Below are 115,343 nucleotides of genomic sequence, written 5' to 3' on the forward strand. Positions count from 1 at the left end.
CGCCTTACTGGATCTATGCGGTTACAGTTTTGCACCGCGATACGCGCAGTTCAGTAGTGTCATCAATGATCTGTTTGATGTGACTGAAAGTGAACAAGGCAGCACCATACTGGCGCTAAAGAAGCCTATCAGAACGAATGTTATTACAACGGGATGGCAAGATATCAGGTGTATTGTTCTGTCACTTCAGACAAAGCGGACGACACAAGCAATGCTGGTAAGAAAGTTGTCTGGTTACCCTTCTGGACACCCAATATTACAGGCTCTGACGGAGTATAATCGACTGGTTAAAGCGCAATATTTACTTGACTACATCGACGATGCCAGTTTGCGGCAGTATGTGCAACGTGCCCTGAACCGGGGAGAAGCATGGCACTTCCTTAGACGAGCCATTGCGTCGGTGAATGGTGATCAGTTCCGTGGCAAAAACGAGTCTGAAATCGCTATCTGGAATGAATGCGCAAGATTGCTTGCCAATGCGCTCATCTACTTCAACTCCGCGATACTGAGTCATCTTCTGGGACACTTTGAAGCGACAGGTGATGAAGAAAAAGCGGCTATCACTCGTGCTGTTTCGCCCGTTGCATGGCAAAATATCAACTTAAGCGGGACGTATAACTTCACCAATACCGGAAAATTGCCTGATATTAGTGAAATTACGAAGCCAATCGTGGATGATTAAGCTTGGAAACGAAAGTAACCCACAGCTGGAGGCTATATAATACAAAGCCTGTAGCATTCTATGTTACTTTAGAGGGGAAAATCCCTAGAACCCCTTCTTGGCTCATAGTTATTTCCAAGCTAAAGCTATGGATTTTATGAACGCGTCTGGGCGTAATAAGATGATTACAGGGTTGGAAAAATCAATAGAGTTGTTCAATGAGGTTGAGGACATCCTAAACCCAATCACAATGACTGTCGCAGCAAAGTATGGGTTAACCGAGGAAGTTATTGCAAATATTCAAAAACAGGCTCTGGAAGATGCGAAAACCGACCTTTAACAAACGACTATGGCGTCAATAACTAATTTTTAGCTATGTTCTAATCCTACATGATGCATCTCTTAGCATATCACAACCATCTTGCGAACACATGCAATAATAGCAAGCGTTTAAGGTTTCAAGATGCTTTTTCTAATCTGACAAAAACGTTTTAATACACAGCTCTAAAACATTTTTGTCCAGATACGTGTTCCAGCGGATGGTCAGACAACCAGTATGATACTTTTATAGTCAATTGTTGTGAGATTGAAACATGGTAGTACCAATTGGTATGAATCTTTATTTATGTCAGCGTGACATTTAGAACGGTACTGACAGGCTTACTTGAACATTTAGTATGAAACTTTATTTCTCTCCCAAATCTACGGGGACTTCAAACCATAAATATACACGGTATCCACCACCTAAACTACACCACAAGCCGCTGTTACGACACCAATAACCTTAACTACCTCACTCGCTTTAACTCGAATTAAGCGAGCTTCGCTCGCAAAGAATCAAGCTCCCTTTCGCGTCTTCGACGCTAACGAATAAGGGCTTCGCCCTAAATATTTCTACTCCTTGGTGGCTTCGCCACTGCTAAGACCCCCTGGAAAAAAGTTTGGCGTAGCCAAACATAGATATGGATAGATAAAGATAGAAATAAATCGATATGAATAGTATTTACCAATCTAAGAAGCGGCGAAGCCGCTGGTTCTCCCAGGGGGGAGAATGCTCAAGAGGCGGCGAAGCCGACCTTATAGTTACAGCACGTGCGGATGGAGCGAAGCGGTGGGGGAGAGGCACCAATGAGTACCTTAAAGTGTGGTGGATACCGTGTATAGTTGACTAATTTTTGTTCGATAGTGGTTCAAATGAGGTCCGATTTAGACCTCAATATTTGAAAACGAAGTATTAAGTTAAAGCTGATAATGGCCAAGCAAATGTACTCAATGAGTTGTCTGACTCTTTGATTTTCTCCACAAGGTCATCCGCTCCGACTTCAATACCACATTCATACAGTCCATAAACCTCTTTTACAAAGAAAGGTTCGTCCGAACTAGTGTCCTTTACCATTTTTCGATTAAGGCATTCATTAATAAATGTTCTAGAGACATGTAAGTTCTCAGGATGTTGCCTGTTCCAGGTATCGATCGTATGCATTCTGGAATCTTTGATATGAGCGAGGTGCTGACTAATTTGTCCTCCAATTATCGACACTATGACAGTAATCGAAAACAATATTACTTTTAGACTAAGACGGATCGCAGATTTCATGCAGTATTCCTATTATAGAGGGGGATTTATTCTGATTTGGTGCTTAACGAGGTTGTTTGTGAAAGCTCTATCAAGTTGTAGTTAGGTCATGACATAAAAGGAACACCAGCCTTTTCTAGGTCTTGCCATGTAAGGGGGGCGTTCTTCACTGTACGGGGTGTTTCAAAGTGAACATTTTCGGCTTCTGAAATAAACATTCCTCTATCAGGATTTAAAAGATCCATGATTAAAGTGCCATCGGGATGGACAATAAACTCCAATTGATATCCCTCCGGTACATTTGGCCATTTATAATCCTCAGGAATGATGCCTTTAAGCCTTTGCGAGACAATGGAGACTGTCAAAACTTCATCTTTATCAATTTTTATCATATCAATCATACTCTTCGTTAATATTTGTACCAAAGCTCATATGGAAACTAAGTTGATCAAATTATCAACTAGCTCAGCATGAGGTTTTCCTAACATACGTATTAAAATATATGGTAACATTAGTATTGTTTTTTATACGCGAATGACATCTATTATTCAATGTTTAGTCTAGACTGCCTAAGAATGGTTGAGGAAAAGCTAATGTTTAGAACAAAGTATTTACTGATAGCACTATCTTGTACTGCTTTGATTTGCCTGATTTTCTTTAATAGCGGAGCATACAAAGACAATTTCGAGGTGGTGGCCAAGGTATGTGGTCTACTATCACTAGCTAGCTGGCTAGAACGTACAAAGCAGATATAACAGATAGTCGTCATGTGGCCAAAACCTATACATCCATATCTACTTAAAAAGCATGCGTACAGGTGTGCTCTAGATCCATATCGACACACGTTGATGACACTCCAGAACTATGACGACCTGATAAACCTAGATCTGCAGGTGCTTGATACTCTCTATCAACTAGAACATTTGATAGTCAGTCATTTAGAAAAAATGACAAACCATCATATTAACTCAATTACTAGTGGTAAGTACCTTTTCGGCTTGAAACTAATAGAGGCGGCTATACACAGACTTCCAGTACCGACATTCGAAAATATTGAACTGACATCGCGATCAGATAACGGCGTAAGACAAATCCTCGCGATAAAAGTGTTGTAACTGAGAATATTTGAACTAGGAGACTCAAGATTGGAAAGCGCAGTAACTAAAACAAGATGTACTGCTAAGCGCAATACATCAACGAACATCGAAAGGGCATGCTCTGCTAGTTTAGAAGAATTACTTTCAACCTATAAATTAATTGAAAGTATGGGAAGGTATGATCCTCTCTGGATCTCTTTCGAAAGAAACAGAATTGAACAAATTTGCAAAGTTAAAGAATGGACTAGGGTTGGTTTAAAAGAGCTCAATTGTATTTTGTCTTTGAAAGATATGATTAAGCTCGCCAAGAAAGAACCTAACCTAACACCACTACTTGACAGGTTATCAGGGTGTTATCGCGTTAGAAGTACCAATACTTACATGGTAAGTACCTCAAGCGAACTCGATTTGTTGAAGATTGAATTTACAGCAGCAGCACGATTTACTGTCGCAAGTTGGATGTACATTGCATTTTCTACCCATTTTGAGGACGGAGTTGAGCTAGGTTGGTCAACCATTGATGCAATATTCGAATCTCAATCACTCCCTTCAACACATCCAGACACATGGACAATGGACAATTTCTTATACATCTAGGAGGTAATAATATGATGCATTACAAAGACTCTGTATTTTCACCAGAATGGGGGCAGTTCACCAGAAGAATAGTTATATTGGCATTTTCTCTAACAATTGTAGGTTTAGCTGCATGGCGATTCTCTCAATTAGAGTCTTTTAATCTGCTTTATATAGTAATTCTTCTTCTTGGTATCCTTATCCAGGGGCTATACCCAATTTATGCTGAACGCAAAGAATTGAGACGCAAGCTTTACAGAAGACACTTGAGTACACTTAATATTGATATTCTCGAGAAGTATTTAAATCAAGCTGAAAGCGATATAGAACGAGATTTGATAGAAGACACCATTTCAACAATACGTTATTGATTGGTGATTGAATGGATATCAAATTCGACACTACTGAAATCTATCACGAGAATCGACACCAAAACCTTATGCGTATAGTCAACCAAGACTACAACCGTAAGATTCAGAACTTATGTAGACATTTAGATATGCCTCACTTGGCCAGTTATCTCAGCCACAGATCCAAGCCTCAGAAGAACATCAGTCACAGACTAGCTAGAAACATAGAAACAAAGCTCGGTATGCCTATTGGACAACTTGATGAGGCCATTTCTACCATAAATGTAGACCCAACAATTGATGATAACCTCCCAATTGACAAGCTTGCCAGATCTAGGAATTTAGAGATCCTATTGACCCTTATAGGGAATGGCAATATTAGCAAATTGAACTCAGAGCTAGGTTGTCATTTGAACAATCATTTAGGGCCCAATAAATCCCGTATGCTAGGAAAAAAGTTAGCAACCAGAATTGAAACTAAACTAGGGCTACGCCCTGGCACCATGAGCGTGAAATGTACTTTCAATGATTTTCTACCATATTTAAACAGGGACCAATTGACTAGGCATATCGAGTCTAAACAAGAAGAGTATGATGAACGAATGTCAAAACGTAGAATAATAATTGAACAAAGGAATGATATCGTGAGCCAGATGTTGAAGAAGATAGCCAGCTTTCTGGAAGGCAGTGGTACACATGAAATATTAGAGGATTCTGATATTAGAAAGGTGTATATCCCTGTGCCAAACCACAAAAATGAACTCCCAATATTAGTTAGCTGCGAAACTAAGCCATCAAACAGATTCTTAATTTTATGCTCTAAAGGTATGACAGAGCGACACGATAAACTCACAAACATGATTTTAAGCGATAGGGATAAGTTTGAAACAGATGTCGGTGAAATGGACCATTATCCAAAAATCGCTGTAATAAACGCCTATGACCGAGAGTTGGCGATGCCATCGTTGAATAACCCAGAAATTACATTAATTATTAAAAAGGCTTTGTATCAGCTCAGTAATTTGACAGACGACTATTTGCTAGCAAAGTTTAAGTTAAAAACGGTATATAACGAACTAGTAACCGCACAACTCCAATACGTAAAGTCATTCAGTTCTGTGCAAATCATTAAAACAAAGGAGCTGTTACATCGAGGTTTTTCAATACCCAATATTAAGTTGCGTGGAACAAGGGAACTTAGCCACTCTTTACTAGTACCAGTTAGCAATAGCAAAGATACCTTAAGAGAAGTACGGGAGTTTGCAAAAGGAAGTGGTACTGACTTCGTATTGCCCATCTGTATAAATAATGGCAATGTGGTGTCAGACCAATTTGTGCCTACCAAGACCTGGCTGGCCAGCCACATATAGATACAAGCTTGATCATAACCATATAAAAACAAAAGATAATTGATACATACTTGGTAACATCTTAGTATGTGTCAATATGGTTTTTTTTTACGCAAAGTAGGAAGTATGTTGTTCTTTCTTGAAAAATTGGGGATCAAGGCAGCGATGCACTGTCGGCTCGTGAATGGTAATCAAGAGCATTTATTATGGGGACTGGATTGGAACTCGAAAAGAGCACTACTTGAGTCAAAAAATCGCTGGTTTTGGCTACCTTTACAAAATGTAGAAATATCGAATGTTACAAACATAGTCGATAAACTTTCGGAGTTTTACGCTTCACATGATGAAAAGATATTAGGTGTAAATTGGCTTGAAGGCACACTATTGATATCTAAAGATACTCACTTGGATTGGGTTACCGAAGAAGATCTCGAGCTTCCTTAAATCATAACCTAACTGTTTAAAGAAGGATTAATTTATGGCCACTGTTGCAGCATTACCTTTCCCTCAACTACCTGAGTTTTTTTCATTTTTCGCAACAAACCCCTACGGAATAGTAATTAGTTTACTATTAGGATTGATCATTAGTGGCGTTGTGTTGAGAGGACTAGTTGATCTGTTTAGAGGTCAACAAAAGTAATAGCTCAATTTTGTTTAGTTTTTAGATAATACAATTTAAGACTTATAACCTGATGAGAAGCGGCATGTTAGAAAGAACAATGGAAAGAGAGCTCATCTTTCATGGTACACGAGCTAAGGAGTTTGATAAATTTGAGTTAGGCATGCTAGGTACAGGCGAAGGCTGTAATGATGCTAATGGATTTTACTTCGTTTCTAATCTGAAAGGAGCATGCTATCACGCTGACTATAAAGCGAGGCAGGTAGGTAAACCTACCGTATATGTGTGCGCAATAAAGGAACAAGCTAAAGTAGTAACTATTGGTAAATCCATTTCTATGCACCCCAAATATCTACAGCAACATTGGGATAAATTACCAGTGTGGATATCAACTAAGAGGGGTAAAGAATGGTACTCAGAACTTGCAAAACCACCTGAAAATCGAATACACAATGACCTAATTGATTTGAATGAACGGAAACGTTGTCATATTTTGCGTGAAAACGGTATCGATATCTTAAAGGATTTTGAGAGTGGACAATTTGTAGACGGTGGGTATCATGGCCGTTCTCATTTAGTGTTAAATCCAGACTCTATTGATATAATTGAGACTTTAAATGTAGAAGAAATATATGATGAAATATCTGGGAGACCCAAATTTTACCACCTCCGTAAAGAGCCTTGTATATTTGGTAAATCAAATATTTTAAGCCGACTTTGCGAGTATGACTGAGTATATTTTGACCCGTTTAAATCTTTCAGATATTAAGTTTAACATAGACATTGTTCTAGCATACCCAGGTTAAATATCAAATTGAAAGGGCTGGTGGGTGTTTTATAACCAGCCTTTTTGATGAACAAATAATATTTAAAACTAGATATAACTAGTCATGAAATACAATTATTGTATTTCATGCATTGAATATTCCAAAACAATCCCCACCTTAATACTAATACTAACAATAAAACGGATATAATATGTTCGACTCACTTAAAAGCACCTTTCCCTGGTCTATTATAGCTATCGTTGCTGTATCTGGCTCTGGAGTCGTCGGTGCAAAACTATACAAAGAATATCTCAAAACTACCGGGCCAGCAGTTGTTCAAGGCATTTCCGACAACGAAGCGTACAAAGACTTTGTTGACTGCCTGACGGTGGTAGATTTAGAGCGTTCTAGCTTAATGGAAAAATGCGACAGTTTCTATTTAGAATACCTACCAGCTAAAACAGATCCGAGTTACAAGAAGAAGATCATAGAAGTTCAACAGCTAAAGCCAGAGTGGATTGAACAAACCTACCAGAAATTAACTTGGTTACGATCTGACTATGGACTTCCTGATTATCCACCACTGGAAGACTTATCCAATGGTCAATTGACTTCAGTAAGCAACTGATTTCAAACCTAACAGCACAAGGCAACTTTAAATGTTGCCTTTTTTTTATCTATATTCAAGTAATATTCCCTTACGCAGTCTAGCAGACTATGTAGAACCATGGGTTATTATGTGGGTTTTACTTTAGTAGCTCGCTTTGTTTTCGTTAAGCTAATCTTCGAATAATTCATATAAACTCAACAAACAAATAACACTGTATAAATAGACATGATTATAAAGTGTAGTATAATTTGAGTTATATTACACTTTTTGGCCGTTAAGGTTAGCGTTACAGGTGACAGCGTAACACTTTATTTTTGGAGGTGAACGTGGAGATTACTAAGCAAAATTTACCAATTCCTGCATCCGGATTAGAAAAGATTAAGGCATTAGAACTAGGCAATAACAAAGAAAAAGAAAATCTTTCACGATTTAAAATCCCTTTGCCTGAACTTGACGGTGCAATTGATCCTGATCACCCAAACCTAAAGACAATACTAGATAACATGGCCATATTCGAGGCTACACGTGGTGGTTTTTCGAAGGCAACACAAAAAAACATGTTTTCCGCTGTTCGCTCTTGGATAAGATTTACTGAGTATATTGAATTAGCCTACGCATTTCCTATACATCCAAGAATGTTTTACTACTGGATACTACACCTAAAAAATGAACAGAAAGTGTCTTATGCGACTCTAATGAGCCGAAAGAACCTCATAGCCATATTTTTGAATCAACTAGGATTCGCCAACGTAACTGAAGACAAGCTTATAAAAGACTTTTTCAGGGGTGTAAAAAAGGATATGGCAGAATCTGATTTATCAAAGGTAGAGCAAAAAGTTGCTTCACCATTCAGAGCAAGCGATTTGAACAGACAGATCGAAATAGTTGGGACACTTGAACAAGCTGGGCCAAAGCTTTTCAAAGACCTAGCATACATGACCATTGCATACTCTACTGCTCTTCGAGAAGAAGAGATCTTTACTTTAAAACGTAAAAACGTCATCATTTCTGGTGACACTGTCACTATAGTGAGGACAAAATCTAAGACATCTGCAGCGCCACCCAAAAAGTCTATCATTGGCAGGTATGCAGGGATCGTGAAGAAATATATTGAACTTGTAGAAAAAGGAGTTGAGCTTTACAACCATGTAACCCCTTCAAGTCCAGTCGAAGATCAGGAATATTATATTTTTGGTTGGATTCTGAAAAATGGACAGCTTAAGGACCCATTAAAACCTATGAATGGTGTATCCGTACTTAGATTGTTCCGTAAAGCATATGAACGACAAAGTGTATTTAAAGGTCGTTGTTGGTCAGGGCATTCGGGACGTTGTGGAGCGGTAGTTGATGGGCATGTCGTTCATAAGATGAATGCAGTCGACCTTATGTCTATTGGTGATTGGACAAATATGGGTACTGTTAAAAGATATCTGAGAGCTACCGGTCACCTAGAAGCTTCAAATATCGAACTACAAAAACACTAAATCAAAGCTATCTGACGCAGAATTCGTTCTTGGTCCAAATCTGGAAACGCAGTAGCGAAGTAGTGTTTAGTAGCCACTTCTAATTGGGCCATAAACTTTATCTTTTGGGCGATGTTTCCTGTAAGGCTTATTGTTTTACCGGAGATGATTGTGCTTACATAAATCGAGCTCTCTTTAAATCCTATAGACAATGGCCCAGTTTGTTGTTGGTGAAACTTTAACTTGAAATCAAGGCATTTAAGGTTTTGAAGAAATAGGGAATAAGCTTGAATAAGTTCAGTGTGAGAAAAGGCAACTGAGATTTTGTTGTTCCAATCACTTGAGCGACCGTTATGTTCTGGGCAAATGTCTACAACAATTGAAATTAGGTTGTTAGCTATGTTTCCTAATCGAATCACCGCTGCACAATTTAATGACTTGTTATAGAGATTAATTTGACTATTTGGGTGGAAGTAAGCGTTTGATTTTGTGGCAGAAGGTTGCACTGATTGTGACTTGCCGCCAACTTCAGATAGACGAACGTCCTGCTTTTGTTGATTAAAGGCGTTCAAACAGACATCATTGCTTGGCAAAGTTGTACTTTGTGGGCTTAGGTGTTTATCGTGTACATTAACAATTCGATCTGAGGTTTTTTCTGATACTACATCCTGATGATTCAGATCATCTGTTATGTCAGAAAACTCGTTGTCTGGTTGAAATTCCCATGAATTTACACTCATATCGCCCCCAAAGTAGTACGTTAGTTGTCAAAAAAATGGCAAATACCCTTGTTTATGTATATCTTATATTGATACATAAGCAAGATTTATAAAGACTGGACTGGTTCCTGGTGAAGCAAAGAGGAGTTACCTTTGCCATCAATAGAACCGATGGGCACAAGCTTAAAACAAAAAATATATGAACCCAATCTCTCTAAAGACATTACCAAATTTTACAAGCTATGTGCTTTCTATTTCAGAGTACTTGCTCTTAAATGTTCTTGAAAACGACAAGAAAATCATAAAGAAAATTCAAAGCGGTGATGAGCTACCTCTACCTGAAATTAAAAACTCTTTAGATCAACGATTTGAAGATCTAAAGTTAGAAATATTTGACTATGAAATCCTTAAGTCAATCGCTATGAATTATCCTCATGACCACTACGCTGAAAAAATCGTGTCTTGTAACTATGACTATCATATGACAATGACCTGGTTCAAGAAGGCTATTCTTCAGTCATCTGTTAGACCACTTGCCTTTGCACAGCTTGAGTTAGGCTAAAAAATGGATTTAGAAAAACTCAAAGTGTCAGTTGAAAAGTTCTCAAGTCAGAACTTTCAAAAACAACAAGATATTCTCCAACTACAAAATAGAATGATCGGCACCATTCTACAAATCAGACTAAGTGCAATACCACCAGCTCGAAGAAGTGAATTCGATAATACCAGTTTTACAAATTTGCCAAGTTTGCTAACAAAATGGCAAGTTAATCCAAATGCTGTACAAGATATCAATTTCTTTCTGAATGAATTTGAGACAAAGTTTGGCAGGAGATTTGACCATATTAGCTTGAAGAGTGTTGAGAAAGCTAATGTACTTGAACCTAGTCAACAAACAATAAATCAGAGGCTAGAATCTTGTATAACTGGACCAGTAAATGAAAAGGACGCCATTGGTATCAAACAACAGCGTCCTGATAATGACTTCGACTTTTCTCGCTAGTAGAGCCCTTCCATAAATGCCTCATCATCAAGACATGCTCTTTCAATTTCCAAGAACTCTTCCATTTTACGTAAGTAATAGGACTGCTCTTCGAAAGTGATTTCATCAAACAAAAATTGATATCCGCTCATAGGTGTAGATGAAACTATTTTAGAGAGAAAGTGCTTTGACTGTTTAGTAAAGCCAGGAGAAACAATAAGCGCCGAAACATTGTTGGCTCTAATTGTTAGAAGTTGAGTTTGGCTAATAATTTCATGTTCTGCGTCTAGCCAACCTCGAGCTACCTTTAACTTTTTCTCTAAAAGCCTAGCGCTACGGTCTGAAACATAGCTTTCTTTTGAATTAAGCCTAACGTCACGATGATTAATACCTAACCGTGAAACTAATTCAAGATTAGCCTCACGATTGATTAAATATGCCGCACCACCTTCATTCTGTTTTGTAGCGAATATGTCGGAGAACAGTTCGCTGTAATGATTCTTATCCATAAATACTTTCTTATTTTTGAGAATAGACGCAAATAATCATGTGACTTGTATCTAAACATTAACTGCCGTTATGTCTAATTTTTACCCATGAAGAGTGAAACTTAAATAAATTTTCATCATTTGTTGCATATGTGTGAGCTATATCCCTATTTGTAGGTCGCATTACGCAAATATTTCTACAATTTGTTGAGTAATTAGTCTATTGAACCGATATCACTTCTGAGACTAGCAAATTGAAACTAACATTTGACTCAATAATAAGCCTATGCTAGCAGCTTTTGCTATTGTATTTTAGACAAAAATGGCATAGATTTATGCTATTATTTGCTATTAGACATCTTATTGTGTTCGAACTAATTAAAGAAAAAATATTGGGTTTGGCTTCCATACTCATCACTTCTTTCGCTGCTACATATTATTTGTCCGCGAGTTATACATTCGGTGTTTTCACGAGTGCCTTATTTGGCATCGCATATTTGTACTTTATGCAACGGCAACAACAACAATCGGTTAGAAGAAAGGAAGCACAAGCGAAGATACGTGGGTTTGGTTATACAAACTCAATTTCCTCTCAGATGGAAAGACCCTCTAATGCGAGTAGATCTCAAAGTTCTCCGACTCTGAATGAACAAAACCCATTTAACTTCTCTGAAGAAGAAGTTCAGGCTTTCAAATTATTAGGGCTACCTATTACGTCCCTCAATATTTCTGAAATCAAGAAAGCCTTCCATCAAAAAGTTAGGTATTACCACCCAGACATTAACCAAAACATCAGTACGGATGAATCAATCATCACTGTTTCAAATCTGAATACAGCTAAAACACTTTGCATCAATGCAACGAAGAGGAAACAAAATGAACGTCTTTAAGCTTTCTAGCATAGCATTCGCTTCTACTCTACTTCTTGGGTGCGCAACTAATGAAGTCAAAGATTTAAGGCACTTAGAAAAGAGCCCTGAAGAAAGGGCTTTTGGCGATCTTGAGCCATATGCAGTTGAAATGCTTGACGAGCTCCGATTGTTAGCAAAAACGAGAAGTGCACATGCACAAGCACTTAAAGGCCCTGAGCAGAGAAGGCAGGAGCGCATGCTCTCTACAATGCTGTTACCTGGTTTTGAAAAGGTTGTTGACTGGAATTGTGATTGTGAAGTCGAAACTGCCGTAAAAGGTATTGCTGAGACAGTAGGTTATGGTTCTGATCGAGTATTTACTTATGGCCAAAAACCACCTGGTGGCGTGTTTGTAAGTATTAAACTGAAGGATCAACCAATAAACGACGCAATAAAGATTATTGACTCTGAAAAGGGTGCCCAGGTAGACATCATGGTCGATAACCGACTTAAGACGATTGTCGTTAAATACTTGGAGACAAAAGCGTGAGAACCAATACTGCTATTTGTTTAATTGCTAGTCTATTTTTCAGTGTTACCACTTTGGCAGATGAATCTAAGCGCACCTATTACAGCTTAAGTGAACTAAAAGATGTAAAGGTTAGACAACAACTAGTAAGCGATGGTGAAGAGGCACTCAGAATTGAGTCGATCCGCGAAAGAGCTGAAGAAGTTGGCAGTGCGAATGGTTATATAGCTACGATGGAGCGCTTAACAGATGTAGTGGATAGCAAGTCTCACCTCTTTGACCGCTTGCTACCTTTCGAGCATCTCATTAACGCTTCTGCAAATCTAAGTTCAGGTGAAGCCAAGTACCTTCGTCCAGGTATGGTAGACAAAGTAGAAGCTCATGCCGCGATAACGCGAGACACAAAAGCTACGATTATCAGGACCGATAATCTTGTCTATCGATTGAGAGAACAACCTAAGCCTGTGTTGAGGAAACCGCATTGGTCTGACTATCTCTACGACAAAAATTCACTTACTCCGACCACATTAATTGACGAACTTTTACCTAGAAATTCAGAAGAATTGGAGATCTTCAACTCAGCTCTTGATGAGGGATGGGCCATGGGCTCAGAACAAGCAATTGCTGAGATGAGAACTCGTGTAATTAATGCTTTTATTGACGCAACAGCCATGATCCGTTACGTGAATTTAGTTGAGTCCGGATATATAGAAAAGCCAGATATGATTATTGAAAATGTAGGAATTACGGTACAAGGAGACCAATTAGGTTTAGGCACTCAGTTCATATCTTTGAGTGGTGAGGCAGTTTGGCAGACAAACTCTGATCTCTATTCTTCACCAGTAATAAAAGACCCTAGGGGCTCTGTACGTAGGGATGCTGTTTCTAAAGTAGAAACTGAAGGCCTTACTCACGACCAAATTAAATCCATTCTCGTTGAAGAGTGACACCTACCATGAATGATATTCCATTAATACCTGTTTCAAGCGAAATGACACAAGTAGATATCGAAACTGTCATATGGAAAGCAATTGAGTACGGTGCTTCAGACATTTTAATAGACTGTAACTATCGAATCAGAATCGATGTAAACGGGCAAATCAGGGAAATCACTGATAAACAAATGCAACCTAACGCATGCCGTAATATTCTTGAATATATGCTCGGCACCAAAAAATCGCTGATTAACAATGTTAATGCAGCTACTCCTACGTTTTTTGCATTCGTTACCAAAAACCCCAATGATCAATCTCAGATTAGGAGTTTCCGCATTGCAGCTATTACCTCAAGGTCACTTGAATATGGAAAGACCTATAAGATGGTTGGTAGGTTGAACCCTAAAACACCAAAGGACGCAGAATCTTTGGGTATAGAGCCGGAGCTAGTCAATCTTGTAAAGCATAACCGTAAAGGTATTCTTATGTTTGTGGGAGGGGTAGGCACAGGCAAAACAACTACTATGGCCGGAATTGTAACTTCAGTGCTAAAAACTCCCAGCCTTGGTAAGCATATCTTAGTTTTTGAGGACCCACCTGAAATTAATTATGAGGGAGTAAAGATTGCTCCTGGTAACAGTATTTCAGTTCATGAAGTAGGTTCAGTTGAAACAGACTCCGATGTTCAAAGTTTTAATCAAGGCCTTGAAGCTGCTCTTCGTCTTCGTCCAGATATCATCGTTCAGGGCGAAATACGAAGTAAAGAATCAATCGAAAACGCATTTAACGCTTCTAACACTGGCAACTTCTTGATGGCTACAATACATGCAAACTCTTGCGAGACAGCGATGAGCCGCATCTACAATATGATAGATGGAGAGAATAAGCTGGCTGTATTAGCTGGTTTTATTAGTCAACTCTCTGGCATTGTCGCTCAGATACTAGTTAGAACTCTCGACGGTGAAAGGATTGCTGTTAGAGAAACCCTATATCTAACTGAAGAAATCAGAGAAGAAATGCTGAAGTGTAAATCTGACACAGAGATATCTGTAGTAGTAAGAAGGCACCTAAAGGAACAAGAGCTTACCTTTTCTCAACAAATCGCAAACCTATATCACAACAGTGAAATTGGGCCAGAATATCTCCTTATGGAATCAGAATAATGGAATATAAACCGAAGCTGGATAGAAAAGCGGTACAAAATGCGATGAAAAGACCACTTTTCCTACTTATGGACGGGTCTACTATCGTCCCGGTTTTGACATTGCCAATAATGTTCAGCTGGAACTACCTTAAAGCCATGTGTGTTTTCTATGTATTAATGTCTTTAATCTCTCTTACCAAAAGGACACCATTAGAGTTTTTTATACACCTCCTGTCAAAATACAACCAAGGCAACAACTTGCCATATCGAAAAAACGAAATTTGGAAGCCAGATAACCGATAAGAAATTGTTCTTATTCGTAGGTTACCTTACAGCTTCGTTTGTTGTTTGTTATCCGAAAATGACGTATATTTATCAAAATAATAGGGGTTACTATGATGAAATTAAGATTAATTTTACCTTTACTCGTGATGAGTAGCGCGCAAGCGGGGGTTGTATTTACTGAATACGAGTCAGATACCGCTTATGGTTTAAACGACATCCAATCTAAAGTCGGTTACCAAAATAAATTACCTGCTCACGAAATACTGAATGCTTTAGCACCAGCTGGTTGGCGGGTAAATATTGGACCAGGCATCTCTTCCCACCAATTAGCCTGGGTACCTTCACCTAATTGGCGCAGTGCTGTTGCTAAGATACAGGAACTAAATTCCGGTATTTATATTGTTCTAAATGAACAAGAACGAGTGTTGGCTGCATCCAAAAATCGTGAACACCTTACGTACCTTCAGACACGAACACCAAAACTCTGGACATTAGACCCTAAACTGTCACTCAAAGAGAACTTTGAGGTTTGGAATACAAAGTCCAATATCGACATTATTTGGGGCTCTAAATACGACTTCCCTGTTAAATCACGTTCGGTATTGATTGGTGACCTAACAGGAAGAGACGGAGTCTTAGATAGAGTGCTTAAGGAGACGTTAAAAACAAAAGAACCACTGTGGATTAGTTACAGCCCTGAAATTGGTGCTGCTCATATCCTAAAAGGCGGTTCTACTGAAAAAGGGACTTACCAGTAATGAACAACACATTGAAACTTAAAGCTCTCACACTAACCATTATCGCGCTTGTCAGTGGTTGTAGTACTCCTGGTAAAGATGCCAATAGAGTTGCGACAGCACAGGCAGACGCTGCCACTGAGACGATTCAAAAACACAGACTTAAACCCGGTATAGATCAGAGCGTCTACAGCGAAGACAATAATTACGTTATTCTTGGGGAACCTTTCAAGTTAAAAGAAAGGCAAGACCTTCCAGAGATTTTTCTTACCCCGAGTAAATTCATGTCATATCGCTCTAAACCCCTTAGCGACACGATTGACTATTTGAACAATAAGTATGCCTCGTATGGGGTTTACATTAGCTTTACTAGCGACGCTATCAAGTATCTTAACCAAGACTCTGGAAGTTCCAAAGCAAGCGGTGGTACAAGTGATTCTACTGGTGATGATTTAGACGTTTCGGCACTTTATACAGATACGAACAAAGGGTCACTATTAGATGGCGCAAAAGTGTCTATTTCCCTGAACTTTGAAAAGCACGTTGCTTTAAAGCAAGTGTTGGATGCTATCGCAGCAAAAACCAACCTATGGTGGAAATACCAATCTGATGGTCGTGTATCCTTTTACCGACAAGAAACTAGACACTTTCGGATCGACCAATATGCTGGTAGTACAACTTTAAAATCAAGTATCAATTCGTCTACTAGCGGTGGTCAGCAAGGCGAGGGGACAAGCTCTCAAACTTCGAGTTCTCACTCATATTCATTTGACCGTGACCTAGGGAAACCAATGGACCAACTCCTCAAGGGGATTAAATCCATTGCTTCTGAAGATGCAAAAGTAGAAGTGTTACCTGCACTAAGTATGGTTGCTGTAACTGACACACCTCGAAAGCTGCGAATTGTTGAGAACTTTATTGATGAGTCAAATTCTACTGCTGGAAAGATGATCAGGCTCGATATAGAGCTATGGGAACTGATCACTACAGACGAATCAAATTACGGCATTGAGCAATCTATTAAATACGCTAAGAATGACTTCGAACTTAAAATCGATGGAGTTCCAGTTGGTGATGCAGCTAAGTTAGGTGGTTTAGGGCTGAGTATCGGTGATGGTAGCTTCAAAGGCACTGAAATGGCATTGAAGGCTCTTCAGGGGACTAAATCTCTTTCGCTTAAAAAGTCAATTACGACAACTGTACCAAACAATGATGTTATTCCAGTCCAGTTCGTAAATGAAAAGAAATATGCGGATAAAATCGACCAAAGTGTATCTGGTGATGTTGTAACACAATCTGCAAGCACAGATACAACAACAAACGGTATTGTTTTCTTAGCTTCACCACGTGTTAACTCAGATGGAACAATTGCTGTCCGTATCGTAACTGATGTAAGTACCTTAAATGCAATTGACCCACTAGAAGTTGGTAATACACAACTTCAACTAACAGACAGAACTGTTACTGCCATGGTTAGCGCTAGAAATATCCGTTCAGGCGAAACAATGGTTATGACTGGGTTCGAGCAAGTGATTGACAATGGCCAAAACCAGTCAGTTCTAGGCGATTTGCTATGGATGTTTGGTGGCAATGACTCTAATGCTAAAACACGCTCAGTGATGCTAGTAATTATCACGCCTCATATCGAAAAAGTTTAACCCAATTAGGTCCTTTTATGCAGTCACTAGAAGAACTTGGATTTGATAGGCACTACATCGGTTTAGATTGGTACGAGGTTTCAGAATCCGATAAGACCATCCATATCAAAAATCTGGTTAACAAATACGACGCTACAAATGCAGTAATTGTTGAAGGGTCAACAATTGATGATGCACCAAAATCAACAATCGGTTTCGCTCAAAGCATAACGACAAAATACTACAGCGCGGCGGCAATCGTCGCTCGCGCTATTTGTGTCGATCACCCGAATGCTTTCTTCATACAAAAGCTACCATCCGGTAAATATTGGTATCTTTTGGTAATTGATAAGTGCCCAGCTGGTGGTGAGAATGATTTGGTATTTGAAACGGTGGAAGAAGTTATCCAACAGATCTTCGACCATTATCAAATGTACGATCTTCATCACGTAAAATTACGCTATGTAGTCCCTAATGAGATAACAGAAAATATCTCAGAACTATTTGAAGAGTCACGTTCAGAGTACCAACAGCACTCATATGACGTCATATGTGAAGCTGTACCTAATGAAAAGTTCGCTCAAATTCAAACAATTGAGCAGCTACTCAACACAAACCCCCTATCAAAGATAAAACCATCCCACATCGTATTTGTGGCTCTTGGAATTATATTTTTGATAGGTGTGCAGGTATATAAATCTAACTCCAAGCAAGAGTATGTAATTCCTGACATAGATTCAATGGTGAAGAAAGCATCAAGCAGTACTCTAGCTAAGCAAGCTGAAAACGATTTGAATCATAAAAAAATCGAGAGAATAGACAAGGCAAATGCAACTAAAGAGGAAGCAAAATGGCTTACTCAACGTTTAACCGCATCAGATCCTAAAAAGGTCATTTTGAACCTTAAAGCCTATATTAACTCTCTTCCTGTTGATGTTGGTGGATGGTTCCCAATGACTGTCGATCTCGTTACCAAAGGAATCATTACTAGAGACTCATCAACAGTAGACAAACCAGCAGACCAAGAGTTTTTTCATGAGACGACCGTTTTGTGGAAAAACGGAGGGACAACGGTTGCCAATTTTAGAGACAACATCGAATTCGATGGAACTATCACTTATTCACTCTCTGGAGAAGAGATTACTACGTCTCAAATAGTACCGCTTCCTAAACCAGACCATTATTTTGATGAAAGTGACGCTTTTATCTTCATAAAGGAAACTCACGGCCACTACCTAGACTTACTAACCTTCATTCAGCAACAAGCAGAGAAGACACAAGGAAGACTGTACGGAGCGATTTCAGCAAACCGCAAAACAGAAAGGGAGATCCCTTTTAAAAACGAAACATATTCCACTGAAGTAAGAAACCCACAAATAGATTACACCGTTGTGAATGTACAACTTTCGTTAAGTGGGTTTGGTTGGGCATTTAACTATTTGGACCAACTAGCTAACGATATCGACAAATTTAAAAGCATGATTATACAGAGCATTTCGATAAATCTGGAAACAGAAGAGATCGTTCTTAAGATGCAGTACATACACGAAAGTAGCATTCTTAATCAACAAGACAAAGAGGTTTCATTACGTGAAAATTAATACTATTACCCTATGCATCGCGACCCAATTGTTGAGCTTTACAACTTTTGCAAATGATCAATCCGGGCAGACTTACCAAGACATCCAAAAACAACGAAGCCTCTCTATAGAGGAAAACAAATCACTCTCGCAAAATGAGTTGATACGAGCCCAAAAAGAGCATGCTAATAAGATGTTAATGCTTGACAATCAGTATCAGCAGCTTTTGATAGAAAATAACAAATTACTAAACGGTGGGCCTGAACCGAAAAAAGAGAAGGCATCGGATGAAGAGCGTTTAGCAAAATTCCAGGAGGAGACTAGGACAAAGCGTAGAGCTCAACGAGAAGCTGAAGTTAATGCTCTGCTAAACGAAATGGAAAAACAAATCTTCGTTACAGATATTTATGAGATAGCTGGTCAGTTGAAAGGTGAGTTTTGGCATAAGGGGGCTATCCAAACTTTAAAAGAAGGGGAGAGCTTTGGGGACTGGTATGTAGATTCACTGTCATTTCAAGGCGCTGTAGTCATGCCTTTCGATTATTCAACTCACAAAATGGACAAATCAAGAGCACGACATATCACGGTTAAAACCTCTGACGAAGCAATTGACCGCTTTAAGAAAGCGCAAACATTCCGAGACCGTATTATCGAGCAGAAGATTGGGGAGCTTTCAGAATCAAGTATGTTTGGAGCCCCGGCGCCTACATTAATTAATGACTCTCCCTCTCAAGGTTTAATGTTCAAGTGAGAATTTCATGACTAGTACTAACTTAGCAGAGTATAGACCTGCAACCAGCATTGTAGAATCCAGCGCAAACGAATACGACATTTTGTCAGATTCAATTTCTGGTGATTTAATAAAATACTTTGGTAGTCGTAGTAGCTCTAGTTCACACTTCTTTAACGACTTAACATACGACACTAGAGAACAACTTCCTTGGGCCTTAGGTGGTATCATTGACAAGGACAAAGTGGCACATCCAGCTTATGGTAAAAAATTCCTTATTTCGGATGGCCATATTCAAGGTATGGATGAAGGATACAACTACCTTACCGTCTTAATGACAGAAGACTTTTCAAAGTCAATCACACAAGTTCGAGCGACTATCAGAGATGATTTGGGATATACCGATCATACTCATACAAAAGTCATTAATCTTAAGTGCTCAGAAGACCTAATCCTATTACTTGCTGATGTCATCTTCATGGGCTCTGAAGAAAACCAATCTAAAGATGATGAGGGCAGAAGTTTTAAAGCGATCACTGCGTCTGTTTTAGAATCACACCCTGCAACGTCAGACATTCACTTTGAAGTATCTAATATACCTGGCAACACGTTAGTACGTATACGTGTAGATGGCGATTTAATTGATTTCAAAGAATATACATACGATAGGCTTTACGAGACGGTTGATGTTGCTTACAACATCATCGGTGGGGATGAAGCATCCGGCTCTAGCATCCAAGGTAACAACCTAAGCTGGAAAGAACCTCAATCTGGTAAATTTATCTACACGTATAACAATACTCAAATTGAAATGCGTGTTGAATTTGCACCAAGAGAAACTGAGGGCGGTGGAGATCTAGTATGCAGGATTACCAGTAAAGGGGAGAAATCCTCTATAAGAAAGCTAGATAAAGCTGGATATCACCCAGTTCAAACGCTGTTGATTAAAAAACACTCCAGTAAAAAACAAGGAAATATACTGTTTGCTGGTGTTACAGGTTCTGGTAAGACCCAGTCCATGTATTCAGTTATCGATTACTTACAAGACCTGTACAAATCTACTCGGAAGTTTGTTACTGCCGAAAACCCTATCGAGATGAACTTAGAGGGCGTTTCACAAGTTAACTTAGAAGATAACTCTAGCGCTTCTGATAATGAAATGAACACATTAACCAAGCAGTTTGAACGAATTTCCGAAAGCTTCATGCGACTAGACCCAGATATCATGGGTACAGGAGAAATACGTTGCTACAATTCAGCAAAATTTGCAATTGAATCTGCCCGAACTGGCCATGTATGTTTCTCAACAATACATGCCGCATCTTCTTGTGATGTACCAGGTCGCTTGGACGGTTTCGGAGTAGCTAGATCAGTCTATCAATCATCAAACACCCTAACTGTCATCATTGCTCAGTCTTTAGTACGAACCGTGTGCCCGTCCTGTAGTCGAAGTTATGATGAGCTTCCGAATAACTCTCCATTAGTTTATTCATTAATACAAAGCTTATCTTCCCTAGAGTTACTTGAGTACCTGCCGAACATACGTTTCGCAAAGCAAGGTGGGTGTGAAGAGTGTAATTATTCTGTAGATGGCCGTGTTGGACGAACACCTGTAGCTGAAGTCTTGGCGCCAGATCAAACAATCAGAAACCTATGGGCTAAAAACGAAGATGATTTGGCTAAAGCTCATTGGCTAAACACTGGTGGTTTTACTAAGTTAGAGCACGCAATTTATAAAATGTGCAAAGGGGTATTGGACCCTGAGATGATAGAACGTGAAATCGATCAACTTGTGGTCTCTCGATTAGATCGTGAAGAGCTAAATGTTTCTCTCTACCACCCAGAGGTTTAATTAATGGAAAACGATATTAACCAAAAGTTGCTCAGAATAAAGAGTCAATACCTTAGTGATGACTTCATTGATACCTTAAAGCTAAAGTATACAAACTTTCGTGTGGGCTCAAAGAGAAAGTCTCAACTTCTAGAGAAAATTGCATCACGTTTAGCAGATGGTGATTCAATCGTAAATGTATTGGACTCCCTCTATGAAGCATATAAGTCCCAACAACCAAAATCCCAAGAAACAAAGTTCGTAAAATATCTTGCAGACCGGTACCGATACAGACCAGTTATCTCATACATGCTCGCACCATTCTTTGATAAAACCACTATTGGAGTTGCTTACGCAATCGAGAAGAAAACTGCAGCATACAAAGTAATACGCATATGTGTCAGCCAATTACAAAGAAAACAACAAATGAGAGGTGCTGGCTTTTTAGGAATAGTCGGTCCAATTATAGGTGTTGGTTTGATTATGTTGATTTGTAGTCTTGCACACTTATACATCTATGCTGTGCTGTTTAAGGGGCTTAATATAAAACCAACTCCTATTATGACATTTGCAAGAGAGTTTACAAAAACTGTATACGAGCTAAGCCCATTTATTACAGGCACATTGGTGATATACGGGACCTGGGTAGTTTGGAGTTTACCCAATCAAATTAATCGGAGATTAACTAAATTACCACCTTGGAATGTTGTTGACGCGATTAATTCCGCTATAACCCTACAAACATTCAATGCTCTTTTGAAAGTCGGGATGCCCTCTTCAGAAGCACTAAAGCTTGTTGGTTCCCACTCAACGCCATATGTAAAACATTGGTGCCAAAAAATGCGTCTTAATATGATTGGAGGAAAGAGTGAAGGGCAAGCACTCGCCTGTGATTTCTTTAGTAGAGAACCAAGAATTGAGATTGAGTCGTATGCTACAACCTCTGACTTTACTAATAAACTAGACGATATCACCGAAGAAGTATTTGCTAACACTGAAATGCTAGTAAAAAAGCTTACGACAGGGATCATGCTCGGTTGCATGATGGCAGTTTTAACTGTAAACGCCATAGTTGGCCTTTCTATTTCTTCAATTGGTCAAACCCTTAACTAAGTTTGATAATAAAATTAACAAATTGTGAAAACCATATTCCACTTGATTGATATATGCCAATCATGTATAAAATCCAATAGCTTTCAAAGAGGAAAATAGCTATGTTATTTAAACCAAAAAAACAATATTCAAAGAAACTAAACCGCGTTCATGCAAAACGTAAAGGTGCATTTCTATCTACAGAGCTTCAATTAGTCCTGGCATTCGTGGGCATTATGGTTGTCGGTATTGCTACAACTATGGGGGATTCAGGTGCGGGTAAACTTGTTGACGATGCTGAGTCAGCTCTACTACAAGCATCGGACGAACTACGACGTACAGTGGGTGGCTTTGGTTCATACGCATCTGTTAACAACACTGACTGTTACGACAAAAACATCTGGCCTTCAAGCTGGTTAAGTGCAACCCAAGATGAATTTACCACACCTTTTTCTGATAATGGCTTGACCTGTGGAAGCGTAGACACCGCGACTAACCGTGATGGGATTACAACTACTGGTACAGGTAAATTCTTCACTTTCACTTTCTCAAATGTAGAAACAGATCAGTGTAACCTACTCGTTGGTCGTGTATTCCAAAACTTCGTTGAGATCCAGGTTGAAGGTACGCGAATTGATGGTAATGACACTCTTAAAACACAGTGTGCATCTGGCGATGAAGTAGCAATCACATTCATCAACCGTTAATCATTATTAATAAGAGTGGCCAATATGCTGCCTAGAACCTCAATCAAAAGACAAAGAGGCTTTTTCCTTCAACTTGGCATATTGGCCTCTACTGTCGCTTTAAGTATCATCATGTCCACTTACCTCATGATGAAAAGTGATCAATACGAATCTCAAGTAGACCAACTTCAAGGGCAGCGTATAGCAACGCTGCTTCATGCTATCAAGAATGCCTCAAGACAAAGTGGCTCATTAGCCCAATGGAATCAGCCGGGCCAACCCTTCCAAAACGGTGCTGAGCACATTGGAACAATGTGGTTGAAGCCAAACACCTGTGGTGGTACCCAAACATCTGAGTTCCTATTCTGTGACTTCGAAGATTCCCCTAGAATTGGGGATAACATGCAATACAAAACTGAAGTTACAAATGATGGAACCCAGGTCGAACTCAAATTAACTGTCTCAAATACTGCTGAAACTCGGGGATTTGACTTCTCTGGTGAAAACGGAGTCAAACGTTCATGTACTATAGCCCGAATTGCTGGTGGAGGTTTGGCAAACCTAAATTCAGGCACCTCAATCTCGCAAGTGGATTGCGACTTTGATACAGGTATCATTACTATGGATATCACTTGGGGCACAAGCTTCTCTGATGACCTGAGTATCCATGGTACAAACTCACCGTTAGCTACAATCGACTGGAATGGACAGGATGTCGATAATATGGACCGCCTTGAAGTATCTAGCATTGTGGACCGAGAAAACCCTGTATTTAGACTCGATTTGAATGGAACCAGCAACCTCAACAACCTCAACGTTAATTCCATAGACGCGAACTCCGGTACTATTGACACGTTACGCTCCAATTCTGCAAACTTAACTAGTGTTCGCGGCACTGACCTTGATTACGATAACGCTGACATTGATCGTGCTGATATTAATAGAGCTGACATCAATAACGGCGATATAAATACAGCTAGTATAGGCTCAGCAACAATAGACCAAGCTACAGTACGGAATAGAATCAACCAAACCAACTCATCGCAAATGAATAATTTCGCAGGGGGCTTGGCAATCGGTACTGGTTCAAACATATCAACTCTAGAGAATGGCTCTCTTTATGTCCCTGGAGCCGTTGTTGATTTCAATGACCCCTCAATGTTTTTTGACCCAAATGGCGTTTCTCGAACAAGAGACATTCGTTTGACATCGAGAGGGGGTGTAGCTCTCTCAAACCTAACAAGTAAATATGTTCACCAAGGTTCCGCTACAATAAACGGAGTTGGTGCAATTAAAGGTGTAAATTGTGGTGATGGTGCAGGTTATGCGGCAAATAGAATTGTTGTAGACTGGCAAGATAGTAAGCGTTACCACTCAGCGAACGGTGTAGTCGTATCTGACTATTCATTAAACCGAATCGGTGTTACAAAAAATGCATCTGGCTCACAATTTCTTGTCCGCCTTTACTCGTATAATTTCAAAACTAAACTTTGGGAAACACCTAGAGAAAACCGAGCACTAGCAACTATCTATTGCTATTACCCTTAAATATCTTCCCTTCCAGGGCATACCAAACTATAATATATTATAGACTAAGCTTAAGGTATGCCCTATGAACCTACTTCTTGCTATCTTCTTTGGAATTCTTCGTACTCCGGCTCTACTTTTTTATGTAACTACAGGAGTCGTTCACTACGTAATGGGCAAGCTCGTAAGGACGGTCCTAATCCCTTTATCATACGTAACAGAGAAACTCCTTAAACCCAATCACTATCTAATCGGCCTTGGTGGCCTTTTAATACTATACAAAGGATATGAGTATCTACGTGCTATAGCAGTATCAATTGCTGATACAGAAGTGTTTCTATATATGCCCGTTTGGTTACTAAGTTATCTTGAGTTTAGTGATGTACCATTTGATAGGCTAGGCTTGCCGGGTGCACAAAGACCACTTACAGAATCAATGTTAGATTTCGAGCAGGTATTGTTTGGTAAATTCGATGTAATTGATTTGTACTTGGTCTGGTGGTGGTTCTTTTTAGGGAGTCAACTAGGGCTTTACATCTACTATGCAGTAAACAGGCTTTTGAAGACAATGAACCTCGATTAAGACAATGAAAAAAGAGCCATTATCTGAATTAGTCTGAATGCAATCTGTGAGTTTCTTTATCTCGATGTGACTAGGTCTGACAGGTTGCCCTTAATCGGCTCTGTCCAATAGTTTGCTAGAGATTGAATGACTTTCTAATGTTCTCTATAGCTTGAGTGCTATACATAACCATATTTTCCCCTTGGTCGTTATACAGTTCCAATTTTCTTGATTTTAAAGTGTGGATTAGTTGCCAGCTTTTTATCTAGTCGAGGTGCTAACCACTCTTTAAACGCTTTTTTCCGTTCAGCTTTTCTAACATCTTCCACAGCAAATACTTTGTATTTTGCTTGGTTTTTTGGCTCGCCAAGCCACTTCTTGATAGCTGAATCTGTCCACAATCGATCTGTTTTTAGTCGAGTTACCGTAATCCAGTTTTTCGACCACTCAACAAAACGCTTTCGCTCTTTGATAGCTCGAATCTCTTGTTGGCTTTTAACCCAATTGGGATCGACAGCAAACTGCTTGTGGCCGATAAACCTACCGCGAGGCTTAGGCATCCTTTTCCCCCTACGACTGGTTAGATGGTTCACGGACTTTGAAGCCGTTTGGTCTAGTTAGTGAAACGGCATCACCAACCCTAGATACATTCCATGTTTCAATTAAGTTAACTTGGTCGTTTATAACTCGCACTTTGATGTTTTCATTTTCAGGATCTATTTTGATGCAATTATTGCCTCCAACTGAATGAGAGTACCCAAACAACCAATTTACGGACTCGTTGGGGCACTCTTCGAATCCATGAACATAACCAATTTCACTATCATCAATCTGTAGCTCAGCTACAGGTGAGATGTAGATAGTAATATCAGCCATTTGCTCATTGACCATTTCGTTATAATCATCTACAAGGTCACAAGCACTCAAAAGAGGCAGTGCGATAGCTAATGTTAATATGCTTTTCAATTTCATCATTTCCCCTTAAATTACGTTTCTTGTTTTCAGCTCATCTACGTGGCGTTCTTCACGATAAACACGAGATCATGGCCCTTATACATCAATCAATGCTTTCAACAAATCCCTCTATTAGCTCAGATGTATTCGATTGTGCACCACCAGCGAATCCAGTTGAGCTATTTAATGAAGGTAAGATTTCTTTTATAAGGTTCAATATTGACAGTCGAGTTAAAGTGTAGGAGGTCATATCTTTAACTCTTTTTGCTTCCATCTCCTGGGCGGGATTATTGATCTCCATTTCCTTATTGGCCGTTTTTATTTTCTCTTTTAACAGCCCTAGTTGCTTGATCTTAGAAAACTTTAATTCGTTATTAACAGTAAACCCTAAAGTGGCGTTCCATTCGCAAGATAGTTGAAGTGGGCGCTTTTGCGCTAGTAAATTAGCATTGATTTCATCTGACTCAATATCCTGGTTACTGTATCTCACCTTGTTCGCACCGTTCGCTCTATTCTCAAATGCAATATCACCATTTTTAATTGCCAACGTAGGCGGTAACTCCAGGCTGCTAAGCCAACTAGTAAATACACTCGAAACATCATTATTAACTGTTAGCGGGCTCGCAGGAAATGTTTTGAATGTAAGCTTGAATAAATCAATAATCGCTTCAACTTCTTTGTTTCCACTTGAACCGATAAAAAGAAACTTTAGCTCAGTATTAAACCAAACAATGATATCTTTGAAACGTGTAAGCGATTTCGGTATAAGAAGGTTTTCACACATTTCACGTAAATTCTTGACATCTTGTGAAGAAACCTTGGCATTTACTCCCCATGTCCTGGGGGAATCTTGTGCAAGCTGAATCATTTTCTGCCTGACAGCTTCGTCCAATGTACTAGATGCAACAGACCTAAAGCGCTTTTCTATACGAAAAATGTAATCGTTTTCTAGCTTAATGTAAGGTTTATTTGATTGCAGTAACTCAGCCCAGCCATATTTAGTCTTAATCGCACCAGTCAAAGGCTTCGCTTTCAGTTTCTCAAACATTTCAGAGTGCAGATTTGGGTCCAAGTTGAAGTCTTCAGGTAACTTGTAAATCACAAAGGTTTTAAACATGATTTACCTCGGCTTTATTGGAAAGTGGCAGTAAACGCATAGGATCTTTTTTGATGGCAACTAAAAATGAATACACAGAACCAAAGCGATTGGTGTCATATTGCCAATATAAATGCAGGTAATGAAAATAGATAAAGGAAGTAAATGCACTTAGCAAGGTCAAATACATGGATGTCATTAGGTAACTAAATTGAACCTCCGAGGTTACTATCGTTACAATAATGAATTTGGCAACACTGTTTACAGCGAAGAAGCAAAAAGCCAATACGAAAAATAGCGTTAGCCAAATAGACAGCTGTAGGTTTCTGGCTTTGCCTTCAACCTGTTCATCATTCATGTCGAAACCAGCTTTAACAACCTCATCGAAAGGTACAAGATTGAAGTGTACGGGGGTCTCCATGAACGGAACCATTTTCATATGGGCGGGGACAGCTCTAACAAGTTCCATGTACGTAGTTGGCTTCACTTCGGTACGCTGAATGGTTAAATCATACCGTCCATCTTCCCCTTTTTTTAAAATCAAACGGTTCGCTGATTCAGAGGCTGTCAACTGAGGTAGATGAGGGCTAATTTCAAGCATATCGTTTGCTAGCTGCTCATTAGAATCACTGGGACGCTCCTCGTGTTTTAGAACCAACAAACGATTACTGTCTTTCTTAAAATCAGGAACACTTCCATTAGCCTCTGAAAACACACTCGATTCAAACAAGCTATAACCATGTTTCAGTAGGTACTCTCTATTGACTTCGGTGTATGAGTCTAGATAAGGCAGGGACGTTAAAGGGTCAAAAGATTGCTGATAATCTCTTGCAGACTTTATTTCATTTAGTAGGCCTCCAGGGAGCCTGTATTCATTATGAATACTCTCCAGAGCTCTATCTATAGGGGTTATATGAACCCACTCAGTCCAAAACCTCAGTCTAAACATATTCCATGTCCAATCATTTGGGGTCTTGCTTGTGGCGTTTTTAAAAAAAGTTGAAAGTATCATAGATTACATAGTCCTATTTGCTTGCACTTGGTGGTCGTTCAGACTTTTCACCATTTCCTGTGTTTCCATTTCCGTTATTACCACTGCCATTATTACCATTGCCTTGCTGATCCTGTTGAGGTTGTTGTTTTTGAAGTGAACCATTAAAAGCATCAGACATTTTGTTGAAGGTACCATTCGTTGCTGATAGGTACTGATCAGAATCACCAAATTGACCAATAGCATCTGTAGCAACCCAAGACATTAAATTGTTGGCAAATAAGTTCGGAGCTTTTAGACAATAAACAAGTAAACCAAATAGAACGATTGGATATCCTCCTGTAAGCATCACTAAATCAAAAAGATCCCAAGAGGAGGGTAGGTTAACTCCAATGGACTTCCACCAAACGCTATTAAGGAAAGCTAAGCTGAGGTTACACATTGCAAAACCAAGCATTAATCCAATTACATGAAGAGTCGGCCTCAGGAATATGGCTCCGTAGAGAGCTGCCATTCTTAGACCATGAACAGCCATTAGCCCTTCACCTGCAGCAGAGGCTAATAAAGCACTGCCCAGGGCAATGCCTGCCAGAGCTTCGGCACAAATGATGAAAAAAGCGGTAACAACAAATAGGAATGTAATTATTGGCACCATTGGCAATACATTACCTAGAATAAAAGCACCGATAAGGCTAGATACAACCAGTGGAGCGACTGTTTTAACGAAGAAGGCCAAAGGTATAGCGAATGGAGCTGACAAAGCAGAACTCTCGAGGGCACCTTTGATGACATCTGCGCCTTCAGTTGCCAATACAACGATGTACCAAATGTTCTTAAGCGCTTCACCTAACGTAGATAATAACGCCAAAGCATTTGTAGACCCTGTAACGTCGAATAGAGCTCCATCATAGTCAATGCCGCTCATCCCTGGCGTTTCTATTGCAGATGCCAGATTACCATTATAATTACCAAGGCTTAGAGCTGAGCTTAATATTCCGGAAGCAACAGATACTATTGCAGACTCGTTGCCAGTCGCCGCTGCTTTTGCGTTTTCATTTGTCGAGTGAACGGCCATTAGTGCGGACCAGTTATTCAACTTCTGCGCCTCAGGCCAATCTGATTTTATGTCTCCACTCATTGCAAGTTGTTCAGTTAAGTCCCAAGTGAACTTTGGAAAATTGCTTGCCAGCCAATACGTCTTACATTCGTTTGCTTCATCTATTTCATCATCAAGAGATGAATCGAAAAGGTTTATACTTGGAATCCATGAGAATACAGAACGGCAGAAACTGGTTCTTTCCGGTATATTTGTACTCATTACATTGTCTAATGAAAAACCTACTCCAGATGAAGCTAATTGCATCATTCCATTCATACGGCTAAACGCTAGAGGAGCCATCATCCAGCCCCCTTCTGTTAATTCTTCGACCAGCGAGGATGAGCCTGATATGCTGATATTCGCTTTAGAACTACCGCAACGACTTGCTTCATATTGACCCTGCCAAGACTGAGATAACTCCCCCATATAACCGCGCTCTACAACTTTAGACTTACACATTGCTAAATCAACGTGCGCTTTGAATAGGTTTTCAGCTAACTCTTTAGAGCCTAATTCATTGAGTAAATATTCACGATAATAAGAGTCATCACTTCTTCGCATTGCCGTTACATATTTTGATAAATCTGCGTTCTTCAGCCGCGATAACATACTCGATACAAGCGTGTGTAATTCTGACATGAAAGTGAACGTAGCCTCTGTACCGTAGTAGTTCGAGTAATATGCAAGCTTTTGCTCCACTGATGAGCTAGCAGTAGGTTTACGGGCGAAATCAAACCTGATTGAACCACAGGCTCCTCCACGAAATTCTAAAATAGCGCCAGTATTTTCAGCCCCATTCTTTCCTATAGGCTCATCGACATAATTAAGAGAAGAAGAAGACCCGCTTGAATTAGGGTACATTGAGCTGATTCGTGAAAATGATGGAAATGAGTCGGTTGGGAATATGCTAGATGTCCCATTTGAATTAATCGATTTTAAAGTGAATTTTCTATCATTTGAGCTTTCAAACAACTCAGCACAAGAAAGCATAGAAACCATAGTTTCTCCAACTGAGAACACTTCACCTACATTCGTAGACGCTATTTGCGCTCCAGTATGATTCACATAATCATTTACTCCAGCTTTCCAGAATACATCAGCTGCTCCCGCACCATGGACGATTACATACATCCCAGAAGCTTGTCCTACCGATACAAAGGAACCAGCAGCATGAATCATAGGCGCCAATGACCCCAACGCTATTGCAATTCTTAATGGAACGTATGGTGACATTTTCCCAAAGACATGACCTGTAGCAGCAGCATTCATCATGATGTGACCAGAGTTATATATGACATTTATTGATCCATAGAGTAGGGCTAAGAAATTGAGCCCCCCCAACATGACCATTAAAGGCGTCAATGTCGCTTCTACACTCTGATTACCAAAAAGGTGATGTACCCAACCACCGAATAAAATTGCTAAAAAGTTTGTTGTCGACCCTGTCTGAACATGAGCCTCTATACAAGTAAGAGTAAAATCTGCACAAGTTGCCATAGGGGACCTCAGTTCATGGTTGCAGCTGTGATAGTGTTGCTCAGTGATTGATAGAAGAAATCGATGTACACAAGGAAAATTCCGAACCCCATATGAACAACAATATGACTAAACTTAATTTGTCCTGACATCTGTGGATTGGCTAAGAGAGTTATTCCCATCACACCTCTGAAGTAAGATATAACTCCGTAAATAGACATGACCGCAAAACAAGCTCGTATAGCAATAGAACGAGTTTGCATCCCCGTTCCTACGGTAGAAACATTGACTAGGTTAGTAGCTCGCTGACTTATGTCATCAAACATTGCCGCAGAATAGGGAGTGCTAAAATCTAATCCTGAACCATGCCAAAATAGACTCCCCCAAGCAGCTATTCCTTCTCCAAATTTCCACATAAATGCTGAAGCTATAAAAACTGCCATTATCAATTTAGGTGAGGGAGGACTTCCATACATTTGGCTAACCATGGGGGACGACGTTCTTGTCCTCATGAGGGCAAGCCATAAATAGACACCCTGGACAAATAGATATAAACCCAGCCCCTGAGCTACTAGGATTATTCCATCAACTAAAATGACAAATTCATGCGTCAGAAACCGCTCTAGAACGTCAGTGACCTCTACAGCCATAATTAGTATTTCCTTGCATTTCCAGCTATTTCATTTAGCAGTTGAGTTTGTAAGCCTAAATTGAATTCGCTTGATAACTGGGAATCCAGTATATGACCCAGCAGAGCAAGGACCCTTGCATCAATTTGAGCGTTCATTCTTTGGACTTGTTCCACAGTGGTAAAATTAGCCTTGCAAGCTTGACCAGCTGGTGTGTTTAACCAATCATCCATTTCACGCTGGGTATTTACCATTGCGGCTTTGCGTGAATAACAAGACTTGTCACCACCATTTCCGTAGAGCTTTATTTGCTCAGGAGAGTTATAGAAATCAATATCAGCCTTTATTTGCTCAAGAATAGATTGAATAGGGCGCCCATTTTCATCACGAGGGTTGGTGAGCCCGTTAACTCTAAGAGCTGTATTAAATCCAGCTGTAGTTCTTAGATGACGTTTAAGCCATCGGTTGTAAGCCATCTTTGCATCTGCACCCGAGTTTTCATTGATAACTTGGTTATTCTCACCGCGGGGCATTTTATTTATTTCACCGGAGCTAAAAAGTACTTTAAGCATGGTGTCAGTGCGCTCTTTCTCATCAGTTGATTTGGAGTAGCCACCTTCACCCATGCCGGGTAAAACACCTTTTATATTTAATAAATCGAGTTCAACAGTATCTCCATGCGTAACGCCCTCTAAAAGTGATACAGACTCATCTGCTAATGATTGCAGCCCTGTTTCACATCTATCTCCTTCACAATCAATTTCATCTGAAAGCTGCACAGCAAAATCAAGGCTATTTGTCTGGGCTTCGCAATAAAAGTCATCTGTAGCTTCATAAAGTGCAGACACCGCTGCTATGCCATCACACATCAATGGTGAGGGTTCCATCTTTGCTTGAAGCTCAAGGTTAGAAGTTTCCGAAACACTGTTAGAAATGGCCTGTGTTGATGCGAGTTCGCGCATCGTATCTTGAGATGCTTTCCATTCCTCCATTAGTTCTGTCATTGTCATTTCAGAAATCTTTAAACCCTTTTCTTCAGCCCATAACATCGCATCTTGAGCACTTTGGCTGATTATCTGACCTAAGCCTGTTGGGTCTGTACAGATTACGGCGTTTGCTGTCCCTGGCAATAAGACCGCCAGGGATAAACTTAATAACGTTTTCTTAAACATTAGCGTGCTCTCTATAAATCAAACCCACCAATATCAAATGATAGGTCTTGAGTTGGTTGAGACGGTGAGTTTCCATCATTTGATGGTTTGGATGGAGTTGCTTCGTTGAATAGTTCGGAGAAGTCGAGTTCAGGCACTTGTGTATGTTCAATAGAATGACCAGTCTTCAACGCCCTATCCGTATTCAATGCGTATTCTGAAACACCAATTTGCAGACACATATGTTCGAACTTTGCATCGTTTAGTCCAACCTCGCGATTCGAGGCAGGGTGGTTTCTTAAGATATGCATTTGTGGGTCGACCAATGGGCCGATAATTGAGTTATTGAATTTCATTTCAACCTCTAATAGACTCGAAACTAATGTCATATTACAATAAAAAACAACATCAGCAAAACCCAAAAGTCACCTATGATTAGACTAACGTTCGATAAAAAATGGATAGATGAATACTGGCAAGAGGTTGAGCCAAAAGTAATGAGCAGCATTTCATCCTTTGAGGCCAGAGAAAGCTGGGTTGTTGAGGATCAGTCTCCATCATTAAGAGAACTTAATCGCATTGCTGAAAACCTACCTCAATTAGCAAATTTCCCATTGAATCAGGATGTGCAAGAGCAAGCCGATCGGTTACTCGTAATTTTGGGGTGCTTACCGCTAAAAACGTCTTTAGCTGCTTTTGGTTGGCTGGGGGCTTTTAGTCAAAACGATCACAAATGGAATTACATTGTCTCTATCCACGCGAACCAAACTCTAGCGAGTCAAAGTATAGAAAACCGAAACCGGTATAAGTTTGCCAAAATTCTTCACACAAGATTAAACCTCTTCAACTTTCTAATCGAATTCGACAAGCAATATATGAGTGAGGATGCAACTCGATTGGCACTGGCAACTCACAAAAGATTAATTCAGGAGAATACTAAGGATGGATAATAATAAAATTATTCGTTTTGCACTTCTAGCTTCAGTCATTGCAACTGTCACTCCCTTTAAGAGTGAAGCAGCAAGGGTATGTCGACAAAAAGTCTCATTGCCAGCACCTTCAGCTGGTATATGTGACGTAGATACAAGCAATCCTAAGATGGGAAACCCATTTGCTTATATAGACCCGACTCAAGGGTGTGATTTCTCTTTTAGTTTGCCAGGTCTACCTTCGTTTAGCCTCGATGGTTTACAAGGAGCTCTATGCGATACCATTCAGGATATTGGGCAGCAAGGCATTGACGACGCACTTGGCCCTGTACTTGATGCGATTCCAGATAGTGTAGACCTCGACCTAGATAATTTGATGGAAGGCATCTTCGATGATCAAATTGAGATGCAAAGTAAATTTTGCCCTGTCTATGACGACAAGGGAAAACTGGTTTCGTACGAATGTGCGTCTGATGGGAATGGTGGCGGTGACATTATAGACATAGAAGACCCTGATCATGGAGACAGAGAATGTTATACACAAAATGGAATTACATACTGTAAGGATGATGAAGGAGAGGTAACTGAACCAGACCCAGAACCTTATGACCCTGAGAAAGACCCAACTTTGCCAATATGCTCAGAGTTAGACAGTTTCTTTGACTCTGAAGGTAACTTAATACCTTGTAGAAACGGTACAAGCAGACAAGCCGTTTACCCTCAATCTGAACAAAACCTTCCTAGTTCATCAAGAGATACCAACCAATCTACCAAACCAAAATGGGATGTGAAAAAAGGGTGGTAATGTGAATTTAATACTTGTTGAAAGCAGCCTTAAATCGAAGCAAGTTAACTTGGCTCTAGGTGCACTAGGTATTCAAGAAGAGTTTACTTGCGGATTTACTATGGGGAGAGTTTTCGATTTTAAGGTCGGAGACCCTTCTCTAAAGTGGTCCCCAAGGAACTCTGACGTATACCAGTATCTGTCTACTCAAATTCAACGCTCAGACAATGTTATCGCTATGACAGATGCTGACGAACAAGGAGAGTACATCGCCTACCAATTGCAAACCATAGCAAATCAATATGGTCGTTCACTTGTGAAAGCCGATCTGAGTGAGTTATCACCTTTAGGCATAAAAACAGCACTGAGTAAGGTTAGGCCAATAAACCTAGACGTTGTAGCACAAGCACATACAGAACGACTATTAAATCTTAAAGTAGCCAATTATGGTATTAATCAGGGTATTGGACCAACGAGTATTCATAAGTTAATGGTTGCAAGCCATTTAATGGATACACCTACTCTTAATGTAGCTACATTCTTAGATGATGAAAGTTCCGTTAAAGCCCTAACTTACAACACTTCCCTAAAGTCAGCCGAGTCTGAATTAGTTGAAGTTCCAACGAAACCGCCATCAACCTTAAACATCTACCAGAACGTAGCAATACACTACGATACGCCTGTCTGTGATATCGCAAATAATCTTCAAGACTTATATCAATCTGGAAAGCTTTCATACGGGCGTGTGACCGAGAATTATTGGTATCCAAGTGCAGAGAACTCCGTAGAAGATACCCTAAGCGAGCTTTGTGTAGCTATAGACATGGAAAGATTTGCGGCATTAACAGAAAGAAACCAAGCCCACTCAGCTATTTATGTCGTTGATCATCGTTCCGTGTACAGCAAACATTCAGAAGTAGAAATGGTAACTGAATTTACAAAAAGTGCTTTGGGCTTGAGCGATAAAAAGACGTATCTAGCTGATGCTGGTGGACCTATTTTGTCAACTGAAGAACTAGTTCAGCCTGGTTTAAAACGCAGCTCCCCAGATATCCAGATCTTACAAAGCTTAAATGAACTTGGCCTATATAAGCCTTCTACCAGCCCAACTCTTTGTAGTTCCCTTAGCTCAGCTTTTTACATTAACTCACAACTGAACAAAGAAGCTCTAAAGTTTCAGTTTTCTATCACTAAGCGTCTTTTCCCTTCTCTCTTAGAACATATAGAGATGCGTCAAAATCCAATCACCCAACGAGTAAACCATAAAGTAGATGGGACGGAACTAACTATCACTAACAACATGGCCAACACCTTGTTTGATAATTTAACGATGAGTAGGTAATCATGATCAAATTCCATAAAAAGAAAGGTTTAGCACTATCATTAATGGCCTTAGCCAGTTTCTACGCTTTTGCTGAGTATAAAACTGATAAAGCACCTATAAAGAGTAATCCAACAAGTGAGGTTTATGTAAGTGGCTCGAGTACTTTGCCAATTGAACAACTCGTTGAAGAAAAAATGAGTGTAACCACATACAAAATAATTAAAATCATGGAAGACACTAACCTTTATGCCGCCTTCACAAACAAAGGGACATTCATTGTTGATAGCGATGTTAACTTTGCAATTAAGGGGAAAATGATTGATCTGTCCAATGGCGATAACATCCTTGGTCGTATATTCGGCGCACATAAGGATGAGATACAGTCAATAATCACCAAAGAGAAGGCAATAGTTGCTTTCACAGATAGCAGTCATAAAGCTTCAGTCAAATTGAGCGACACCAAGCCCAAGCCTCAACCAATTCCAGCTGAACCTTCTGAACATAACACCAACTTAAACAGCTCTCATGAAGAAAAGATAAACGAGATTTTACGTAAATCTCCAGGAGTTCAGGCGTTAATCAAAAGAAAGTTGGCCATGGAAGCGAAACAAGAACAGCTTGAGCATCAAGAAAGTTCTGATTCTAGCAAACAACAACCCGTAACTCAGTCATCTATTCCAAGCGTAAGCTCCGAAAAAACATCTAACACAATCATGGATGAATTAAAGAACATCGAGCCTCATATGCGTCAAAAGTTAGGACCTACATACGCTCCGATGCTTCTTCCAGCAATAGATGATGATAGCTTTATTGTTTATGAAAATGATGCAGATGTCCCTTATAAGGGAACTTTGACAGTTGCTACCGATTTTAGTTGTCCAGTATGTAAACAGCTACATACTCTAATTCCTTCTTTAAATGCTGAGGGTGTAAAGGTACGTTACATGCCTTATCCTAGAAAACGGATTATTGATTACCCATTCGAGAATAACTTTACAGTCGATCAGTATATATATCGTACTCACCAAGAGCCCCTTAATAGCTTTGGTGAGTTAGTGCTTAATGGATACTGCTCTGATGATAATAAAGCCGCATACAATGAACTCTTTTCTACTAAGAGCTTAAGAAACTTTCCAAGTAACATTTCGAAGAGTTGTGAAACTAAAATGAGGGAATTCAAGATTTTGGGCGATTTAATGTTCGCAGGTGGAACTCCCTACCTAGTTTGGGGAGACGAAGACACTCCAGCAAGTGAAAGGGGTTATATTCGCGGAGTTATGAGAAGTGATAGAACAATTTTCGATCTACTAAAACGAAAGGAAAGTTAGTAACTAGATAATAACTTTAGAGATCATCCCAAACCCTGAAACTTTATTTGGCCCATCTTGGGCCAAATTTTTATTCAATATAATAAAAGTCTAATCTATGGGAGTTACTACTATTGCATCCGCATCGTCAGACTCATGATTACCGTCATATGGCACTAGAGTAATTAGAGAGGCAGATTCTAACTTGTTACCAACGCTTGCTGTAACAGGTAGGCACATATGAAGTTGACGATTCTCACTCTTTGTCATGTTATGAACCCCTCTGCGAGATCGTTCAGAAACAATCACCTCCGTTTCGACTTCATAATGCAATTGCAATTCGTGACTACTTGATAAAGAGAGTGGTGTTGGTTCTACTTTGAACCCGGTAAACTCAATTTTCTTTACAGCATCCCAAACTTCACCTAGTGGCCAACCTAAATAGTGGTTGTGTTTTGAATCAATAGAATAAGCAATCATAGAAGACATACTCCTTGAAAGTCCTATTCTACCTTCCGACACTTCTTTAATTTCTAGGCTGAAGATAGAGTATAGCTCTATGTCTGCTCGCCCACTAACTGCAGCAATCCAGGCTGCATTTCCCTCATAGTCACCCATTTGACACCATTGTTTTTAATTGATGAATGTCTTATATTATACAACTATTACCCCCCGCGCAACGAGGCAAACATGAGGTTAGAAGATAGCCTACAAGACCATGTTTTTGATTCAATTAGTAGGTCATTAGGTCTAACTATCAATGAAAAGCAACACCTTCAATTTGCAGTTAACTGGAACACGAATGAGTTGATGCTTTCGTCTTACATGGCTGCTAATGCTCTTAACGGAACATCTACGTTTGACTGCCAGCTGCCTATTGTTTCTATTGATGAAGATGGGGATATAACATCGCTCGAACTCCCCCATGAAATTGATTGGAGCAAGCCAAAGCAACAGTCCCTTCTATCCATAATAGAGATGCACGGTATTCGTCTTGATAAAAGCGAACCTAGTGAAAACTTTAAGACATGGCTAAGGGTTGCACAGCTGAATGAACTACATAGTGTTATTAAGCGATCTGTTGAACACCATCGTAGCAGCAATTCACCGAATGCCCATCAGATTCCGTTGTTATTAGATAGAACAGACTATCTCTTCGAACCTTCGTCAGGTTTGGCCGTACCTAACACGCAATCAATGCTAAGTAATCGTGTTGAAAACCAGATAATCAACCAGACAACCTACAAGCACAATCTAATTCCAGATAACGAAATAGTGGTTAACCCAGCATTAGACATTTCTATTGGGGTGGAAAGATGAAGAAATTCTTTACAATTGGGGTGGCTATAGTTGCATTCATTCCGTACACAAGCCATGCATTCTTAGCTTGGACGATTGTAGATCCAGCCAAAACAGGTCAAAAAGCTAGTCAAACAGCCACTGATGGTATGACAGCAGCTGAAAGAGCGCTGACTAAGTCTCAAGAAATGGCAAACGAGATCAATAACGCGATTAAATCATTCCAAAACGACGACAACCTCAAAGCTTTCCATACAGCTACTGTATCAGGTAGTCACTCTGAAACGCACAATTTGCTAATGCAATCAAAGATGGAAGTTACACCAGGCCTTTGTGAATTTGTTGAGAGGGCGTATGTAGCTAATTTTGATGAACAAGGCTGTCTATTCTTTGATGATGATGGCCTAACTAGTTCACTAGTAATTGAGGGGGAGAAGGTACTTCCTGGAAAACTAGCCGAAGAAACCTTTGATAACCTTAAGTCCAGCATATCTCATAGAGCTCCTATTGGCGCACCTAACCTTCACGAAGAATACACAATCCTTCTAAATGACACCTTTGGGCAAGCAGTATTGAGTGAGTTATCGCACGAAGACCGTTTAGCTATGGATCAGTTAGTTGGTCTATTAACAACTCAAAATCAATCTACGATCCCTCACCCAAAAGACATGAAAGGTTCTGACGATGAACTCAGATTAACTAGAAAACTGAATAGATACCTTCGAAGTGACTTAGCGATTGCCACTATGAAATCGAGTTATATAAAACGCTCCCAATTGAGCGATATGAACTCTATTCAGTCAGATATATGGCAAGGCAGAACGGAAGAGCTTAGCGATATGAAATCCTTAGGAATGCCTGTAGAGACAGTTAATGGGCTGTCTCCTAGGCCGACCAGCGAAAGTGTTGCTCGGATGGATGCAATTCAATCAGCACGATTAGCAAGATACCTTTTGGCCTACTACGAATCACTACTTACAAGAGAAGCCAACCTTGCTCTTAAGACTCAAATTTTAGCGGAGTTAGCAGAAAATGGACTATAACAAACACTCAATAACAGACCTTATTAACAGCATCCCGCTAGAGTCTATTAGGCTTGAAACACCTGACTTTGAATTCGCAAGCCAAGGACAGAGCTTAAGCACCTCTTCTGTAGCTCCCAATTTACCAGAAACTATCAACTTCACTCCAATATCAGAAATAACACCTGACACACCAATAAAACGGTATTCATTTTCACCTACCGTTAACATTGAAAGTACTGGTATCGATGCTGGTGGTATTACAAATGTAGCTGCGAGCTTAAAAAATTCAGCTATTGAGCACTCCGTAGGAAAAGGATCACCTTCAACTGAAGAGCATGTATTGAAGCATACTGAACCTGCTGAGGAAAAGCATATAAAAACAAAAGAAGAACCCCCAGAACAAAAAACTGCATCCCCAGACCAACCAGCAACTATTGAACGTAATGTTGAGAATGAAAACGTTCCTAAACAGGATGAAGAGAAACCAAATAATAGAAAAAAAACTACCCCACCAAGTAAGGAAAACGGAAGGGAGCAGGATAGTGTACAAAATAAAGAAAACAAGAAGGTCGACCAGTACAACCAAAACATAAATACAAATAGGAACTCTTATGGCCTATTTAACCTCAACCATAACGGCTCCAAAGCTCAAGGTGGGCCTTCTTTCTTAACAAACTCCTACAACAAATTAAAAGGAGAACAGCCAGGGTTGAAACAAATCAACAGTGTCATTGATAGGTCAAGAGATCTTCAACAGTCCTACCTGGACCTAAAAGGACTGATTGCAGAAGGAGCACCAGCTTCAACACTTAAAAAAGCTGAGAAAAACTTCGAGAAGATAGCTAGTGACCTAAATAAAAGTGTTTCAAAAGTTCAAAAGGGATTGGACAACCTTGGTCCTAATGCGATTGACCAACTAGGCAAAGCCGTAGGCCAAGACAAGCTATCCCAATGTAAAAAATCACTTGAAACTGCAACTAAATTACTTTCTGGAGAAAACGTTCAGGAAGTAGGTATGCAGACTAGCAAGATTGTCCAGAAAGCTGCGGAAAACATGCACAAAACTGTTGAAAACATTACAAATACAATTAACACAACCATCAACATGCTTGGGTTAGGAAGAGGTTAACGATGAGCAATTTTATTGAGTTAATGGAAAGTGAAAACGTACCAACAAACTTTAAATTTCTTCTAGGATTCCATCAAGAGACCAGCAAGCTTTCGCACTTCGGAATCGCAAAGCACATTGGTTTACTAGATCAATACATTGAAGATAGCGTTGACTTAGGTTTGCTTAACAATATGACGCTTGAAGAACTATGCATTCAGTTTCCTCACCTAAATATGAGTAAAGAAAAGTTATCTATCTTGAAATCAGGAGTACCTTACTTCAATGGCTTGTATCAACTAGAAATAAACAAAGAAGCCTACAAGTATAAGGACCTCTATGACTATTGCACTGATGGTAAATCAATTGTTCTGAACCTAAACAATAAACCCATAATATTTTTGCCTAGCGAAAATGATTACTATCAACTACAGCTCGATATTAGTAGCAAAAACCACTCTAACGAAATCGTTTTTTGGCTTGATTGCGCTGGCTTATTACCTACAACAGCCACCGAATCATCGGCTCCCGGTACAGGGATCGCCATACAAGAACAAGTCATGGCAAATAACTACTATATAGCCATAGCACCTGAAAGTGAGATTGTTCGTAACCTTTCTAGGATAGACTCCAGTGTATTCTCGAAAGTTAATGAAAAGCTATATGAAGACCAATTACCACATCAGGCCGAAGGGTGTATTGAATTTCTTTCTTTTGCGGAAAAGCACCTGATACACAAGATCCACTTCAATATTATAGATAGCTCTATCAATAGAGTCGTCTGTCTAAATCAAATGGTTACTGAATCTTTTGATTGGACTTCTCTAGGTATGTATCAGGGGTTAAAGCTATTTTTGCAAGAATCCGGCATACCTACCAAAGCTTTAAATGAAACCCCGTATTCAGGTTTCACGGTTATAGAAATGCTTACATCAGAACATACTGATGAAAGCTTTGAATGCGGCATTAAAATAAACTCAATCCCTATCCCTGGCGGCTATACCCTAATTTTGGACATGATGTACACATCTGAGTTTGAGATAGAGACAAATCAGACAAGCACTCCTGAAATTCAAGAGGGAATTGTTCAGTTAAGCTTCGGGAGTATTAAACAAGATCCACTTGGTGGAATGATCAATAGCGTACGAGAGCATTTGAATGAAGAAAATGGAGATACATTTCTAGCGTATGAAGATTCATTTCCTATCTACTTAACAGATCTTGTTCACACAAACCTCTCAGGTGATATCAATAGTTTACTCTCACAGTACGCTTCTTCAGGTATGCAGTTCCTAATAATTGGAGAAATCTCTAGCGAATTCATTGCCAATACTGCACTGATTGCAGCACAAAATGGCTTTATGGTGTTCGGATGGGTTTATTCGGCCACAGAGTCAGGCGCACTAAAAAAATTCACGTATAAACAATCTATTTATAGACAAAGCGAACCTCATGCACTTGGGCAACTCGTTAGACCTATCCAAATTGAACATGAAACTAGCGAGTAGGGGGAACTATGAATCACAATACACCTAGTAACATTGTAGAAAGACTAGAAGCAAGTCTCCGAGGCACGGTCTATGCCACTAAAAAAGACCGTAACAAAACTATTTTGAGAGATTATGGACATCCATTCGGACGCTCCAAGAACTCAATGGGTGCTAGTTTAAAGCTTTCCGATTACGTGAATGGAAAGTCAAAAAGTCTCAATGAAACTTATTCGAGGGAATTTGCAGAAGTTCATTGGGCTAAAGCCGCTGCATTGGCCATCCATCTAACATCTGGATTTGAAGTCTATTCAAAAAATGGTATTTCTGAATTCTTTGAAGAGCGTAAAAAGCTCGGAAAAATTGCAAGTGAGCTCAGGGCTACCGGAGACGATGTATATAAAAATCCTGAGTATGTGGCCGCTAAAAACAAAGCATATGAAGCATGGCAACGTAGGTTTAGTCCAGAACACAACTCAGCATCAATCTTAGATAAAACTCACAAAGCTCAAGATTCACTTTTAAGTGAGTTCTCTAGCCAAGCAGTTAAACTTGGGTACATAGATCATTCTTCACTTTTTAGATTAGAGAAGCTAGTTAGAGAAAACATAAAGTCTCTAAATAACGGGGTTCATGAAAATGAACTAGCTAATCCTGCTCAAATGTATCAACACAAAGCTGAACTTTATGAGCTAATGTTGAGCGAAACGTATCAAGCAGACACTAAATCACTGCAGCTTCTTGGTAAAAATATGTTTCAAGAGCACTTAAGTGAGATACAAAGTTACGCAGATAGTCAAAAGTACACAAGCTCTAGTGGTAAGCGCGTTGATTTTGACATTGACCTAAACTCATACGCTGACTCTCCAACTATTGGTGAAAATGGTGCAAAAGTCGGAGGTATCGCTAAGGAATTCCACCACAAAGGCGGTAAAAAGTCAGAATGGTCGGTTGCAGCTGGGATTAGGGTTTTTTACAACGACAAAAATCCGAGTGACATAACGCCAACGGTCTCACTTGCCGTCGGTATTTCGCTTATAGGTCGAGACTCTACATTTATCAGTTTTAAACCTGACTTCAAAGGCTGGTGCGAACGTCTACCTTGTGCCCCTTTGGGTAACGAGGCAAACCTAACAGCTGAGCAAGCTCGTCTTGCTCACGAAACTCGTCAAAAAGAACTAGCGGATAAAATAGCTGCCTCCGCAAAAGAAGCAGAGCTTAAGCATCAACAGAAGATGCAAGAGATAGCTGAAGCTAACGCTAAACGTGAGATCGAGGTTAAAACCTTAATTGATGCCAATTTCGAAAAACCAGAACTCACTAAAGATTCCGTAAAAGGCACTTATATCCAAAAAAAACATTTGGAGGCCTTACTAAACTATCCAGAACTCCATGGTCTGATGAGACTAACATCTTTATACGACCAACCAGCGGTTAGCATTCAAATGGGCCCTAATGTGGAGGAGACTAGAGGGTTACAGTTCTTAGCCCATAATGGCTCTCCCTGGAACAAAGAAAATCCCACTAACAAAATGTTTGAAGTCATGAATGACGACATGAAAAACAATTTTGTTCAACTCGGCAATATTACACCTAAGACAACGATCATAACGAGTGAAGGCTTTGCTAATGGAGGGTCTTTGTTTATCGCCGCTAAGGAACGTGGTTTAGATGTTGCTGTTGTTTGTGCGATGTTTGCTAATAATATCTCTCACGCAATAAAGCGGTACAGCCAGGACTACCCTAACAACCCCCTATTAAACGCCTCAGATAATGACTGTTTTTTAAAAGCCCCTACGAGTGAACACTCGATTAGAGCTCTTAATTTGAATACAGGCGCGAAGGTCGCTCTTCAAGCTTACGACGAATTTGGGGTAAAAAGCTTTAGCGTTGATTGGGAAAAGTTAGATGTACTTCCAGAAGCCACTGCAATTAAGGCTACAGACTACAATAATTTATTCGATATTTTTGAATATGATAAAGCTATAGAAGTTATGGGAGACCAGTTAGAGCTGGTAATAAGCAACAATACTACACCATCAAAAGAGTATGTCGCTCCCAGGAAATTTCTGGATGCAGAAAGAGATAAATTCACTGATATCTTTGATGCATATGGCATCGATGGGACCCTACTAACCACTAGCTTTCCCGTTGGAATGCAATTCGAAACTCCAAAAGCAGTATCCGTAGAACAAGAGCGAATAGATCACCGAGTCTCTGAGCTACCTGTTCAAGAAGCTAACGTAGCTCCTAATGAACATAATATAGAACGAATAGTGTCATATTCGCTACAACGTCACATCGACGGAGATTGGCAAACTATTGAGAAAGCAGACACCGCTAAAGAAATTTTAATAAACCTAGAAATTGAAAAGGGACACGCAGTTCAGATAGCTTATGAGAAGTTTTCTCAAGCTGAAAAAAACCTTGATAGTGCTTACACCAAAGCTCTCGAATATGTTGGTTCAACATACAGATGCTTTGACGAGGAATCAAAAGTACCTTTTACTTCCGCAGATACATACAACGATATTAGGGATATTCAATTGGCCCATGATGTCGTTTTGCTTGTTGAGAATGAAACGGGAACATTTGCTAGACCAATAAGAGTTTCTGAAGATGGTGAGCTTGTTATCGGAGGTAGCAAAGGGCTGAAACAACCGAGATACAACAGCAGAGCAGACCTTGCACAAGACATCAACGCTGTAGTCGAATCAATATATTTTAGTAACAATAATTATCAGTGGCTTACTGATCAAAACTTTGTATTACGAGATATTGATGCAGATGGTAAGCCAGACAGAACTACTTCAAGGACATTTGAGGAAGAATTCGGCCTCAGCGTATCGGAAGTAATGTCTACATTAGTGGACCCAAGGTCGATACAAGCAAAGCTCGAAAACTCAAATCAGACAATCAAAATAAATTGTACGACGACAAACGAACTTGAACCAGTAACTGAATTAGAAATTGACAGTAATGAAGTTGCTTATGAGCTTGACAGAATCAGCTCTCAACCAAACATTATTGATATCGATACATCTGCTTTTTCTAGTGCAGATCAAAACTTCTATATCGAACCCGCTGAGCGGCAGTCAAAACCTTACACAGTTAAATCATTTGCACCTAATGGAGCTGTAAACGGTAACTATGAGTTCGATTCATTGGCTCTTGCAGAGAATAAAATTGACGCATTGAATGGCACTAAATTCACCATACCTACAACCGTTTACTATATTTCAAAGCATGGTGAAACGCCTATATCAACAACAATCGACCCTGTGGATTTACCGCTATTGCAGCCAAAAGCACCACTGCAAGAGGAACCTGGTCAACTTTCTCGAGAACTAGAAACCTGCTTAGTACAAATTGATTCAACAGATTGGGGGACGTACGAACTCCCAATATCAAATGATACCCCGATAATGTTGAACCAAGAGGGTAGCTGGGTTAATGCATCAACTGGAGAGCCGACAAAGACTCTTAGCTTAATTGAGCTATACAACATCGAAAACGCCCATACAGAAGGTTTAGATAACGATAATGAATTAACCTTAGATAGTACCAACTTCGCAGAGCTTGCTGCCGATGGTGGCTTCGATATTGATTTCAGAGAACAATATACAGGCTTGGACCATGATCTTATTGAAACCACACATGAAATAGAACCCATTGTCGATGATTTCAACTTTGATATTGACACATTAGCTAACCTTGACATGAATGAACTGGAACCTGAAATAGAGGGAGCCCAGTTAGAACAGCTCAAAGAAAATATAGTTGATGCTATTGACCTAGAAACAGACAACGAGCCTGTAAACCACGAGCAAGAACTGACTAACCCTGACGCTTGGTCCGATGAACTCACTCACGGCAATCATAACCTGGAAGAGAGCATTGAGGTTGAGGCAGAAACGGATAGCCCAGAATTACTCGATAATGCAGATGACTGGTTGGATGAATTATCTGAACTTGACGCCCCATCGTTTAAACCCTCAACAATCGACCCATTAGAGAGCGATATGCCTGATTTTTCAGGTATGGAAGACGTTGAATGGGGTCTTGATGATTTCGGCATAGATGAGGAAGAGCAAACCATTAGTGTTGCTGGCTCAGAACATGTTGAAAACCAGGGCACAATAGATTTGTTTGAGTTAGCTGACCAAGAAGTGGAAGTCCAATCCGTATCTAACGAACAGCCATCATCTGTAAGTCAAGCAGAAAGACACAGTATAGATACGACAATCAATGACGTAAGTATTGAATTGGGTCAAGTTGACCCCAAGTCCGATGGACTGGATCTTAAGCATCAGAAAACTACAGGGGTAGGCGAGCGTTCCTTGGCTGAGCAATCTATGGAGAAGATTGATAGAACGACAGATGTGCTTGTCAACTCTACAACAAGACCACCAAACAGCGATGAACAAGTAATAAAAACTAATACTGGGGCAAAATCATTAAGTCAGCTAGTGTTAGATGAACTAAATGCTACAAGTATTAACTTTAGTGACCAGTTCACACCAAAAGATACTTTTGTTGGAATTTCAAGCTTTACGACGGTAGGTGCCTGGGCCGATAGTTCGAAATATTGGAAATCAACAACCACTGTAGAAGCCTCTACTTTGAATGTTAGAAGTGAAATCGATTTACCTTTAGTAGACGTAGAAGCTCCAGATGTTAATGTGCCAACAACAGAACAATTAACGTCTATATTCGATAAATCTAAGCAGAAAGCTTGGAATGAACAACGAGCCGCAAACTCAATCCAGGCGCAAGTCGAAATGTTTGAGGAAATTGCGCTTTCTGAGAACCAAAACTTTAATGCGAACCTAGATGTTGCACCAGACCTTGATGGTACTTCCTCTTCCTATAACCCTAATAGTGAACAGACATCCTCAGATGCGATACCGTCAAAAGACACAACAAGCCCTGACATAGAAAATACAGCTCCTGCAAACGAGATAAAGGATGAATCCAGAAATGGACAACACCAAAGTGAGATAGAAAAGGAACTTTTAAAAGTACTTCAGTCACTCAAATCCTCAGATAAGGAGAGTGTGGCCCATCTTACTGGACTACTTACAAACATAGCTGAGAGTGCAGCCAAAAATGCCATAGACGTCCATGACGTTAAAAGTAGAATTGAGACACCACATAAAGTAGAAGTGACTAACCAATCAGAGGAGCCTATCCAGGTTGTAACCAAAACATTCTCGGAGACAACAAAGGTCAATATTAATGACTTCGACTTCGATGATAATCCTGATGTAAAAGCTTATGTGAAACTTGCTAATGAACTTGTAGGCGACAAAGGACAGTCAGCTATACAAAAGAAAGCAGCCTTCCTATACGCATCAAAGACATCTCCAGAATCAGATACCAAAGAGCTAACTCAAAAAGCACTTGAAGTATTGGTATCAATAAAAAAACCTGAAGACAACTTAGCTAAACAAGAATATGCATCTAAAGCTAGTGAAATAGGCAATTGGTTGGCGACTGAAGCTAGAGTGGGGATGATGATCGAATCTACACGCAATGAGCAAGGCTACGTGACGAAATTTTCTGCTCTTGATAAAAAGCTACACGCAAAGGTACATGAATATCTTACCACGCCTTCAAGCCCAATTAAGGGCGCTAATGACCCTATATACTTTAGTCGAATTTGTCTAAAGGACGCTATTGAAAAACGTCAAATACCTGAGGATACGCTTAGGCAAGCTCTTTTCGGCATATGGAATAGCCCTGTGGGTAATACAGGTGAACTATCTAAATACTACAACAAAGTTGCTACCAGACTGCACGAAACTGGAGTAAGGAAGGTAGTTAACGATCTTAAAGAGAAAGGTATTATTGAGAATGACCCTAGTAGTAGACAAAATCTACTGTATGAAGACCCACTAGATGGGACACAAAAGTCCTTAAAGATTTCAAGTTTAAAATCTGCAGCAGCTGGTTTGGTAGCAGAACGTGAAATACAAGCTGCAAAAGAAATGCCTCGAACAGCGAAGAAGAATCAACGTGAGCCATACAGCTACTTCGTAGCTAAAGCATTTGAGAATCTAACTGAAATTAGTACTCCTTTAAAAACGGAGATTGATTTAGATAAGCCATGGAGAGCAACATTGCGAAGAGGTGATGGTTCGCGTTCTGATATGAACTCCAAAGAGCAAGAAACTATGGAGATTACAAGATAACAATGATTTCTTATCTGTTCCTGGTAATTACTGGTAGTCTCATTGCAAAGATCACTTATGTCATAGCTGGATTACTGCCACAAATTGAAGAAGATGAGATCAGAAATGATCTCATCACCTATTATCCTGAATACTCTTTAGAACCAAGTAACCGTGAAGGACGGTTTGACTTCACTAGCTTATGCAAAAGTGTTGGATACTGGGTACCTTTCTCCTGCATTGCTGGTGGCCTGAAGGGAAACAACCAAACTTATAAAGAGGTATTTGTATTAGAAATTACCGTAGCCGCTTCAACGGTGACTCTATACCAAATAGCAACTTCATTTGAGCAGTTTCTTTTAATGCTCATTTTCTTTTGCCTAACAGCAATGGCGTTTTTGGTTGACCTAGCGAGTCAATTTCTACCAGAAAAACTAACAAATTTCATTTTATGGTCTGGTTTGGTTCTGGCTTGTACAGAGTATGGCTATCTATCTTCCGAAGAATCGCTTAGCGGTGCTTTATTAGGGTATGGGCTTCTTTACCTTTTCAATACTATGCATAAAGTGCTTTACAAAAATATTGGAATGGCAAATGGTGATTTAAGGCTGGGGGCTGGTATAGGGGCTTGGGCTGGCGTAGAGATAACAATGCTCACAATACTCTTTATGTTTGTGTTCATCGTCATAACATACATAAGAGGAACGAGAGGGCAGTATCCACTGGGGCCATATATAGTGATAAGCTCTTACATAGCATTCATAGTCAACAATCCCAGTTTTTTAACTATTAATTTTTAAATTAAAGCAGCTATCGTAGCTGCTTTATTTTCTAATATGAATAGTAATATGGGCCCTACCAAACCACTACCTCATGTTACTTTCATCCAACCCATATTCTGTCTCCGCTAAATCGAGTAGCAGATTTAAAAACTCATCATTCGTTGAAGACTTAGCTACTCTCTTACATAAGGAATCAAACCTTTTTTTGGTAAGCTTAGACAGTGCCATTGTGGTTGTTGAAGTTTTATCACGAGATTTCGCAGCATGAAACAAACCGACGAACTTATCTACTCTAGACTCTGGAAAGAAAACCAATAATTGCATGAAAGTAGACCGAATCTTCTGTACATCCGTTTCATCAATTTTATTAAGCTGAGATTGAATTGCTTTAGATGTTGTACGAAAACCATCCGGGTCATTGCAGTGGTTAAGTGCCAAAAAATTATCGTTAGCATCCAGAATCCACTTTAAAAACTGGTAGTTATTTGGCCCACGTATGTTAACTTTTTTGCTTAATGAATTAGACATGAGTATCGGCCTTTTTATACAGCGTGAAAAACACGGTCGTCCATAACCAAGCTAAAACGTAAAATCCCTCGCCGGGAGGAGCTGTAAGCAAACATCCAATAGATACAATTACCACTGCAACCTCAACGGCCTTTAAGAGGGTAGGAGATAGTACTCCACCTTTGAACTTATGAATGATGCATAGCAAACCAAGTACAAATGCCGACGTCATAAAGACTAAGACTGCATTTCCTTCAACAACTGATGACACCAAACTTACGGTAGCAAATAGGGCAAGTAACATCATAAATTTGTTAAAAATCTTTAGCATTTGTACTCCTGATCTCTTAGTTATATATACTCAAAGTCAGCATGCTTAGAAGCTTCAGTACCTACGTACGAGTATTCCGCTTTTCTCACACGAACAAAGAGGGGGCTATAGCTATTATGTTGGTTGAAGTGGCCAACAGCATGGTTTCTTTCGTCAGCGATAGCTCTTTCGATTAAAGCTGATTTAAACTCGCTATACGTAGTGCTCCTATTACCATCGGAATCCTCAGGTAACTCCAAAATCAAATTCAATATCAAATCTGAAAATTTATCATTTGGTTCTGGTAGCTCAGAGTCGAGTCTATCGAGTAAGGAAATCGAATCTGATATCACACGGTAGATTAGAATATCAGTAAATTTAAGCTTCTCGAGATCATTAGAAAACTCAGAATCGATGCCTTCAACTCTGTTTAGAATTGAGCCGAGAACATCGTTAATAGCAACGTCTGACTTGGATTTGAGTATTTCTTCATCAACCTCACTACTTTTGAGTGACATCAGAGTAGAACAAAGCTCATCGACAACGATTTGAATTGATTTTTCATAAATTGAGTCTCTTGTAGTTAGCAATCGCTCGCAGAATGACATGTGTCTTTCAGCAATATGAATCCTTTCAAGTTCTGAGTTCAACAAAGATCTCCTAGATTCACCTGCCTTTTCATACTGAGAAACTTTTCTGTTTAATCGTTGCAGTTCCTCTTGTAACTTATCAACTCTTAACGAGAAATCAGAGCACTCTGCTTTTAACAAACGTAAGTCAGAAGAGGTTGATTCAAGAGATTCGATTTTCTCAAGCTTCACCTTCTTATCTGCCTTAGCTTTTCTCAACTGTGTACGATTAGATGCAATTGAAGCGTTAGCTTTCTTGGCTCGTTCAATATATAAACTGGCAAGTTCAATTAGTCTTAGATAAAGAGGTTGTCGAGCGCCTTTATAAATGCTTCTTTGAGATTCAATAGCGCTTCTAGTGCATCTCTTTAAAGAGTCAACGCTATCCCTATTAAAAAGCACGAGCTGGTCTTTCTTAAGAATAATGTCCTTAGCAATAAAATCTTCAAAACGTTCGTCATACAGCTTTGCTGTCCTCTCAGATATCTCTTTTATGCTTTTCTCGCGGAATTCAGAGTTACTTAACGTTTGGTTTGGTGCATTCTTTAGTACGTCCATCATTATTTCTTCTGAACGACGAAGAGAAACATCAACGTTATCCAGTAACAGCTCAGTAGGACGAAGAGTATTGCTCTCATCAATCGTGCATAATCCCGCTCTAACGAAATACATTAAAGCGTCTTGCACTTTGAAAGGTATGTCAGAACCATAAGAGACATTATTCAATAAATTTGAGCGCTCTTGTAGAAACTCTAAATCTGAGTCACTTCTTAATGCGCGAGCTTGGGCCCGTACTGCTCTTGATATTTGGCATGAAAATAGGGCAATTGAAATCTCATCAACAACTTTAAAAATCTTAGCTGCAAATCTTGTAATCCTATTATCTAAAGAGTTAGTTAGGGTCAAGTAGCCTAATCGCTCATCTAGCCACATGAAATCCTTATGACAGATAAGCAAAGAGTGAGCTAATTCCTCTCTTTTATGTACAGGCAGCTTTTTAGGCATGAGAGGTAGTAAGATTTGCTCTTGTATCATCCCATTGAACTTTACAGCTCGTTCTGCGTGGTTAAGAAGGTTTTCTAACTTAACGTTAAAGTTGTTTGGAATAAGGAAAAGCGTAGACTCTTTAGTATTTCTCTCACGACCCTTTATACGTGTGTCATTGAACTCAAAATAGAGCCTCTTAATTTTGAGTTGTCTCGTGTCGACTTTTGGTCTGAACTCTAGGATTTTCATCAGCCCCAAAACATTAAATGGTTTTTCACTAAATGCTTCTTGATGTCCAAGCTTGGGGTTAAAACTCTGATATTTGGGATCGGCTAAACGTTGGGCAAGTAGCCCAATTTCAATTGGGACCTGAGAGTACAGGTAATCAAACAGATTTTCGAAAAACTCATCCCACGATTTAACTAGTTCCTTGCCAAACGAATCTACAAGTACACTCTTGATGACACGGATTCTTTCGGTACTAACAGTTGCTTCTGGGTACTCCACGTCAAGAAATTCTTTAATCTGAGCTTGAGTATGTGGACCCTCACCATTTAGCCCTAGTGCCAACTCTAAAATTCGGGCGTTGCGTTTGGGATTCTCTAGTAGTTCAATCTTTTGAACAATGTCTGCCAGCCTAGAGATAAGTAACTTTTTGGTTTTTGGCATTCTTATCACCTTAAATCAAAGGTTTACTACTTTTGTATTTATTATATTGCGGTAATAACCATATTGCTAAGAATTCTATTATATATTATAGCAAATGTTAAGTCAGCTTTGTGTTAATAAAATTAGATATATGCTATAAATGGACTATAAACAATAGAAAGTGGAGTTCACAATGACTGTAGAGCTAGAAGAGTTAAAAAGCCCTTGGGTGGAACTGTATGAACAATGTTTAGAATCAGCATACGATTACCCTTACAGTGACTTAGAAGGTTTCCCTGGCTTATACGCCAGAAGACTTAAAACAGCAATTTTGCTAAAACAAAATAGGAACAAAAAAATCAGTATAACTGAAGCAAGTACGATTGCAGATAGAGCAGCAAAACACACCCTAGTCGAACTTAGGGCTAAGTTCACAGAGCGTTGTAGTTTTTCACACATCAAAAACGAGCTCAGAAAGGGTAGTGCTAGCCAGATTCCAGGAAGAAAAATAATAGACAATGGTATGGCTGCAAAATTCATGAACATTGTCGTTGGTTTCCCTACCTATAAACTAAGTTCTAACGAGATTAAATTTCTCCTTTCGAAATTCGATAGTGACTTAGTACACTACGATAGTGAGAAGTGGTACATAACGATCAAGGTTTTTGAATTGCATTTAGAAGAGGCGGAACCGACACCACAAGAGATGGCTGTTCTGGATAGCGTTGCACGATCTTCAATTCCTAGCATTATTGCATACACATTGGACTCAGATTACAAGATCGACTGGAAGGACTTTTTTAACGCTGTTAAAGCAAGAGTTAAAGAAACAGTTAAACAAGGTTTTAATAGGTTCAAAAGTCGGAAAGGGGACTTAGACAATGAACAAATTGAGGCTCTCTTTGACGAATAAAATCGCTACCAACTCCTTTCAAAAGTGGGGCTTAACTAAACAGTGCTAAGCCCCATTAGCCCCATTTTTCTTAAGCTATCAGCAATGACTCCATGTTGAAATTATCAATAGCTAAGCTATCAGAGACACCATCTTTACTTTCAAGATAATCATCTTTCGTAGAAAAAGCATCTGGCTGTTCAGTTTGCCCCTCAACAGCTCTAAAGCCAATAGGGTGGTTTGAAAGCTTTTCAATACTTGAAGCTATTTTAGCCAAATGTTGCTCAACATTTTCGAGTGTCTTGTACTCATTACACTTAAACCTTTCTTTATTACTTTGGTTTTGAAGGAAATGAATAGCAGAATTCATCATATTGATAGCATGTTGGTTGACATCATTAAGAGCTTGCTTGGGATCGTTTTCGGAATGTGCAGACAAATAAGTATGAACGAGACCTTGGTGATACACAGAAGAATCCGTTATGTGTATGCTAGCTCTTCTCTTTACTTTATCAATGTGTAACCCTAAGTTGCGGCACCAATCCCAGTCTCTGATCTCATGAGGGAGGATGTTATCAAAATAATACATAAGCTTATCGAACTCACCCTCTTCGATGAAATACCCAATTCTAATTAACTCTTCGACTAACGATTTGAGAGTTATTGATTTTGAATTCGCTAACTCTCGGCATTCTGTTGAGTAATCATTTGGTATCCTTATTTCCACTTTTAATGAAAAGCGCCCCATGACCTTTGCCTACTTATTCTTTTTGTTGTTTTGGTACCAAAGCTCTGCAAACAACTCAAGGCCCCAAGCGTTTAGCTTGTCTGCTTCATCTGGTATGAGGAATGAGTTGTTATCTTTACCGTAATACTCTTCAATTAAAGGTGTAATTTCTTCACGCAATGCGGCAATAGTACCTCCAATGAATATGATTAAATCAATATCTACAGCTTTAGATAAGGTATCAGTGATTGCGCCAAAAATCTTACTAGCTAGCTCCTTCCGTGCATTCTCTGCCCATTCTGAATGATCTTTTTCAACCCCCCGAACTGTAACAATACCTTCATCAATTAACTTACGGCACTGCTGATGTGTGGGTGTGGTGAAACCTAAATCGTAAAGGTAGTTGGATGCTTTTTTGACAATCTGATTGAACCCGATGTCCTGGGTGACAGAACGATCCATATCAATAGTTCCATCGTCAAACACAGCTATATCAGTTGTTTTACCACCAGGATCAGCGATTGCGATCGTTTTTCCTATGTATTCAGGGTTATGTACCAACATCCCTGAATCATCTCTCTTAAATAGGAATACACGAAGGGCTGCTAGTGCTTCGGGCTGAACAAGTAGAGCTTCAATATTTGACTTCCGCAGCTTCGATTCCGGGTCAGTACCTAAGTGATCAAAAGATCTCTGCATAGAGAGCATCTTTTGCTTAACATTGTTTTCGTTGACGGACCCATCTGTTTTAAAGAACTGTCTTAATGGCATTCCAGTACAAAGAACGTACTTTTTATTGAGTAACTCATCTCCAAATTGATTTAAGCCATGCTGCAGTAAAACCTGAGCTGCTTCACTATTGGAGAAGTCATCGTTCCTGGGAATAGGTTGTTTTACCTCACCAATGGTGTAAGCGTTACCTGTAACAGCAGAAGTAAATTTCGTTTGAACAGGAGCATTACTTGATACTGAAAAGGTTTCATCTAGTACCGCAAAACGTTCAGTCGAACGTTGGATGTGTGTAGGAAAGGAGGTTTTAACAGATTCAGCTGAGATCTTATGTTGGGCATTACCGTCATCATACCCAATAAATAGTGTTGAACAGTCGTTAAACATAGTAAAATATCTCTATTGTTTTTTAGTGATAAATGCAATATATAGCATGTCTGTGACAACCTCAAATATTTTCACTTTAGGAGGCAGGTGTTGATTGAAGACTGGCGAGAGAAGTTAAAGGAGAACTTGGAGAGAAATTACCAAATAGAAGTATCATCTCTCTATATATCGAAAAAGAATCGAATGGTATATGTACAATTTTCTGACAGTTCAAATGTACAAAAATACTTAGGTTTAAATTTAGACCTAGTCGATGTAGTGATTAGACAAAATACATGGGAATATTGCCAGAATAGCAAGGTATCAACGTTAATTGAAAAACGACATAGAGTAAAACTACCAAAGAATAAAATGAGTAAATATTGCTTCGAATCTTAGTAAGAGTAATCGAAAACTAAGTTATTTTTTATCAGAAGATCTATTTAACTTTAGTTAAATAGATCTTCTGATAACCTATTTTATGGTAAATGGCCATTATGTTTAATACTCACAAATTTCAAATTCACAGGGGAAAGAGATTTCACATAGTCAACTTTCAAAAGGAGGTATCTAACTTATTGATATTTGGTAGGTGGTAACAACTACGTGTACAAAATTCCAATCGTCGCGAATTTAACATAACATAGATAATATACACTAAGAGTGTAAGAGCAATTTTAATATGTCCTCTTATACTTAATGAACATGCAGAGCTTTGAGTACCTCAACCGATGCTAAATCCCATGATTGACCGAGACTTTAATCGTATTACAGTGATGCAAAATGTTCGCGAACACCGCCTTCGTCAAATCGACGATTTAGGCTGCAAATATATATAATTTAAGCCCTCGACAATTGGAAGCTTATGTAGTCAGTTAAGCCAGTTTGGTGCTTCTACGTTAGCACATACGTCAAGAGCCGAATCAAGCAACCGACGTTTTCTTTGCCTAATCATCTGAACATCATGGGAGCTCAATACTTTGATTTGTAGCTAACATTCGCTTGTGAGGTTCTAACGGAACAACACAACTTGGCTCTGACTGTCTATACACTAAGTCAGTTGATGACAGTCGATGGCCCCACGTGCCACACTAGCCATTTGCTTGCCAACCTCGTTATTCACATAGGTCAAATAATAAATAGTATTTTCAATTTCTGAATACAAAGGTGGAAGGTTATCATTAAGGTTCCAACCTCATTTTAAAGTAAATTGTTCTGAGCTCCTTGCTCTAAGTAGACCTCAGTTGCTCTCCCCAACATCCCCCTGGCCTTCACTCAAAATATTCACATTATTTCAAAAGATACGTCTCTTAACATCTTAAAAATGGACGCACCTATCGCTTTGGCAACATCACACATTGAGCTGTCTAAAGCTAAAACATGCTCTTAAGTTGATAACTTAAGATAAATCCACCACAGCACTTAATTACTCACAGTTGTAGATATGCCCTGGCAAAGGGTCTTTTTTGTCCTGACCGATTAGTGGCTATTTGGTGGGACTGTAATGGCAATTGGATGGCATTAATCAAGCTAATATACCCGATGGACATTTAATAAGTGAGTAAAGCATTACGTCACAGTGAGAGTAATCGGACACTTAAAGGTCATAGAAAGGAGCCCAAAAGGACAGTGTAATTTTTGATATTTACAAATATGGGAGAAAAACAAGTCTGTTAAACAAAACGCAGACCCTTCTTTAGAATTAAAATATTTTAATACTTTTAAATTTAAAATAATTAAAAGGGCTTCGCCAAAATATAGATCGAAATAATCAATGTCAAGTTCTTTGATATTGCATTGTGATCGGGGGATGACGGGTTGGCTGGGGCCGAGCTGTCGGGGGTGACCCCCAAGAAGCGGGAAATTAAGCATTTAGGGCTTTAGCCCTAAGTGCTTAAATGGATAATTCGCTATATCCAGAGTGATCAATTGACTCTGTCATGGTGATCTTGCGACCAAAGAATGACCACTCTAATTTACGTACTAAACGTGTTTTGTACTGGACTTCTGAAATTACAGAAGGCGTAGTTTCCACACCAAACGTTTCTCTCAGTAACTCTTGTGCCTTAGCAACTATTGACCCCTGCGTAATCTCGAATTGAAGATCGAACAACTTTTCTTTCACAAGGTCTCCGATAGGTGTTTCTGAGGCTTTGCCGAATTCATATTTTATTCCCAGTTCACAGTAGACAGCGTTTGGAGTTTTTTTCTGAAATTCCGCGCTAAAGAATCTCCCCTGAGTTAAACCCATATCGTTATCACCAACTTGACCAATAATCTTGCCGTTAGTGATGTAGAAGTTATGAACTGTTACTTTCATTTTTTGTCCCGCCAGTAGTATTCCCAACTGTTTCCATTATACCAAAACCAGATTAAAATACCACATTAAAACACAAACAAAAGTAAAATATACTTAACTATTATTATTGACTTTTATCCAGACAAAGACGACACAATAGGGCTCGATAGAGGGTTAGCTTTTTAGGCGAAGCCGTTAAGAAAAGCGTTGAAATTTCTTTTAGCTGCCGAAGGCAGATCATTTAGCTGCCGAAGGCAGATCATTTAGGCCACCAGCCCCCTGCCATAGCAATGACAACGGGGTTTATGTTGGCATTGCTATGGCGCTGGAGGTCTAGCAGCCTTGAGCGATACATTGAAATGCATCAAACCTTATTACTGCACTAAGGATGACAACGTCTTTTTGTTGGCGTCCATAGTGAATTAGGTTTGATTGAAATTTCAATGACAACACTTAGCGAGGAACGAGCTTTAGTGATGTAGGGGTAAGTCCGGCGGGTGGGCCTCGGTGGCGACTAGGGGGAACCCCTATTAGTGGAGAGCGTCCAATTGAAACAAATTTACTTGTTACAATTGGATAGTTATTAGTATTAAAATTAAAAGTATCGCCAATTTTACTCTTTGCTTTGTACTCGTTTTCGTTTTGATAGTTTCTACAATTTTATCTATTAGACCGAAAGCCTCTGCAAACCCAACAATTAGTACAAATACTGTAAAAGCATCAGCCACATTTGAGAAACCCAAACGCTCAAAAATAAATGTTAGAGCGTCAGCTACTGCGTAAATGCGTAATAACAATGCTGCTAAATTCAATATGTTCCCCCTACCCTTAATATATTCCTTTTCAATTAGCTAGTATGTTCAATTGATATATGTCAGATATCACTAGATAAGTTTGAAACTAGATAATAATGAATCTGGCTCATTGGTCTGTTCGATTATTAAGGGTTGTCCTGACACATCCCATTCATAAGTAGAAACCGTCTTTCCCCTAAACTGTTTCATCACTTTTAACCTAGGTTCATTAAACTTCTTCCCTAGAAGAAACTTACCTATTGAAATTACTTTTGATAAAGAAGAACCACGATGCCCTTCCTCTGATAAGCAACTTAGGATTTCTACGATATTATGTCTTGTGTCGATATCCGAGTTAGTACCTAAGATAAAAGCTATGTCTGAGTCCATGTATATTGAATCATTGATCACCTTTTCATAGGTAATCGAAATAAACTTACCCTCTACTAAACCGACATTGTTTTTCCCAACATAACCGAATAAACGACTGCAAATAATGGTGTAATTATTGATGATAACTTCTAATTTCATACTGCCCCCAAGCCTATGATATTTATTTGTTCAGAGTATGTATTATAAATAAACGCAACTATAAATACCATATTAGAACACACAATAAAGTAAAATATACTTAACTATTCTAGTTGACTTTAGACCGGACAAAGACGACACAATAGGGCTCGACAGAGGGTCAGCTTTTTAGGCGAAGCCGTTAAGAAAAGCGATACAAAAGCTTCTAGCTCGCCGAAGGCGATTCATTTAGACCACCAGCACCCTGCCATAGCAATGACAACGGGGTTTATGTTGGCATTGCTATGGCGCTGGAGGTCTAACAGCCTTGAGCGATACATTGAAATTCATCAAACCTTACCACTGCACTATGGATGACAACGGATTTTTGTTGGCGTCCATAGTGATTTAGGTTTGAATGAAATTTCAATGACAGCACTTAGCGAGGCACGAGCTTTAGTGATGTAGGGGTAAGTCCGGCGGGTGGGCCTCGGTGGCGACTAGGGGGAACCCCTGTTAGTGGAGAGCAAATATTGCCCAGTAAATCTGAGCAATATTTATCTATTGATGGTCGAATGACAACGCTGCTCTTTCAAGCTCCTTCTCTAGCTCCACAAGGCGTGTCGGAAGTAACGCAAAAGAAAACAAGGTCAATAATGATTCGATTGAATCCCGCCATTGAGCCGTTGACTGAAGTATTTCTAGAACCCCGAAATCTGCACAAATCTGTTTTAGCTTAACTTCATTGTTAGCTTTTTCTTCACGCTTAAGGGCAACCTTCAAGAATTCATCGAATTTATTCTGAGACATTTCTTTGACTGAAACAAAGCCAGTTCCTTTTTCTGTCCATACCATTAGATGCGGTTCTCCGCTGAATACACTGATCTGGTCTTTATAGTGCTTACTAATTAGCTCAATCTGTTTCTCAGTTCTCATAGTGGTGCCCCTACTTCAATAAACTAATGTGATTTGGTTTGTTACTCAATAGCTCTGCGATCTCAAACTGCTCCGCTACATACTCGACATTAGGGATTAAGGTAGGCTCCCATGTACTAAGCGCGACCTTTCTGCCTTGTTGAACATCATCAACAATGTTGTCTAGACTTTTGACGCTACATACCTCATACAAGCTTGTACCAAATTCATCATTCTCTACTACACATGTAGCGAACGTGCCAACGTCCTTAGATTCAATGATTAATAGACGTACTTCTGACTCCTGTTTAACCCCGCCTACTATATGACCAATAGTCACTTTTTCAATGTTTTGAATAACTGTCTTCATAATGCCCCCAAGCAATTTAACAATATAAACAGTAACTTACTTGTATTTATTATATCAAACCACCCAGTTAAATACCACATAATAACACGATGTATTGAAAAATAAGTATTGTCCTTTCGATTGACATTAGCCCCGACAAAGGCGACACAATAGGGCTCGATAGAGGGTCAGCTTTTTAGGCGAAGCCGTTAAGAAAAGCGATACAAATGCTTTTAGCTCGCCGAAGGCGATTCATTTAGACCACCAGCACCCTGCCATAGCAATGACAACGGGGTTTATGTTGGCATTTCTATGGCGCTGGAGGTCTAGCAGCCTTGAGCGAGATAAACTTTTGCACCCTAGGGTAGCAATCTGAATGACAAATTCTTTTCTTTGGCAATCAGATTGCTCTAGGGTTTCATTAAATGAAGCACTTGAAGAGGAACGATTCTTAGTGCTTAGGGGTAAGTCCGGCGGGTGGGCCTCGGTGGCGACTAGGGGAAACCCCTGTTAGTGGAGAGAAAATTGTGAATGCGTTATATTGTTTACTCGCAACAAAAAGCCCTGAACTTAGTCAGGGCTTCTCTAATTAAAGCTTGGTTAAGCGGCTTGTTCTGTTGCTCCATTAATGTCACCACTATCATCGCTCATACTTTGAGAACCAAAGTACTGATCCTCTAACTTTTGCCGTGCTTCAGAAAGTGGTACACCCAGGGTTGTAAGGAGTTTATTTGCAGCCAAGTCAATGCTAGTTTTATTCACTGACATATTGCCACTCTTGTCATCTATGATGCGGCCAGTAAAGTCAGACGTACCTAGATCGCGTGAGTAGTTAAGTTCTTCAAGCTTATCCCACTGAACTGCTTCGAGAGAGCCATAGTGATTCATTGCGATATTTCCAGCTACTGCAACAGCCTTTAGTGTAGCTACATGAGTTAGAATACAGGTATTACGGAATTCTTCTGCTGACGTATCGCTGAATGCTAAGCCTCCCCAACCCATGGCTCTAGAAACAGTAGTCCAAAACTCGTTTGCTAGCTGGTACTTTGAATCAGAGATTTCTTTTACTTCCTTACTCAACCCCAGCAGGATTTGGTTGATATCTTTGATAGCTTTCAAAGGAAAGTACTTTTCAGACTTCTTGGTGATCGTATTGTGCTCCATATCAACCAGGTCTTTAAACGCAACGCAGTTCTCAGTTATGTAACGAGCTAAACATGGAAGAGGGTCACGTGTATTAAAGGCATCTGAAATACTTTGTTGAGGTTTGGCCAAGTTTTGGTTGATGTCACAAAAGCCCAACTGCCTCTCTTTAAGTGTCAAGTTCGTATATAGCATAATAGGAACATCTACGTTCTCTAGATCAAAACCTAACTCGGCGAGTTCATCACACAACATTTCTAGAGCGAAGTCGATTCCAACAGAACGATGTTGGCCATCGAATAGCTTAATGGAACTATCCATAGATATATGAAGTAGACCAACTCGCGCTCCTTCCATAACCTCTTCAAATTCAGGCTTTTTATCTTTCTTCGACACAACCACACCAATGATAGTTGGGATGATGTAAAAACGCTTATAGTTGTTCACAAGGTATTTCGCGAAATCTTTCGCTCGCTTCATATTTACCTCTCGCTGGCTACGTTTAAGTACACTACCCTTGTTATCGATGTTTAGTAGTGAGACCAATACTGAAGCTGGAACATTCACTAGATGAAATGGTTTGAATTGCTTACCTACAGTACAAGGAAGTGAGTATGCGAAGTTTTTATCAATTGACATATTTTAGCCCCCAAGCTATTTAAAAATCAGTTAACATGAAAACTATGCCTTTGTTTTCATGTATTTATTATACACCCTCACCCCAAAAAATACCACATTGTAACACCAAATATTTAATAATTATTGTTGCCTTTTTTGATTGACATTAGCCCCGACAAAGGCGACACAATAGGGCTCGATAGAGGGTCAGCTTTTTAGGCGAAGCCGTTAAGAAAAGCGATACAAATGCTTTTAGCTCGCCGTAGGCGAATCTTATGACCACCAGCATTCTGCTAGGTCGGTGACAACGGGGGTTTGTTGGCAACGACCTAGCGCTGGAGGTCAACAGCCTTGAGCGGCAGCACTTAGTGAGGAACGAACCTTAGCGCTGCAGGGGTAAGTCCGGCGGGTGGGCCTCGGTGGCGACTAGGGGAACCCTGTTAGTGGAGAGCAAATCAACAACCTGCCGCTTTGGGCAGGTTGTTGATATCAAGCACAACAAGAGTCTACTGATACACCTTCTAGGTATTGATGAGCCTTACCAATGTCTGACCAGTAAGTCAGCTTTTTGAGCCTCATTGATGGGAACTGCGTTAATGACCAGATTTTATCAAAAGCGCTATTTGCCTTTTCTTCGTCATCATACGCTGAATGAATACTCCCAGTTATTGAGTTGTATAAGACGATAGCGTTATATTGTTTTGTGTTTGTTGACTTACTAACAGTACCAAATTCTGTTGCTGTGCCTGGTTCACATGAGCCTAGCTTGATTGTTTTTTTAGTGTCCTCTTTCTGTCCTACTTCATAAGCCGATGCTAGTTGAAGAGTACCAGCAACGCCTCCATTGCAAGCTGCTTCAGTGTCAGCTGGTAGGAATAAACCCCCATTGATACAAACAACCGCCTTTAACTCTTCGCAGTACATCACTGATAAGCGCTGGTTCGTGTTAGGGATGAATACCATAGCAGGTATAAAAGTTTCCTCTCCAGTAACCATATGTGTAAAAGTATTTAATTCCATACATGCCCCCAAGCATTTAAATAATTGATTAAACTGGCGTTATTATATACTAACCCTTACAAATATACCATATGATAACACAATATTTTATAAATTATTGTTCCCATATTTTATTGACTTTGGGAAGGACAAAGGCAACACAATAGGGCTCGATAGAGGGTCAGCTTTTTAGGCGAAGCCGTTAAGAAAAGCGATACAAATTCTTTTTGCTCGCCGAAGGCGATTCATATGGCCACCAGCATTCTGCTAGGACGGTGACAACGGGGGTTTGTTGGCATCGTCCTAGCGCTGGTGGACAACAGCCTTGAGCGGCAGAACTTGGTGAGGGACGAGCCTTAGGGATGCAGGGGTAAGTCCGGCGGGTGGGCCTCGGTGGCGACTAGGGGGGACCCCTCTTAGTGGAGAGCTAAAATCTCACAAACCCACCTAATAAAAAGAGGCTCCCTTGGGAGCCTCTTTTTAGCGTATGATAAAAATCATCGATATAGTCATGTTTGAGTAATCAAGCACTCTTTATGACCAAATAGTGTAAAACACCCTGAATATGTCAAATGTTCATTCCCGGTAAATCTATTCAGATACACTCTCATTTGAACTAGGTAGTAACCGGTATCAAAATGCTCGTTGCAAACTTCACAGTCGCCAAACTTACATGTACCACTGCCAAGCTGTGTTAGCCTATACACATGTCGTAGATCACTTGTATCAGTCATCACTCAATTACCTTGTAGTTTAATCTATCCTAGAACTGTAAAGCCTTTAAGTTTTGCAAACTTGTTTGACACACTAAATCCTTTGACGACATCTAAAGGTAATCTCTGTCTTTTTATTATCCACCATGCTTTTCTTATGTGTAGCAATGCGAGTCTACGTTTTTTATTTATCGTCTCTTCTTGCTTTGTTGGTCCGCAATTTCGTAGGTAACTAAGAAGCAAACAATACAGACCATCTAAGCATTCGACCTGAAACCAGATGTCACTGCCAAAACTTGGAATGTCCTCCAGTTCGAAACAAACCTGTTGCTTTCCATCAATTTCTCTAAATTTCATATTGCCCCCAAGCAATTGCTAACAACTATTATATATTATAGCAAGTGGCCGAGTTAAATACCACATTTATACACATGTAATTTTGGTAGTCTATTGAGAGCTTTGATATTGAAAGAGACTGATATTATGTTTTCTTCTGGCTTAAGGCTCGATAGCGGACCTGAGCCGCTATCATAAGGTTATTTTATTCTTAGATGCTCACCACGCTCATCCGGCTTTAGAGTGAAGAGTATGTAATCAACCTGCTCTATACAGATCTCATAATCATCGTTGATTAGTAGCACCTCCCTATCATCAGTACTGGATGTGTATTGCTGGGTAACCTTCCCTTTTAATACTTTATCTTTATTGAATACCTTTAATCCTACTAATCTCATACATTCTCCTTACTAGCAGTGATTGAATGATGAACGGCCTCCTTATGGAGTTCTAATATCTCCTTGCTTGTAAGGTAGCTATGAATCTCATTTATTTTCTTAATTACTTCAGAATGATCGTTGAAAAGTTGTTTGCGCTTATCCCATACGACTTCGTGGTGTGCTAGCTGTCCTGGTAGTGTCTTGTCATGAATGCCATAGACATATGTCCCTTCTCTGATTTTCTTTTTGACCAGCATCTTAGACATTAAAAAAATGATGAGTAGGTCCGTTTCTATGATCTGAGTAGTGAGGATAATACCGAAGAATAGACAGTCCTCCCGGTCTACGTCATCGATGTGAATCCCATTGTAACCATTCGAAAAGTAATACACTGGACTGCCTGGTTCCAGATTGTATGAAAAATAGAGATATGCATTTTCATTCTTCTGGAACAGCTCTTTCCTTCTCGCAATCTGAGTACCATATTGATCCATGTAATTATAGTTACAGATGTGCATTTCAGGGCACAACGATATGGTCTTTCCGCAGGTAGTTATGTACTTCTTTCTCTTGCTTATAGATAAGCTGCTTATTGTTTTGGTCATATTGCCCCCAAGCAATTGTTTTTCAAATGTATTGTTACATTAGCAATTAAAGAAATTATACTAAAACATGCCATAAGATACCACATTCACACACCTAATATGGTTAAATATACTTAACTATATTGATTGACTTTACCTCGGACAAAGGCGACACAATGGGGCTCGACAGAGGGTCAGCTTTTTAGGCGAAGCCGTTAAGAAAAGCGATACAAATGCTTTTAGCTCGCCGAAGGCGATTCTAATGGCCACCAGCATTCTGCTAGGACGGTGACAACGGGGGTTTGTTGGCAATGTCCTGGCGCTGGTGGACAACAGCCTTGAGCGGCAATACTTGGCGAGGCACGAGACCTAGCATTGCAAGGGTAAGTCCGGCGGGTGGGCCTCGGTGGCGACTAGGGGGAACCCCTGTTAGTGGAGAGCAGGTAAGCCGCAATGTTTACTCATTGCGGCTTACCTGGGGTCAAGTACCCATTAATTAGTAAACACTTAGGTTTATTACTTCCGTACCGCTTTCAGCCAATGTGGCAATTTCTGGCTCAATATCTACCAGTTGGTCATATACTGAAAGCTCCTTGGCAGCGGCTATGTCTAGATAATATTCAGTTTTATCGGGGGTAGTAGCAATTGCATTCGTCTCTGGCAACGATTCAGCTTGAAAAGCTGCTATTGGTAAGTACTTAAACATGTCTTTCCTCCTAACATTTACAAATGATCTTGCTTGTCAGATGACACTCATTGCTCTTTCGTAGAACAGACAGAAGTTCGCTCTGTCTGTTTGAATTCTCTCTTTAACCTTATCTTGCGTTGATTCTCTTAGCGCATCTAACACCTTTACTAATATGGAAGCAGTGAATGCGTCTATCAGTAGTGGTTGAAGACCTAGTTCTTTAGATTCATCAGTAAAAGAAATTGTTGTGAGTGATTTATTGATTAATTCATTTGGCCAAACAAAGAGCATTGCTTGGCCTTGAGCGACTTTTTTAAGATTATCGTAATTGCAGAACTCTGTTTTCATATTGCCCCCAAGCAATTGTTTTCAAATAGATAGTTACATAAGCAACTAAGGAAATTATACTAAAACACGCCCTAAAATACCACATTTACACATTTTACATAGTAAAATATACTGAACTATATTGATTGACTTTGGACCGGACAAAGGCAACACAATAGGGCTCGATAGAGGGTCAGCTTTTTAGGCGAAGCCGTTAAGAAAAGCGATACAAATGCTTCTAGCTCGCCGAAGGCGAATCATATGGCCACCAGCATTCTGCTAGGACGGTGACAACGGGGGTTTGTTGGCAACGACCTAGCGCTGGAGGTCAACAGCCTTGAGCGGCAGCACTTAGTGAGGAACGAACCTTAGCGCTGCAGGGGTAAGTCCGGCGGGTGGGCCTCGGTGGCGACTAGGGGTATCCCCTATTAGTGGAGAGAAATTTTTATGTTTCGATTGTAGTTGATTGGTTTTATGTACACCAGAGAAAAAAAAGCCCCGACAATATTGCCGGGGCTGGTCGCTTGGGGAGCGGTTATTCTGGTGCTGGTTCTCTATATACCAGCAATCTTCCACTAATTGACTTTTGATTGCTCTTTCCCTTATGGGGGACACAGATAGAGTACAAGGAAAAATGTTTAGCCTTCACCACTTCTGTTAGGCATTGGCTTTTAAACCTACGCTCGAGAATGTTCAGGCTGTCTTCTAAAGTATGCGAAAGAGGTTCAGGCTTTCTCTCTACTGCTGACCCACCTAAATTGTAATAATATAATTTCCACATAAAAAACAACCCAAAACCAATACCAAGTCTAATGTACATTCAAGCTAATGTTTGCTTCAAGTTCGAGTGTGAAAATCGTATCTTCATAGCTATAAACCACAGTGTTATTACTAACGATTGGTTCTGACATTAAGAACAACTCTGACATATCGAGAAATGACTGCTTATCTATCTGTTCCTGTGGAAAGCTACCCACCTGTACTGTGATAACCTTAGTAAATCCAATCCATTTCTTTACATCTTCATGTTGCTTTTTCTTATTGGCAATCATAGATTTGATGTAGCTACTTCCTTGCCCTTCCTTCTCTTTTCCACTTTCGACGCTGACGACTTCGGAATGATTAAGCTTGATAGGCTCCTTGTTAGAGTTGTCTTGCTGACCATTACTAGATGGCTCGTTAAGGCATGAGTAATCAGCCAACATACCAATGCATTTGAAGAAGCCATTTACATCCGAACGGTCAGTAAAATGAAAACCTGGGATAGCGCCATCAGATTTAAACTTTGAGTAATACCCATTGTTCTCCTTAGCCACTGAAAGCAACGACTTAAAAACATCAGGGCTTTGTTTTTCTTCGAAGTTCACCACGAAAACTAAATGGCCTTTTTTTGTGTGATGCATCACCTCAATTGGCTTGGCCTTCCCAACAATAGAGTTCTTAAGGTCTACTTCGGATTGATTACTACTGTTTTCTGTTTTCTTGCCAGTAACCTTCTTTTCTGGAATAGCTATTTCTCCATAAGGAACACTTGATTTTTTATCGTTCGTGTTGAGCACTATCTTTCTAATTTCTATACCGCAACGAATGTAATCTTTATTTGTCAGATAAAAGCCTCGTCCCATAGAATACTTTTCTCTGTGCTCTGTACTAAGCTCTTTGTCGGATAGGGCTGCGGTGTCTTGGTGGTTTAGCGCTGCTTTACGCATCTCAGAAAATAGATCTCGGGTGTGCTTTGACCATGCCAGGATGATGGTTCTATTAGTTTGTGTTTCATAATAATCAGTATAAGGGTCTGATCTATCACTCATAGAGGTAAATTTGGCAACGATAACCGCCTGGGCATCTTCAGGGATAGATAAGTTGTCCTGGAAAGCCTCTACCGCTTTCCGATGTTCCATTATGCGCTTTTGCCTTTCTTCGTATGCTTTCTTTTCTTCCTCTTCCTTGCGCTTAGCTTCTTCGGCAATAATAGAGGAATAAAGTGCCTTGTTCTTGCTGTTGTCGATATCTTCTAAATCGACCTTAGTTAGAAAACCAAACTCAAGCAGCTCTTCTCGTGTCAATCGCTCCTTGAATTCTTCTACATACGATTTCAACTTCCCTAGGCGCTCTTTTATACTTTTGTCGCAACCACGACCCAGGCTTAGGTCAATATTGAAAATCGTGCCAGAATCGAAAGTTACCTTAACATCTGTCTTTTCATACCCTAGTTCGCATTTTGCAGCTACTTCATGAGCAAGTTGTTCAAAATCTTCGATAGAGTAATCTTTCTCTTCAAGCATTTTTGATTCAGAAAATAATACAGTAACTGAAATTGGTTTAATCATCGTTGCCCCCAAGCATCGGAAAAATAGATTAAGAATAAGTTGTTCTCTTAACTTAAAAACATTATAACTCACACCCCCAATAAATACCATATTAACACACTATAAATAGTAAAATATACTTAACTTTATTTATTGACTTTGGCCCGAACAAGGGCGTCACAATAGGGCTCGATAGAGGGTCAGCTTTTTAGGCGAAGCCGTTAAGAAAAGCGATACAAATGCTTTTTGCTCGCCGAAGGCGATTCATATGGCCACCAGCATTCTGCTAGGACGGTGACAACGGGGGTTTGTTGGCATCGTACTAGCGCTGGTGGACAACAGCCTTGAGCGGCAGCACTTGGTGAGGAACGAGCCTTAGGGATGCAGGGGTAAGTCCGGCGGGTGGGCCTCGGTGGCGACTAGGGGGAACCCCTATTAGTGGAGAGAAAATTCATCTCAATATCTTGTTCACAGGACAAAAAAAAACTCAGTGCTTAACACTGAGTTTTTTTGAGGGGTTTTGAAGTATCTCTACTACTTTTGGTTCAGATGATGAACCGTTGGTATTGAGGTATATTTCACGTTCTCATCGATTTGACCCACCGCGCTGACCGAGGGAGAAAGTGCTGCTATTAATAAGAAAGCGATAATATTGTTACTCATAAGATTAGCTCCTAGTTGCCGAACGAAATAAAACTTTATACTGGTAATCCTCAAGAAACTTTAGCTCGAGGTCGAAGGCTTAAAATTCTCGTGTAAATAGCATATTTCTGTTTTGCCAAATCTTTAGTAGTAACATGTGAGCTCTTACCTAACTTAGGTTCTGTTTGACTGTCAGTGCCTAGCATTTCTTTTAACACTTCAAGCTCAGCCTCGAGGGTGTCATTTGATGAAATGTATCCAATATAGTTGAATACATCCTGGGAAGAGAAACTTAAGCCATCAGCTTTCTGGTGCTCATGCCGGGAGATATAGCAGCGCTTACCGTTAATGATATCGATATGATAAGCCTCTACAATGCGGTCACCGTATCCATCATCCCAGCCATTATCTTTGTTACGGCCATATAGCCGTGAATGTCTGTAATGAAACTTGAGAAATTGCTTCATTTCTTCAAAAGAAATGAGAATATTATTGTGTCTCATATTGCCCCCAAGCAATTGAATTTATTAACAAGCCATGTAAAGAGTATAACAAAACACGAATTAAAATACCACATTATAACATCTATGTTGTGGTATTTTTTCTATTACTCTGTTCGTCTTTAGTGAATTCCTGGGGTGACATGGCCCTTAAAAAATCTAAGGCCATGGCATTCTCAATTAACCACTAAATTTCTGTGCTGCCTATCCATTGCTCGCCTAGATAGACATCTGCATAATCGTATTCAAACTTAGAGCAGCACTCCTCTAAATCTTCGTAGGTCCAACCATCAGCTGGAGCTGGTACCAACTCCTTCAAGATAAAATTTTCCCCATAGCAATATAGATTAGATGCCTCTAGTCCAGTAATTAAACAGCTCTCGCCTTCTTTAGGTCTTGCTATACATTTAACACTCATTAGATTTACCTTTTGAAATCACTATTTTTACAGTCTTCACTTGTGTACCAGATTCGGAGAAAGTCCCTTCTTTACAACTAGTGACCGATGCGCCCAGCTCCTTCAGCCATTCTTGGAATTCTCTTTGAATTCTACGGGTCCCGTTAACCGCTCCATCACTTGCTATGGTAACTAAGCGGCCACCGATGTCTAAGTGATTGAACATCTTTCTTATATGCTTAATGTCCTGGTGCTTATTGAATGGGGGGTTAGCCAAAATACGGTCGAACTTATTACCCTCAGGGTACTCCATAAAGTCCATACAGTGAGTTGCGTATCTATGATGCTTAAGCATGTCGAAGTTCTGAGGGTTCAGCTCGATAGCAACACCATTATCACTAATTCGAGCCATACGATTTGCACACCTACCATCGCCGCAACTAGGTTCCATCCATCTATGTTCAGGCCTGAGATCTAAGTCAATCATCATTTCATCTGCTAGAGTGTCCGGAGAGAAAAACATTTGGTATTTTTTCTTATCATTGAGCTCTTCTCCTTCGATAAGTTTCTTTTGTATATCAACTACGTTTCTATACTCGAAATGAAATGCACCTTTTTTGTATTTGCCTCCAGCCTTAAGTAATAAGTTCTTTATCGCTTTGTAGTGCTTCAGCTGCTTTTGAGGTAATACTAGTGTGTTGTCTATTGGTAGAAGCAATGACAGTTCATGTTCAATGGAGTGATCATCAGATTGCTCTTTCTCATTAAGTTTGTTGAAAAAGAAATGGTCATGTGCATGCTTGATTACAGTCAAAGTATCCTCACTGATGAAGTGAATGTCTGGGTGGAAACCAAGAGCGTTCAAAAAATTGGCTTTATCAATGATCTTATTGCCTGTTACCTGGCGAGTATCGCACTCATTTCTCTCCAGCCATTGGTAATAGAAAGTGTCTTCTAAGGGTGCCGACATTTTCATATTGTTGATAATGAACAGACTCTTTAAGCAATTGGGCTTTGTATCGCTGTGAACAACTATTGCTCTTGAGGGACGACTAGCACCAAATTTTTTTTTGTATTCCGCTTTACTAGGGGTGTCTAGAAGTACGGAAGAGCCGCAGTCATAAAGCACCTCAACATTTCCTAATGATTGTGAAAGAATGAATGACAGACCATCTTCGTCTATAAATGTTGTAATTTCCATAATGCCCCCAAGCAATATATCTAATTGATTAACTGGTAATAATTATATCTAACCCCATAGACAAATACCATATTTAAACACTAAATAAAGTAAAATATAATTAACTAATCACATTGACTTTGCCCCGGACAAAGGCGTCACAATAGGGCTCGATAGAGGGTCAGCTTTTTAGGCGAAGCCGTTAAGAAAAGCGATACAAATGCTTTTTGCTTGCCGAAGGCGATTCATATGGCCACCAGCATTCTGCTAGGACGGTGACAACGGGGGTTGGTTGGAATCGTACTAGCGCTGGTGGACAACAGCCTTGAGCGGCAGAACTTGGTGAGGGACGAGCCCTAGTGATGCTGGGGTAAGTCCGGCGGGTGGGCCTCGGTGGCGACTAGGGGAACCCCCTATTAGTGGAGAGCAATTTTAAGTTTCTATTTTAGTTCTATGATTTCATTAACACGAGAGACAAAAAAAACCCCGACAATATTGCCGGGGCTGGTCGCTTGGGGAGCGTTAATCCCTGGTAGGTTCTGAGTCTAATGCTTTAACATAAACAGCATCAGCAACACCGTTTTCACACATTGAAGTAGCTGAAAAATTGTCTTTTGTGGTTTGACTGTAAAGTTCACTGTATTGCGAGTTACTGAGCCAGATCAGGCTGTTATCATCGTCCAAACCTAAAAATCCTTTGGTTGGTGAGTAGATACGATAAAAAGAGCTCAGCTCATAGGTTTTAAATACCCTGCTATCTGGTAATGAGAACCAATAGCAGTCCCAATCTAAGTGAATATAGGCTTGCCTCTCTTGACACGGTTGTGAGAAACCTATCACTTTGAAGCCTTGCAGAACTAAGCCATAACCATTAACGACAATGACCTCCTCTCCAGAAGTAAACCTTGATTCGCACAATGGTATTGAAGTTAAGCTATTTTCAATATATTTCAGCATGGATATTCCTCTCTTACTCCTTGAGATTAAGCTATTAAGCCAGTAAACAAATCTTGCTCTAGCTCTTTGGATGAGAACTGAAATCCTTGACTGATATTGAATTCCCGGTCAGCTACCAAATCGACAAAAAAGTCATGAACATTTTCATTTTTACAACACTCTTTAATGTTCTGGGCTGCAATATAGGCTGCATGCTTAGGATTGATAGCACTGACAACGAAAGCTTTGCTCTCTGAAGAGCCAAATCGAACTGAAGTTAAAAACTCCGTATATTGGTCAAACTCATTGCCCCGCAAAACAACTTTAATTTCACTACCCTTTGAAGTCTCAAGTTTTACATAAGAGAATCCATCTTCCAGCACTTCAAGTAGTGCTCCCTTGCAACCTTTAAATGCACCTTCAGTTACGATAATTTTCATAAAGCCCCCAAGCCCTGAATATCAATCAACGATTAAAGCATTTCTGCCCCAATCCATAATAGCCATTATACCAAATAGACTATTAAATACCACATAACAACACTAAATTTAGTTAAATATATTTAACTTTATTTATTGACTTTTGGCCGGACAAAGGCGACACAATAGGGCTCGATAGAGGGTCAGCTTTTTAGGCGAAGCCGTTAGGAAAAGCGATACAAATGCTTTTTGCTCGCCGAAGGCGATTCATATGGCCACCAGCATTCTGCTAGGACGGTGACAACGGGGGTTTGTTGGCATCGTACTAGCGCTGGTGGACAACAGCCTTGAGCGGCAGCACTTGGTGAGGAACGAGCCTTAGGGATGCAGGGGTAAGTCCGGCGGGTGGGCCTCGGTGGCGACTAGGGGGAACCCCTATTAGTGGAGAGCAATTTAGCCACCGAGACGATGGCTAAATTCTATAGGTTAGGACCACTCAAAGATCGGCAATGATCGCTCTTCTCCTGCATCTGAATCTAACTCTACACACTTAAAACCCAATTGGGCTGCTTTCGAAAGAATAAAATTTAGCTCGTCAGAATATTCTTTACGGATATTTAAATCGTGTTGTGTATGCAATTTAATGAAATAGCCCGTATTTCGTTTTGCTACTAATGAAAATTCTTCCTTAGAGATTTCATCAAGGGCAACTACATCTCCTTCCTTTATATGGCCAGTGCTAAGCTCAACTGTTGTATATTGGTTGTTGATATCAAACATTAGCCTTCCCCTTGGTCTAAATTGATGTTCGAGTGTGAACAAATGACCATCCTAAATGCGCCCTTTGTTTTGAGCTCTATTACGTGGGAAAAGACTTCTTTCGCCTCAAAAAACAACTCATCTTTAAAATATCCTTTTTGATACGTACCTCGGAGTGTACGAAACCCATCAAACTCCGGTACTCCCTTAATTCCTCGGTCCGTATTAGAGCGAGCTGAAACAACGACTATGCCGCCCTCTTGACTACAGAGCTTAGCTAGGTTTTTCCAGACCTGTTTTCTGGGTAAAGGGGGCAATACATTGGTGCAATATCCACAATATACAAATGAGTAATGCGCTTTAAGAATGTCTAGATCAGGACAAAATGTGTAATCGTACTCTGCACACATACCTGATAAATCGTATATAGCTTGAGTGTCCTTACTTTCTTGTTCACGCCCTTTCGCATAGTTCAAAGCTGGGGCTGACACTAAATGAGGGAACTGTGAGAGAAACTGTTTTAATGGGGCACTAACAGATTTACGTGCGATTGAAGTTTTTGAGGAGACCTCGAACTCCTTCTTGATCTCTTCAGGTGTTTGATAAAAGGATTCTGATTCAAATTGTTCTGAAACGGGTACTAACTTTAATGCTAAATTTTCCATACTGCCCCCAAGCAATGTATATCATTGATTAACTGTTAATAATTATATCTAACCTCACACATAAATACCATATTAATACACATATGATTGTTAAATATAATTAACTATATTTGTTGACTTTGGCCCGGACAAAGGGGCCACAATGGGGCTCGACAGAGGGAAAGCTTTTTAGGCGAAGTCGTTAAGAAAAGCGATACAAATGCTTTTAGCTCGCCGAAGGCGAATCATATGGCCACCAGAATTCTGCTAGGACGGTGACAACGGGGGTTGGTTGGCAATGTCCTAGCGCTGGTGGACAACAGCCTTGAGCGGCAATACTTGGCGAGGCACGAGGCCTAGCATTGCAAGGGGTAAGTCCGGCGGGTGGGCCTCGGTGGCGACTAGGGGGGACCCCTGTTAGTGGAGAGCGCTTGACTGGCCATAATGACCAGTCAAATTTTTCTACAGTATATATAAATCGTAGTAGCTAGCTTCTTCAGCTGTAAGCTTATACCCAGGCTCTACAGAGTGGGTAGATACGCGATCTTTACTACATTTAATGGCTTTAAGTGTGTTATTGATCTCACTGCAAGCATCAACAACAAACAGATCTGGGATAAAGCCATTCTTAAAAAAGCTTGATTGTTTATTGCGGATCATCTTTAGGAAGACTGTTTCAATTTTAGGTGGTAGCCCGTAAACAAGTGCATGCCTTACAGTCATTAAATTTATGAACTCATGAAGTATTTCGTGGAATGTAAATCGACCTACTTGGTGTTCTGAGGATTCTGTAAAAGCGGTACACTTGTAAATCAGATTGGTAAGGAGATTACATGTAATGTAATCAACCTCTAAAAGTTGGCCTTTGCATTCAGATTTTTTGATTCCTAAATCTTGTACTTGATTGACCCACTCCAGGTAAGGGAGCACCGTATTTAAATCATCCAGTAAGTACCCAAGTTTGGTTTCGAATTCACGTACCTGTTTGTACCAGCATGCTAGCACCTTGTCGGAATTTCCGTATTTGCTCTGAATAGGTTGGGTTCGGATGCTTCTAAGACGTTTGCCTTGAATAGCATTTACGCACTTGAATGCTAGTGTAAGTGCTTTTTTTACTTGTGCCTTCTTTTCTTCGTTGATCTTTATGATTCTGTCCATACTGCCCCCAAGCAACTTTTTATAAAAAAGAGGGCCATTGAGCCCTCTATACACGTTAGATTTACCGATTACTATTCTTGACGGAACGGATCAATTACAAAGCCAAGCGCGTCTAGGGGTTGGCTATTGTATGCAGTAAGTGCTTCGCGACCTAAATCCAGTTCGTATCCAGAGCCAACAAAGTCATCACCTACAAAGCCACAAATAACATTGTTTGAGATACCTTCGATACCTTCCCAAGCTCTCCCGGTCCAATATTGCGATTCGACAATCCAAACACCTTCACGATGAACGCGCACTCTAAAAGCACTTTCACTTCGCTTAAGTTCTTCTTTACTTATATCGATGTTCACATCAGGATTAAATAGGTCACCAGATAGAGCTTTTAAATCTACATACTGGTCTTCTTGTTTAATGAATCGGATTTTCCCTAATCGAACAGCTAGGGCTACTTTGTCTATTTCGCCGTTTCTCTCCGTGGATGTTTCAGTCTTTTCGGGTGTCAGCTGATTAAGTAATGAAATGACTACTTTCTTATCGAATGATGAAATCTTCATATTGCCCCCAAGCAATTGTTTTAAAATAGATAGTTACATAAGCAACTAAGGAAATTATACTAAAATACGCCCTAAAATACCACATTTAAACATTAAATATAGTTAAGTATATTTAACTATATTGGTTGACTTTACCCCGGACAAAGGCGATACAATGGGGCTCGACAGAGGGACAGCTTTTTAGGCGAAGCCGTTAAGAAAAGCGATACAAATGCTTTTAGCTCGCCGAAGGCGATTCATGTGGCCACCAGCTTTCTGCTAGGACGGTGACAACGGGGTTTTGTTGGCATCGTACTAGCGCTGGTGGACAACAGCCTTGAGCGGCAGAACTTGGTGAGGGACGAGCCCTAGTGATGCTGGGGTAAGTCCGGCGGGTGGGCCTCGGTGGCGACTAGGGGTATCCCCTATTAGTGGAGAGAAATTTTCTTGCAAGGTCTCTATTTCTTTTATTGAATTTATACGGACAAAAAAAAGCCCCTGCTTTGTAAGCAAGGGCTTTTCGCTTGGGGAGCGTTTAATCAAATGTTTGAGGATCTAGCTGTTCAAGAAATGGTACTACGTCTCTCTTAAATACCGCCTCAGCATTCACAGTATGAGCGCGAACCCATGCATTATTTCGGGTTGGTGAGAATTTGAAGCTAAACTTTCTTAGTCTTTGGGTAACCTCTTTCGGTGGCCTACCACCTAACCAAATACCAATGCGCCCATCAATAACCCCGTGCTTAATTCCATTTTCTAATTCACCTTCTAATGAGTTTGAATTTCGACTTTCTTCGACTCGCTCTGCTTCGACTAAACGTTGTTTTAATCGTCGGATATTAGCATTTGAGTTTGCTAAGCTAAATCGTCCCCAAGTGTTTACTATTGGATTTGGCTCCAAAAACGTTTTAAGGAGGTTTTGAGGTATACCACGTTCAAGCATCTTGTTTTCAAGTACAGCAGCACTATTATCTGTAAGCTCTCCATTTTCAGACGCTTTATATGCAGCTGGCACTAAACGATTAGCTATTTTCATGTAGCCATGCATTGTTTCCGCTTCACTAATTTTAATTCTTAATTGCTCAACCGGGTTATCTGATGACATTTTGACAACTGAACCATCCCCATCGGGGAACAGTTTCTTTGCAATGGCTTTTAAGGCTCTCTGAGGATAATCTGCATATTGATTAAGCTTATCCCTACTATTCTTATTGGCCTTTTCTGCTTTCGCCACAGGGAATCTCGCTGGCCCTGTTACATGCCATGAGATACATTTGGACTCTGCACTTATGTACTCATCGAAGTAGCGTTTTAACTTTCTTTGAAATTCTTCAAACTCAATTTCAACAATTTCTTCCACTGAACAATTAAACGCCTTCGATGGTGCGCTTTCCGAAGTGGACTTGATCAGCTCATGAAGTGAAATTTTGAATGTCCGTAATGCGTTGCAGTAGTCAACTACTGCTTGAGCGGCGTGACGCTCAGGAAATTGAGATTGGCCATTAAAAGCTCGCTCAATTGATGAAGGATCAAGCTGGCTCTTATATTCAAGCAGATCCTTGTCTTCTCCAATGTATTCCTCGATTTTTTTATTAACTAAATTTTGCATCTGTAGCCCCCAAGCTATCTATGTTTAACAAATGATTTAACGTATTTATTTGATGTGTTAATTATACTAACAACCCCCAATAAATACCATATTAACACACAAATAAATGTTAAATATAATTAACTATTTAGATTGACTCTGGCCTGGACAAAGGGGCCACAATGGGGCTCGACAGAGGGAAAGCTTTTTAGGCGAAGCCGTTAAGAAAAGCGATACAAATGCTTTTAGCTCGCCGAAGGCGAATCATATTGCCACCAGCATTCTGCTAGGACGGTGACAACGGGGGTTTGTTGGCATCGTACTAGCGCTGGTGGACAACAGCCATGAGCGGCAATACTTGGCGAGGAACGAGACTTAGTAATGCAAGGGGTAAGTCCGGCGGGTGGGCCTCGGTGGCGACTAGGGGGAACCCCTGTTAGTGGAGAGAAATTCATAACCTGCAATAAAAAAGAGCTCTATTGCAGGTCGATATTCTATTTAGATTCTATGCCGCCATTCGCTCGTATTGTGTGTTTAACACATTGTTAAGCCACTTACCAACCCATTCACCAACCCAACAAAAGGCCGAGTAAATCACCGACTGGCCCAAACATTCGTGGGCTAGTCCTACGGTCAGATCGCGAACGAACGATTCTGGTATTTGCTTGCACTTGGCATGTTCAACAGTTGTAAATAACCTAGCTAATTTACCATTGCTATGGATTAGAAATGGATCGGTAGATCGACACTTTTGGTATGATTTGGTTATGCACCCTACCTTTGTAGCAGTAGGCTTAAGCCACTGGAGTCGAAAGCCTTTCTTTTGAGCAATGTCTCTCTTTTCCTTTTCCACTAAATATGTATAGGGCTTATAGCTTTCATGAGTTTCAGGTATATCATCGAGTACATCAGCTAAGCAGCTATATTTATAAGTTGTCCTTACCTTTTGGGGCATAAAGTCCTTTAAACCCTCTTTGAAGGAGCTGCAGTATCCAATACCACAAAGCCTCTTTCTATCTTCAAGTGCACCAAACTGAGAACCTGCTAATGTCATATTTATAAAGTTGTACCCAAACACTTTACTAAACGTATCTACGATAACAGCGTATGAGTTTGATTTAGTAAATGAAGTAACATTCTCAAAAACAGAAATAATTGGATTCGTTATCGACTGCCAATGCAAGAAATCGATAAAACACCCGCCTGTATTTTTGTGTGCTTCTGCAAATTTATTTCCGTTCTTAGATCTGCCGCTTATGGAACTCCCTTCGCAAGGCAGCGATCCTGAATTGACTTCCGTTCTAACGCCACCTCTGGACAAATCAACACTCTCCAATCGCATATTTAATCCGTATTGCTCTTCCGGTGCCTCCACAGCCCACACAGGATTATTTTGCAGACATGCATTGAAGTACCTTTCACTCGATTCGACAATTACCTTTACGAAAGTAGAAAGCTTACTCCGCTTAAGTCCATCGGAAATACTTGAGCACAATACCCCTATACCATTAAATATATCTGAAGTGGATAAAGGTATATTCGCTTTGTACTTTGACATAGCTCTCTGAACACGCTCTTTTTGTTTGAGATTCCTCCAAGTCTTTATCACTCTATCGAGACTTAACTTCTTGATAGGTGAAGCCGGAGTTAGTTCAACAGAAGCAGAACCAAGCTCAGCCCCTGTGATATTTTTAGATAAGTAACCATTCAATTCATCATTTTTTACGTAACCCATATTTTTCATAGTATGTGAAAATGCGGCTTCAAGAGGATCTGTCCACTGTGTATCTATAAAAATTGCAGATGGTTGAAGTGTTTTGATGAAGGCAGTCATTAAGTAAAAGTAACAATTAGCCTCTGGCGCACCTTGTAAGCTAATCACTTCAGCCTTGATGCTACTCTTCTTTAGATCAAACAGCTCTATTGGCGAGTTGTATTCCAACTCGTTAGAAAGGAGTACTAAATTAGAATTAAAGCTGAATACGGCATGGTTTAAAGGCTTAAGATTTCTCGTCATATCCTTAAACCTCAGCTCTCTGTCACGAATCTCTTGGACTGAATGCAATTCGACAATTCGGATTTCACCATCTTTGATGTAGGCTTTTACATGGTCTCCGAAAATATCTAAATCAGCGTGCTTTAAGTCAATGACAGGTCGCTCTTTACCGTTTCGTCTTGAGTTGGTCACTTGTCGAGAGCCGAAACGATCAATAACTATTTTAATTTCTTTCTTTGTACGGTCAGACTTAAGCTGAAACTTAGCCCCTCCTTTAAAACCCGCCATTAGTAAATACTGCCCTTCGAAGAATACTCTTAGTTTATTTCTATGGAGAGAAACTTTCTTCTCTAATACCTTTATCATACTGCCCCCAAGCAATTGATCTCACTTGCCTTAACTATGTCATAATTATATAAAAAACAACAAATAGATACCACATTTAAACACTAACCTTTGTGAAATATAATTAACTTATTATCTGGACTTTGGGCCGGACAAAGGCGACACAATAGGGCTCGATAGAGGGTCAGCTTTTTAGGCGAAGCCGTTAAGAAAAGCGTTACAAATGCTTTTTAGCTCGCCGAAGGCGGATCATATGGCCACCAGCATTCTGCTAGGACGGTGACAATGGGGTTTTGTTGGCATCGTACTAGCGCTGGTGGACAACAGCCCATGAGCGGCAATACTTGGCGAGGAACGAGACTTAGTAATGCAGGGGTAAGTCCGGCGGGTGGGCCTCGGTGGCGACTAGGGGGAACCCTGTTAGTGGAGAGCTTTCAAACCCATTAACTCCATTTGTTTGTGAGGAATAAAGTTTCGTTACTAAGCAATAAGTTTGATACTGAGTATTAAAGTTTTATACTTAATGGCAGCCATCAGAGTACGCCGCCATTTCTAAAACGTTTATGTCCAACTTAGAACTAGCTGGTGAAGCCAGTTCATGGAAGATAGAATGAGCGGGCGTTTAAATGATGGCTAGCCAGCTTTTTTAAGCTGGGTGTACTAAGATGTGGGCTTGATGTTTCTCGGTGTTCCACTCTTTCATTTCAGCAAGAAATAGGCCGTGAGCATTAATCGATTCAATTAATTCAGGTGCACGCTCTAGTTGGATAAGCATCGATAACGGGGTGAGTTGATTGTGTTCTTGGTCAAAACCGTGTTCGACTTGTTCCTCTAGCATATAAAGAATCCCAGGCTCCGCTTCACTACCCTCCTCAAACAGTCTTGATTCGATACCCTCTACGTCATAAAGGTGTACGAGTAGGTTATAAAGCTTTTCAGCACCGATGAGTTTTGTATGCTTCGATTGTGAATTAAGTTGATGCAGTTTCATTTCTAGGTTCCCACCTTTTTTTCTTGCTAAGCTGATCATCAGTTTGATGTCTTTTTTGATATTCGATAACGACTTATCGTTGAGCTTTGGCTTAAGGTACTTTATCAGTATGTCATTGCGTGATTTTACTGGAACAAAACGGGAAGATGCGGAAACCTGACACAGCAAATGAAGCAGGGCGTGGGTAATGACGTTGTGAAGGTTGTGGTAGTAGTCAAAGTCTCGTTTGATTTGCATAGCCAAGGTAGCGTTGTGGGTGGATTATAAGAATATTGGGGCTGGGCGTTTTAAATCAACCTTAATAATGAGTTCGGGAGTAGTTTCCCAGACATAGAGTTGTTCATGGATTGCTAATGTTTGATTTTCCGAAAATGATAATTGTCCAGAAACGTATTTGAATGGGACCGCTCAATCTGTGGATGCTCAAGACAACCAGCATGAAACTTTATTCCTCTCCTACACCAATACATCCCAGACCAATTAATAAACCAGGTCATCATATTGCATGATATGGGGCCTATTTTTTTATCTAAGGTTCACCTTTTACGATGAAGCCTTTCGTTGGCCTTTTTGTGCTTTTGATAGCAACCCATCGAATCTGTGCCGCTAAACATAGCCTTCCTGCGTCGTTCGTAAGCACTACTAGGATTTGAGTTACCTTTCTTCTCTTTTCGTTGTTCACTTGATAGAAACCTGTTAAGTGCTTCATCAAATGAAGATGTATCACTCTTAAATGCCCATCTCACTGCTAACAAAAAACCTGCAACCAATAATGTGCCTAGAAGTACTTTCTCACTCATTTGGTGACTCTTCTGTTGAGCTCTTACTATCTGTTGTCAACGTTCCAATTAACTCATCATCAACTGGACATTCATTGCATCGGTTCAGACACTGTTCTTTAACAGGGACTGACACACTACAAAGTTCATCATTGCTCTGTTCTATAAGTGTTTCAAGACGACTCATTATTTCCTTCCTATAGTTAGGCATTAAGCGATTGTGATTATAGAAAATTCATCCATTTCCTAAATTTACTGAGACAAAAGGTCATGACAGTTTGAGCAAACACCTTGCTGTTTTTCTCTATCCACTTTTAGCCAATAACATGCCTGGGAGTTCTCAAAACATGCATTATTATCACTACACCCGCAGCCAATGCAGACAGCTTCTTTAGGCTCAGGTCGAATATTATAAATAGATAAATCTACCATGCTTTCCCCTTTAATCATTTGTCTTAACGAAAGGGTCGGGACAATCATCTAAATCAACAAAGTGTCTGTCTGCGATTTCTTCTATCTTCGGATACTCTTCTATGAGATCGAAAACCGACCTACCTTTGAGGTCATAGTCGAACTGAATTCCAGCTCTGAACCAATAATCGATCTGTCTATTCAAGCAGTTCTTTGCTGTAGATTTAGTTGGCTTTTTAAGTAGTTCCTCTAAATCTTCAGAGTCAACATAACCACCCGTCATGTCTTCAGCACAGCCAACTTTTTTAAACAAATACTCCCAGTCGGCGTACAATTCTTCGTATGTCATTGGTGAATCTTCTCCTGGTTAAATAGACTTCATGTTCTTGCGTCGTTTAATTGCATCAACCTCACGATTGTAAGCCTCTAAAGGCTCAAGTAAATGAGCATATAGCTTTTCATTTTTGATGTACTCATCATGATTTATTAGTGCCTTAAGTTGTGCTACGGACTCTTTAATTGGCACTCGTACTACCCAAGAGTCTGTTTCAAAAGAGAATTGCCATGCTCTTTTAAAATAATTTTCGAAAGCGTTTAGAGCCTTACTTCTCATAGTCCAAACATTACGCCTTCTTAATGCGTGATCACTCTCTAAATAGTGATTAGCAATATTATCGTTAATGTCTATCTCCCAACTCTCAGGATCTAAAACAGAACTAGTAAAGTGAGCGACCGTCACCCATAGGCACAGCTGTTCTCGTGTAAAAGTATCCGGATTGGAATTAAGCGAATCTAATACCTCAATAGCATATTTTTTCGCTTGTTTATTGATGTTTGCTAACTCTTGAGCCTTACGTTTTTCGATACGGGCTTTCTTCTCTTTAATTTTGGTAAACTTTTCTTTTGCTTTACTCAAAGCCTTTGCTGCGACTTTCATCGCTTCAATTTCTTCGAGTTCAAACAAGTCTCTAGAGAATGGGTCTTCGACTACTTCTTTTAGAAGTCCATTTGATAGCTTTGTTAGAGCTGTTTGCTTTTTGCGGGTACGTTCGGATGTCCAGTGCTTTGTGAAGTCTAAATCTGACAAAATGTTTCCCTCTGAGTGCTGATTTATTAATTAGTGTCAAACGTTAAATCAAGTCGAAGTGTTTCTGATTAACTTCTATACCCATGCCTAGTTTCTATCCAGTACATACAGCTAAAATCTAGCGCTATGACCTTGTAAGTGCGACAGGGAGCAAAGGGAATCCGAGTTAATGTGTTTAGTTAGTGGAAGCATTAATCGGAATCCCCGAAAATCAACTAAAGCACGTTCGAAAATGCAGATGTATATTGAAACTCATAACCCATATCTTCGAGTTTCCATAGTAAGTCTCTATAAAACCCCCTTAGAGTGTCCAGAAGCTCATATAGAGCTGACGATCCTTTATATTTATAGTCCTTGTCCGTATCTACAGCTAAACGATGACAAAGAGTGGATAAACCATCTAAAGAACTCAGAATGTAACCGGTATTAACTAGTTCAAGTGCACTGCTTATAGTTTGTCGAGTAGATTCTGACTGAGAGCTTGCTTTATACATTGTCGCCAGCTCATCAAAGTACTGCTTACCATCCCAATACTTAACAGCTATTTCTTCTAAAGAGATTGGTTTAAATTGGCAAAATACATCAAGCATTGAACACGCCTTTAGAGCTTCAACCTTCTTGAGTGTATCTTCTAAGCCGCATTCCAAGGTTAATGGAGCGAGTAATGAAAGGTACTTTCCATCTTTTGAAAGTGAGACCTCATCCAGACTTAAATCGTCTAGCGCACCAATTATCGCACTTTGGTTTTCTTTTGGAACATCAGATATATCAAGTTGAACGAGGGTATGATCGTCTTGGTTGATAACATGAGCCTTAGATTGGTGAGACTGCACTTTCTCTAAAGTGAAGATATCCTGGGTTATGGGCAGTTGGATTAACAGATGTGTGTCTGATTTTGGTAACTCGCTAACTTTCAAACACCCATAAATGATATCCAATTGTTGTCGAGCGGATATTAATTTAAGTTCAGTAGCATGAAAGAGCAAAATTGAAAACCTGGCAACCGAGAACTTGTCTAAGCACTTATTTCCACTTTCATACCATGATACCAAGAAGTTCGTTATGTTTAGAATGAACTTGGCACGTGATTCTGGTTTTCCTATAGCTGATATAGCTACATCCAATTCCTTCTTAAATGATCCCATCTTAGCCTGGAACTTTAGGCCAGGCTCAATATCAAGTTCATCTACCATTTGAATTGCGCTGTTAATCACCTTATTCATACAGCCATAAGAGACTAGTAAATTTTTAGCGTAGTTTAGTTCTTCTCTACTTACAAAAGATCTTCTTTTCATTTTAGCCCCCAAGCTATTACATATATTTCAACGGGATAGAACCGTTAATTCCCCATTAGTATAACAGTAAATACCATATTATAACAGTTGTTTGTGTATGATTTTTTAACTTTCTTTGTTTATATGACATGATGGTTCTGGAGAGCCTCGGAAGATTAAACCCATTGTGTTCGTGCGTATGATCCTTAAACCAAATGGTTAATTAAATGAATGATCTAAAGATCGTCATTGAAAATTTAGGGCAAATGCAAGCTGAGAGCGCCTCTATGCTTATGATTGGACACAACCCGGTATATGTGTCTAAATAGAGCAAATTAGCTCATATAGCTCTACTGAGTGGCTTTTTGAGTTAACATGCAAAAAAAGAACTATTACTACTTCTTTGTTCTCCAAGATCGTCCCTTTACCCTTCTAACTGATTAATTTCTAGACACTATTTAATAATAATATTTTTATTGATCTTATTAAGATCTTTTTTAAGATCTTATTAGGGTGTTGATAACTTATCTATGTTTTTATAATTCAAGTAGTTAGGAATTCGTTTAAGATCATCTAGGACGAAACACTATTACATTTAGGAAGATTTGAAGATCGCTTAGGACGACTTACCGTGCCATCTAGGACGCTTTCGGTTGTGGATAAGTCTGTATAAGTATGTATAAGGTTGGTTTGCTTACTTACTGGCACATTTAAGCCTACAATGTTACATTTGGTACAATTTCTTATTGTGTGTATCAGTATCATGACCGAGAACAACAGCAAAAACGATCTTACTGTTAGACAAGCGAACGCTTTAACAACGGCAGCTTATAGCCTTACTCGTTATGAGAAGCGGCTTGTATACATGTGCCTCAAGCGGATTAATCAGGAAAACCCTACTCCCGAACATTTAAAAACAATGGAATATGGTCAGTATCCGATCACTATTTCTAACAAAGAGTTCATCGAATACTTCGAGATAGATGATGAGTCGAAGAAAAACCTATCAAGAGACATACAACGCGCAGCACAATCTTTACATGAGAAAAGTGTGGTTATCTATCTTCCTGATGAAGACAGCAAAGATGGTGAAAAAGCTTATGATGCTATCCACTGGACCACTAAACAGAGCTATCGTCCTAAACGAGGACATGTAGTGCTGTATTTGAATGCTGAGTTGATTAGTATCATTAACCAAACCACATCAAACTATACACAGCTGCTGATAGGTGAAGCAGGAAACTTATCTTCCGTTTATACCATGAGGCTTTATGAGGCTATCAATCAGTGGAAGAATTTAAGAAATAACCTAATTCTAGATGTTGATTGGATGCGCTCTAGGTGGCAACTGCCCTCTTCGTATGACAGAACTGCGGTTCTTAAGAAACGTTGGCTTAACCCAGCAATTGAAGAACTTAATAAGTTGCACATTTTCAAAAGTCTTTCCTACGAGGATGTTCGAAAAGGTACCAAGACTGTCGCATTTAAGTTTACCTGGGAGCTTTCTAAAAAGGCCCCAAGTAAACTATCCCTTGCAAGGTCAGCAATCAAAGCTATCAATGCCAACCTTCAACCAAAGCAGAGTGAAATGGTCGCATTGACTGAGCAGATTGGAGAACTATTGCTGAATGGTGAAGATATATCCCCTGCTGTCCTAAGCGCTATTAAGAAGTTTGGTGAAGAGTCAAAAGATGCTAAAGGTACATCAATGAAGAAATCAGATGACGTCATTGATGTAACCGACTATGAAATAGTCACAGATGATGAAGATTAGCTTCAACTAGCACACCAAAGAAGTAAATTTCCATCCAACTAGCACATTCAACAATCAAGTGTGCTAGTTCTGCCTCAAAATACCGTCCTAAGTGTCACCTTTACCAGATATTGCTGGTGGCTAAACCTCTCAATAACTGTGATCCAACTCCCTAATTGTTGTTTTTTATCCGTGATTGAAGTTGTTTTGTGGGTGATGAAGACCCAATTCTTTCTTTATAACCTGCTTTTTTGCTTCCTTTGAATGAAAACCCTGTAAATGAAGGTTAAGCTAATTTTTCAGAACTCCTTCTAACGTATTGAATTATAAGGATAGTATCTATTGCTTCTAGTTGGAGGGGTGACACTTAGGACGAAAGTAAGGGATCAATGAATATGCAATGCGTTTTTTTCTCTATTTTCGTCCTAGGTGTCACTGTTCTATGGCGATGTTTTAATCGGATTTTTTATAAGTATATGTATTTTAATTGTTTTTCTGTGTCAAGAGCGTGAGGGGTGACATTTAGGACGGTTTTAAAATGATACTTTAAGAAGCAACAATGTGTGTCCAGTACTCTATAGAATAAAGCTCAAACTTAATGATTATAACTGACTGAAAATAAAAGATATTTTATTTGTGCCTTAGGCTGATATAAAAAGCTACACACTGGAGTCATACTTTCTCTACGTTCGATATACAGTAAAGAGTGATAGGTGACATCTAGGACGAAAACATTCGTAGGGGTAAAATGGTTTAGCCCAGTTGGGAATTTAAGAAAAGCTAGTTACTATAGATATCATTGAATATATTTAAAGCATTGAAAATAAAGATAAAAATCTCTTCTCTGTGACATCTAGGACGTAAAGCCTACTTGAGTATAAGAAAGTAGAAAAGCATATCAATGAGTTAAATATATGCGGTGGCACTAGATAGAAAACTTTCGTCCTAGATGTCACACTTAGATAGAGGTGTTCTTCTATCTTATTGATTTACTATGGTCCAATAGTGTCTGGGGTGACATTTAGGACGAAAACTAACGCTTTAAGAAAACGTCCTTGATGTACCACTTGTATATTAAGACCTGGTACACCAAGGAAGGTTTGTTTGAGAGGCCCAGAAAAGCTTTTACAAACTCAAGCTATCTAGTAATAGTAGGTCTTCCCGGATGGAGGTCGAGTGCTTGTGGTACCACCATTTACAGTTTTGTATCTGGAACCGGAAGGTTTGTTGTAATGTGCCCACCCTCTATACCTTACTCTCCATGGATCATCTGCACCCATTGTGTAGTATCCCATGTCAGCAAACGCAGCACGAGTTAAGCTTACTCTACAGCTAGGTGTAGCAGTTGATGTCACTGGCCCGGAAATTTCAAATAAACCAGCATTAGCGATTTCATCAGTGAGATTGTATATTTTACTATGATCAGTGATGGCTATTTTTGTGATCCCTTTGGTTTCCAGGTTATATGTTACAAGGAAATCAATGTTCGACGAGTTAGGCCAATATGAACCATAAGATGAGCTAAAGTACCCACTTGCTTTGCTGTCCATTGCGCTTTTAGCTCTTTTTGGAGAAAAACATGCTCCCCTTGCGACATTCACAGAAGCACATCCACAGTTAATAGTAATATCTACTGCCTCATCTTCATCCTCTCCAGGTTTGGGGATCTCAAAGTCCCCTACTGGATCATCTGGGACGGTTGGGAGCTCAACGATTGTTTCGTCAGAGATGTTTCTGGAGCCTAAAGTATCATCCAAGCCAACTGCACTTGTTTGGTTCATGTGTGAAGGAACCTTAATAACTTTATTGTAGCTCCCTGCATTGTGTGGTGCTTTGATTGAAGCAATTACAGAGGGGGCGGAAACCGCTAAAGCAATCCCCACTGTAATGAGATTAATGTTATTCATTGCAATCTACCATTGTCATTTATGGATAAAAAGCAATATAGGCCTTGAGCGAATTACAATCAACTTTAGTTTTCGAACTAAGGAAATTGGTTCACGGTTTCTTTTAAGGGTTGTACTCAACTTTCACCATAATTTGATTTGTTGGTGAAGGCGATACGGTACCGACAGTAGTGCTCTGCAAACTCGAAATCATCTTCATCAAAGATTGTGCTTTCGTTACACCATAACTTTTTATGTTCGTCACGTATCCTTACCGATTCAATGTGAATTTCAAATTTACATTGGACATCATTTAAGTAAGCAGATATGTGCTTTCCTAACAGTGGTTCTATGCTGTATATGTTGTACTCATTAACACCTTCCTTAATTGCTCGAGATAGACCCATTCTCGCCATTGTCATCGCATTAGGGCATCGATGTGCTTTCAGGTCTAAGTCATTACTCTCTGGTGACTTCATACTTCTTCTCCCACTGAGGGTAGTTCTAGTTCTTTACAAATAGCAGTAGCACAGCTTCTCTCTGAGCTGCGGATCATTCTGTATTTAATACTTCCATTTCTTGAAATAGATTTCTGTACTACATTATTCTCTAGCCAAAAGTCATGTGTAATATCTTTCACAGGCAATCGAACTATCCCATCTAGTACTGACCAATCAATGGGGGCTTTATGCATTCGAGACAAATGCTCTTCAAAGATAGATCGAATTACTATCGCAGTCCCTTTCCAAAATATACTTTTCGTGTACATAACATTTGGCCCTGAGTCTGAAAGAAACCTCATAGGTATAAGAGAAAAAAACTTGGTGAGGAATGGAGTTGTTAAGCGAATTATTTCAGCTTCGGTATCGCTTGAACCTTCAAGCAATTTGTTCATTTTTACAGGAGTTGTACCTAATGCGGTACAAATGAAATCGCCTAACTGCTTCAAGTCCATTAACTGGGATTTCTTGGGTTTTCCTGTGGTACTTATAAACCGCTTTAGTGAATGACCATCAACTAATACATTATCGAGTATCTGGTCCCTAATTAATCTGGAAAAGCTTTGCGAGCTGTCAAAGAATAAGTTTTGTGCTGATGTTGGTTTACGAAGGTGTAAGTGGTAGTCAGAAAATACCTGTCTAATCTTTTGAGTGACTGGCTCTAAGGTGTCCGTGTTTGTAACAATGAATTTAACTCCCAGCGTATGGTACTGAGTAGGACTAGCATTCGTAACTCTGTCCTTAAACAAATTCAAACGGTTCTGACCATCACATACAAGACGGTCAGATGAACTTTCTAATGTGGCTGTGACGACTTCTTTGTTACCAATAGATATTTCCTCATGGAGTTTTAATGAAGAAACAAAGACAGTAATGCTAGGGAGTACTGTATCCTCCCTATTGTCGAAATACTTAATCAAACCTTGTGCACGACCTTTCTCAAGGTCTCTCTGTCTTTTTTGATACTCATTTAAACTATCTGAGCTCTCTTCTTCAGTGAAGTTCTCAGCAAATTCTTTGCCTGTTATTACCCCCTCAAATACAGAAATGCCATTCGTGCAAATACCCTCGTTAGCTCTGAAGAGTACTAATTGAAGGTCTTGTTCAGAATAAATTGGTGTGTACATGTCTTGACCCGATGACTAAAAGAATAGAAGTAAAATACCATATAAATACACCTCCTTCAATATATGTGCACAAAAAAGTGCACTAAGTATATTTAAGTCTATAAAGTGTGTTTAAATATGGTATTATATAGTTGTCGGTCTTTAGTAATGGTTCAGCCAATGGTTAATATTTTTGAAACAACAAACCTAATAGAAAACGAATTGGTGGCTTTGCACGAGAGTGTTAGCTTCAAGTTCAATGCGGTTGTAGAAGAGTTTATAACGATTTTGCGATCTAGTGATTCGCTAGTGTTTGTTCCTTGCAGTATGGGTAAAGACTCCAGCACAGTTTTGAATGCTGCTTCTGAAGCTTATCGAGTTTGTATTCAAAATGGTTGGATCGAAAAAACTCGCCCCTTAATTGTTTCAACGGTTGACACTCTTTCGGAATCACTTCCAATGGTTATGTACACCAGGTGGGTTAAATCTAAGTTTATTGACTATGCAAAAGATAACGATATTAACGTTTACTACGATATTGTCACTCCGTCATTTCATGAAGAGTACGCGAACAAATACCTGACTAGTAATAAGCTAATACCAAATGCACAACGTAATAGTGACTGCAGCTCTATTCTCAAAATTGTTCCTAGCGAAAGATATTTAAAAAACCTATTGGACCGCTTTAAATCAGACGAAGAACTACAGCAATACACCCGTTTTGATGTGATTTGCGCTACAGGGCAAAGAAACAACGAGAGTACAAAGCGAAAAGGTAATATGGTTATTCAGGGAACCAGTGATAAGTCTATAAGTGATTTATTGAAAGAGATGAAAGAGTCTGACTTAAATACAGGCTACCCACTGTTTCTATACGCTCCAATACGTGACTGGTCTACCCAAGAGGTTTTCACTTCCTTAGAACTTTCTGGAGCTAAGCCTCTTACTCGTAGTTTAGCTGGGCTCCCTCCCCTTCCCGGCTTCCTTTCTGATTTCGCCCTGCTTTTGGCCATTTATGGGAATGCTTCTTCTGATGTCTGTGAGATTGCAGTAGGACAAAAGAATTCAAATGGTTGCAATGGATCTAGTCGATTTGGATGCACACTATGCACAATGGTTCAACACGATAAAACCCAAAACTCACTAGCTAAACATACTCGATGGAAAGTGTTTTTACAGGAAGAGGTTCTGCGCATTAGAGATTTCATGTTTCAGCTGAGTTGCAATATGGATGCGAGAATGATGCATGCCAAAGCTATCGATTTTGCAGCATATCAACGAGTAGCATTTCAGCCGAACGTTCTAAAAGTAAAGTATTTAGAAAAGTTGGTTAGGTATTTTGCTCAAATTTCAATTGAGTCATCTAAAAAAGCTGAAGAGTTCAAACGACTATATAAAAGTGGGTACGTCGACCAACATGAAGGCGTTATAGACATCAAAAATGATAGAAGCTTGAACGCTAAAGCCAGAAGAGCATTTCTTGATATGTACATTCAAGAGGCCCAGAAACCCTTAATAAACATTTTTTCTGAAAAGCATGCTGCTTATCTTTCGTTTAGATGGAGTCTAGATGGAGTAAATGCCCTTCCCTATAGACCTTTGGTTATCTGGAATGAACTTTTGAGAGGTAATGGCTGGATTCCTTATCCTAAAAGTAATGCAGAGTACGAATCTATTCATGGAAAAATCAGCATTAACTCATCGAAATTACCTGAAGCCGTATTAATGAAAACTCTTAATGTTGACAATGACCCAGTGCGGTTTATTGATAATCATAAGTCCTTTCTTAGCTACTGGGAGCGTCCAATAGATGCGAGCGATTTGAATGAAAGCGATTTTAACTGCACCACGAAGATCCTCCCTAAAACACAGTTACCTGTAAAAGTGAGTATTGCTCATAATTTAAAGCTGGAACCAATCAGCCAGGACACTTCTCGATCTAAACATTGTGATCTCTTAGGAAGGATTTCAGTGATGGTCAATGCTGAGAGAGTTGAACTCTTTGATTTGATTTCAAGTAACTCTGATAAGGTAATCAAGTTGGAGTGTAATGGACGTAAAGCTTCTAGTGCATTTTCAGAGTACTTTAAAACTAGTCTACTTAAGGGTTATGCAAACAAAAAAGCACTAAATTGGTATAACGAAATTGATGAGCAAATTAGTAGCATTGAATTTAGTTCTATCCAAGAAGCTACGAAAGTGATTTATGCATCCTTTAGTTCTATGTTTGGCGGTGGAAAGATAAACACCAAGCTTTCTATACCCTATCTATCGCATGTTACTGATATCCAATACCAGGAAAAGGCTCGAAAAGTTAAACCTTCATTAGATTTCACAAAACGTGTAGCAAAAATTAGATCAGGTAAACTTACTAAGGGAACAACAAGACTCTCTTTCTATAATCTTGAAACAAATCCAAGACTTCACTATGCGCATGCAGATAATCATAGAGTGCTTCACCCTGACATCGATCTCTTGGGCGAAGAAGTTAAAGATGTTTTTACACCAGCACATTATATTGACCCTAATGCCGCTCTAGGCGACAAGTTAAATATTGTAGTTAATGAAAGAACTCTCAGTCAGTGGCACTTAACCCAACCTTACGAAAGAATTAAAGCTGAACATGATCTTGCACTCATTCAGAACATAAGAAGACGTAGATTGTCTCTCTCTAATAGAAAACAATCAGTACGGTCCACGCAATTAGGAGCTGTGGCACGTTCTATGGTAGAGACAGGGGCCGTTAGGATATCGTTAAAGTACTACCCGACATTCCTCGACATAGCCAAGAGAACAGAGTTACTGTCAGAACTTGGTTGTTTCGACTACCAAGACATGAATGCATCAGAACTAAAACAATTGCCTTTTATGGTTTCTATGCAAAAGCATAGGATCGATAAAGCTAAGCTATTACTTCATGTTCGGGAGCGTAGAAACGCAATAAGACACAAAATAAAGCTGCAACTGTCTAGGCCGTTGGAAGGCTGTGAGAGTAGATTAAGGAATCACTGTGATAGATTGAAGAAATACCTGGCTCGATTTGGTGAATCAACTGTCAAGCTAAACAATCCCACACTATTCTTGACCGATAATCAGCCTCAGATTCATCGAACATTAAAGTGCTGGTCTTTATTAAGCTCAGACTCGTTCAAATCGATTGAAGAGTTCTACAAAAGTTCTCTCTCTACTAACCAACTAACAGAACTGAATGCTAAGCCATCTATTAAGAAGGAAATTACACACTTTACAATCGAACAGCTAAACTCAGTTGTTTCAGTACTAGAGCAATCTATTGCGATGAACTGGGCACTTAAAGGAGTGTATTCAAATGCCATTAATAGTATTGATAGTGAAACAGTTTCAAAAATCGCTAAGGTATCTAAAGACCTATCTAACTTGAAATTTGACGATGTTTTTAAGTATAAAAGTTCAGAGGAATATCTTTGTCTAAAAACTGAATTGAGAAATCTGAATGCAGCTCTATACACGCGACTAAGTAATATCGAAACACCAGCCTCAAATGTGATTAACTTAGACAAACAAGATTTTCTAGCTTCATTTAACCCAAGCGTAGAAAACTACTTAACTCGGTTGGGAGAATATGAGTCAAACCTATCTGAGGCTCTTATCACCCTCGAGTGGTTTAAAGCTCAAATTGAAGATATAAAGAGATTTTCTCTTCGTGAAACAATATCAAAGTTTTCACTCGAACAGCGTCTATCTCTATCAACGGATTTATGTACAATGCCAGTAAATACGAATGTTACAATTTCTCCTGATCGAGTCGATAGTAATATGCATACGACAAAAGTAACTAAACGTTCTACAAGAAATGTAACGCCAAAACCCTTACTCGAATCACTATTAAATCTATAAAACAATTATGTTTACTTATGACTATAAAAACGATTTATCTCTCTTAGCTGAAGCGTTTAAACAGAGTGAAAGCACAATAAAACTGTGGCAGAAATCAAAGCCGAAACAGGCTTTCATGTTGGATAATGCATTCAACTACTGTAATGATTACGATGAACTAAAGCTATTTGTCAACAGGCTGGTGGAATTGGAAACCATAAAAGAGGTTAACGCCGAACTAGGATTGCCTAGTGCTCCAGATCGACTTGTAGATGAAGGCTTCTCTAAGTCTGCCTATTGGAAGTGGTTTAAGGAAAACAGGCACTTGTATGTTGCGATGGTTATGGGGTATTCAGAGTTTAAGGTTCAGAACCTAGTAACCAATACTAACCAGGATTTGATAGCCAAGATACTAACTAACCTAAGTAAAAAGGAGCTGGTATCGCTCTACACCTCTGACCCAGATAGTTTAATTAAGTTAATCAATACGCTTAAGTGATGTGAATTTTTGGGGTGATATACAGTGTATATTCTAATGGGACCAGTATTGATGTCACATTGTAAATATACACTGTATATTTTAAAGGGAGCTATTTGTTAAAATAGTATACAGTGTATATTACTCAGATATCCATCTGGCATAGTGTTCCAGAACTCTTGATTAACTATTAATCAACATGGTTGTTCAAAAAAAAGTATTAGAATATACAATGTATATTCTTAATCTAAAGTGTTTTAAATACTACAATTTTTCAGAATCAAGCGCGTAAGTACCCATCATAGTTGCATCAGCCGAACTGTTTTTCATACTTATGAAAACCACGGACTTACTTTTATCGAATTGGTCATTCGTGCACCCAATTAGACAACGACCCACTTTATGTGGTTTTGTTAATTTGTATATTCCAATGCCGATAGCATTGATTGCTCTAGCGAAACTCTTAGATAGTCCTGCCATAATCAACTTGTTGGCCATTTCGGACAGCTCCTGAGCATATGAATCTGTCATGTTTTCTGCCTTTATCTTTATCATTGAGCTCGAACCAAGCCACCAGTTGTTGTAAGCACCAGACTTACCTTGTGCGAGGACAATGTCTTCGATTGTGTACTCAATACCGAAAATGGTGAGTATGATACAACCACGAATGGCAAAATTGAGTTTACGTGGAATGTCATCCATATAGGTATCTGCTATTGCACCTCCTAGGCCGTTTTCTTTGGGCCAATTTACATTTGACACTAGCCAGTTAGAAACTTCATGTGACCCCTTCCTGCCAGCAAGTACAACCAATTTTGCTGGCTCCTTGTGACAAGCGTTGTAGCAACGGACTCCATCATAAGGTTGACCATGGGTGATACAATGGGATTGTTCTATGAAATTGATATTAGTTAAGCCATCGAGATTAAATTCAAATGCGTTTGAATGAATGGTAGCCACAAAATACTCCTTAGAAAAAGCTCACTTGCCGATACGAATTAATGAATACAGATAAATACTTTCGGAATAACTAATAGTTCATAAGTAAACAGAATGTAAGGTGAGCCTAAGAAAAAAGAATCTAAGTTTGAGCTCTGTTGATACAAGAATGATCTAAGCTTGTTTAGATGAATTAACAAAATAATAGTAAAATTAAGATAAGGGAGATCCATGGAAGGATTGGGTATTATTGTCTTTAACGGTATAGGGATGCTTCTGTGTTTCTCTATTGGTTCTTTCGTTGCGTACTTTGGTTATAAAATTTTCAAAAGAGGCGCCTCGTTAAAGGAAGAGGAGCAACTAATCGAATGGAACAATCTCAAGGTTTCATCAAAAGGTGGAGGAGCAATAGTTACATCATGTTCAGCAATTTGGGCAATTGTGGGCTTATATGTTAGCCCTGGCATTTCAAATACTCCAAATGGGCCGGATTATACATCAATTCATAATAAACAGAATATAGAACTTAAGGTTGCAAGTGCGTACGTTGATGACCCTGAATCTATATTGGATAACCCTGAAGAGTTAAAAAAGTATTTTTCCGAGAGTTTGTCATCAAGAGACTATGACGTTGGAATTATTCACGTGAATGGCCGAATTGGAAGGTTGGATTCAGACTCAACAAACTACTTGGTTGATAGTTCAGGAAATACGACCTTAACAGCTGAGGCAGAAGGGGAGTTTGGTAAAGTACTAGTTTTATTCAGACCAAAAGTTAATGAAAAAAATCAATTGATATTTGATGCAGATGCTTTGGTTAAGAATGTGGATATAAATCGTCTAGATAAAGTAAAGAGTTCAGACTAATAAATCTTTACTATTCAAGCTACGTTGGTCTTTGGTCATTACCCATAAATCACTGAATAACCCACAGAAACAGAAATACCCAGAATCAATATGCACTTTACGACATTACCTCTAATGGTACAATGCGACATAATTTTCAATAAAAATACTACAAAATGTTCCTAAGAATAGAAAAAATTACAGTTAAGAATCTGTTTGGTTTTTTAAACTATGACATTGAACTTCCAGAGTCCGATCATGTGGTTATTACAGGCCCCAATGGCTATGGTAAGACTATGCTTCTCAAATTGATTCATAATGCTATCTCAAATAACTACAAAGAATTATCTAAAATAAGTTTTGATACATTCGAACTGAAAACCAATCTTGGTCTTGTCCGTTACTTCAACTCAGAATCTGGTATGCAGATCGAGTCATTTCTTAATGACGCAAAAAAGATCATCATTCCTTCAACCCAAAACTTGTCTGAAGAAAAGGTATTTGATTACAGAAAAGCTTTTTCTATTCTTATCCATTCTGTACATCTGAATGACGAAACTGAAGCATATAGCATCATTACAAAGCAAAGAGCGTTTCTAGAAGATAAAATGAAGTTTGCGCTAAGTAAATTGCACAAGCTTGACCAGTTGGTTTATGACTTATTTTCATGCATTTCAATAGAATCACACGAAGTTCAAAATAACGCATTACCGTACATGCAGAAAGAGAGGATAGTTGGCCTACAAGACCTGTTAGCACCTTACACTCGTTTCGGATTGCTACCAAAGTCGAGTAAGTATCTCGAATTGAATGACTTAAACCTTGTATCAGACTACACCATTAACTTGAGTGATAAATTGGATGAAATATTCTATGAAGAATCTTTGCATGAAGACTTTGTAGGACGTTTGAGCGAGTTCTCGAAGCTAATTGAGAAGAAAAAGTTTTCATTTAAAACTATAGCAGTTAACCCGGAATACGGCTTCGCATTCTTCAATCATGTTGGTGCTAATATACCTTTAGAAAAGTTGTCTTCAGGCGAGAAGAACCAAGTATCTATTTTCTTTGATCTAATTTTCAAAGCAGAAAATGGTGCAATCATTTTGATAGACGAACCTGAGGTATCTCTACACATTTCATGGCAGAAAGACCTCCTTAATGAGTTCTCTCAAATATCAAAGTTTAATCACTACTCACAGCTTATAGTAACAACGCATTCACCGGATGTGATTGGTGATGAATGGGAAAGTTCAATTGACCTCTTTGACAAGCATGTGATTGCAAAGAGTAACTAGTTATGTCGAGTTTAAGAGATGCTACCAGAGAACGTAGCGATGAAACTAAATTTAGCGCTCTGCTTTTACAGGTCCAAACTGACCACGTAGGCAATAGGATTATATTTGTTGTTGAAGGCGACTCCGATATTACTCTGTTTAACATGGTGTTGAGAAATACAGAGTTCTTTTACTGCACTCCAGCAAGTGGAAAGGCGGATGTCATAGAAGCTGTTGATAGGCTGAGGACTCGTATTTCTAATCAAGTTTACGGTATAGTCGATGCAGACTTCGACCACGTACTAGAAAAGACTTACAACGATACATTTATGACGGACGTGCATGATGCAGAAATTATGATGCTTCATGATGAATTTATCACAGATTTTATAACTGAACATACACAAAATCATATTCTGGGTCCGATGCAGATCGATGAAGTTGGTCAGAGATTAATGAGTAATCTGATGAGCGTCTGTAATGAAATCGGTCTTGTAAAACTCGCTTGTAGGTTGCTGAATTTGAATGTGAGATTCAAAGGTATGAACTACTTTACTAGCGAAGCTGTGACGGTTAACGATTTTAATGTGTCAATAAACATTCAAATCTTAATCGAAGCTGCAATCAGAAGAAGTCCGAGAGTAGAACAAACTCATTGTATCGACATATACAATAAATACGTAGAGTTAAATCAAGCTGGTTATTGTATATATCAGACCGCGAATGGGCATGACTTTTGCCAGTTGCTGGCTCAAGTGTTTAAGCAACCATTATCATCAGATAGAAATGTAACTGTCAAAGGGGTAGAGAAGTATCTTCGAAGCAAATATACAAAGGAGAACTTTGAGCGGACTAATTTATATGAGCAAATGATTAGACTTATTGAGACCGATGCAGAGGTAGAAGAAGTAGCGTAGTTTTTAGGATATCATATTGCCTCATTTCAACAGAAGTGAGGCGTCAATAACTATAACTTTCGTTACTCACTTACTTGAACAACTTTGTTGCCGAAGTATCTTAGTACTTTAGTTGTCCTACCGTTGATGACTGGCAAATCTTCTTTGTTAATCCATCCAATTAGCTCCTGAACATTAGATTTTCCGAATTGGTTCAACTTATACTCACTATCGTATATGCAGTTTGCCATACGTGTTACAGGGTCTCCAGTGCCGTATAGTAGGTATATCAGAGTCTTTTTTACCCTCTGTTCTTCATTACTTCCCATAAAGCTCTCCTTTAATGTATTGAGGCCACCTTTGTAGAAGCGAAACCGGTCATGGAAAGAGTGCAGAACGCAAAGTGCCTCAACTATATCAATCATTGAAGCTGATATGATTGCTTCCTTTGAACCGAGGACTTTTTTTATAAGGGGATAATTATGCGGAACAATGCGATCCTCAAAATGTTCCCATTTTGTATTCATCCATTCATTAATAAGTTTTGCCGTTTTAGACCGTTGTTGTTCATCCCATCCAAGAGGTTGGTGCTTCCAAGTGTCTTGAGTGGCATAGAAGTCGCGAACAAAGCTGAAGAATGAGTCAATTTCTAATCTTAATGGTATTAAGTCACCGTTAACTTTTCTATCGAAGGTTTTGTAGATTTCTACTATTCGATTAAAAGCACTAACTGATTCTTGATATGAACGCTGGTATGTATCTTGGAAAATAGACTTCTGTGATGCTTTCTTTTTACCGCGATTGATGTTCGAGAAGTTCACATCCCCCATGGTGTCGATGACATCGTGTTCCATGTCATTTAATAGTTTATTTGCATGATAGTACTTGTTATAGATACTCCGATAGCATTTGACTGCATCTCTATTGAGCACTTTTGCGTCACGCCAGTATTCACTGAATAACTCTTGCAGTTCTATAAATCTATGATCTTCCGGGTGGATGCCAATCATAACTTCTTGATTAGAATATATGGCGGATCGAGTTAGATTCGCTGAACCCAACAAGATGGACTTATCACCAAAAATGTAAAGCTTAGGATGGAATGAGTTGGTCGTGAAGAACCTAGCTTCAACCTTATTATTGTTTAGTAATCTATCTAGTGCAGATGGTGAGGTTGGAAAACCAAGTCGCACAATGATTTTTAAATTACATCCTTTTCCAAGGACCTCATCTATAACATCAAACTCTGTGAAAAAAGCTGAAGCAATGAATAAGTCCATTCCATCTTCTATATGATCTGTGATGCCATGTTTAATGAAATCATTTTTTGAAGTTCGATTAGTATACAAGTCCATTGGTTTGCTCTCATCACTCTCTTAAAATAGTACAAGCCATTGAGGTTGATAAAAGAGTAACTTATATCAGTAAAAGGATACACTGGCCTAAAGAATTCTGTGGCTACAAGCTTATTTTCGCAAGTTTGGAGTTGATCAAGTAAAGATATTAGGGGAGGGGGAGTTGTATATTTTCTGGTTTGAAAAAAAGAACCCCCTCCTACGCAAAAGCGTAAGAGGGGGACAGAGATAAACGCTTGGGGGCAATTTAACTCCGAAGCGAATTATATACAGGTTTACAGCTTAGTTCAAAGAAAATGACACTATAAACAGTTAAATGCCCAATTTTTCAGCATGATAGATAAACGCCACACTATATGGATAATCCCCAATCTCCTAAAAGCTGATCAAGCTGCTGCTTTTGCTCATCGCTTATATTTTTAACTGTGAAACTGAACTCACCTTTCAAGGAGTCATGTTTTACGTGAACTTCAGAGCCGTTATCAAGTTTCTTCTTAAGTTTCTTTGGCTTTGTCAATGCATCTTGCCCTTGATCCTCATCATGCTCGGCATAGCTGTATGACAGAATCTTTTTTACGATTTGAGCGTTGGCGTGTTTAGCACTTAATGCTGTAAGCCTTAGGTTTTCTGTCTCTTCTAATAAAGATGAGCAAAAATTTTCAAAGCCTGATTTTTCTTTATCAGAAAGGCTAGTTATTTTCTTGTCTAATTCAATTATTGAAGGTCTTCCTAGATCAGGAACACTAGGAATGACATCTATTAGCCATTTTGGTAGCTCTGCCGCTTTTATACCAGCTGAGACTAAGTTTTTGTCATAGCCTTTCTCGGTGGCAATCTGAATATTGTTCAAACCTTGTTCTTTCTTGAGGTTCAGCCATTGCTTACCTAACTCATAGAGAGACATGGGTCTATGTGTATTACTTACTTCAGATAAAGACTGCTTACTTTCGCGTGTAATATTTTGACTTGTAGCATAGATCTTAAAACCGCGCTTACTGTAGAAACAACCGCTTCTGCGTTGAGAGCCATCAATAACTTCATAAGTGACACCCCCTTGTGAATCAGTGTGTTTTATAGCAAGACCGGGATAGAGTTGACCCTTATCAGAGATCTTGTTGGTAATATCTATAACTGACAGCCGAGACATAATTGATTGATCTCGAACATTATCCTCTGATACGAATGTTTCGGCTTCAATTTTATCAAAAGGAATTTCGACCAGTTGAAACAAGACTTCTTGGCCATCAACCGCAATTTCTAGTTCGGATACTCCTGCTTGAGCTGCCTCGTTAAGGAGTTGCTCCTCTTTCGTTGTGATTGCAACACTATCTGATGATAACTTCGAGGTACGATTACCACCTGGTGTATAAGCTTGGACATTTCTTCTATGACTTGACATGGTGCCCTCTTTATAAATCGATATCTTTTAAGTGATCTTTAAGCTCATTTGCTAAATCAATTACTGAGTCCTTAGAGTCACGTAGCTGTCGAGGGATACAAATACCTTCGCTAGAAGCGACATCTAGTACTGTTCGATAATTTTTGGCTGCGGTATCAAAAGCATTTGAGCGAATGATGTAGTTATTGAATACCATGGAACGGTACTCATCTTTGATACGATTTGATAGCTCAGTATCTCGGTCTTTCTCTTCTTCGACGTTGGTACGGGCAATTTTAATCCAACGAATACCTTCTGAACCTTCTGGCAAAGCTCGAACCTGGTTAGGTAAATTATCCAAGAATTGAGTTGTGGAGCTCCAGTCGAGAGCCTTTGGAGATACTGGTACCAACAAACCATTACAAGCGTACAGTGCACTCCAAGTAAGCGGGTTGATTTGAGGTCCTGTATCAATAAAGATTAAGTCGTATTGGTTACGAATAGGGTCGATAACTCGTTCTTTTAATCTTGGAATTAGGTTTTCTTCTCCGAGCCAATGTAAAGACGAAAATCGCTCATCCTCAGGAAACGCTGGCATGATTCGAACATTAGGTAAGAAGGTATTAAGGATTGCTTCATCAATAATATCCTCATGACTTAAACCATAATTCACGAAATTTTGATATAGAGAATCTTTACCCTCAAGATCCGCTGTCATAATGTCAACGGCAGTGAGTTGGTCCAGATCATTTTGTTTGTATTCCTTAGATTGAGCGAACAATTTAAGTGAACCCTGTGGATCTAAATCAATGATTAGAATGCGGATACGTTCAAGGTGCTGTAAACCTAATGCCTGAGCCAGGTTAATAGTCGTCATGGACTTACCTGTACCACCTTTCTGGTTCTGTACATTGATAATATGAGTACCACGATTAAAATCAGACCATTTTGGCTTACCAGCTAAATCGAGAATTTCATGAATATAGTCTGGCGAATACGCATACTTACCACGGATCATTTCAGGTGGTTGATAGCCTTGCTCCACCCAATCTTCTTCCTTTTTCTTAAACGTGTTGACAGAGTCCCAGCCACACATTTTGCTCATTTTGGTTTGTGGAACTGAGTGATTAAGAATGACCTTGCTGACTTCAAACTGTTCATCGAGTACAACCTTCGATTGCTGAAGGATGTTTGCTCGACGTTCTGACTCGGTACGACTTACGCTCTCGTTTGCTTTTTCCAAATTCTGCAAAACGGATTCAGTGACTGATGACATTGTGACTCTCCATAAAATTGACAGTCACATTGTCAATTAACAGGTGATGACTGTCAATGATAATTAATGGGTATCAATGATATGTTGAGGCTATCATTTTTATTTGAGGCTTTCATCACAGAATCCTAATGAAAAAAGTCAAATACAGTGCGAACAGAATCTATAGGTTGATTTTGTCGCTGTATATGGTCAGATATCTGAGTGTACAGAAACACAATGTATAAGCTAAGCTATTAATAAATAGAGAAAAAATAATGAGCGACATTAAAGAGCAATTGCTAGTATTTTTGAGAGAACGGACCGCGGTAGAGGCTGTTGTGTCTCCGAGTGTTTATGTAAAAAGTACTGCAATCCCACGCGAAGATAAGTTAGAAATTGTATTACATCGGCAGTCTACTCCATATAACAGTAAACATTTCATTGATGTGATGATAGAAGTACCTTTAGAAATCAACAGAAAAAATTACGAAATTATTAAGAGCTGGCCTATGTGCAAACTAAACGAATACTCAGATTCTAGTATGTTATTAGTGAAACGCGAAGACTAAAAATCTTGAGTTGTTGAGTAAAGTATGCTTAACGTATATAGTTAAGCATACTTTACAAAGATAGGTTTCTTGTTACCGTGACTAAAGACGAATACATTGAGTGCTATAAACGAAAAGGTTGGACTACAGCACACCTAGCCAATCGGTGGGGGTTTAGCAAGGTAAGAGTCTACCAAATTGCAGAGGAAGTTGAGCTAGGGCATAGTAAGAAACAAGCTCATATAGATATGCTTAACGGGCTACCCAAAGCGCCAAAATCTATTCGAAAACCCTATAAAGAAAACTAGGAGAAGCTTGTGAAAAGGCTTGAGAATGTAATGGAGAATAACAACCTAGCTTTGAGCTTTGGTCCTGCAATAGACTTCTTTGTTGACTGGGGCTTCAAGATAGCGCTTTTAATTTTTGTAGTGGTGTTTATTTCATCTCTAATCACTACTTACTTCAATGGTGCACTACATACTAATGCTCTGTCTGTATTTGGATTGACAGGTTATTTAATCGCTAGTGCTATATATCAAGGCCTGAACGATCATCATCGGGGATACTAATATAAATTTTTCATTTGGCGCTATACAAGAATTGAATCGCGTTCCGTCGCCGGAACGCTGTGAGTCAAAACAAGGTCAAACGTGATATGACATTCAAAGCCGTGCTCCGTTCGGAGACCATTTACTAAGTTGGTGCTCCTCTTTGTTTGGTTCATTTGATAGTGTTTTTGCCTGAGGTTTTTGACCAAGCAAAGCACTTCTTGATCGCTGCTTCTACGATAGATATTTCTACAAAACTACCACTTGTTTAATCCTCTTCGGTATCAAGTGGCATTAGCCATTTATTGAAAGCACCCTAAATCTAACAGTTGCCTTTTTATTTCAGCGAACTGGTCAATGTCAATTATGCTTAGTTGCAGCATTCTATTTGTAATGAATTTTGGTGTTACGTTCATCTGTAAAGCTATCTGCCTCAAACCAATATCTTGACTCAAGTAATTCATCAATTGCTCGTCACTCGAACTGTTCCAGCTATTGGTGGAACGAGGAACACTTTGAGTGATAGTAGTGTTGGTCGAGGTTGCATTTTTCGGCAATTGTTTAGGTTTAATTGATATTTGGTTCTCTGTGTTGTGGCATAAAGAACTTATGCTTTCTACTAGCCCAATTAGACCGTACTCAAAATGAATGTATGGAGTGAAAGTGATAGAAACTATAGATGCATTAGATAGTATCGACTTCGCTAAATCCATTTCGTTGCATTTGTTTTTAGGGATCAACAAATTTATCTTGCCTTCACATTTAGTCTCGATACCAATTACAAGTCCGCCTCTTTTTTCGTGCATTGCATCACTAATAACACCAGCAAAAGTACATTTGGGGCTAAACTTTGATACTCGTTTTCGCCAAGCGTCTCGGTCACGACTTTGCAGTGAAGTAATATATTGCTGACTTGTAGAGGCTGATTTTGGTCCAACAGAGATAATCCATTTAATGAGTGATGGCCAATTTGAGATTTTCATGAGCTGTACCTGAAGGATAATTACACAGTATAAATACCACATTAACACACGCGCGAGTTGAAATAAATCGAATTTATAAAGATTATGGAATATAGTAAATATGTCATTTGAGGATAAATAACAAGGTCTAAAATTATGGTTTATAGCTATATCATTACCCGAGATAGAGAGCGTATTGTAGACAACCTAATGGAACACGGTGAGTTTTCTAATGGTTCAATTAAAGGTAAAGAGTTAAGCCTTGATCATCCATTAGCAAATGAGATGGTAGATACCTTAAAACTAGTGCCTCAAGGCATGGCCAATACCTATTACACCCTTCACCATTTGAAACAGCAAGATTGGGATGTGACTCATGAAAATGGTTATGAGAACTCTCTCATTGCGAGCTTTAGTTTAAATGGAAACCTAAGTTCACTTTTAGATAAAGTCAAAAGTGGAGAGGGGTTTAAGGTAGAAACGAATACCTTCCAGGAGTTCATTGAATCGAATCAAGGTATCGATTTAATCGTAGATTTTCAAAATACGATCACTCAGTCTGATTGTTGGACACCCCAAGGAAAATTAAACAACCCATTAATATCGAACTTCACTGTGGATATGGAGCGTCTTTCAGAGTGGCCCGGCATGCTCGAAGCACTAAATAATCTAGGTATTGATTCAACAAATTTAGAAAACGCTATTAGTGAAATTGGTTTAGAGTCTGCTCTGGAGCTTTGTAAAAGACCAGAAGTACTTTTAGCTTATCAATATAGCCAGGGAAGATTTGCAGACTTGCCAAAGAAGAATCTACCCGGTGCAAGATTTATTCAGAATTTAGATTTAGTAGAAATTGCTGAAGAGTACTTGAAGTTCACTACTGCTCAAAAGCTTGAGGGCGTTGAACCAGACTTTAAACAGTTTTTGTTAGAGCAAGGGGAATCATTAAATGACAAAATTGATAGCGCCGTTAAATCACAAGTTTTATCGTTTATGAATGAGATGCAGCTCGATGACTCCAAAGAAAGTATTGAGTTACTAGACGAAACTGCAACAACACTATACAAACAATTAGATCCGCGAAACGAATTAATGGGCTTAAGGTACCACCTTGAAAAATTACTAGACGTATATACAAAAGAATCAGAAGTAGACCATGAAGCTCTATCATTACAATTAAATTTGCAGTTGGATGAGTACAGTGAGAGGGATGCTTTCAATACTTGGTTATTAAACAACATCTTAGAATGCAAGTTAGAGCCGAGTGTAGAACTAAAAAGTAAACATGAAGCTATGGCCTTCCTTGAAAACTCCAATAATGTCACTATTCCGCAGATGATGGCAGCATTAGTACATTTATCTAACCAAGACCTTAGTAAAATACAAGCGACCCTGGATGGTGAGCTTGTTGGGCCAACTAACCATACATCTGAGTATTATGCGGACCTTATTAAAAAATTTGAAGGGATAGTATCCCAGTTATCGGTGGACCAAGGTATTGATGTATCAAAAGCAAAGGAAGATGTATTCAGTAGAATAGTGGAATCTTTATCGCTAAACAAACCTGTTTCGCAAGAAGCTTTGAGCGATAGTTTATCGAATGAATTATACCAGCTAGCTGAGGCTACAAGGTTTTCGCCAATAGGTTCTGAGAAAGCTGACCCCATTCAAAAACTGACCATAAAAGATGTTCGAGCAATCATTTTACCTGAAGCAGTAACTGAGCCTGAAATTATCGATCAAATGTTGGCAATAGAGAAGCTGAGGGAGGAAGGCTTTAAAGGTAAAACTATTCTTTACAGTGAGCTCGAGCGTGATGGTAAAGCTCAAGCTGTACATTCTTTTATAAAACATAATCCTGACACGTTAAGAACAATAGGTGCTGCTCCCACTTCCCAAGTAGATCCTGAGCTGGATATCCCCAAATCAATAAAGATTCTTGAAGAGATTCAGGCTAATCACCCTTACTTAAAGATTCGTGTACATGAAACGATAGATTCAATGAACTTTCTTAGTAATGATCTGAAAAGTTACAGCTCTACACTCGCTGGGGTTGCCCACAATGGTGAAATGCATGTGAATCTACAAAGTGAACATAACGCATATGAGTCAGGACTTCGAAAGACTATTGCACATGAAGCGGTACACTTGGGATTTAAGAAGATGTTCACAAACTCCGAGTATGTGGACCTTATGGAGACTGTTTGGCAAAACATTTCCACTGAAGACAAGGCTACAATAAAACAAAACTATGGGCACCTTGATGAAAACAAGCCTCTAGATAGACGTAGCCTTGCGGAAGAATGGTTAGCTATGAAGGCTGAAAGTATTGATCTAAGAGATATTGATCGTATACAGCCAGTTATTAAGGTTTCATTGGTTAACAAGCTCCAAGGGTTTAGGGATTCTGTTCTCAAGAAATTAGGCAAGGTTACCGAGACCTCTTTAAATGTGGATGAGCTCCTGGTAAACGCGATTAAAAAGGCTGGAGAGTTCAACCAGTTCATTGATGGTAAAGTAATTGATCAAGGTTTGGTCGTTAGAAAAACAGGTTATGTTGAACATGAGCATCAGTCGTTTGACCTGTATCGTGGTTATAAAGCGAATTTAGACGCTGGTAGAAATTTATCTACAGAGGTGCAGATTGCAGCTAAACAAGACTTTATCCATAAGTACTCGAACAATGGGCACATTAAACTCTTAAATATCACTTTCGATAATAATAATGAACCCAAACTTGAAGGTAGTCAGTTAAGCCTACCGTACTCTGCAAACCCCAAGGACCTTCTTGAGATATTAAGGCAGGTTGAGGTAAGTTCGTGGACAGGTAAACCATCTTTGCATTCTAACATAAGTACTGAAATAGAAGCTGTTGACAGGGCTGAAGCAACTCCACCAGCAGTTGTTAAAGCCAAGCTTGGTAATATAGTTAATGAGTTCACTATAGATACATCTGTGAATAATGAAATTCTCAATAAGCTTTCTGGACCAGTAAAAGACAAGTGCAAACAAGTAGACGAAAAAGTTAAACAAGAGGTTGACACTGATATGAATTTAGGAATTGGATTTTAAATTGTATATGCTGTAACCTATTATAAAACAACAGGAGGCTTCCTATGGTTGCTGCAATTGCTCTTCTTCCATTACTTGGTGTTATAGCGGCTATTTTTTGGGGGTTGAATATGTACTACACACTCGTTCCTAACTGGTTAATTCCAGTAGTGTGCGTCGTGGTAGTCGCCTCAATATTCCAAATTAAGGTGACATACAAAGAACTAAATGAATCGGAAATAGATAGTTTTATTGGGCGGTTCTTGTTCTCAATACATCGAACAGTTCGACAGTATATGAGAGCGGCATTTATGCCAGTTGTACCTGATTTTAGTTTTGTAAAACAAACCCTCAATATCATGACGAAACGAAAAGATGATGAATAAGAAATTAATGTTAGCTGTAATGTTGAGCGCCTCCCTTTTCGGTTGTGCTCAAAATGATAGTCTTGATCCAGTATTTGGTTTTACTGGTGAATATGGTGCTGGTGGTACAAGAATCCCTAATAATCCAGCATACTTAGTTGATCCTGGGTTAACTACTGAAACTGAACTATTTAAGATATTCGGTGAGCCCCAACTAACCCAAAGTTTCCCATGGGGTAGAGTAGTTACTTATAGATATTGGGAAAATAAAATTGGGTTGCCGATGTATGAAGAGTATGTTGACTTTGTTTTTAACGATAGAGGTTTCCTTGATAAGGTGGCAACCTATTCTCAAAGGGGCTCTAAGCGGGTTGAAACAAATCAATCCAAAATGATAGAGAGAGAAGAAGAGTGTCCAAGTCACTACACAGTGTGCCAGTCATACGAAAACTTCAGTCATTAGAATCCTCACTTCATGCGTTTGCTCACTCCTTAGAGCAAACGTACTTTAACGTTCAGTTAAACAATCCCTCTGACATCAAACCAATTAAAGCGGTCATTAGAGCTATAACGGCGATCACTTACGATGAATACCAATCAGGACGAGAGTTAAACCAGTTACCTGGAGTGGTCTTCATTCCTGAAGATGTAGTTCCCAAATTACTAGAAGTAAATCATGCCAAAAAGGCATTTTCAGACGCTGTAAAAGAAGCTAAGGCCTCGAGTAAATGCAAAAGCAATACTGCCGCATTGAATTATGTAAGAAAATTATTAACAGAGATAGGCATGCAAAGGGTTCACTTTAAACAATGTGAACGCTTGCTGGTGGTAGAAGAGGCGCTACCTAAAAAAATAGTTTTTTATAACGAATCAAAAGGGTGGGGTAACCAAAAGAAATACTCAAAAGAAGAAGCGCTTGAGTTAGCTAAAGAAATCATTGATAACGGTTCTGATAGCTTTGACATCGTTTCTAAGAAAATTGCAGAGATTTCTGATTCGGAGTTTCTTGTGCACCGGACGCCAAGTCCAACAAGTATTAAAGCGAACATCACTAGATATGTACCAGGAGTGGGAGAGAAAAGTCATTCAAGAGTTGCTTCGTTACCAATATTTGTTGTAACTACCGATATGGATTCAGCGAGAACGGTACTCATTGGTTCTATGGTTTCGATTGAGTCTACCCCAAAGTCTAAAAGACTGGGGTCTAGTAAAGCTCGTAGTAAGTTTGAAGAGCAACCCTATATCTCAACTTTGCGTCTATATCGATATAAGCCCGAATATAGATAGAAAAATTTACAAACCAATCTATAATATATGATATTAAATTGGAGGGTTAGAGATGCACAAGCGTAGAGATAATTTGCAAAAGACGATACTCATTGTTTGGTTTCTGTGTTCTAGCATTGTACTTGGGATTCAGCTATTACCTAGCCCAATTGATAATGCAAGTGCAAGTCAGATAGAGTCAAAAGCCGGAAATCTGGAGCCAGATGACAGCCTGATCAATCTGGATACAATTCTTACCTATATGCCTACCGAAGTACCTCATTCCAGAAATAAACAGTAGCTATAAAATGATTTAATATGGTATTAAATACCATTGACAAACACTTTGCTCAACTATAATATATAACAAAACAGAGCGAGGTAGTTATGGTTACAATAGCTAGCAATAACAGCAATCCTTCACCTAAAAGCGTGGCTCTTGCTGCTGCTTTAGGGCAAATTGAAAAACAATTTGGCAAGGGTGCTGTGCAAAGCCTTGGGGGCGAAGCAACAACTAACAATCTTGACATCGTATCTACAGGCTCACCTAAGCTTGATAAAGCTTTAGGAGTGGGCGGGTTAGCGCGAGGTCGTATTCATGAAATTTTTGGCCCGGAGAGCTCCGGAAAGTCGACATTGGCATTGGAAGTCATTGCTGAAGCACAAAAGAAAGAAAGTATTTGTGCCTTCATTGATGTTGAGCATGCGCTTGATCCTGGATATGCCAAATTAATTGGCGTTAATAGCGAAGAATTGTATGTTTCGCAGCCCAATAGTGCGGAGGAAGCTCTGTCTATTGCAGAAACTCTTGCTCTATCGGGAGCAGTAGACATTATTGTTATCGATAGTGTCGCAGCAATGTGTCCTAAAATGGAGTTAGAAGGAGAGATGGGGGCAGCTAGTATGGGCCTTCATTCGAGGTTAATGTCGCAAGCATGCCGGAAGCTAACAGGTATTCTAAAGAAAACGAATACCATGGCTATTTTCATAAACCAAATTCGTTTTAAAATTGGTGGTTTTGGAAACCCTGAGACAACAACAGGTGGAAATGCTTTAAAGTTCTACGCTACAACGCGAATTGATATTCGCAGAACGGGGAGCTATAAAGTCACCGATTGTACAATGGGTAATGAAACCAGGATTAAGGTTGTCAAAAACAAACTTGCCCCTCCATTTAAACAAGCTGAAACCAAAATATTGTTTGGTAAGGGTTTCGATTACTACGGTGAAGTTCTTGATTTAGGCTTAGATGCTCGAATTATAGACAAACGTGGTACTTGGTACCTTTACAAAAACCTTAAGCTTGGGCAGGGCAGATTGTCAGCGACAGAGGCCTTAGAAAACGACAAAGTCCTTCTTGAAGAGATATTATCTCGGATTAATTAGATTAAGGTATGTTGCGGGAAAACCGCAACATAAAGGCATAATGTTATTTAGTGACTTTCAGAAAAATCTAGACAAATTACCTTTTGATGAATTGCAATCACGGAGAAAGGGGCAGTCTGTACGCTCATTAGCTTATTTTCTTGGCTCAAATGAAGTCGCGATTCAAAAGTACAAAAATAATCCCGACGAACCTGTAAAGGAATCGCATATTCGATGCGTTGATTTTCTTTTGAAAATGCCAAAAGAGCAACAGATCCACATTCTATCTCAGAGTGTAAACAATCCTATCTTAAGCGTTACAGAGTCACAGCGCTGTAAAGTGAAGCATTATGATGCTCTGGAGAGTCGTCTCCTGAAGCTGGGTATGTCGAAGTTAGGGGTGTATTCATTATTGGGTACTCGTAATAGCGTTGTGGATAACGCACGAAAAAAAGGCGCCATGTCAAAAGGCTTGGCAGCGATCGTTGGGTTAACGAGTCGATTTAGTAATGATGAGCTCTTGGAACTAGCTGTCGAATACGAGACATCTGAGCGAAAATTGCCCGCTTTGAAAGAAAAGCTTATGAAAAAGCATTCTAAGTCCTCAACTTAACGACAAAAGTTGAACTGCAAGCTCAAAACGTGAATCTGGATAAGGATAATCTGAGAGCAATCAATAAACTAGCGAAATCGCTGGTTTATTTAGAAAACTAATCTATGTCATTTACGTATAAAAAAAAGGATTTGAAGTGAAAAACTACTTAGCACTCTCGATTTTAGTAGTCCTATCTGGCTGTGGTGGTGGCGGAGAAGGTGGTGGCACCAATAGCAGTAGTGGCGATAAGTCACTTGTACTTACTGTAACAGATCCAACTCAATCACTAGTGGAGAATGGGGAGTCAATAACCGTCCAATTAGAAACAAACTCAAAATCAGATAACTACACTCTTACTGTAAGAGATCCACAGTCGGTTCTCAATCAAATTCCTCTAAGTGAATATGAAAAAAATATTCATTGGTCTGTAAATAAATCGAATTTAATTCTTTCAGCAGATGAATTACTTAAGTCTTCAGGTGATTTGAGCCTCACACTGACACTTGAAGATGGCAGCGAGCAAATATCTACGAACTTTAGCCTTGATATTGTTAACACAAGTCTTAATGAGCGTCTTGAAGTCGCTTCAACGTACATCGATAACAGTGAAGAGATTAAGCAGTTTTCGGAGCTACAATCACTCCAACATGCTTATGAAAAGGTTTTTTTATTGATGGGTCATGGTCAGCTCCCATTTACACCCGAATTTGATGAGCAGGTATACCTGGACAAACTAAACGACATCAAGTTGGCAGTAAGCAAGGTGCATAATGGTGGTATAGAGACTCTACTTGTTAATCCATTATCAAGTTTTGAATCTGAACTAAACGCAAGCGCTAAACAATACATAGATCATCTGAACAAGATTGCCGCAAAAGAGAATAGCCTGAGTGTACTCCCAGCAGTGGATTTCAATGCCTCTTCGACAGGCTATTCATTCTTTAAAGGTAATGTGAACTACGGTCAGTTTACTGAACTGTCAGTTTTCAAGTTCAACCCTGAATTTCAGTTTGTTGAAAATTTAACTGACCCTACTTACGGCAATTGCAGCATTTAAGGACAAATAGAATGAACAAAATCACCCTATCTCTACTAATTAGCGCTGCAGTTTTTAACGGTTATGCTCATGCGAACATTGCAGAACCTATCTTATTTAAAGGAGTCGATCCTTTAGCGATGTCAGACTCAACTGGTTACCACCAGTCACAGTTAAATACCTATTGGGCAGACCAAGACTTACTTAAAGGGGCGAATAGTATTTCTAAGGCCAGAGATACTGCAAAAACCAATAACGTGACACGTGTGGGTGTTATAGATGGAGGCTTTTTAAATACTCCAGAGCTTCCTTTTGTTGATGGATATAGTTTTATCGGAACTGAAGGTTACACAGCAAATTTTGACACACCGATATCTGACCGTGGTGAACACTGCGATATAGGTCATGGCAATATGGTTGCATCACTAATTGGTGCCAACCCTCAAGGGGATGGCGTAAAAGGTGTAGCTGATGTTGAATTGGTTGCAGCTCGAGCACTGAAATGTAGTGAAGCAAAAGTTGAAGACTTAACTGCTGCAATCAAGTGGCTGAGTGGACAAGAGGTTCCTGGTGTACCGCTAATTTCAGAGCCAGTTGATGTTATAAATATGTCGTTAACGTTGCGGAACACAATGTGTGGTGGTGACGTTCAAGACGCGATTCGAGTAGCGCAAGATAAGGGGATTACTTTTGTGGCAGCGCAAGGGAATCGAGGCGTTAATTATGAAACAGGGTTACCAAAAGATTGTCCCGGTGTGATCGGAGTAGGCTCAAACCAATTAGATGGATATAAGTCTGGGTTTTCTAACTTTGATGTTAACGTAGACATTGTTGCTTATGGTGACCGCCTCTCATTGCCGACAATCGTTGATTCGAATAATGATGGAGCTTTGGACTACACCGAAACGGCTGGAACGAGTCTTTCGACACCTCTAGTAACGGGCACAATTGCACTAATGCTCAACGAAAGTCCCGATTTAACTCCTACAGAAATCATTACCATTCTTAAACAATCGACAGGCAAACCAATGGTCGGTGAAGCGGGAAGTGGTTTTCTTAATTATTCTTGTGACAATGGATATTGCGGCTATGGTGTTTTGAATGCATATGAGGCAATGCTTCAAATGAGAAAGTTGTCAGAGGAAGGGGTAGCGTTAAAAAGTCCACTAGCTGGTGAGTGTGATGTAGAGTTTTACTTAGATACTCTCGGTGGTTCTATTGATGTTTGTTCAATGGGGGAGTTTAAGTTAAATGATCATGTCACTAGCGATAACACCAAAATAGAAGTTTATAAAGTTTCAAGCCTTGATTCATTAGATGTGGCAGGTGCTGAATTAGTTACAGACACTACAAATGGAAAACTTATGCTTCCAAATGTGGGTAATGAGCTCTTTGCCTACCGTATGTGTGAAAAGAACTTCGTTGATGAGTACCATTGCTTTAGCGATGAATTAACGCCACTAACGGTTTCTAATCTCGAAAAACCTCACCAATGTAATCTCTAGAAACTGAAATCTAACTAATTGATAAACCCTGGATATTTTCCGGGGTTTATTATATATGATAGTTGACTGCTTTTTGTTTTGCTGTCACAATATACCATATTAAAACGGCTTTGGGGGCAGAATGAAACCAACGTTAGAACAACAAAACGTCATATACAAACCTGTTAGGCTTGCTGTGATCAAAGCGCTTGCAGGAACTGGTAAAACTACATTATTTAGATTGTTCGCGAATGCATATCCAGAGCTAAGAATGCTCTATATTACTTATAATCGTCCGATCGCAGATGCCGCTAATTTACCTCCCAATTGTCTATCACTCACTGGCCATCAGTTAGCATATCAATTCGTAGGAAAATACTACCGCCACAAGTTTGCAGAAAACCTCAGCATGGGGCTGATTAGAAAGCACCTCAGGTGCGACTGGTCCATCGCAAACGGGACTATGGTTACTTTAGAAAACTATTTTTGTAGTGAAGACCAAGAAATAGAAAAAAAACACGCTCCATACAACCCCAAAAATAAAAAATCATTGGATATTCAAGAGCAGCTAGTTTCTAGTGCCAAGCAAATCTGGAATGAAATGCAGTTATTGGAAAGTCCGGTTCCCATGACGCACGATGGTTACCTAAAAGGTTTCTCTATTGCCCAAGTAGATTTGAGCGAGCATTTTGATGTGCTACTTGTAGATGAGGGGCAAGACCTTAACCCTGCAGTGAGAGCTTTTATGAAAGCTCAAACTAATATGAGAGTCTATGTATGTGGCGATGAGTCGCAACAAATTTATCGTTATCGCGGTGCCGAAGATGCACTGAAAGTTCAAGAAAATAGTGGAGCCGAAGTTTTCTCATTAACCCAGTCATTTCGCTTCAATGAACAGGTTGCTACATATGCCAATGCCTTTCTGAACCAACTTGGTGTTCATGAACGGCTTAAGGGGACCGATAATGGCATTATCGAGTCTGTTTTAACTTCAGAAAACGATTTAGATGAAAATCTCCAGATAGCCTATATCAACCGTACGATCGTATTAACGATTGAAGTCGCGATAGAAGCTGACGAACGTGGCAAGAGCATTTACTGGACTGGAGGTTTTAATAACTATCCATTTAACGAGCTCTTTGATTTACTCTACTTGAAGCTAGAGCAGTACGATAAAATACGCTCACGTGACTTTAAGCGTGATTTTACTACATTCGAAGATTTCGTAGAAGTTGCAAAAAAAACGAAAAACATCGATATGGCTAGAATCCTCAGACTTGTCTCTAAATATGATACTGGTTTGTTTGATATTTATGAGAACTTGAAGCGTTCTAAAGTGGATAATATTGAGGCTGCTGAAGTTGTCGTAGGAACTTGCCACAGAACGAAAGGCCTAGAGTTTGACCAGGTGGTGCTAGGGGATGATTTTTGTGACCAATTGAAATTAATCGAGCGTACAGAAGACGAAATTCGAGATGAGTTGAATCTAATGTATGTCGCCATCACAAGAGCCAAGTTACGATTCGTAGAATCCCATCCGTTTCATTCTGTACAACGTTGCTCACAAAACATTTTTGAACTGGCAAGAGAGTTTCAAAAGAACAAAAGAAGTAGCTCAGGCCGTTTTAAAAAGAGACGCCAATCATAATTCTATCGAGATGAGTAAATTAGGAGAAGTAAGTAAATGGCACTATTTGACAGAGAAACGAGAGAGTTGATAGAAAAGTTGATCAATCAGGTTGATGTTGATCTTCGAACCGATTTTAGTATAGGTATCATTTCTAGTGAAAATGAATATACATCTGTCCTAACTGCAGAAATTCGTAATAGGATTAATGCTAGGCTACCGTTAAAATCAGCTGCATTTTCACAGAAGTTGAAATCAAATGAAGAGCAAGCATGGGGCGTTGATGCTTGTGTTTTATTGATTGATTATGACAAGGGAGTCGGGAAACTATGTTTGTTTGAAGCAAAAAGTGATCGGCCAAATTGGGACTATCTGAAACCTAATTATCAACCACCTATCTCTCACTTTTCATCTCAGATAGCCCGTCAGGTAGCACCTAACAAACAAGGATTTGTTGTATGGGAGCAGTTTTATTCCAGCAAACCAAATGGTACACCTATAGGTGACCGAAATCCTAAGGGGTCTACCTGTATTCTCCATCATCTTGCATTCTACCATAATGGTACACCTCCTAATCCGAAAGTTTGGACTGATAATGATATTGATACCCTTGCTCGTGAGTGGCAAAAGGTATCCACAATGGGGGGCCTAGTAAATACGGTTTGCAAATGCAAATTGGGCAAAAGTTTCGATGTTAGTAAACTAGAAGAATTACTCAGTGAACGTATACCTGTGAGGCATATTTTGTTTTTAGAAGGGGGCCGGGCTGTCACAGAAAAAGATAGCTATCATTCTATTGCAAAACAATATCAGGAAAGGTTCCCAGACTATAAAGAGAGCACTGGTAGGCAGTAAGTGCTGATTTATTACTTGGTTTTTTTATCTTAGGTGATTGCTATAACAAGAGCATAATGATTGAAATTCCCTCAATTAGTTAAGTAGACTCGCAAAGTGTAATTCGAACTTTTCCAAATTAGTCAGTTGGTCTTCTCACTTAATGACCAACTGACTAAAAAATAATATGGACTGGATGGCATAGCTTTTGGGGTGCGTTCAGCGTTAGACCTGATTACCTAAGCTTACTGAGCCCGGCACCTAAATGAGAGCCTACTTGTCTTAACTTTTCCTCTTGTTCATGTACCGTGATTTCCAACAACTCACGTTCATTTTCAAGCATGTTGATTCTGTCTTGGCAGTCTTCTACAGCATCGTCATACCCATAGCCGTACATCCTTGCCCCAGTCACTCTGATTAAACCGACTAGCTTTTCTTGTTCGTCGATGTACTTCTCATACTCAGTACTTTGATTATTTACTAAACCCATATTCCCTCCGCTTCATTTCTCTTAGCCTTGTTCGCCCTTGCTCATCGCCAAAAGCCATATCAAACAACTCTCTGGGCGCGAGCTCTTGTACAGTAACTTGTGGTTCTTGACCTGTCTCAAGTTTAGACGTTCGCTTTCCCTTAAAGGGGAGCACATTTGATTTCATTAGTTCTCCTTAAATTGCAATGATTTACCTTGAATGAATGAAACCAATTTATCTTATGGAAAAGCCGTGGACAGTAGCACAAACGCA

At 39.5% G+C, this 115,343-nt stretch carries 110 protein-coding genes; 53 read left to right on the plus strand and 57 right to left on the minus strand.

Annotated elements, in window-relative coordinates; genetic code table 11:
- Together R7R78_RS16320 and R7R78_RS16325 are read left to right on the plus strand one after the other, a co-directional pair.
- Positions 1-682, plus strand: a 682-nt coding sequence (locus R7R78_RS16320; RefSeq protein ID WP_206971551.1) for a Tn3 family transposase, incomplete at its 5' end; no start/stop codon positions are given.
- Between the two features lie 127 nt (positions 683-809).
- On the plus strand, positions 810-1,001 hold the full coding sequence (locus tag R7R78_RS16325) for a hypothetical protein (protein ID WP_225455764.1): 192 nt from the start codon (positions 810-812) through the stop codon (positions 999-1,001).
- 894 nt (positions 1,002-1,895) lie between these two features.
- Here the strand turns inward: R7R78_RS16325 and R7R78_RS16330 are convergent.
- A complete protein-coding gene (locus R7R78_RS16330; RefSeq protein WP_025634091.1) occupies positions 1,896-2,258 on the minus strand; it encodes a hypothetical protein in 363 nt (120 codons plus the stop codon).
- A gap of 86 nt (positions 2,259-2,344) precedes the next feature.
- Positions 2,345-2,638, minus strand: coding sequence for a hypothetical protein (locus tag R7R78_RS16335; RefSeq protein WP_025634094.1), 294 nt, complete (start codon positions 2,636-2,638; stop codon positions 2,345-2,347).
- Between the two features lie 744 nt (positions 2,639-3,382).
- On the opposite strand from R7R78_RS16335, the gene R7R78_RS16340 reads away from it, so the two are divergent.
- The 7 genes from R7R78_RS16340 to R7R78_RS16370 all read left to right on the plus strand — a co-directional run bounded on the left by R7R78_RS16340 (position 3,383) and on the right by R7R78_RS16370 (position 9,089).
- Positions 3,383-3,931 (plus strand): hypothetical protein, encoded by a 549-nt coding sequence (locus R7R78_RS16340; protein ID WP_025634097.1) that lies wholly within the window; start codon positions 3,383-3,385, stop codon positions 3,929-3,931.
- A gap of 11 nt (positions 3,932-3,942) precedes the next feature.
- Positions 3,943-4,281: a hypothetical protein gene (locus tag R7R78_RS16345; RefSeq protein ID WP_025634098.1), complete on the plus strand. Its 339-nt coding sequence runs from the start codon at positions 3,943-3,945 to the stop codon at positions 4,279-4,281.
- An 11-nt stretch (positions 4,282-4,292) separates the two neighbouring features.
- The gene (locus tag R7R78_RS16350; RefSeq protein ID WP_025634099.1) at positions 4,293-5,630 is read left to right on the plus strand and encodes a hypothetical protein; all 1,338 of its coding nucleotides are present in this window, start codon (positions 4,293-4,295) and stop codon (positions 5,628-5,630) included.
- A 105-nt stretch (positions 5,631-5,735) separates the two neighbouring features.
- The gene (locus R7R78_RS16355; protein ID WP_025634101.1) at positions 5,736-6,053 is read left to right on the plus strand and encodes a hypothetical protein; all 318 of its coding nucleotides are present in this window, start codon (positions 5,736-5,738) and stop codon (positions 6,051-6,053) included.
- A 260-nt stretch (positions 6,054-6,313) separates the two neighbouring features.
- Entirely contained in the window at positions 6,314-6,961 is a 648-nt protein-coding gene (locus R7R78_RS16360) for a hypothetical protein (RefSeq protein WP_042776360.1), read from the plus strand.
- A gap of 245 nt (positions 6,962-7,206) precedes the next feature.
- Positions 7,207-7,623: a hypothetical protein gene (locus tag R7R78_RS16365; RefSeq protein ID WP_025634104.1), complete on the plus strand. Its 417-nt coding sequence runs from the start codon at positions 7,207-7,209 to the stop codon at positions 7,621-7,623.
- Between the two features lie 308 nt (positions 7,624-7,931).
- A complete protein-coding gene (locus tag R7R78_RS16370; protein WP_025634105.1) occupies positions 7,932-9,089 on the plus strand; it encodes a tyrosine-type recombinase/integrase in 1,158 nt (385 codons plus the stop codon).
- Here the strand turns inward: R7R78_RS16370 and R7R78_RS16375 are convergent.
- A complete protein-coding gene (locus R7R78_RS16375; RefSeq protein ID WP_025634107.1) occupies positions 9,086-9,808 on the minus strand; it encodes a hypothetical protein in 723 nt (240 codons plus the stop codon). The two genes, R7R78_RS16370 and R7R78_RS16375, sit on opposite strands and share 4 nt — an antisense overlap.
- A 178-nt stretch (positions 9,809-9,986) precedes the next feature.
- On the opposite strand from R7R78_RS16375, the gene R7R78_RS16380 reads away from it, so the two are divergent.
- Entirely contained in the window at positions 9,987-10,349 is a 363-nt protein-coding gene (locus tag R7R78_RS16380) for a hypothetical protein (RefSeq protein ID WP_025634109.1), read from the plus strand.
- Between the two features lie 3 nt (positions 10,350-10,352).
- Positions 10,353-10,790, plus strand: a complete 438-nt coding sequence (locus tag R7R78_RS16385) for a hypothetical protein (RefSeq protein WP_025634110.1) — start codon at positions 10,353-10,355, stop codon at positions 10,788-10,790.
- Here the strand turns inward: R7R78_RS16385 and R7R78_RS16390 are convergent.
- Complete coding sequence (locus R7R78_RS16390) at positions 10,787-11,278, minus strand: hypothetical protein (RefSeq protein WP_025634112.1); 492 nt, start codon at positions 11,276-11,278, stop codon at positions 10,787-10,789. The genes R7R78_RS16385 and R7R78_RS16390 overlap by 4 nt on opposite strands.
- A 314-nt stretch (positions 11,279-11,592) precedes the next feature.
- On the opposite strand from R7R78_RS16390, the gene R7R78_RS16395 reads away from it, so the two are divergent.
- From R7R78_RS16395 to R7R78_RS16455, 13 genes are all read left to right on the plus strand, one after another.
- Positions 11,593-12,147 carry a J domain-containing protein gene (locus R7R78_RS16395; protein WP_025634113.1) on the plus strand — a complete coding sequence of 185 codons (555 nt, stop codon included), beginning with the start codon at positions 11,593-11,595 and terminating at the stop codon, positions 12,145-12,147.
- Positions 12,134-12,658 (plus strand): hypothetical protein, encoded by a 525-nt coding sequence (locus R7R78_RS16400; RefSeq protein WP_077202328.1) that lies wholly within the window; start codon positions 12,134-12,136, stop codon positions 12,656-12,658. Before R7R78_RS16395 ends, R7R78_RS16400 begins: the two co-directional genes overlap by 14 nt.
- The gene (locus tag R7R78_RS16405) at positions 12,655-13,584 is read left to right on the plus strand and encodes a type IV secretory system conjugative DNA transfer family protein (RefSeq protein ID WP_025634116.1); all 930 of its coding nucleotides are present in this window, start codon (positions 12,655-12,657) and stop codon (positions 13,582-13,584) included. Before R7R78_RS16400 ends, R7R78_RS16405 begins: the two co-directional genes overlap by 4 nt.
- Positions 13,585-13,592: 8 nt before the next feature.
- A complete protein-coding gene (locus R7R78_RS16410; RefSeq protein ID WP_025634117.1) occupies positions 13,593-14,735 on the plus strand; it encodes an ATPase, T2SS/T4P/T4SS family in 1,143 nt (380 codons plus the stop codon).
- 376 nt (positions 14,736-15,111) lie between these two features.
- Positions 15,112-15,759: a hypothetical protein gene (locus R7R78_RS16415; RefSeq protein WP_025634121.1), complete on the plus strand. Its 648-nt coding sequence runs from the start codon at positions 15,112-15,114 to the stop codon at positions 15,757-15,759.
- Positions 15,759-17,396 (plus strand): hypothetical protein, encoded by a 1,638-nt coding sequence (locus R7R78_RS16420; protein ID WP_025634122.1) that lies wholly within the window; start codon positions 15,759-15,761, stop codon positions 17,394-17,396. The genes R7R78_RS16415 and R7R78_RS16420 overlap by 1 nt, the downstream gene beginning before the upstream one ends.
- A gap of 17 nt (positions 17,397-17,413) precedes the next feature.
- Complete coding sequence (locus R7R78_RS16425) at positions 17,414-18,976, plus strand: hypothetical protein (RefSeq protein WP_025634123.1); 1,563 nt, start codon at positions 17,414-17,416, stop codon at positions 18,974-18,976.
- On the plus strand, positions 18,966-19,706 hold the full coding sequence (locus tag R7R78_RS16430; protein WP_025634125.1) for a hypothetical protein: 741 nt from the start codon (positions 18,966-18,968) through the stop codon (positions 19,704-19,706). The genes R7R78_RS16425 and R7R78_RS16430 overlap by 11 nt, the downstream gene beginning before the upstream one ends.
- 7 nt (positions 19,707-19,713) lie before the next feature.
- Positions 19,714-21,537, plus strand: coding sequence for a GspE/PulE family protein (locus tag R7R78_RS16435; protein WP_025634126.1), 1,824 nt, complete (start codon positions 19,714-19,716; stop codon positions 21,535-21,537).
- A gap of 3 nt (positions 21,538-21,540) precedes the next feature.
- On the plus strand, positions 21,541-22,629 hold the full coding sequence (locus tag R7R78_RS16440; RefSeq protein WP_025634128.1) for a hypothetical protein: 1,089 nt from the start codon (positions 21,541-21,543) through the stop codon (positions 22,627-22,629).
- Between the two features lie 101 nt (positions 22,630-22,730).
- On the plus strand, positions 22,731-23,315 hold the full coding sequence (locus R7R78_RS16445) for a hypothetical protein (protein WP_025634129.1): 585 nt from the start codon (positions 22,731-22,733) through the stop codon (positions 23,313-23,315).
- A 111-nt stretch (positions 23,316-23,426) separates the two neighbouring features.
- Positions 23,427-24,842 (plus strand): hypothetical protein, encoded by a 1,416-nt coding sequence (locus R7R78_RS16450; RefSeq protein ID WP_139351514.1) that lies wholly within the window; start codon positions 23,427-23,429, stop codon positions 24,840-24,842.
- Positions 24,843-24,906: 64 nt separating this feature from the next.
- Positions 24,907-25,404, plus strand: coding sequence for a hypothetical protein (locus R7R78_RS16455; protein WP_025634132.1), 498 nt, complete (start codon positions 24,907-24,909; stop codon positions 25,402-25,404).
- Positions 25,405-25,592: 188 nt separating this feature from the next.
- On the opposite strand, the gene R7R78_RS16460 is transcribed toward R7R78_RS16455, so the two are convergent.
- The 8 genes from R7R78_RS16460 to R7R78_RS16495 form a co-directional block, all read right to left on the minus strand.
- The gene (locus tag R7R78_RS16460) at positions 25,593-25,943 is read right to left on the minus strand and encodes a hypothetical protein (protein ID WP_025634133.1); all 351 of its coding nucleotides are present in this window, start codon (positions 25,941-25,943) and stop codon (positions 25,593-25,595) included.
- 10 nt (positions 25,944-25,953) lie between these two features.
- Positions 25,954-26,358 (minus strand): hypothetical protein, encoded by a 405-nt coding sequence (locus R7R78_RS16465; RefSeq protein ID WP_138058895.1) that lies wholly within the window; start codon positions 26,356-26,358, stop codon positions 25,954-25,956.
- Positions 26,359-26,440: 82 nt separating this feature from the next.
- A complete protein-coding gene (gene rdgC / locus R7R78_RS16470; RefSeq protein WP_025634137.1) occupies positions 26,441-27,454 on the minus strand; it encodes a recombination-associated protein RdgC in 1,014 nt (337 codons plus the stop codon).
- Entirely contained in the window at positions 27,447-28,445 is a 999-nt protein-coding gene (locus tag R7R78_RS16475) for a hypothetical protein (protein ID WP_025634139.1), read from the minus strand. The genes rdgC and R7R78_RS16475 overlap by 8 nt, the downstream gene beginning before the upstream one ends.
- A 13-nt stretch (positions 28,446-28,458) precedes the next feature.
- Entirely contained in the window at positions 28,459-31,020 is a 2,562-nt protein-coding gene (locus R7R78_RS16480) for a DotA/TraY family protein (protein WP_025634141.1), read from the minus strand.
- A gap of 8 nt (positions 31,021-31,028) precedes the next feature.
- Positions 31,029-31,649: a hypothetical protein gene (locus tag R7R78_RS16485; protein ID WP_025634142.1), complete on the minus strand. Its 621-nt coding sequence runs from the start codon at positions 31,647-31,649 to the stop codon at positions 31,029-31,031.
- A gap of 2 nt (positions 31,650-31,651) precedes the next feature.
- Entirely contained in the window at positions 31,652-32,800 is a 1,149-nt protein-coding gene (locus R7R78_RS16490; protein ID WP_025634143.1) for a hypothetical protein, read from the minus strand.
- Between the two features lie 11 nt (positions 32,801-32,811).
- Complete coding sequence (locus R7R78_RS16495; protein WP_025634145.1) at positions 32,812-33,135, minus strand: hypothetical protein; 324 nt, start codon at positions 33,133-33,135, stop codon at positions 32,812-32,814.
- A 141-nt stretch (positions 33,136-33,276) separates the two neighbouring features.
- On the opposite strand from R7R78_RS16495, the gene R7R78_RS16500 reads away from it, so the two are divergent.
- From R7R78_RS16500 to R7R78_RS16515, 4 genes are read left to right on the plus strand one after another with little or no spacing between them, the layout of a single operon-like run.
- The gene (locus tag R7R78_RS16500) at positions 33,277-33,729 is read left to right on the plus strand and encodes a hypothetical protein (protein WP_203347289.1); all 453 of its coding nucleotides are present in this window, start codon (positions 33,277-33,279) and stop codon (positions 33,727-33,729) included.
- Entirely contained in the window at positions 33,722-34,513 is a 792-nt protein-coding gene (locus R7R78_RS16505) for a hypothetical protein (RefSeq protein ID WP_025634147.1), read from the plus strand. Before R7R78_RS16500 ends, R7R78_RS16505 begins: the two co-directional genes overlap by 8 nt.
- 1 nt (position 34,514) lies before the next feature.
- Positions 34,515-35,834, plus strand: a complete 1,320-nt coding sequence (locus R7R78_RS16510) for a toprim domain-containing protein (protein ID WP_025634149.1) — start codon at positions 34,515-34,517, stop codon at positions 35,832-35,834.
- A 2-nt stretch (positions 35,835-35,836) separates the two neighbouring features.
- Positions 35,837-37,144 carry a hypothetical protein gene (locus R7R78_RS16515; RefSeq protein WP_025634150.1) on the plus strand — a complete coding sequence of 436 codons (1,308 nt, stop codon included), beginning with the start codon at positions 35,837-35,839 and terminating at the stop codon, positions 37,142-37,144.
- Positions 37,145-37,234: 90 nt separating this feature from the next.
- On the opposite strand, the gene R7R78_RS16520 is transcribed toward R7R78_RS16515, so the two are convergent.
- The gene (locus R7R78_RS16520) at positions 37,235-37,741 is read right to left on the minus strand and encodes a hypothetical protein (protein ID WP_025634152.1); all 507 of its coding nucleotides are present in this window, start codon (positions 37,739-37,741) and stop codon (positions 37,235-37,237) included.
- 72 nt (positions 37,742-37,813) lie between these two features.
- Here R7R78_RS16520 and R7R78_RS16525 point away from each other — a divergent pair, with 72 nt between their 5' ends.
- From R7R78_RS16525 to R7R78_RS16550, 6 genes are read left to right on the plus strand one after another with little or no spacing between them, the layout of a single operon-like run.
- A complete protein-coding gene (locus tag R7R78_RS16525) occupies positions 37,814-38,443 on the plus strand; it encodes a hypothetical protein (RefSeq protein WP_025634154.1) in 630 nt (209 codons plus the stop codon).
- The gene (locus tag R7R78_RS16530; protein ID WP_025634155.1) at positions 38,440-39,465 is read left to right on the plus strand and encodes a hypothetical protein; all 1,026 of its coding nucleotides are present in this window, start codon (positions 38,440-38,442) and stop codon (positions 39,463-39,465) included. Before R7R78_RS16525 ends, R7R78_RS16530 begins: the two co-directional genes overlap by 4 nt.
- The gene (locus tag R7R78_RS16535) at positions 39,455-40,576 is read left to right on the plus strand and encodes a hypothetical protein (RefSeq protein ID WP_025634156.1); all 1,122 of its coding nucleotides are present in this window, start codon (positions 39,455-39,457) and stop codon (positions 40,574-40,576) included. The genes R7R78_RS16530 and R7R78_RS16535 overlap by 11 nt, the downstream gene beginning before the upstream one ends.
- Positions 40,577-40,578: 2 nt before the next feature.
- A complete protein-coding gene (locus R7R78_RS16540; RefSeq protein WP_025634158.1) occupies positions 40,579-42,063 on the plus strand; it encodes a hypothetical protein in 1,485 nt (494 codons plus the stop codon).
- Positions 42,064-42,071: 8 nt separating this feature from the next.
- The gene (locus R7R78_RS16545) at positions 42,072-48,236 is read left to right on the plus strand and encodes a hypothetical protein (RefSeq protein ID WP_077202327.1); all 6,165 of its coding nucleotides are present in this window, start codon (positions 42,072-42,074) and stop codon (positions 48,234-48,236) included.
- Positions 48,237-48,238: 2 nt separating this feature from the next.
- A complete protein-coding gene (locus R7R78_RS16550; protein ID WP_025634161.1) occupies positions 48,239-49,015 on the plus strand; it encodes a prepilin peptidase in 777 nt (258 codons plus the stop codon).
- A 66-nt stretch (positions 49,016-49,081) separates the two neighbouring features.
- On the opposite strand, the gene R7R78_RS16555 is transcribed toward R7R78_RS16550, so the two are convergent.
- The 3 genes from R7R78_RS16555 to R7R78_RS16565 are packed head-to-tail and all read right to left on the minus strand — an operon-like array spanning position 49,082 to position 52,099.
- Positions 49,082-49,525, minus strand: a complete 444-nt coding sequence (locus tag R7R78_RS16555) for a hypothetical protein (protein ID WP_025634162.1) — start codon at positions 49,523-49,525, stop codon at positions 49,082-49,084.
- Positions 49,518-49,835 (minus strand): hypothetical protein, encoded by a 318-nt coding sequence (locus R7R78_RS16560; protein ID WP_025634163.1) that lies wholly within the window; start codon positions 49,833-49,835, stop codon positions 49,518-49,520. Before R7R78_RS16560 ends, R7R78_RS16555 begins: the two co-directional genes overlap by 8 nt.
- A 20-nt stretch (positions 49,836-49,855) precedes the next feature.
- Positions 49,856-52,099: a hypothetical protein gene (locus R7R78_RS16565; protein ID WP_025634164.1), complete on the minus strand. Its 2,244-nt coding sequence runs from the start codon at positions 52,097-52,099 to the stop codon at positions 49,856-49,858.
- A gap of 172 nt (positions 52,100-52,271) precedes the next feature.
- Here R7R78_RS16565 and R7R78_RS16570 point away from each other — a divergent pair, with 172 nt between their 5' ends.
- On the plus strand, positions 52,272-52,991 hold the full coding sequence (locus R7R78_RS16570; protein ID WP_025634165.1) for a hypothetical protein: 720 nt from the start codon (positions 52,272-52,274) through the stop codon (positions 52,989-52,991).
- Between the two features lie 70 nt (positions 52,992-53,061).
- Here the strand turns inward: R7R78_RS16570 and R7R78_RS16575 are convergent, their stop codons facing one another.
- The 32 genes from R7R78_RS16575 to R7R78_RS16730 form a co-directional block, all read right to left on the minus strand.
- Positions 53,062-53,718 carry a hypothetical protein gene (locus R7R78_RS16575; protein ID WP_025634166.1) on the minus strand — a complete coding sequence of 219 codons (657 nt, stop codon included), beginning with the start codon at positions 53,716-53,718 and terminating at the stop codon, positions 53,062-53,064.
- Between the two features lie 9 nt (positions 53,719-53,727).
- On the minus strand, positions 53,728-54,813 hold the full coding sequence (locus R7R78_RS16580) for a ParM/StbA family protein (protein ID WP_025634167.1): 1,086 nt from the start codon (positions 54,811-54,813) through the stop codon (positions 53,728-53,730).
- A 1,873-nt stretch (positions 54,814-56,686) separates the two neighbouring features.
- Positions 56,687-57,112, minus strand: a complete 426-nt coding sequence (locus R7R78_RS16585) for a hypothetical protein (RefSeq protein ID WP_025767165.1) — start codon at positions 57,110-57,112, stop codon at positions 56,687-56,689.
- 545 nt (positions 57,113-57,657) lie between these two features.
- A complete protein-coding gene (locus R7R78_RS16590; RefSeq protein WP_025636793.1) occupies positions 57,658-57,903 on the minus strand; it encodes a hypothetical protein in 246 nt (81 codons plus the stop codon).
- 72 nt (positions 57,904-57,975) lie between these two features.
- Positions 57,976-58,416, minus strand: coding sequence for a hypothetical protein (locus tag R7R78_RS16595; protein WP_025636794.1), 441 nt, complete (start codon positions 58,414-58,416; stop codon positions 57,976-57,978).
- A 540-nt stretch (positions 58,417-58,956) separates the two neighbouring features.
- Positions 58,957-59,331, minus strand: coding sequence for a hypothetical protein (locus R7R78_RS16600; RefSeq protein WP_025636800.1), 375 nt, complete (start codon positions 59,329-59,331; stop codon positions 58,957-58,959).
- A gap of 10 nt (positions 59,332-59,341) precedes the next feature.
- Positions 59,342-59,680 carry a hypothetical protein gene (locus tag R7R78_RS16605; RefSeq protein WP_025636798.1) on the minus strand — a complete coding sequence of 113 codons (339 nt, stop codon included), beginning with the start codon at positions 59,678-59,680 and terminating at the stop codon, positions 59,342-59,344.
- A gap of 579 nt (positions 59,681-60,259) precedes the next feature.
- Positions 60,260-61,441 carry a DGQHR domain-containing protein gene (locus R7R78_RS16610; RefSeq protein WP_025636717.1) on the minus strand — a complete coding sequence of 394 codons (1,182 nt, stop codon included), beginning with the start codon at positions 61,439-61,441 and terminating at the stop codon, positions 60,260-60,262.
- A gap of 468 nt (positions 61,442-61,909) precedes the next feature.
- Positions 61,910-62,440 (minus strand): hypothetical protein, encoded by a 531-nt coding sequence (locus R7R78_RS16615; RefSeq protein WP_025636817.1) that lies wholly within the window; start codon positions 62,438-62,440, stop codon positions 61,910-61,912.
- 1,228 nt (positions 62,441-63,668) lie between these two features.
- Positions 63,669-63,866, minus strand: a complete 198-nt coding sequence (locus R7R78_RS16620) for a hypothetical protein (protein ID WP_025636691.1) — start codon at positions 63,864-63,866, stop codon at positions 63,669-63,671.
- Complete coding sequence (locus R7R78_RS16625; protein WP_077202324.1) at positions 63,863-64,453, minus strand: hypothetical protein; 591 nt, start codon at positions 64,451-64,453, stop codon at positions 63,863-63,865. Before R7R78_RS16625 ends, R7R78_RS16620 begins: the two co-directional genes overlap by 4 nt.
- A 475-nt stretch (positions 64,454-64,928) precedes the next feature.
- Positions 64,929-65,138: a hypothetical protein gene (locus R7R78_RS16630; protein WP_025636820.1), complete on the minus strand. Its 210-nt coding sequence runs from the start codon at positions 65,136-65,138 to the stop codon at positions 64,929-64,931.
- Positions 65,139-65,174: 36 nt separating this feature from the next.
- Positions 65,175-65,468: a hypothetical protein gene (locus R7R78_RS16635; RefSeq protein ID WP_025636822.1), complete on the minus strand. Its 294-nt coding sequence runs from the start codon at positions 65,466-65,468 to the stop codon at positions 65,175-65,177.
- Positions 65,469-66,256: 788 nt separating this feature from the next.
- Entirely contained in the window at positions 66,257-67,777 is a 1,521-nt protein-coding gene (locus tag R7R78_RS16640) for an LPD25 domain-containing protein (RefSeq protein WP_138058894.1), read from the minus strand.
- Positions 67,778-68,290: 513 nt separating this feature from the next.
- Positions 68,291-68,419, minus strand: a complete 129-nt coding sequence (locus R7R78_RS16645; protein ID WP_257390153.1) for a hypothetical protein — start codon at positions 68,417-68,419, stop codon at positions 68,291-68,293.
- A gap of 50 nt (positions 68,420-68,469) precedes the next feature.
- Positions 68,470-68,901 carry a hypothetical protein gene (locus tag R7R78_RS16650; protein WP_025636572.1) on the minus strand — a complete coding sequence of 144 codons (432 nt, stop codon included), beginning with the start codon at positions 68,899-68,901 and terminating at the stop codon, positions 68,470-68,472.
- A gap of 184 nt (positions 68,902-69,085) precedes the next feature.
- Positions 69,086-69,217 carry a hypothetical protein gene (locus tag R7R78_RS16655; protein WP_254919935.1) on the minus strand — a complete coding sequence of 44 codons (132 nt, stop codon included), beginning with the start codon at positions 69,215-69,217 and terminating at the stop codon, positions 69,086-69,088.
- 88 nt (positions 69,218-69,305) lie between these two features.
- Positions 69,306-70,496 carry a class I SAM-dependent methyltransferase gene (locus R7R78_RS16660; RefSeq protein WP_025636575.1) on the minus strand — a complete coding sequence of 397 codons (1,191 nt, stop codon included), beginning with the start codon at positions 70,494-70,496 and terminating at the stop codon, positions 69,306-69,308.
- 501 nt (positions 70,497-70,997) lie between these two features.
- Positions 70,998-71,432, minus strand: a complete 435-nt coding sequence (locus tag R7R78_RS16665) for a hypothetical protein (RefSeq protein WP_025636763.1) — start codon at positions 71,430-71,432, stop codon at positions 70,998-71,000.
- A 26-nt stretch (positions 71,433-71,458) separates the two neighbouring features.
- Entirely contained in the window at positions 71,459-71,851 is a 393-nt protein-coding gene (locus tag R7R78_RS16670; RefSeq protein ID WP_025636765.1) for a hypothetical protein, read from the minus strand.
- Between the two features lie 465 nt (positions 71,852-72,316).
- On the minus strand, positions 72,317-72,610 hold the full coding sequence (locus R7R78_RS16675) for a hypothetical protein (RefSeq protein WP_025636768.1): 294 nt from the start codon (positions 72,608-72,610) through the stop codon (positions 72,317-72,319).
- Positions 72,610-73,254: a hypothetical protein gene (locus R7R78_RS16680; protein ID WP_025636769.1), complete on the minus strand. Its 645-nt coding sequence runs from the start codon at positions 73,252-73,254 to the stop codon at positions 72,610-72,612. The genes R7R78_RS16675 and R7R78_RS16680 overlap by 1 nt, the downstream gene beginning before the upstream one ends.
- 441 nt (positions 73,255-73,695) lie before the next feature.
- Positions 73,696-74,391 (minus strand): hypothetical protein, encoded by a 696-nt coding sequence (locus R7R78_RS16685; protein ID WP_025636716.1) that lies wholly within the window; start codon positions 74,389-74,391, stop codon positions 73,696-73,698.
- A 71-nt stretch (positions 74,392-74,462) separates the two neighbouring features.
- Positions 74,463-74,948, minus strand: a complete 486-nt coding sequence (locus R7R78_RS16690) for a hypothetical protein (RefSeq protein ID WP_025636715.1) — start codon at positions 74,946-74,948, stop codon at positions 74,463-74,465.
- A gap of 514 nt (positions 74,949-75,462) precedes the next feature.
- Entirely contained in the window at positions 75,463-76,536 is a 1,074-nt protein-coding gene (locus R7R78_RS16695) for a hypothetical protein (protein WP_025636739.1), read from the minus strand.
- A 484-nt stretch (positions 76,537-77,020) separates the two neighbouring features.
- Positions 77,021-78,877, minus strand: a complete 1,857-nt coding sequence (locus R7R78_RS16700) for a DNA cytosine methyltransferase (protein ID WP_025636632.1) — start codon at positions 78,875-78,877, stop codon at positions 77,021-77,023.
- 625 nt (positions 78,878-79,502) lie between these two features.
- On the minus strand, positions 79,503-80,084 hold the full coding sequence (locus R7R78_RS16705; RefSeq protein ID WP_054574998.1) for a DUF2913 family protein: 582 nt from the start codon (positions 80,082-80,084) through the stop codon (positions 79,503-79,505).
- Positions 80,085-80,383: 299 nt separating this feature from the next.
- Positions 80,384-80,647 (minus strand): hypothetical protein, encoded by a 264-nt coding sequence (locus R7R78_RS16710; protein ID WP_025633930.1) that lies wholly within the window; start codon positions 80,645-80,647, stop codon positions 80,384-80,386.
- On the minus strand, positions 80,640-80,813 hold the full coding sequence (locus R7R78_RS16715) for a hypothetical protein (RefSeq protein WP_155486753.1): 174 nt from the start codon (positions 80,811-80,813) through the stop codon (positions 80,640-80,642). The genes R7R78_RS16710 and R7R78_RS16715 overlap by 8 nt, the downstream gene beginning before the upstream one ends.
- A gap of 255 nt (positions 80,814-81,068) precedes the next feature.
- Positions 81,069-81,386 carry a hypothetical protein gene (locus R7R78_RS16720; RefSeq protein WP_025633931.1) on the minus strand — a complete coding sequence of 106 codons (318 nt, stop codon included), beginning with the start codon at positions 81,384-81,386 and terminating at the stop codon, positions 81,069-81,071.
- An 18-nt stretch (positions 81,387-81,404) separates the two neighbouring features.
- The gene (locus R7R78_RS16725; protein WP_025633933.1) at positions 81,405-82,124 is read right to left on the minus strand and encodes a hypothetical protein; all 720 of its coding nucleotides are present in this window, start codon (positions 82,122-82,124) and stop codon (positions 81,405-81,407) included.
- Between the two features lie 215 nt (positions 82,125-82,339).
- On the minus strand, positions 82,340-83,419 hold the full coding sequence (locus R7R78_RS16730; RefSeq protein ID WP_025633934.1) for a hypothetical protein: 1,080 nt from the start codon (positions 83,417-83,419) through the stop codon (positions 82,340-82,342).
- Positions 83,420-84,161: 742 nt separating this feature from the next.
- Between R7R78_RS16730 and R7R78_RS16735 the strand changes: the two genes are divergently transcribed.
- Positions 84,162-85,172, plus strand: coding sequence for a RepB family plasmid replication initiator protein (locus R7R78_RS16735; protein WP_158083951.1), 1,011 nt, complete (start codon positions 84,162-84,164; stop codon positions 85,170-85,172).
- Positions 85,173-86,293: 1,121 nt separating this feature from the next.
- Here the strand turns inward: R7R78_RS16735 and R7R78_RS16740 are convergent.
- The 3 genes from R7R78_RS16740 to R7R78_RS16750 form a co-directional block, all read right to left on the minus strand.
- On the minus strand, positions 86,294-87,058 hold the full coding sequence (locus R7R78_RS16740) for a hypothetical protein (protein WP_025633937.1): 765 nt from the start codon (positions 87,056-87,058) through the stop codon (positions 86,294-86,296).
- Positions 87,059-87,174: 116 nt separating this feature from the next.
- Positions 87,175-87,516, minus strand: coding sequence for a hypothetical protein (locus tag R7R78_RS16745; protein WP_042776211.1), 342 nt, complete (start codon positions 87,514-87,516; stop codon positions 87,175-87,177).
- Complete coding sequence (locus R7R78_RS16750) at positions 87,513-88,664, minus strand: DGQHR domain-containing protein (RefSeq protein WP_077202323.1); 1,152 nt, start codon at positions 88,662-88,664, stop codon at positions 87,513-87,515. The genes R7R78_RS16745 and R7R78_RS16750 overlap by 4 nt, the downstream gene beginning before the upstream one ends.
- A 147-nt stretch (positions 88,665-88,811) precedes the next feature.
- Between R7R78_RS16750 and R7R78_RS16755 the strand changes: the two genes are divergently transcribed.
- Together R7R78_RS16755 and R7R78_RS16760 are read left to right on the plus strand one after the other, a co-directional pair.
- Positions 88,812-92,519: a hypothetical protein gene (locus tag R7R78_RS16755; RefSeq protein WP_139351517.1), complete on the plus strand. Its 3,708-nt coding sequence runs from the start codon at positions 88,812-88,814 to the stop codon at positions 92,517-92,519.
- Between the two features lie 7 nt (positions 92,520-92,526).
- Entirely contained in the window at positions 92,527-92,997 is a 471-nt protein-coding gene (locus tag R7R78_RS16760) for a hypothetical protein (protein ID WP_025633942.1), read from the plus strand.
- Positions 92,998-93,240: 243 nt separating this feature from the next.
- Here the strand turns inward: R7R78_RS16760 and R7R78_RS16765 are convergent, their stop codons facing one another.
- Positions 93,241-93,936: a hypothetical protein gene (locus R7R78_RS16765; RefSeq protein WP_025633943.1), complete on the minus strand. Its 696-nt coding sequence runs from the start codon at positions 93,934-93,936 to the stop codon at positions 93,241-93,243.
- Between the two features lie 210 nt (positions 93,937-94,146).
- Between R7R78_RS16765 and R7R78_RS16770 the strand changes: the two genes are divergently transcribed.
- The 3 genes from R7R78_RS16770 to R7R78_RS16780 all read left to right on the plus strand — a co-directional run bounded on the left by R7R78_RS16770 (position 94,147) and on the right by R7R78_RS16780 (position 96,952).
- Positions 94,147-94,782 carry a hypothetical protein gene (locus R7R78_RS16770; RefSeq protein ID WP_025633944.1) on the plus strand — a complete coding sequence of 212 codons (636 nt, stop codon included), beginning with the start codon at positions 94,147-94,149 and terminating at the stop codon, positions 94,780-94,782.
- Between the two features lie 155 nt (positions 94,783-94,937).
- Positions 94,938-96,056 carry an AAA family ATPase gene (locus R7R78_RS16775; protein WP_025633946.1) on the plus strand — a complete coding sequence of 373 codons (1,119 nt, stop codon included), beginning with the start codon at positions 94,938-94,940 and terminating at the stop codon, positions 96,054-96,056.
- A 2-nt stretch (positions 96,057-96,058) separates the two neighbouring features.
- Entirely contained in the window at positions 96,059-96,952 is an 894-nt protein-coding gene (locus tag R7R78_RS16780; protein ID WP_025633948.1) for a DUF4435 domain-containing protein, read from the plus strand.
- Positions 96,953-97,014: 62 nt separating this feature from the next.
- Here the strand turns inward: R7R78_RS16780 and R7R78_RS16785 are convergent, their stop codons facing one another.
- From R7R78_RS16785 to R7R78_RS16795, 3 genes are all read right to left on the minus strand, one after another.
- Positions 97,015-98,286, minus strand: a complete 1,272-nt coding sequence (locus R7R78_RS16785; protein ID WP_025633950.1) for a phospholipase D family protein — start codon at positions 98,284-98,286, stop codon at positions 97,015-97,017.
- Between the two features lie 352 nt (positions 98,287-98,638).
- Positions 98,639-99,685 (minus strand): ParB N-terminal domain-containing protein, encoded by a 1,047-nt coding sequence (locus R7R78_RS16790; protein WP_025633951.1) that lies wholly within the window; start codon positions 99,683-99,685, stop codon positions 98,639-98,641.
- 10 nt (positions 99,686-99,695) lie between these two features.
- Entirely contained in the window at positions 99,696-100,940 is a 1,245-nt protein-coding gene (locus R7R78_RS16795; protein WP_025633952.1) for a ParA family protein, read from the minus strand.
- A 254-nt stretch (positions 100,941-101,194) separates the two neighbouring features.
- On the opposite strand from R7R78_RS16795, the gene R7R78_RS16800 reads away from it, so the two are divergent.
- Together R7R78_RS16800 and R7R78_RS16805 are read left to right on the plus strand one after the other, a co-directional pair.
- Positions 101,195-101,488 carry a hypothetical protein gene (locus tag R7R78_RS16800; RefSeq protein ID WP_025633953.1) on the plus strand — a complete coding sequence of 98 codons (294 nt, stop codon included), beginning with the start codon at positions 101,195-101,197 and terminating at the stop codon, positions 101,486-101,488.
- 296 nt (positions 101,489-101,784) lie between these two features.
- Positions 101,785-102,036 (plus strand): hypothetical protein, encoded by a 252-nt coding sequence (locus R7R78_RS16805; RefSeq protein WP_025633956.1) that lies wholly within the window; start codon positions 101,785-101,787, stop codon positions 102,034-102,036.
- Between the two features lie 281 nt (positions 102,037-102,317).
- Here R7R78_RS16805 and R7R78_RS16810 read toward each other — a convergent pair whose 3' ends face one another.
- A complete protein-coding gene (locus R7R78_RS16810; RefSeq protein WP_025633958.1) occupies positions 102,318-102,998 on the minus strand; it encodes a hypothetical protein in 681 nt (226 codons plus the stop codon).
- A 135-nt stretch (positions 102,999-103,133) separates the two neighbouring features.
- On the opposite strand from R7R78_RS16810, the gene R7R78_RS16815 reads away from it, so the two are divergent.
- The 10 genes from R7R78_RS16815 to R7R78_RS16860 all read left to right on the plus strand — a co-directional run bounded on the left by R7R78_RS16815 (position 103,134) and on the right by R7R78_RS16860 (position 114,621).
- Complete coding sequence (locus R7R78_RS16815; protein WP_225455763.1) at positions 103,134-106,049, plus strand: hypothetical protein; 2,916 nt, start codon at positions 103,134-103,136, stop codon at positions 106,047-106,049.
- Positions 106,050-106,093: 44 nt separating this feature from the next.
- Positions 106,094-106,414, plus strand: a complete 321-nt coding sequence (locus tag R7R78_RS16820) for a hypothetical protein (protein ID WP_025633960.1) — start codon at positions 106,094-106,096, stop codon at positions 106,412-106,414.
- On the plus strand, positions 106,404-106,856 hold the full coding sequence (locus tag R7R78_RS16825) for a hypothetical protein (protein ID WP_138058892.1): 453 nt from the start codon (positions 106,404-106,406) through the stop codon (positions 106,854-106,856). Before R7R78_RS16820 ends, R7R78_RS16825 begins: the two co-directional genes overlap by 11 nt.
- Positions 106,805-107,680: a hypothetical protein gene (locus R7R78_RS16830; RefSeq protein WP_138058891.1), complete on the plus strand. Its 876-nt coding sequence runs from the start codon at positions 106,805-106,807 to the stop codon at positions 107,678-107,680. The genes R7R78_RS16825 and R7R78_RS16830 overlap by 52 nt, the downstream gene beginning before the upstream one ends.
- Positions 107,681-108,046: 366 nt before the next feature.
- Positions 108,047-109,045, plus strand: coding sequence for a recombinase RecA (gene recA / locus R7R78_RS16835; RefSeq protein WP_044129452.1), 999 nt, complete (start codon positions 108,047-108,049; stop codon positions 109,043-109,045).
- A complete protein-coding gene (locus tag R7R78_RS16840; RefSeq protein ID WP_148299822.1) occupies positions 109,017-109,637 on the plus strand; it encodes a hypothetical protein in 621 nt (206 codons plus the stop codon). The genes recA and R7R78_RS16840 overlap by 29 nt, the downstream gene beginning before the upstream one ends.
- A 136-nt stretch (positions 109,638-109,773) precedes the next feature.
- Positions 109,774-110,676, plus strand: coding sequence for a hypothetical protein (locus R7R78_RS16845; RefSeq protein WP_025633967.1), 903 nt, complete (start codon positions 109,774-109,776; stop codon positions 110,674-110,676).
- 11 nt (positions 110,677-110,687) lie between these two features.
- Positions 110,688-112,160 carry a S8 family peptidase gene (locus R7R78_RS16850; protein ID WP_077202322.1) on the plus strand — a complete coding sequence of 491 codons (1,473 nt, stop codon included), beginning with the start codon at positions 110,688-110,690 and terminating at the stop codon, positions 112,158-112,160.
- A gap of 121 nt (positions 112,161-112,281) precedes the next feature.
- Positions 112,282-113,787 carry a 3'-5' exonuclease gene (locus tag R7R78_RS16855; RefSeq protein WP_025633969.1) on the plus strand — a complete coding sequence of 502 codons (1,506 nt, stop codon included), beginning with the start codon at positions 112,282-112,284 and terminating at the stop codon, positions 113,785-113,787.
- Positions 113,788-113,823: 36 nt separating this feature from the next.
- A complete protein-coding gene (locus R7R78_RS16860) occupies positions 113,824-114,621 on the plus strand; it encodes a hypothetical protein (RefSeq protein WP_025633971.1) in 798 nt (265 codons plus the stop codon).
- Positions 114,622-114,835: 214 nt separating this feature from the next.
- On the opposite strand, the gene R7R78_RS16865 is transcribed toward R7R78_RS16860, so the two are convergent.
- On the minus strand, positions 114,836-115,090 hold the full coding sequence (locus tag R7R78_RS16865) for a hypothetical protein (RefSeq protein WP_203347291.1): 255 nt from the start codon (positions 115,088-115,090) through the stop codon (positions 114,836-114,838).
- Positions 115,091-115,343 lie beyond the last annotated feature (253 nt).

The organism is Vibrio sp. 2134-1 (assembly GCF_033339495.1).

Excerpts from the sequence above, each read along its gene's own strand:
- R7R78_RS16325 (WP_225455764.1), top strand. The coding sequence starts at position 810 with ATGGATTTTATGAACGCGTCTGGGCGTAATAAGATGATTACAGGGTTG.
- R7R78_RS16330 (WP_025634091.1), bottom strand. The coding sequence starts at position 2,258 with ATGAAATCTGCGATCCGTCTTAGTCTAAAAGTAATATTGTTTTCGATT.
- R7R78_RS16335 (WP_025634094.1), bottom strand. The coding sequence starts at position 2,638 with ATGATTGATATGATAAAAATTGATAAAGATGAAGTTTTGACAGTCTCC.
- R7R78_RS16345 (WP_025634098.1), top strand. The coding sequence starts at position 3,943 with ATGATGCATTACAAAGACTCTGTATTTTCACCAGAATGGGGGCAGTTC.
- R7R78_RS16350 (WP_025634099.1), top strand. The coding sequence starts at position 4,293 with ATGGATATCAAATTCGACACTACTGAAATCTATCACGAGAATCGACAC.
- R7R78_RS16355 (WP_025634101.1), top strand. The coding sequence starts at position 5,736 with ATGTTGTTCTTTCTTGAAAAATTGGGGATCAAGGCAGCGATGCACTGT.
- R7R78_RS16360 (WP_042776360.1), top strand. The coding sequence starts at position 6,314 with ATGTTAGAAAGAACAATGGAAAGAGAGCTCATCTTTCATGGTACACGA.
- R7R78_RS16365 (WP_025634104.1), top strand. The coding sequence starts at position 7,207 with ATGTTCGACTCACTTAAAAGCACCTTTCCCTGGTCTATTATAGCTATC.
- R7R78_RS16375 (WP_025634107.1), bottom strand. The coding sequence starts at position 9,808 with ATGAGTGTAAATTCATGGGAATTTCAACCAGACAACGAGTTTTCTGAC.
- R7R78_RS16380 (WP_025634109.1), top strand. The coding sequence starts at position 9,987 with ATGAACCCAATCTCTCTAAAGACATTACCAAATTTTACAAGCTATGTG.
- R7R78_RS16385 (WP_025634110.1), top strand. The coding sequence starts at position 10,353 with ATGGATTTAGAAAAACTCAAAGTGTCAGTTGAAAAGTTCTCAAGTCAG.
- R7R78_RS16390 (WP_025634112.1), bottom strand. The coding sequence starts at position 11,278 with ATGGATAAGAATCATTACAGCGAACTGTTCTCCGACATATTCGCTACA.
- R7R78_RS16395 (WP_025634113.1), top strand. The coding sequence starts at position 11,593 with ATGCTATTATTTGCTATTAGACATCTTATTGTGTTCGAACTAATTAAA.
- R7R78_RS16400 (WP_077202328.1), top strand. The coding sequence starts at position 12,134 with ATGAACGTCTTTAAGCTTTCTAGCATAGCATTCGCTTCTACTCTACTT.
- R7R78_RS16410 (WP_025634117.1), top strand. The coding sequence starts at position 13,593 with ATGAATGATATTCCATTAATACCTGTTTCAAGCGAAATGACACAAGTA.
- R7R78_RS16415 (WP_025634121.1), top strand. The coding sequence starts at position 15,112 with ATGATGAAATTAAGATTAATTTTACCTTTACTCGTGATGAGTAGCGCG.
- R7R78_RS16420 (WP_025634122.1), top strand. The coding sequence starts at position 15,759 with ATGAACAACACATTGAAACTTAAAGCTCTCACACTAACCATTATCGCG.
- R7R78_RS16425 (WP_025634123.1), top strand. The coding sequence starts at position 17,414 with ATGCAGTCACTAGAAGAACTTGGATTTGATAGGCACTACATCGGTTTA.
- R7R78_RS16435 (WP_025634126.1), top strand. The coding sequence starts at position 19,714 with ATGACTAGTACTAACTTAGCAGAGTATAGACCTGCAACCAGCATTGTA.
- R7R78_RS16440 (WP_025634128.1), top strand. The coding sequence starts at position 21,541 with ATGGAAAACGATATTAACCAAAAGTTGCTCAGAATAAAGAGTCAATAC.
- R7R78_RS16445 (WP_025634129.1), top strand. The coding sequence starts at position 22,731 with ATGTTATTTAAACCAAAAAAACAATATTCAAAGAAACTAAACCGCGTT.
- R7R78_RS16450 (WP_139351514.1), top strand. The coding sequence starts at position 23,427 with ATGTCCACTTACCTCATGATGAAAAGTGATCAATACGAATCTCAAGTA.
- R7R78_RS16455 (WP_025634132.1), top strand. The coding sequence starts at position 24,907 with ATGAACCTACTTCTTGCTATCTTCTTTGGAATTCTTCGTACTCCGGCT.
- R7R78_RS16460 (WP_025634133.1), bottom strand. The coding sequence starts at position 25,943 with ATGCCTAAGCCTCGCGGTAGGTTTATCGGCCACAAGCAGTTTGCTGTC.
- R7R78_RS16465 (WP_138058895.1), bottom strand. The coding sequence starts at position 26,358 with ATGATGAAATTGAAAAGCATATTAACATTAGCTATCGCACTGCCTCTT.
- rdgC (WP_025634137.1), bottom strand. The coding sequence starts at position 27,454 with ATGTTTAAAACCTTTGTGATTTACAAGTTACCTGAAGACTTCAACTTG.
- R7R78_RS16475 (WP_025634139.1), bottom strand. The coding sequence starts at position 28,445 with ATGATACTTTCAACTTTTTTTAAAAACGCCACAAGCAAGACCCCAAAT.
- R7R78_RS16480 (WP_025634141.1), bottom strand. The coding sequence starts at position 31,020 with ATGGCAACTTGTGCAGATTTTACTCTTACTTGTATAGAGGCTCATGTT.
- R7R78_RS16485 (WP_025634142.1), bottom strand. The coding sequence starts at position 31,649 with ATGGCTGTAGAGGTCACTGACGTTCTAGAGCGGTTTCTGACGCATGAA.
- R7R78_RS16490 (WP_025634143.1), bottom strand. The coding sequence starts at position 32,800 with ATGTTTAAGAAAACGTTATTAAGTTTATCCCTGGCGGTCTTATTGCCA.
- R7R78_RS16495 (WP_025634145.1), bottom strand. The coding sequence starts at position 33,135 with ATGAAATTCAATAACTCAATTATCGGCCCATTGGTCGACCCACAAATG.
- R7R78_RS16500 (WP_203347289.1), top strand. The coding sequence starts at position 33,277 with ATGAGCAGCATTTCATCCTTTGAGGCCAGAGAAAGCTGGGTTGTTGAG.
- R7R78_RS16505 (WP_025634147.1), top strand. The coding sequence starts at position 33,722 with ATGGATAATAATAAAATTATTCGTTTTGCACTTCTAGCTTCAGTCATT.
- R7R78_RS16515 (WP_025634150.1), top strand. The coding sequence starts at position 35,837 with ATGATCAAATTCCATAAAAAGAAAGGTTTAGCACTATCATTAATGGCC.
- R7R78_RS16520 (WP_025634152.1), bottom strand. The coding sequence starts at position 37,741 with ATGGGTGACTATGAGGGAAATGCAGCCTGGATTGCTGCAGTTAGTGGG.
- R7R78_RS16525 (WP_025634154.1), top strand. The coding sequence starts at position 37,814 with ATGAGGTTAGAAGATAGCCTACAAGACCATGTTTTTGATTCAATTAGT.
- R7R78_RS16530 (WP_025634155.1), top strand. The coding sequence starts at position 38,440 with ATGAAGAAATTCTTTACAATTGGGGTGGCTATAGTTGCATTCATTCCG.
- R7R78_RS16535 (WP_025634156.1), top strand. The coding sequence starts at position 39,455 with ATGGACTATAACAAACACTCAATAACAGACCTTATTAACAGCATCCCG.
- R7R78_RS16540 (WP_025634158.1), top strand. The coding sequence starts at position 40,579 with ATGAGCAATTTTATTGAGTTAATGGAAAGTGAAAACGTACCAACAAAC.
- R7R78_RS16545 (WP_077202327.1), top strand. The coding sequence starts at position 42,072 with ATGAATCACAATACACCTAGTAACATTGTAGAAAGACTAGAAGCAAGT.
- R7R78_RS16550 (WP_025634161.1), top strand. The coding sequence starts at position 48,239 with ATGATTTCTTATCTGTTCCTGGTAATTACTGGTAGTCTCATTGCAAAG.
- R7R78_RS16555 (WP_025634162.1), bottom strand. The coding sequence starts at position 49,525 with ATGTCTAATTCATTAAGCAAAAAAGTTAACATACGTGGGCCAAATAAC.
- R7R78_RS16560 (WP_025634163.1), bottom strand. The coding sequence starts at position 49,835 with ATGCTAAAGATTTTTAACAAATTTATGATGTTACTTGCCCTATTTGCT.
- R7R78_RS16565 (WP_025634164.1), bottom strand. The coding sequence starts at position 52,099 with ATGCCAAAAACCAAAAAGTTACTTATCTCTAGGCTGGCAGACATTGTT.
- R7R78_RS16570 (WP_025634165.1), top strand. The coding sequence starts at position 52,272 with ATGACTGTAGAGCTAGAAGAGTTAAAAAGCCCTTGGGTGGAACTGTAT.
- R7R78_RS16575 (WP_025634166.1), bottom strand. The coding sequence starts at position 53,718 with ATGGGGCGCTTTTCATTAAAAGTGGAAATAAGGATACCAAATGATTAC.
- R7R78_RS16580 (WP_025634167.1), bottom strand. The coding sequence starts at position 54,813 with ATGTTTAACGACTGTTCAACACTATTTATTGGGTATGATGACGGTAAT.
- R7R78_RS16585 (WP_025767165.1), bottom strand. The coding sequence starts at position 57,112 with ATGAAAGTAACAGTTCATAACTTCTACATCACTAACGGCAAGATTATT.
- R7R78_RS16595 (WP_025636794.1), bottom strand. The coding sequence starts at position 58,416 with ATGAAATTAGAAGTTATCATCAATAATTACACCATTATTTGCAGTCGT.
- R7R78_RS16600 (WP_025636800.1), bottom strand. The coding sequence starts at position 59,331 with ATGAGAACTGAGAAACAGATTGAGCTAATTAGTAAGCACTATAAAGAC.
- R7R78_RS16605 (WP_025636798.1), bottom strand. The coding sequence starts at position 59,680 with ATGAAGACAGTTATTCAAAACATTGAAAAAGTGACTATTGGTCATATA.
- R7R78_RS16610 (WP_025636717.1), bottom strand. The coding sequence starts at position 61,441 with ATGTCAATTGATAAAAACTTCGCATACTCACTTCCTTGTACTGTAGGT.
- R7R78_RS16615 (WP_025636817.1), bottom strand. The coding sequence starts at position 62,440 with ATGGAATTAAATACTTTTACACATATGGTTACTGGAGAGGAAACTTTT.
- R7R78_RS16620 (WP_025636691.1), bottom strand. The coding sequence starts at position 63,866 with ATGAGATTAGTAGGATTAAAGGTATTCAATAAAGATAAAGTATTAAAA.
- R7R78_RS16625 (WP_077202324.1), bottom strand. The coding sequence starts at position 64,453 with ATGACCAAAACAATAAGCAGCTTATCTATAAGCAAGAGAAAGAAGTAC.
- R7R78_RS16630 (WP_025636820.1), bottom strand. The coding sequence starts at position 65,138 with ATGTTTAAGTACTTACCAATAGCAGCTTTTCAAGCTGAATCGTTGCCA.
- R7R78_RS16635 (WP_025636822.1), bottom strand. The coding sequence starts at position 65,468 with ATGAAAACAGAGTTCTGCAATTACGATAATCTTAAAAAAGTCGCTCAA.
- R7R78_RS16640 (WP_138058894.1), bottom strand. The coding sequence starts at position 67,777 with ATGATTAAACCAATTTCAGTTACTGTATTATTTTCTGAATCAAAAATG.
- R7R78_RS16645 (WP_257390153.1), bottom strand. The coding sequence starts at position 68,419 with ATGAGTAACAATATTATCGCTTTCTTATTAATAGCAGCACTTTCTCCC.
- R7R78_RS16650 (WP_025636572.1), bottom strand. The coding sequence starts at position 68,901 with ATGAGACACAATAATATTCTCATTTCTTTTGAAGAAATGAAGCAATTT.
- R7R78_RS16660 (WP_025636575.1), bottom strand. The coding sequence starts at position 70,496 with ATGGAAATTACAACATTTATAGACGAAGATGGTCTGTCATTCATTCTT.
- R7R78_RS16665 (WP_025636763.1), bottom strand. The coding sequence starts at position 71,432 with ATGCTGAAATATATTGAAAATAGCTTAACTTCAATACCATTGTGCGAA.
- R7R78_RS16670 (WP_025636765.1), bottom strand. The coding sequence starts at position 71,851 with ATGAAAATTATCGTAACTGAAGGTGCATTTAAAGGTTGCAAGGGAGCA.
- R7R78_RS16675 (WP_025636768.1), bottom strand. The coding sequence starts at position 72,610 with ATGTTTGATATCAACAACCAATATACAACAGTTGAGCTTAGCACTGGC.
- R7R78_RS16680 (WP_025636769.1), bottom strand. The coding sequence starts at position 73,254 with ATGGAAAATTTAGCATTAAAGTTAGTACCCGTTTCAGAACAATTTGAA.
- R7R78_RS16685 (WP_025636716.1), bottom strand. The coding sequence starts at position 74,391 with ATGGACAGAATCATAAAGATCAACGAAGAAAAGAAGGCACAAGTAAAA.
- R7R78_RS16690 (WP_025636715.1), bottom strand. The coding sequence starts at position 74,948 with ATGAAGATTTCATCATTCGATAAGAAAGTAGTCATTTCATTACTTAAT.
- R7R78_RS16695 (WP_025636739.1), bottom strand. The coding sequence starts at position 76,536 with ATGCAAAATTTAGTTAATAAAAAAATCGAGGAATACATTGGAGAAGAC.
- R7R78_RS16700 (WP_025636632.1), bottom strand. The coding sequence starts at position 78,877 with ATGATAAAGGTATTAGAGAAGAAAGTTTCTCTCCATAGAAATAAACTA.
- R7R78_RS16705 (WP_054574998.1), bottom strand. The coding sequence starts at position 80,084 with ATGCAAATCAAACGAGACTTTGACTACTACCACAACCTTCACAACGTC.
- R7R78_RS16710 (WP_025633930.1), bottom strand. The coding sequence starts at position 80,647 with ATGAGTGAGAAAGTACTTCTAGGCACATTATTGGTTGCAGGTTTTTTG.
- R7R78_RS16715 (WP_155486753.1), bottom strand. The coding sequence starts at position 80,813 with ATGAGTCGTCTTGAAACACTTATAGAACAGAGCAATGATGAACTTTGT.
- R7R78_RS16720 (WP_025633931.1), bottom strand. The coding sequence starts at position 81,386 with ATGACATACGAAGAATTGTACGCCGACTGGGAGTATTTGTTTAAAAAA.
- R7R78_RS16730 (WP_025633934.1), bottom strand. The coding sequence starts at position 83,419 with ATGAAAAGAAGATCTTTTGTAAGTAGAGAAGAACTAAACTACGCTAAA.
- R7R78_RS16735 (WP_158083951.1), top strand. The coding sequence starts at position 84,162 with ATGACCGAGAACAACAGCAAAAACGATCTTACTGTTAGACAAGCGAAC.
- R7R78_RS16740 (WP_025633937.1), bottom strand. The coding sequence starts at position 87,058 with ATGAATAACATTAATCTCATTACAGTGGGGATTGCTTTAGCGGTTTCC.
- R7R78_RS16745 (WP_042776211.1), bottom strand. The coding sequence starts at position 87,516 with ATGAAGTCACCAGAGAGTAATGACTTAGACCTGAAAGCACATCGATGC.
- R7R78_RS16750 (WP_077202323.1), bottom strand. The coding sequence starts at position 88,664 with ATGTACACACCAATTTATTCTGAACAAGACCTTCAATTAGTACTCTTC.
- R7R78_RS16755 (WP_139351517.1), top strand. The coding sequence starts at position 88,812 with ATGGTTCAGCCAATGGTTAATATTTTTGAAACAACAAACCTAATAGAA.
- R7R78_RS16760 (WP_025633942.1), top strand. The coding sequence starts at position 92,527 with ATGTTTACTTATGACTATAAAAACGATTTATCTCTCTTAGCTGAAGCG.
- R7R78_RS16770 (WP_025633944.1), top strand. The coding sequence starts at position 94,147 with ATGGAAGGATTGGGTATTATTGTCTTTAACGGTATAGGGATGCTTCTG.
- R7R78_RS16775 (WP_025633946.1), top strand. The coding sequence starts at position 94,938 with ATGTTCCTAAGAATAGAAAAAATTACAGTTAAGAATCTGTTTGGTTTT.
- R7R78_RS16780 (WP_025633948.1), top strand. The coding sequence starts at position 96,059 with ATGTCGAGTTTAAGAGATGCTACCAGAGAACGTAGCGATGAAACTAAA.
- R7R78_RS16785 (WP_025633950.1), bottom strand. The coding sequence starts at position 98,286 with ATGGACTTGTATACTAATCGAACTTCAAAAAATGATTTCATTAAACAT.
- R7R78_RS16790 (WP_025633951.1), bottom strand. The coding sequence starts at position 99,685 with ATGTCAAGTCATAGAAGAAATGTCCAAGCTTATACACCAGGTGGTAAT.
- R7R78_RS16795 (WP_025633952.1), bottom strand. The coding sequence starts at position 100,940 with ATGTCATCAGTCACTGAATCCGTTTTGCAGAATTTGGAAAAAGCAAAC.
- R7R78_RS16800 (WP_025633953.1), top strand. The coding sequence starts at position 101,195 with ATGAGCGACATTAAAGAGCAATTGCTAGTATTTTTGAGAGAACGGACC.
- R7R78_RS16810 (WP_025633958.1), bottom strand. The coding sequence starts at position 102,998 with ATGAAAATCTCAAATTGGCCATCACTCATTAAATGGATTATCTCTGTT.
- R7R78_RS16815 (WP_225455763.1), top strand. The coding sequence starts at position 103,134 with ATGGTTTATAGCTATATCATTACCCGAGATAGAGAGCGTATTGTAGAC.
- R7R78_RS16820 (WP_025633960.1), top strand. The coding sequence starts at position 106,094 with ATGGTTGCTGCAATTGCTCTTCTTCCATTACTTGGTGTTATAGCGGCT.
- R7R78_RS16825 (WP_138058892.1), top strand. The coding sequence starts at position 106,404 with ATGATGAATAAGAAATTAATGTTAGCTGTAATGTTGAGCGCCTCCCTT.
- recA (WP_044129452.1), top strand. The coding sequence starts at position 108,047 with ATGGTTACAATAGCTAGCAATAACAGCAATCCTTCACCTAAAAGCGTG.
- R7R78_RS16850 (WP_077202322.1), top strand. The coding sequence starts at position 110,688 with ATGAACAAAATCACCCTATCTCTACTAATTAGCGCTGCAGTTTTTAAC.
- R7R78_RS16855 (WP_025633969.1), top strand. The coding sequence starts at position 112,282 with ATGAAACCAACGTTAGAACAACAAAACGTCATATACAAACCTGTTAGG.
- R7R78_RS16860 (WP_025633971.1), top strand. The coding sequence starts at position 113,824 with ATGGCACTATTTGACAGAGAAACGAGAGAGTTGATAGAAAAGTTGATC.
- R7R78_RS16865 (WP_203347291.1), bottom strand. The coding sequence starts at position 115,090 with ATGGGTTTAGTAAATAATCAAAGTACTGAGTATGAGAAGTACATCGAC.